The organism is Mesorhizobium sp. AR07 (genome assembly GCF_024746815.1).
In the GTDB taxonomy this organism is placed as follows: Bacteria; Pseudomonadota; Alphaproteobacteria; order Rhizobiales; family Rhizobiaceae; genus Mesorhizobium.
In genome coordinates, this window is sequence record NZ_CP080525.1 from 1,101,486 (window position 1) to 1,215,087 (window position 113,602).

The window sequence follows — 113,602 nt, forward strand, 5'->3', positions numbered from 1 at the left end:
CGCCTATCAGTCAGCACACGGCATCGAACGCTACCGGCCGCTTGAAGGTGCGGCCGCCGGCGCCGAAACCGAGTTGCGGCGACGCCCAGGAACGGTCGAGATTTCCTTCGAACTGCCCGACGACCAGGCGCTGGCCGCGCGCGTCGTCGAGGCAATTTTCCAGGCGCACTCCTACCAGGAACCAGTGATCCGCATTCAGCCGATTCTGGCCAGCCGTTCCAAGGGACTGGACGATCGCGCCAATCCGAATCGCTGGTGGAACACCACCGGAGACTGGAAGAAGGTTGCTGCATCAGCGAGAGAAACCGTATAATTCGAGGCCACTGGCCAGCTCCAGTGGATCGTATGAGCTCCACCGGGCTTGACTTTCCAGGCACGTTCTTTATGTGTCGCGCCAAGTTTCCCGCGTCCGGGTGTTTTCCCGTGCTCCAGCGGCCAAAACCCCACGAACATAACGGACTGAGATCATGGCCAAAGCCGCAAACATCAAGATCAAGCTTCTGTCGACCGCCGACACCGGTTTCTTCTACGTGACCAGCAAGAACAGCCGCACCAAGACCGACAAGCTGTCGTTCCGCAAGTACGACCCGGTCGCCAAGAAGCACGTCGAATTCAAGGAAACCAAGATCAAGTAATCTGGTTTCTCCATAAATGCCGAAACGCCGCCCAATGGGCGGCGTTTTTGTTTTCATGGATGGCTGCAGGCCCTCACCCGATGCGATCGCCGCTTTTCGGATCGAACAGATGCAGCGACGCCGGATCGGCCGACAGCCGCACCACGTCGCCGGGCCTCACGCCGGCACGGCCCATGGCAAAGACGCAGAGCTGCTGGACCGCCAGCTTGACGTAGAACTGCGTCGACAGGCCGAGCGGCTCCACCACCACCACCTCGCCTTGCAGGGCGCCATCATCGGCCAGCCTGACATGCTCCGGTCGCAAGCCGACGGTGATCGCGTCACCATCCTTCAGCGGCAAGCCGTCCGGCAGGCGCAATGCCTGGCCATCGGCCAGCACGGCCTCCGATGTGCCCGCCTTTCGAACCGTTGCCGGCAGAAAATTCATGCCCGGCGAACCGATGAAACCGGCGACGAACATGTTGGCCGGCCGGTCATAGAGATCGAGCGGCGCGCCGACCTGCTGGATCAGCCCGTCATGCATGACGACGATCCGGTCGGCCATCGTCATGGCCTCGATCTGGTCGTGCGTGACGTAGACCGAGGTGGTCTTCAATTGCTGGTGCAGCGCCTTGATCTCGGCGCGCATATGGACGCGCAGCTTGGCGTCGAGGTTCGACAGCGGTTCGTCGAACAGAAACACCTTGGGATCGCGCACGATGGCGCGGCCCATGGCGACGCGCTGGCGCTGGCCACCGGACAATTGCCGCGGCAGGCGTTGCAGGAAATTGTCGAGCCCGAGCCGTTTGGCGGCACCACCCACCCGCGCGTCGATGGCCTGCTTCTCGGCCTTCTTCAGCATCAGGCTGAAGCCCATGTTCTTCGATACGTCCATATGCGGATAGAGCGCGTAGGACTGGAACACCATGGCGATGTCGCGGTCCTTCGGCGCAACGTCGTTGACCAGCCGCTCGCCGATGCGGATCTCGCCACCGGAAGCCTCCTCCAGCCCGGCGATCATGCGCAGCAAGGTGGATTTGCCGCAGCCCGAAGGGCCGACCAGCACGACGAACTCGCCATCGGCGATCTCAAGGTCGACCGCGTGCAGGACGCGGACCGCGCCATAGTCTTTGCGGACCTTTTCGAGCGTAACAGAGGCCATCGATCATCCTTTGACGGCGCCGGCGGTCAGGCCGGTGACGAGATAGCGTTGCAGGAAGGCGAAGAAGATACAGACTGGGATCAGCGCCAGGACGGACGCAGCCATCATCTGTCCCCAGTCGACGGCGAACTTGCCGATGTAGGTGAGCAGCCCAACCGCGAAGGTTTTCTTGTCGTCGCTGGAAATCAGCATCAGCGCGAACAACAGCTCGCTCCAGGCAGCTGTGAAGACGAAACCCAGTGTCGCACCCATGCCGGGCAGCGTCAGCGGCACGATCACCTTGCGCATGGCCTCAGCGCGCGTGCAGCCGTCGATCATTGCCGCCTCTTCCAGGTCCTTTGGGATACCATCGAAGAAGGACTGCATCAGGAAGGTGGCGAAGGCGGTGTTGAAGGCAGTGTAGATGATGATCAGCCCGATCAGGCTGTTGGTGAGGCCAAGCTCGCCCATGACGCGGTAGATCGGCGGAATGACCATCACCAGCGGGAAGGTCTGGGTCAAAAGCAGCATGATGGCGAGCGCCGCCTTGCCGCGGAAGGTGAAGCGCGACATGGCATAGCCGGCGAGCGTGGCAATGACCGTCACCAACGCCGCAGTCGCCACCGAAACGATGACACTGTTCAGGAAATAGCGTGGGAAATCAGAGACTTCCAGAACAGTATAGAAATTCTGAAAGGTCGTCTGCGACGGCCACAAGGTGATGCCCTCGGAATACAGCAATCGCTCCGGCGTGACCGATATTTTCAGTGTCCAGAAGATCGGGAACAGCGCGAAGATCATGTAGGCCGCGATGGCGCCGTAGAGGCCGATGCCGCTGAGAAAGCGTGAAGAGTTGGAGCGCCCGGCGATCATCAGACGTGCCTCACGATTGAGCGCCGAATGCCGATCAGCGCCACGGCATAGACGATGAGCAAGACGAGCAGCAGCACCGCCACCGCCGAGGCATAGCCCTTGTCCAGGGACTTGAAGGCGCTGACATAGATGTAGACCGGCACGGTGCTTGTCGACCCGGCGGGACCGCCTGCCGTCATCACGAAGATCAGGTCGGCAAATGTGGCGATCCAGATGGTGCGCAGCATGACGGTGATGGCGATGGTTGGCGCCAGGAACGGCAGCGTCACCTTGGTGAAGCGCTGCCCCGGCGAGGCACCGTCGATCGCCGCCGCTTCATGCAGCTCCGACGGGATCGACTTGAGCGCCGCGAGCAGCGTGATGGCGAAGAACGGGATGCCGAACCAGATGTTTGCGATGATCGGCCCCCACATGGCGGTGGCCGGATCGGACAGGATGCTGGTGGTCGACTCAGCCCTGAGCCCCAATGCGAAGAGCCAGTGCGGCAGCGGCCCGATGATCGGGTTGAACAGCCATGCCCAGGTCAGGCCCGACAGGAATGATGGCACGGCCCATGGCAGGAAGACCACAGCCTGGACAAATTTGCGTCCGACGAACGGTTTGTCGAGAAGCAGCGCCAGGCCAAGGCCAAGGAAGAACTGGAAGAACAGGCTGGCGACCGTCCACCACAGCGTGTTGACCAACGCCTGCCCGAGCACCTGGTCCGACAGCATCGCCTGATACTGTCCGAGCCCGACATATTCCGATTTGAAAGCCGAGAATTTACGGAAGGAGTAGCTGATGCCGATGATGAGCGGCACCAAGAGCACCACGACCAGAAGGATGATCGCCGGGCTGAGATAGAGCCAGGGCTCGACGGCGGCGTGTGACAGCCACTTGCGACGCGGCTTGCCGGCGGATCGTATTTCGGACACGGCATAGGTCATTGGCTGTGGATCATCTCTGGAAGCGTCAGGATAGGCGACAAGCGTCCTTCTCCCCGTCCCTATACGGGGAGAAGATGCCGGTGTCCGAACCGGATAGATAGGTAACAGAATGGACCGATAGCATGGGTGACAGTTTTCTTGTCCGCCGGGAGGACCGGCGATGGTTTGGCGAGAGACTGGCATCATGGACGAACGACTTCGGTTTGTTGTGGATTGTCTGGCAGGCGAGGAGACGATGAGCGCGCTTTGTGCGGCGTACGGCATCTCGCGTAAGAGCGGCTACAAGTGGTTTGGTCGCTATCGCGCGTTTGGCCCGGAAGGTTTGCACGATCTGCCGCGAGCACCGCTCAATCATGGCCGGGCGACGGCGCTTGACTTGGTGGAGCGGATCGTCGCGGCGAAGGAGACGCACCCGCTGTGGGGGCCTAAGAAGATCGTTGCGCGGCTCAAGCGCACGGCGCCCGAGCTGGTCTGGCCTTCAGCCTCGACGGTGGGCGCGATCCTTGCGCGGCATGGACTTGTCGGCGCCCGCAAGCGGCCGCACCTGCGGGCCTGCGGCAATGGTCCGTGGCCGGAGCCAGAGGGGCCGAACGCAGTCTGGACGGGTGATCACAAGGGTTGGTTCCGGACTGTTGACGGGTGGCGTTGCGAGCCCTTGACGGTGATGGATGCGTCGAGCCGCTACTTGCTGGCGCTGGAAGCGACGGGGTCAACAGCAGAGAGCGAGGCCTGGCCGGTGTTCGAGCGGTTGTTTGAGGAGCATGGCCTGCCGGATCGGTTCAGAAGCGACAACGGTTCACCGTTTGCATCGGCCGGCGTCACCGGTCTGACGCCGCTTGCGGTGCGCTTCATCAAGCTCGGGATCATCCTGGAGCGGATCGCGCCTGGCAAGCCGCAGCAGAATGGACGCCACGAGCGCTTTCATCTGACCATGCTGCCATTGGCTGAGACGCCGGAGGCCGACAGAACGGCTCAGGGCCAGGCCTTCGAGGCCTTCCGGCGTAGCTACAATGAGGAGCGTCCGCATGAGGCGCTCGCCATGGACACTCCAGCCCAGCATTACCGCCCGTCACAGCGCGCCATGCCAAAAACAGCACCCGAGCCCGATTATCCGGACGAGGCGGCGGTGCGCCATGTGCGCCACAATGGCGAAATCAGGTGGAATGGCGGCTTCATCTACATCTCAAAGGCGCTGGTCGGCGAAGCGGTCGCCGCCACCGAAACCGAGGGCGGCGAATGGGCACTCTCCTTCCATGCCCATCCGCTCGGCATCATCGACACCAGGCGCATGAAGCTTGTCCGCCGCAGCGCCGCGCCAACCAAACCGCTTGGCGCTGCAACGGACAATACAGGGGGAGAACTGTAACCCATGTATCCGGTTCAAAGTGTTACCCATCTATCGGCTGGACACCGGCAGGCAGATGAGGGGCAGCGCGAACCTTTCGAAGACCGGCGCCGCCCCTCATCCGTCACTTCGTGACACCTTCTCCCCGTATAGTGACGGGGAGAAGGGAAGAAGAGGCGCTTACTTCTTGTTCTTCGCCAGCCAGTCCTGCTGTTCCTTGGTCAGGAAGGCGGCCCATTGGTCGGCGACGTCCTTGGCCGTCTTCTGGCCAAGCAGCACTTCCTGGAAGTTCTTGATCGCCACCTGGTCGACGAAATTGCCGAGATTCTCCAGATGTGTCGGCGGCGTCACCATTTCATATTTGGAGGTGTCGCTCAGCTCCGTGAACCAGCCCTTGAACTGCTCGGTCTTGAAGTGGGCGTCCTGGTCGGCGCCGTTGTGAATCGGAATCACGCCGACTTCCTTTGCCCACTCAAGATTGTCCTTGGGCGACAACAGTGTCGCCATCAGTTTCCAGGCGTCATCCTTGTGCTGCGAGTTGGCGAACATCGCCCAACCGGCATAGCCGAGCGTCGGGTAGGATTTGCCGCTTGGGCCTACCGGCATCGGTGCCACCGCGAAATCGTCGGCGCTCATCTTGTCGGCGATACCGAGCAGCGCGTCCGGATCCTGGTTGAGCATGGCGCAGGTGCCGGAATAGAAGCCGGTGACCGTTTCGTTGAAGCCCCAGCTCACCGCATCCTTCGGCGCCAGGCCGTTCTTGTACATGTCGGCCAGCATCTGCAGGCCCTTGACCGAGCCTTCGTCGTTGATGGTCGAGGTGCCATCCTCTTTGAAATAGCCGCCCTTGCCGGCGGCGATGTTCATGAACATGTGCATGCCGTTGAAGGCGCCCGGACCGCCGCGCAGGCAGTAGCCGTATTTGCCCGGTATTGCCGAGATCTTCTTGGAATCGGCGATGAAATCGTCGAGCGTCGCCGGCGGGCCGTCGAGGCCGGCCTCCTTGAACAGTTTCTTGTTCCAGAACAGCGCGTTCACATAGTAGCCGTAGGGGATCATGAACTGGGTGTTATTGACCGTCGAGCCGAACTGCTTGGCGCGGTCGCCGAGCGTCTTGGCGCCGTCCCATTTGGCCATGTAGGGGCCGAGATCCTCAAGCTGGGCATTGTTGGCATAGAGACCCATCCAGCGTTCCGGCATCTCGACGACGTCGGGCGTGTCGCCGGCCTGCACCATGGTGAGGAATTTTTCAAAGGCCTGGCCCCAGGGCAGCGAGATCAGCTCGACCTTGACGCCGGGATTGGCGGTTTCGAACTCGGCGATCTGCTTCTTCAGGAATTCGGTGCGCGGCGGGCTGGTGATGACTTCGACCATTTTGAGGGTCGAATCGGCCACAGCACTTCCGGCGGAAATCGCCAGCCCCGCAACGGTGGCAAGCATGACGGTCAGTTTTTTCATGTTCAAGACTCCCATTTTGAACCCGCTTGTTATTTTCTGGCTTTTTCGAAGGCTTGGGCCACATCAGCCCACAGGTCTTCGACACTCTCCAATCCGACATTGAAGCGGATGGTTCGGGGGCTGACGCCGAAGCGCGCCATCGAATTCAGTCCCGGCGTCTGTTCCAGCGACGCCTTGGCCGGCACGACCAGGCTCTCATGCCCGCCCCAGCTGACGCCGATGCGGAAATAGTTCAGCGCGTCGACGAAGACGGGGATGTCGATATCGTCCGTCACTTCGAACGAGAACAAACCGGCATAGCCGGCCAGCGTCGCCTTGCCCGGATGGTTCGAATAGGCGGGATGGTTGACGCGCTCGACATTGGCATGCGCCTTCAGCCGCTCGGCGATGGTCAGGCCGCTCTTCATATGGTGCGGCAGGCGCAGCGGCAGCGTGCGCAGGCCGCGCAGCAGCAGCCAGGCCTCGAACGGCGACAGCTTGCCGCCGAGATAGGAATAGGTCTGCTCGTTGATATGCTTGATATGGGCGGCGGAGCCCGCCACGACGCCGGCAACCGTGTCGCTGTGACCGCCGAGATATTTCGAAGCCGAATGCAGCACCAGGTCGACGCCGTGCGCGATCGGCTTCTGAAACACCGGCGTCGCCCAGGAATTGTCGATGGTGGTGACGATGCCCTGCTCCCTGGCCAACCGCGTCAGATGCGCGATGTCCTGCAGCTCGAACATCATCGAGGTCGGGCTTTCCAGATAAAGCAGCTTGGCGCCGGGAAGTGCCGCCGCCACCGCATCCGGATCTGAGCCATCGACATAATCGACCTTGATGTTGAGCCGCGGCAAGAGCCGTTCGAACAGCCGGTAGGCATCGCCGTAGCAGTTGCGCACCGCCACGATGCGTTCACCGGCGCCGACAAAGGCAAGCACCGTGGCGCTGATGGCCGCCATGCCGCTGGAAAAGCCGCGCGCGGCTTCCGCGCCCTCGAGTGCGGCCACCCGCGCCTCGAACTCCATCACGGTCGGATTGTCGCCGCGCGAATAGATCGGCTGCTTTCGTTTGCCGGCGAAGGTGTCGGCCATTTCGGCATAGTTGGCGAAAGTGAACAGCGAGGTCTGGTAGATCGGCGGCACCACCGCGCCGCCCGGGAATGGCTCGTCATGCGCCAGCAGCGTTGCCGCCTCGGCGAGATAGTCGTGATCGAAACCTGATGGATGCTCGTTCATGTCTGGCTCGAAAGTTTGAGTTTGGCTGCACCACGCTTCAGATCGTCCTCGACGGTGGCGATCAGCTTGAGCGCCTCGGCGCGGGCACCCTGCGGATCCCGGGCGGCGATGCGTTCGTAGATGGTGCGGTGGTAGGGAAAGCTGGCATGGCCGAAGTCGCGCACGCCGAGCGGATGCTCCCAGAAGCGATGGAACAGCTCGTGCATGGCGGCGATGATCTGCTCGAACAGCGGATTGCCCGAGACCTGATAGATTGCCTGGTGGAACTCCCAATCCTCTTCCGACGACATGCCGTCGCGCGTGCGAAACGCCTGTTCCATGATGTCGAGCTTGCGCGCGATTTCGGCGATGTCGGCCTGGCTGGCGCGTTCGGCGCAGAGTGCGGCGGCCTCCGCCTCCAGCGCGCGGCGGATCTCCAGCGTCTGCATAAGGCTGGTGAAATCATTGCCGCCCGCCAGCGTCAGCGGCATATGCAGCATGTCAGGTGAGACGGCCGCCTTGAGATAGGTGCCGCTGCCTTGCCGGCGCTCGACCAGACCAAGCCCTTCCCAGCGCGTCAGCGCTTCGCGCACGGTGTTGCGGCTGACCTTCAGCCGCTCCGCCAGTATACGCTCGGTTGGCAGTCTCTCGCCGGGCTGCAAGGATTCGGCAAGAACAAACCCTACCAACGCCTTCAGCACGGCGTCATCGCGCGCCGTCGTCTGAATGGGTGGCAGGCTGTTCTGGTCCACGTATACTCCAAGTGGTGCAATGGCCCAACCAATTTCTGCATATGCAAGACCTCCTGTCAACAGGTTGTCAGCAGACGGCGCCGCCGCGAGCGGCGACGCGATACATTTCAATAGGTTACGAGATACTTCATTGTGGCTGTGGCACCGCGGCAGGCGGCCCGAACCAGGCGATCAGCGCTTCAGCAAGGCCCAGATCGGTTGTGTCCCCCACCCAGGCCACATAGCCGTCGGGCCGGATCAACACGGCGGCCGGTGCAGCGACCGCACCTAGGACCGGAAGCTCCCATGGACCGGAATATGTGGCCTCGATCTGTTGGACCCGATCCGCCCATGGCGTGATGTCAACGTTGCCGGACCCATTGAGATTGAGCAAGACCGGCCGGGCATGGTGCAGAAGAGTGAAGACCCGTTGCGGGCCTTTGGCGGTGAACAGGTCGAGGTCGGGCATCCGCCGCCCAAGCAGTGGATGCCCCTCGCCGAGGTCGTAGTGGACGCCCAGCCCGGACATCTCGGCCGCAATTTGCCTGCGAGGCTCGTCCATGCCGAGCAATTCGGTCACGGTGTCGCCCAAGGCCGTGGTGCGATCATCCACACGACGAAGGGCAACCTGTGCCATCGTGTTGCGCAGGACGCGGGCGCCGACCGGATGGCGCTCGGCGTGATAGGTATCGAGGAGGCTTTCCGGCGATGTCCGCTTGACCACCTGGGCCAGCTTCCATCCGAGGTTCACGGCATCCTGCACACCGATGTTTAGGCCCTGCCCGCCCACCGGGGCATGGACGTGCGCGGCGTCGCCGGCCAACAGGACGCGTCTGTCGCGGTAAGTCGCTGCCTGCCGCGCCATGTCGGTAAATCGGGAGATCCAGGTTGGACTGTGGACCCCGTAGTCGGTACCGTAGACGGCGACAAGCGCCTCGCTGAGATCGTGCAGTGTGGGTTCGCCACCGGTCTGAAGGTGCTGCTCGGTCAGCACGACGCGCACTGTCCCGCCCTTCCCCATCTTGCCCAGCGCATGAATTCCAAAGACGTTGTTGCGAAAGCCCGATGCCGGCTCTTCCGACATCTCGACCTCGGCGATCATCCAGCTCATCGTCGGATCCCACCCGGCGAACTCGATATTAGCTGCTTTGCGGATCGCGCTGCGTCCTCCGTCGCAGCCAACGAGATACTGCGCCGCTAGACGTTGGCCGTCGGACAGATCGACACCAACGCCGGTGTCGTCCTGCATGAAGCCGGTGACGTCCCGTCCGCGATAGATCGGCACCGCCAGTTCGCCGACCCAGTCGGCCAGTATGCGTTCGATGTGGTTCTGCCACAGCCCGAGCACGTAATTGTGCCGCGTTGGAAAATCGCCGATGTCCAGCGGGACCATGTGGAAGCGCAGGGCCGGCGTCACCTGCCCCTGCGACAGGAACCGGTCGACGATTCCGCGCTGATCGAGAACCTCGATGGTGCGCGCATGCAGGCCGCCCGCGCGCGAACCAACAAGCTCCTGGTTGTGGCGCCGCTCGACGATAGCCACATCGACGCCCGCCAACGCGAGTTCGCCCGCCAACATGAGCCCTGTCGGACCGCCTCCGGCGATCACCACCGCATGATCTGAAATCGCACCCATTATCGTCACTCCCGTTTCCGTACCTTCGGCCTGGGTCGCGGTTTTACGGGAGGAGCCGGGTCTTGCCGCAAGCCCCTTGTGCGCCATATGTATGAAATGGAGGGGGTGCTCTCCCCTTTACCGTTGGCTGCCACGACCAAGCTTTTCGCGCAATCACAGTGCGTACGGTACGGCTATCGCCGTCGCGGTCCCAAAAACGATCCGGATTTTCAATTGCAAAAACGCAGAGTCTTCCGCGCCTTGGCACGGAGCTCTGATGTTCTGTTTGAAAAAGGGGGCCGGTCGGCGTTTGGCAGCGGTACGAGGAGGCCACTATGTGCCAGCGCCGGCCGGCCGACCCCACGGACCCAGGAGATGCGGCGGACCTGAGCATCATGGGGTATTTCTAGGGATCGAGCCGGCTGTCTACCCTCGTGCCGGCTTCGTCTTGGTCTGCACACTTGCGCAAGAGCTTATGAAAATCAACCGTTTCTTAACCAAGGCTCGCGAATCGCTTGGATTAAGGTAAACGGGTAACCCTGTCGGGTTGACTGGATAATCGGGCCTGGGCCGTTACGCCGCCTTGGCGACGACGCGATTGCGGCCGCCGCTCTTGGCTTCATAGAGCGCGAGATCGGCGCGTTTCATCAGCGCCGCCACCGTATCCACGCCCTTCAGCACCGACGACACGCCGACGCTGACGGTGACCTCGATCGTCTTGCCGTCCTGACCGATGGCAAAAGGCGCCTGGGCGATTTCGGCGCGAATGCGTTCGGCCACCTTTTCGGCCACCACGCCATCGGTGTCCGGCATCACCACGACGAACTCCTCGCCGCCAAAACGGCAGGCAAGGTCGATGCCGCGGACATTCTTGCGCAGCCGTCGCGCGAATTCCCGCAACACCTCGTCGCCGCCATCATGGCCGTGCGCGTCGTTGATCGACTTGAAGCGGTCGAGGTCGGTGATCATCACCGACAGCGGCCGCCGCCGCGCCACGGCGCGGTCGAACAGCGTCTGCAGATGGCTGTCGAGATAGCGGCGGTTGTGCAGTCCGGTCAGCCCGTCGGTCACCGCCATTTCGATGGTCTGGGTGACGCTGGCGCGCAGCTGGTCGTTGTAGCGCTTGCGGCGCACCTGGGTGCGCAACCGCGCCGTCAGCTCCTGCTGGTCGATCGGCCGCATCAGATAGTCGTTGATGCCGAGTTCGAGGCCGCGGATGATGCGTTCCTCCTCGCCCGCCTCCGCCAGCAGGATGATCGGCACGAAACGGGTGCGGTCGAGCGAACGCAGCTGCGAACAAAGCCTGAGCGGATCGAAATCGGCAAAGGCCGTCGAGATCATCACGCATTCATAGGGCGTCTCGGCGGCCTGGAAGAAACCGGCATGCGGATCGCCGGTGACATCGAGGTCGGCGCGGTCGCGCAGCATCTTCTGGATGCGCTCGACGGATGATTTGCGCTCGTCGATCAGAAGCACTTTCGGCGTCGTATCCTCGGAGGCGAAATTGCGGCTCAAAAGCTCCTCGATGCCGATGTTGCGCGTCGTCGAGGCGCGCAGCCGCAACTCGTCGGTCAGCGACTTCAGCCGCACCAGGCTCTTGACGCGCGTCATCAGCTGCAGGTCGTTGACCGGCTTGGTCAGGAAGTCGTCGGCGCCGGCCTCGAGACCTCGTACGCGGTCGGACACCTGATCGAGCGCGGTGATCATCACGACCGGAATATGTGACGTCGCCGGGTCGCTCTTCAGCCGCCGGCAGACCTCGAAGCCGTCCATGTCGGGCATCATCACATCGAGCAGCACGACGTCGACCTTGCCGTTCTCGCAGGTCTCGATCGCATCAGGCCCGTTGGTAGCGGTCAGCACTTCGAAATATTCGGCCAGCAGCCGGACTTCCAGGAGCCGCACATTGGCAGGGATGTCGTCGACGACGAGGATCCGTGCAGTCATTTCACAAGGCTCCGGCTTGGCTGGAAGGGCACATCAGGCATCGCCCAGATAGGATTTGATGGTTTCGATGAAACGCGGCACCGAGATCGGCTTCGAGATATAGGCCTCGCAACCGCCCTGCCGGATGCGCTCCTCGTCGCCCTTCATTGCGAAGGCGGTCACCGCGATGACCGGGATGACGTGCAGATCGTCGTCCTCCTTCAGCCATTTGGTCACCTCCAGCCCCGACACTTCCGGCAGCTGGATATCCATCAGGATGAGATCCGGCCGGTGCAGGCGCGCCAGATCGAGCGCCTCCAGGCCGTTGCGGGTGCGCACGGTCTCGTAGCCGCTTGCTTCGATGAGGTCCCGAAAGAGCTTCATGTTGAGCTCATTGTCCTCGACGATCATGACCTTCTTCGGCATCGATATCCCGTCCCGGCGTCCTTCCGCTCGAAGGCGACCGTCATGCGTCCATCTCGAGACGCACCAAACCCTGCTTCACTTTACGGCAATATGATTGACGAAACGGAAATCCGCTGGGCAAAAAGCTGTCTGGATTCCACCTCGGGCGCCGCCCCAATGGCTTGCCGCAAGCAACTCTTGCCATTACTGCGGGGAGAGACTCATTCCACACACCGAAGGTAGTGATGGCAAACGCAGCGTCAATGCGCGAAGAAGCGGAATCGATTGCCGTGAAGGCCCTGGGCTTCGTCGCCTCCGATCCGGAGCTGTTGCCGCGCTTTCTGGCGATCACCGGCATCGAGGCCCATTCGATCCGCAAGGCTGCCGGCGAACCGGGATTCCTGGCTGGCGTTCTGCAGTTCATTCTCGCCCACGAGCCGACGCTGATGCGCTTTGCCGAGGAAACCGGCACGCCACCGGCAGCTGTCGGCAAGGCCTTGCGGGCGCTGCCGACGGGCGACGACAACCATGAGCATTCCATATGAGCGATGATCCCGAAACCGCGCGCCAGATCGAGGAGCTGGCGGCCGACGACCGGCCGCTTCTGGTGCTCGACGTCGACGACGTCGTGCTCGAATTCATCCGCCCCTTCCCGCATTTCCTCAAGGCGCGCGGCTTCGGCCTGACACTGGCTTCCTTCCGGCTGACCGGCAACATTGCCGAGACGGCGAGTGGCCGGCTGGTCGAGCAAGCGGAAGTCACCGCGCTACTCGATGAGTTCTTCCACACCCAGGCCGACTGGCAGAGCATCACCGACGGCGCCGCGGATGCGCTGGCAGGGTTGGGTGACCGCGCCGAGATCGTCATGCTGACGGCGATGCCGCACAAGCATCGCGCCACCCGTCGCGTCCATCTCGATGCGCACGGGCTGAATTACCCGCTTCTCACCACCGAAATGGCCAAGGGGCCGGCTTTGGCAAAGCTACGCGGCAAAAACGGTCGGCCGATCGCTTTCGTCGACGACCAGCCGCCCAATCTGGTCTCGGCGCGCAACTCGGTCTCTGATGCGCATCTCTTCCATCTCATGGCCGACAATTCGCTGCGCGCATTCCTGCCGCCAGTGACGGACGACATCGTCGTCGTCCAAGACTGGCACGAAGCCGCGCCGCTGATCGCGAGCGCGCTGGGGCTTTAAAGGCTGGCGCTCAAGGGTTCAGTTTCGCTCCCGCCCCGCCGCTGTCGTTCCCGCTGTCACCGCCCCCGCCGTCACCATCATCGACGCTGTCGTCCACGGCCGGATCGGCCGGCTTGACCATGACGCCGTTGACCACGACCGAACCGTCGGCCTTGGCATTGACGACCCATTCGATGCGCCCATCGGGCAGTGTCTTGCCAAAACCCTTCGCCATGAGAGCGACGGGCACATATTGCGCCACTTCCGGTTCCGACTTTGCCGCCGTCTGCAGGCCCTCGACAATCTTGTCGAAGCCGGTGACGTCGACCGTCACGCTTGCCTCGGGCTTCTCGCCGGGGAACGTCATCTCGCCTTCAAGAGCGATCTCCACGTCCTTGTTCTTCACGCTGCTGTGGCCGATGACGACCTTCGGCGTCTTGGCCATGAAGTCGGCTTTAAGCTGGTCGCCGAAATCAGACGACAGCGGCGGATCCTGATTGAGATCAAAGGCTTCGATCGCCTTCTTCGCCATGCTGTCGAGATCGATGTTGGCGCCGCCGAAGTTCAGATCGATATCGGTGGGCAGCAGCGCCACGCTCCAGCTTGGCAGAAGCTGTTGCGGCACGCTCAGCCCGGAAGCTTTGATGGCATAAGTGATCTTGCCGTTCTGGGCGACGCCGTCGGACCCGAATGCGGTGCTGAGTTGCGTCGCGCCGAAATTGCCGACCGGGCTTTCCACCGCGAAATCCTTGAAACCGTAGGTTCCCTCGACATGCCCCCAAAGCGGCAACGCGGCGAGCAGAAGCGATTTGAGCTGCGCCTGGTTGGCCTTCAACGTCGCCTCGTCTTCATTGGCAACGGCAAATGCCAGGAGATCGAGCAGCGGCCTTGTCCGCACCCCCGTGCCGCTGGCCTCGACCGACAGTTCCGGTGATCTGACGGTGACCGGGAATTTCATCCCGCTCTCGGGATCGTCGAAATTGATCGCCTCGACGAAGTCAGACACTTTCTGCGACGTCGTGAAATCGACGCCGCCCGTCGCGGACTTGGTCGCGGCAATGGTCGCGGTGCCGGCACCGGCGCTGACATCCATGTGCTGCTTGGCATCCTTCGATGCCATCGTCATGCCGGCCATCGAGCTGGTCGCGCTGGTGAAGGCCGCAAGATTGGGATCGTAGACGCCCGAACCCTTGCCGTCCTTGATCGAAAACTGCGTGCTCTGCAGACCCTCGGGGCCGTTGAACTCGAAGGAGGCGCTCTGCGAAAAATCCATCGAGACATCCCAGGATCCATCGCTGCGCGGCTTCACGATCAAGGCATAGGGCGGAACGTCGAATTTCAGCAGCTTCCGATCAGGCAATGATCCGGCAAGCGCCTTGAAATCAAACACGATCTTGTAGGCGCCGCCTTCGACCGAGACCTTCAGAATGCCCTTATCGAGCGCCTGTTTGCCGACATAGCGCGACAGGTCTTGCGACAATTGCTTCGCACCCTGGCTATCGACGGTCTGGCCGAAAGCAGGCGCGCTCAACGCAAGAAGGAAAGCGAATGGCAGGACACGGTTCACGCGAATTCTCCGTTTGACCTAATGCATATCGCCCAAAAGGGGGTCCCGGTTTGGGATAACAACATGCATAAAAATAAAAACCTAGAGCGCATGCGCTTTAGAAGGAACGCTTCGTTCGTCTGGTATGAAATTACCGCCGCAACCGCAAGGTGCGATCAACAAAGCCATCCAAGCGGACAATCTCGATCAAAGCACCAGCCGCATCAGCGGCCGGCCCGCCTTGCGTTCCACAAGCCTTTCGAAACCGGCCTTTTCGAAGACCCGCGACGAGCCGACGAACAGGCCGATCGAACGCGAATCGCGCGACAGGTCGATCGGACAGGCCTCGACCAGCCGGGCACCGTTCCTACGGGCGAAATCGATACCGCCTTCGACCAGGCGATGCGAGACACCCCTGCCGCGCGCCCTGGTGCGGATGAAGAAGCAGGAGATCGCCCAAACGGCCGGATCCGTGGCGTCGGCAGGATCGACGGGTGCGGAACCCCTGCCCTGATTGTTCCATTCGGGCACGTCGGCGCGGGGTCCGATCTGCATCCAGCCGACTGCCTGGCCGTCCTCGAATGCCAGCACGCCCGGCGGCGGGCCAGCTTCGATGCGCGCCTTGATGTGGTCCTTGTTGCGTTCGCGGTTGCTCTCGCGGCGCAGCGCCGGCGCCATCCGGAAATGCGTGCACCAGCAGCCATAGCAGGCGCCCTGCTTGCCGAAGAGGTCCTCGAAATCCGCCCAGAGCTCGGGCGCCAACGGCGCTATGGTCGTGCTCATGCGTTCTCCCCAGGCCAGCCTTGTCGCTGGCCTTGCACTATCGTACCATTGCTTCTGTTCTCTTTATGTTCGCAGCGATGGCGGCCCCTGTCAACAATCCCGATCACGGTTTTTGCCGCGACTGCCTGACGTTTCAGCGCAGCCAGACGCGCCGCTGCGAACGCTGCGGCAGTCCCCGGCTGGCACGCCACCCTGAGCTTTACCGGCTGCATCTCGCCCATATCGACTGCGATGCCTTCTACGCGGCGATCGAAAAGCGCGACAATCCGGCGCTGAAGGACAAGCCGCTGATCATCGGCGGCGGCAAGCGCGGCGTCGTCTCCACCGCTTGCTACATCGCCCGCATCCAGGGCGTTCGCTCGGCAATGCCGATGTTCAAGGCGCTCGAAACCTGTCCCGAGGCGGTCGTCATCAGCCCGAACATGGAAAAATATGTCCGCGTCGGCCGCGAGGTGCGCGCCATGATGCAGGCGCTGACGCCGTTGGTCGAGCCGCTGTCGATCGACGAGGCGTTTCTCGACCTCGCCGGCACCGAACGGCTGCACGGCCTGCCGCCGGCAGTGGTGCTGGCGCGATTCGCGCTGGCGGTCGAGAAGGAGATCGGCATCACCGTTTCGGCCGGCCTGTCCTACTGCAAGTTCCTTGCCAAGATAGCGTCCGATTTTCGCAAGCCGCGCGGCTTCTCGGTCATCGGCGAGGCCGAGGCGGTCGGCTTTCTGGCGGCGCAGCCGGTGACCATGATCTGGGGTGTCGGCAAGGCGTTCAGCGCCACGCTGGAGCGCGACGGCATCCGCACCATCGGTCAGCTGCAGCAGATGGATCGTGGCGACCTGATGCGCCGTTACGGCACCATGGGCGACCGCCTCTACCACCTTTCGCGCGGCGAGGACGTCCGCCGCGTCGATCCCGACCAGGACGCCAAGAGCGTATCGGCCGAAACCACCTTCGACACCGACATCGCTTCGCTGGATGAGCTGGTCGCGGTGTTGAGGGGCCTTTCGGAAAAGGTCTCGGCACGGCTGAAGAAATCCCGCATTGCCGGGCGCACGGTGGTGCTCAAGTTGAAGACCCAGGATTTCAAGCTGCGCACCCGCAATCGCCAGCTCGGCGATCCGACCCGGCTCGCCGATCGCATCTTTCAGACCGGGGTGGAGCTTCTGCGCAAGGAAACGGATGGCACGAAATACCGGCTGCTCGGCATCGGCGTCAGCGACCTCTCCGACGACGACAAGGCCGACCCGCCCGACCTGGTCGACGTCCAGTCGCGCAAGCGCGCCATGGCCGAAGGCGCCATCGATGCCTTGCGCGACAAGTTCGGCCGCAAGGCGGTGGAAACCGGCTATACGTTCGGCAAGGGCCGCGACGCCCACCCGCCGGAACCGCTTGAGGACTGAGTCAGTCTTGAGGATTGCCTCAGCATAGGGTGTGTTGAGATTCAGATCAGGCCGAGCCGAGAATGGTGGGCTTCGAGAACCGGAGCGGAGCGTACTTTCAGGTACGTGAGCACCGGAAGCGCAGAAATCCGCCGTTCGTAGGCCGGCATCATCTGAATACCAGCATACCCTAGTCAGGTGCGCTGCAGATCGATTCTGCTCGTCACCACGCTCTTGCCGGTTTTCGGGTCGGTGTCGATAACCGTCAGCCGGATGCCGTTCTCGCCTCTCTTCTCGACCGTCATCCGCGCCTTTCGATCACCGTTGACCACCTTGGCCCAGCGGATGCCGAGATTGATCACGTTGCCCGAGCGGCTGCCATTCAGCTGCGCCGGACCGGTGCGAGACCCGACATAGATGCCACTGTACTTCGCGCCACTGACCTTCAAGTTGGCGCTGATGGCCCGCGTTACCAGAACGAGACCGCGGCAATTGCCATCCAGCGAGAGCGAGGTTGAAGTCGCATTCGACTTGAAGCTGCAAGTTACACCAACGTTCGGCACATCGGTGGTTAGCTGGACGGTGCCCTTGCCGGCGAAATTGCCATTGAACGACTGGAGAAACTTGGTCTCGTCGGCATGTGCCGTGCCTGCCGCAACCAGCAGACAGCCAGCAAGCGCGAATTGCGCGAATGGTTTCATGAAACCCTCCTTGTCGATGTTGGAAAGGCAACTCCGCGAAGTACGGATAAAATATCGGGACTCAACGCCCCTTGGCGTATCAGGTTCCGCCTCCAGCATGACTGTTTTGCAACATCCAGCCTTTGCAACTGGCCCAGAAAGAATACGGCGGCCAGCGATTGCGGCGAAAGCCCCGGCCTGCGACATAGCGGGCATGGCACCTACCCCTTCCATCCCCAAGGCCGCGTTCTGGATGGCGCTGTCGATTGCCTCGTTCCTGGGGATGTCGGTAGCCGGCCGCGCCACGACAGCCGAGCTCAACGTCTTCCAGGTGCTGGAACTGCGCTCGGTGATCGGCTTTTTTATCCTTTTGCCGCTGGTGATGATGAGTGGCGGCTTCGCAGCCATGCGCACGCAGCGCCCCGTCGCCCATGTCGCCCGCAACGTCATCCACTATACCGGCCAGGCGGCCTGGCTTTACGCGCTGACGCTGATCCCGCTGGCCGTGCTGATCTCGATCGAATTCACCACACCGATCTGGACGGCGATCCTGGCCGTGACTTTTCTTGGCGAAAGGCTCTCCCGGCCAAGGCTTGCGGCGATCGTGCTGGGGCTGATCGGCGTGGTGATCGTCGTGCGCCCCGGTGTCGGCGCGGTCGACCCAGGACATCTGGTCGTGCTGGGTGCGGCCGTCTGTTTCGGCATATCGCTGGTGCTGGTCAAATCGCTGACGCGCACGGACAGCGTCGTGCGCATCATCTTCTGGATGCTGATCATCCAGTCGGCACTCGGCCTTATCCCGGCGCTCTATGAGTGGCGCAACCCGCCGCTGGAGCTGTGGCCGTGGATCCTGCTGATCGCATTCACCGGCATGTCGTCGCATTTCTGCATGGCCCGCGCACTCGGCTATGCCGACGCGACCGTCATTTCACCGATGGATTTCCTGCGCGTGCCGCTGTCGGCGCTGATCGGCTGGCTGCTCTACAGCGAGCAGATCGACGCCTTCACCGCCGGCGGCGCGTTGCTGATCCTGATGGGCAATCTGCTCAATCTGCAGCGAAAGCCGGTAAAGCCGGCCGAAGTGGCGGCATCGTAGCACTGTCGGTCAGCTTCCATCGTCCGGTATGTTGAGAATATGCCCGCAGGCCTTGCAGTGCACCGCATCCGGTTCGTGCCGTTGCAGCCCGCACCGGGGACATGGAAAAAACACCCTGGCCGGCCGAAAGATCGCCTGCACCAGCCTGACGAACAGCGATATGCCGATGATCATGGTGACGATCGACGTCAGCTTGCCGGCCATGCCCGGCAGCACGATGTCGCCGAAGCCGGTCGTCGTCACCGTGGCGACGGTGAAATAAAGCGCGTCGATATAGTTTTCGAGCCCCGTCCCTGTCCGGAAGAAGAACGTGTAGACGAAGCCGGTGATGACGAACAGGAAGGTCAAAAGGTTGATGACCGCCTGGCTCGCCTCGCGCCAGGGTCGCAGGCCCCGCATCTCGAGATGTCGCCAGAGCGAACCGCTGCGCGACAGCGACCAAAGCCGCAGAATGCGCAGAAAAGCGAGATTGGCGAGCGCCGTCGGCATCAGCAGCGTCAACAGGATGAAGGCATCGACCCATGATGTCGGCCGCTTCATCAGCCGCAGCATGTCGTTGGAGGCGAGCAGCCGGGCAATCATGTCGGCGGCGACGAGTGCCGCCACCGCATAGTCGAGCCAGAGAAACGAGGAGGATTGCTGCAGGACAGGTGTGGCAACGAAGAAAGCGATGATGGCGAGGTCGATGATGACAGCCGCCAGTTGGAAACGGAAAGCCGCCGGTGTGCGCCCGTGGTAAAGCTTGCGCAGTCTGTCGCGCAGCCGCGATATCGCTGGATTTTCCTGCAATCCTTCCTTGTCAGCCGCTTTCATGACGATTGCCTAGCGTCCATAGCCAAGGCCGTCCAGTGGGCCTAGACCGCCGAGTGGCCAAGGGATGGCCGAAGCGCTCAGCCTTGCACCACCTTGCCGTCAGGCCCGACAAGGCCCCAGGCGGTGGCCGTGTCGTAGAAGAACTGCTCCTTGGCGATCCGGTCACCGCGCCATTCCTGAAGCGCCACCTCTTCCAGCCGCTGGACGACGCCCTCCTTGTCGATCTTGTCGAAGGTCCAGCGGATGGCGACGTTGTCGCCGTCGACCAGAAAAGTCTGGACCGGATGCGTGTGCATCTTCTGGATCCGGTCCAGAACCGATTGCTCGCGCGCCATCAGCGCTTCCCTGCTGCGCCGCGGGACGCCGAGATTCTCCTGCATGGTCGCATCGTCATGATAGAAGTCGGCGATCGCCTTGACATGGCTGCCTTCGACCACCTCCTTGAGGAAGGCTTCAACGCGTTCGCGGCTGGGCATGGTGGCGCATTCCTCTATCCGCTGCAGCAGCACGGCTGCGGCTCTGGTTATGGCTGGGAGGACGAACTCTTTCGAACGTGCCTACCGCATGTGGTGCAAACCAGCCCCACTTCAACCATGCCCGGCACCCTGGCCCTATCGGCCACGATGTCAGGCCCAGCGCCATCTCAGTCCGCGATGCGCTGGCCGACGTCGATGCGATTGCCGTCGGGATCCTCGAAGACGAAAGCGCGCAAGCCGTAGTCATGGTCGCGCAAGCCTTTGACGATGCGAAGGCCGTGTGCCTTGCAGACATGGTGCAAGGCGTTGACGTTTTCAACCATCATGTGCGCGACGTTGAAGCGGACCGCGCTTCAGGATCGCGAAGCCGACCGGATCGCCATTCTCGAACATCTTGGAAAAGCCGAGCACCTCGCAATAGAAGGCGGTGGCCCTTTGCATATTCCTGACAGGCAGCGTAGCGGCGATGCGGCCGAAACGGACAGAATTTGCGTCGATCATCGTAACCTCGAAGACATGGGAAACCGCGCCTGCTCCATGGACGGTGCCATGCCAGCAATTCCGGTCCCGATTATCGGTTCGATGAGACAGTGCTCACGGGATCAAAGCTATAGACGGTTTTCCTCACCTGCGAAACGGGTCCGCCTGAGCTAAACAAGTTCCACTTCGACCACGCCCGGCACCGCGCGCATCGCCGAGGCAATCTGCGGCGAAATCCGGTAGCGATTGGGCAGCTCGATCTCGATTTCCCCGTCGCCATCTTCCTTGATCAGCACGAAGCTGACCTGGCCCTCGCCTCTGACGCTCAACTGGCCAGCCAGAGTGCCGAGCGGCGCCGCGTTGCGCACGAAAATGCGGAGCGCTTTCTGGATGCGGCTTGCCTCGTCCTCCAACGACTGTACCGAGTTGATGCGCAGATTGACACCTTCCGGCCTGTCCTCAGCCGCCACGGTGATGACCACGGAGCGGCCGGCCTCCAGCAAATCGCGATACTGTGCCAGTCCTTCCGAAAACAGCACGGCTTCATACTGGCCGGACGTATCGGAAAAGGCGACGACGCCCATCTTGTTGCCGGTGCGCGTCTTGCGCTCCTGCTTGCTGGTGACGGTTCCGGCAAGCCGGCCGGCGGCGGCGCCTCGTTTTACGGCCGCCGAAAACTCGGCCCAGCTCTGCACCCGCATCTTCTGCAAGGCCGCCTTGTACTCGTCGAGCGGATGGGCGGAGAGATAGAAGCCGACGATCTGGAATTCGCGGTGCAGCCGGTCGGCGGCAAGCCACGGGTCCGTCGCCGGCAGATTGAGCGCCTGCGACTGGGCGCCGAGCGAGGCGCCGAAGATGTCGTGCTGGCCGGAGACCGCGTTCTGCTGCGCCAGTGACGCCAGCCCCATCATGCGTTCCACTCCCGCCATCATGGAAGCGCGGTCGTGGCCGAAGCAGTCGAGCGCACCGGCCATGATCAGGCTTTCGAAGACACGCTTGCCGACAATCTTGGGATCGACCCGCTCGCAGAAATCGGCGAGGTTCTTGAACGGCTTTTCGCCGCGCTGGGCAACGATATGCTCGACCGCCGCGTCGCCGACGCCCTTCAGCGCCGCCAGCGAATAGTAGATGCGGTTCTCACCGACTTCGAACGGCCGAAAACTTGATGTCACCGACGGCGCCAGAACCTCGATGCGGAGGCGCAGCGCGTCCTGGCGGAAATCGGCGAGCTTGTCGGTGTTGCCCATGTCGAGCGTCATCGACGCCGCCAGGAACTCGACCGGATAATGCGCCTTGAGATAGGCGGTCTGGTAGGAGACCACCGCGTAGGCGGCGGCATGCGACTTGTTGAAACCATAGTCGGCGAACTTGGCCAGCAGATCGAAGATGAAGTCGGCTTGCGGCTTGCCGACGCCGCGCTCGACCGCGCCCGAGACGAAGCGCTCGCGCTGCTTGTCCATCTCGGCGCGGATCTTCTTGCCCATGGCGCGGCGCAGCAGGTCGGCTTCGCCGAGCGAATAGCCGGCAAGCTCCTGCGCGATCTGCATCACCTGCTCCTGGTAAACGATGACGCCTTGCGTCTCCTTGACCAGATGGTCGATCTTGGGATGGATCGACGCCATCTCCTCCTCGCCATGCTTTCTGGCGTTGTAGGTCGGGATGTTCTCCATCGGTCCCGGCCGGTACAGCGCCACCAGCGCGATGATGTCCTCGATACAGTCGGGCCGCATGCCGATCAGCGCCTTGCGCATGCCGGCGCTTTCCACCTGGAACACGCCGACCACTTCACCGCGCGACAGCATGGCGTAGGTCTCGGGATCGTCGAGCGGGATCGTCGCCAGGTCGATCTCGATGCCGCGCCGGCGGATCAGTTTCACCGCCGTCTCCAGCACGGTCAGCGTTTTCAGGCCGAGGAAGTCGAACTTTACCAGCCCGGCCTGCTCGACATATTTCATGTTGAACTGGGTGACCGGCATGTCCGAACGCGGATCGCGGTACATCGGCACCAGCTCCGACAGCGGCCGGTCGCCGATGACGATGCCAGCGGCGTGGGTCGAGGCGTGGCGGTAGAGGCCCTCAAGCTTCTGCGCCATGTCGAGCAGCGTCTGGACGATCGGCTCCCTCTCGGCCTCTTCGGCAAAGCGCGGCTCGTTGGCGATGGCGTCGGCGAGCTTGACCGGGTTGGCCGGGTTCTGCGGCACCATCTTGGAGAGCTTGTCGACCTGGCCATAGGGCATCTGCAGCACGCGGCCGACGTCGCGCAGCACGGCGCGGGCCTGCAGCGTACCGAAGGTGATGATCTGGCCGACCTGGTCGCGGCCGTATTTCTGCTGGACGTAGCGGATCACCTCCTCGCGGCGATCCTGGCAGAAGTCGATGTCGAAGTCGGGCATCGACACGCGATCGGGGTTCAGGAAGCGCTCAAACAGCAGCGAGAAGCGCAACGGGTCGATGTCGGTGATGGTCGTCGAATAGGCGACCAGCGATCCGGCGCCCGAACCACGGCCCGGCCCGACCGGAATGCCTTGCGCCTTGGCCCATTTGATGAAGTCGGCAACGATCAGGAAATAGCCGGGAAACTTCATCTTGGTGATGATGCCGAGCTCGAAATTCAACCGCTCGCGATATTGCTCGACCGTGTAGCCTGATGTCGGGCCGTGCGCCGCCAACCGCGCGTCGAGCCCCTCATGCGCCTGGCGGGCCAGTTCGTCGGCTTCCGCCTGCACGGCGGCGTCATTGTCGGCGACGTCGCCGCCGGTGAAGCGCGGCAGGATCGGGTTGCGATTCCTTGGATAGTAGGAACATCGCAACGCGATCTCGACCGTGTTGTCGATCGCTTCGGGCAGGTCGGCGAACAGCCTGGCCATATCGGCCTGGCTGCGCAGGAAATTGTCCGGTGTCAGCCGGCGGCGATTGTCGGCGGCAACGACCGAGCCCTCGGCGATGGCGATCAGCGCGTCATGCGCGTCATAATCGTCGCGCGCCGAGAAGAACGCCTCGTTGGTGGCGACCAGCGGCAGTTCATGGGCATAAGCGAGATCGATCGAGGATTTCTCGATCACGCGATCATAGCCCGAAACCCGGTCCAGTTCGACATAGAGCCGGTCACCGAACATCGTCTTGAGGGTCAAAAGCCGCGTCTCGGCAAGATCGCGGCGATCTTCCTTGAGCGCAATGCCGATCGGGCCGCGCGGTCCGCCGCTGAGGCAGATCAGCCCGTCACAAAACACCCATCATCATTTCAGTGGTCAGGTGCACCGCCTCGCCGGGCGGTGTTTCCAGATAGACGCGGCTGACCAGCCTGACCAGGTTGGAATAGCCGGCTTCGGTCGCGGCGAGCAGGACGACCGGCCGCATATCCGGACCTTGCCGCCTGCGATCACGCTGGCCATCGCTGTTCTCGCCGGAAAAGGCGAGCGCGATCTGGCAGCCGATGATCGGCTGGATGCCGTCCTTCACCGCCTTCTGCGCGAATTCCAGCGCGCCGAACAGATTGTTGGTGTCGGTGACGGCAATGGCCGGGGCTTCGTCCTTGACGGCGTGAGCCACCACCTTGCCGATCTGCAAGGCGCCTTCCAGCAGCGAATAGGCCGAATGCACGCGCAGATGGACGAAGGGCCGTGTCGGCGCCTCCGACCGCGCGGCCGCTATCGCGGCTTCGCGCTTCAGGGGATCGCGTGGAAGTCTGTCGTCTGCCATGGTTTTTTCGCGCTGCCCGGAGGACTTGAGTCGATGGAGATGTATTGTCCGGGACAGGGCGATACCAGTCCAGCACAAACCAACGCTGACCACAGGCTTGCCGCGACTACCAAGCTAAGGTCTGTTGAGATTCAGGTCAGGCCGAGCCGAAAATGGTGGGTTCCGAGAACCGGAGCGGAGCGTACTTTTCGTACGTGAGCACCGGAAGCGCAGGAAGCCGCCATTTGCAGGCCGGCCTCACCTGAATCTCAACAGACCTTCAGGCGAATTCCATGATCACTGCATCCACCGCCAGACTGTCGCCCGGCTTGGCGTTGAGTTTCGCCACGACGAGGTCGCGGTCGGCACGCAGGACGTTTTCCATCTTCATCGCCTCGACCACGGCCAGCGTCTCGCCGGCCTTGACCTCCTGGCCTTCGACAACGGCAATCGACACGACAAGGCCAGGCATCGGGCAAAGCAGCAGTTTCGACGTGTCCGGCGCCACCTTCTCCGGCATCAGCCTTTCCAGTTCGGCGATGCGCGGCAGCATGGCGCGCGCGGTCACCGACATGCCTTTCCAGGCGATGCGAAAGCCATTGGCGACCGGCCTGACCTGGGCGGCGACCTTGCGCGTGCCGACCGTGCCGCGCCAGATCAGGTCGCCTGGCCGCCAGTCGGATGAAACGGTCAGCGCCTTGCCGCCCTCGATCGACAGATCGATTTCCATCGGGATGGAAATCATGCCTTCGAGAATGGACGCCGACAGATAGTCTTCGCCGATCTTCACCACCCAGTCGCGCTTCAGCGCTCCCGAATGCGGCGCCAGCCGCCCGCCCAGCCGGTCGAGCCGGTCGCGGCGCAGCAGTTCCACCGCGGTCGCGATCGACGCCAGCACGGCTTTCTCTTCGCTGTTCGGCACGATTGGCGCGAAGCCGTCGGGATATTCCTCGGCGATGAAACCGGTCGATATCCGCCCTTCCCGCCAGCGCGGATGCTGCATCAGGGCCGCAAGGAACGGGATGTTGTGCTCGATACCGTCGACCACGAAACCGTCGAGCGCTTCCGACATGGCGTCGATTGCCTCGAGCCGAGTCGGCGCCCAGGTGCACAGCTTGGCGAGCATCGGATCGTAGAACATCGAAATTTCGGAGCCTTCGGTGACGCCGGTGTCGTTGCGGATGACGATGTCGCCGAACTGTCCTTCCTCCGGCGGCCGGTAACGCGTCAGCCGGCCGATCGAGGGCAGGAAATTGCGGTAGGGATCCTCGGCATAGAGCCGGCTTTCCACCGCCCAGCCGTTCAGCTTGATATCGCTTTGCTTCAAAGCAAGCTTTTCACCGGCCGCAACACGGATCATCTGCTCGACCAGATCGATGCCGGTGACGAGTTCCGTTACCGGATGCTCGACCTGCAATCGTGTATTCATTTCAAGGAAATAGAAGTTTTTCTCCCTGTCGACGATGAATTCCACCGTGCCGGCGCTCTGATAGTCGACCGCTTTGGCCAGCGCCACCGACTGCTCGCCCATGGCCTTGCGCGTCCTGGCATCGAGGAACGGCGACGGCGCCTCCTCGGCGACCTTCTGGTTGCGGCGCTGGATCGAGCATTCGCGCTCGCCCAGATAGAGCGTATTGCCATGCGCGTCGGCCAGCACCTGGATCTCGATATGGCGCGGGTCGACGACGAATTTCTCGATGAAGACGCGGTCGTCGCCGAACGAGCTCTTGGCTTCCGAGCGCGCCCGGTCGAAACCGTCGCGCACTTCCGACTGGCTCCAGGCGATGCGCATGCCCTTGCCGCCGCCGCCGGCTGACGCCTTGATCATCACGGGATAGCCGATCTCGCCGGCGATCTTTTCGGCATGGTCGGCATTCTCGATGACGCCGAGCCAGCCGGGCACCGTCGAGACCTTCGCTGCATTGGCGAATTTCTTCGATTCGATCTTGTCGCCCATCGCCTTGATGGCCTTGGGTTTCGGGCCGATGAAGACGATGCCTTCCGCTTCCAGCGCCTCGCAGAAGGCCGCCCGCTCGGACAGGAACCCGTAACCGGGATGCACGGCCTGAGCACCCGTCGCCTTGCAGGCAGCGATGATCTTTTCAGGCACGAGATAGCTCTGCGCGGCAGGCGAAGGCCCTATATGCACCGCCTCGTCGGCCATCTCGACATGCACGGCATCGCGATCGGCATCGGAATAGACGGCGACCGTGGCGATGCCCATCTTGCGCGCCGTCCTGATGACACGGCAGGCAATCTCGCCGCGATTGGCAATCAGGATCTTGGTGAACATGCGGATAGCATCCCTCGGGTCGGCCGTTCCTTTTATGGCCTGTGCCAGCGCGGTCAAGCCGGCCGCAACAATTGCAACCCTTCAATCGATTTGGGATCAGAATTCTCCGCACTGGCCCAAGCCTGGAACCAGCTAGCGGTTGATCGCCAGGACAAAACCTGAAAGCTTGCGCAAAAATCGCCCCAAAAATCGCCCTTGGAGGAATCGCCCGATGAAAACCCGCGCCGCAGTCGCTGTCGCCGCCGGAAAGCCGCTGGAGATCATGGAGGTCGACCTCGACGGTCCACGCGATGGCGAGGTGCTGGTCGAGATCAAGGCGACCGGCATCTGCCATACCGACGAATTCACGCTGTCGGGTGCTGATCCCGAAGGCCTGTTTCCGGCGATCCTCGGCCATGAAGGTGCCGGCGTCGTCGTCGATGTCGGCAAGGGCGTCACCTCGGTCAAGAAGGGCGACCATGTCATCCCGCTCTATACGCCCGAATGCCGGCAGTGCCCGTCCTGCCTGTCGCGCAAGACCAATCTGTGCACCGCGATCCGCGCCACCCAGGGCCAGGGCCTGATGCCGGATGGTTCGTCGCGCTTCTCCATCGGCAAGGACAAGATCTTTCACTATATGGGCTGCTCGACCTTCTCGAACTTCACCGTGCTGCCCGAGATCGCGCTGGCCAAGGTCAATCCCGACGCCCCCTTCGACAAGATCTGCTACATCGGCTGCGGGGTGACGACCGGCATCGGTGCGGTGATCAACACCGCCAAGGTCGAGATCGGCGCCACCGCCGTGGTCTTCGGCCTCGGCGGCATCGGCCTCAATGTCATCCAGGGCCTGCGGCTTGCCGGCGCCGACATGATCATCGGCGTCGACCTCAACAACGACAAGAAGGCCTGGGGCGAAAAGTTCGGCATGACGCATTTCGTCAACCCGAAGGAGATCGACGGCGATGTCGTGCCGCATCTGGTCAACATGACCAAGCGCGGCGCCGACCAGATCGGCGGCGCCGACTACACCTTCGACTGCACCGGCAACACCAAGGTGATGCGGCAGGCGCTGGAAGCCTCGCACCGCGGCTGGGGCAAGTCCGTCGTCATCGGCGTTGCCGGCGCCGGCCAGGAGATCTCGACGCGGCCGTTCCAGCTGGTCACCGGGCGCACCTGGATGGGCACCGCCTTTGGCGGGGCGCGCGGCCGCACCGACGTGCCGAAGATCGTCGACTGGTATATGGACGGCAAGATCGAGATCGACCCGATGATCACCCACACGCTGAAGCTCGAAGACATCAACAAGGGCTTTGACCTCATGCATGAGGGCAAGTCGATCAGGAGTGTCGTGGTTTACTGAAGACGACCACAAGCCGCCGACCAACCGGCCTGCGACCTCTGTGGTTCACAACTGGGAGGAGAAAAGAATGGCGGAAAAACTGCATCCGAAAATCGACAATGGGCTGCCCAAGGAAAGCGCGAGCTTTGCCGGCGGCACGCTCGTTTGCGCCTGCACCAGCAAGCCGGTCAAGGTGAAGGTCAAGGGCCAGATCGCCCACAACCACGCCTGCGGCTGCACCAAATGCTGGAAGCCCGAGGGCGCGGTGTTCTCGGTCGTTGCCGTGGCCGGCACCGGCGATGTCACCGTCACCGAGAATGGCGACAAGCTCAAGGTGGTCGACCCCTCAGCACTGATCCAACGCCATGCCTGCACCGGCTGCGGTGTCCACATGCACGGGCCGGTCGAGCGCGACCATCCGTTCAAGGGTCTGTCCTTCATCCATCCCGAGCGCTTCGTCGAGGACGGCTGGTCGCCGCCGGGCTTCACCGCCTTCGTCTCGTCGATCATCGAATCCGGCGTCGATCCCAAGCGGATGGACGGCATCCGTGCGCGGCTGAAGACGATCGGCCTGGAGCCCTATGACTGCCTCAATCCCGGCCTGATGGACTATATCGCCACCTGGACCGCGAAGAAGTCCGGCGCCTTGCCGGCTTAGCAACGGATCGGATTATATCCATGGGGCCGGACGCAATCGCCCGGCCCCATATTTATTGGAACGCCACGATGCCCGCACCGTCAATTCTAGTCGACGCCGACGCCTGCCCGGTCAAGGCCGAGGTCGAAAAGGTCGCCGAGCGCCATGGCGTCGTCGTCACCTACGTCTCCAATGGCGGCCTGCGGCCATCGCGCGATCCGATGATCCGCAACGTCGTGGTGTCCAAGGGCGCCGACGCCGCCGACGACTGGATCGTCGACAATGCGAAACCCAACGACATCGTGATCACCGCCGACATTCCGCTAGCCGCCCGCACAGTGGCGCTCGGCGCCCATGTGCTCGGGCCGACCGGGCGCCCGTTCACGCCGGAAACGATCGGCATGGCGGTGGCGATGCGTGATCTCAAGCAGCATCTGCGCGAGACCGGTGAAAGCAAGGGCTACAATGCCAGCTTCGCGCCGCAGGATCGTTCGCGGTTTCTCGGCGAACTGGACCGCATCTTGCGGCGCGCCTTGAAATCCGCCACACCGGACTAGAAACCGAGCGCCATCCAAGGTTGGAACCGCCATGGCTGCCGAAACCCCGACGAAGAAACCCATGCAGCGCCACATGCTGTTCGCGGTGTCGGCCTGCTTCGGCGCTGCGGCGCTTGTCGTGGCGTTGCTGCTGCACGCCCCGCTCGCCTATTCGATCGGCGCCAACGCGTTCTTTGCCGCTTACGTCATTCTTGTCGTCGCCCAGATGCCAAAGTTCACCGGCAAATATCTGAGCAAGAATGCGCGCGCCACCGATCAGCCTGTGCTGGTCATCTTCGCCGTCACGCTCGTGGTCGTCGGCGTTGCCGTTATCTCTTTGTTCCTGCTGATCAATCAGAAGGACAAAGGCCATCCCATGGAGCTCGCCTTCGCGCTGCTGTCGATCCCGCTCGGCTGGTTCACCATCCATGCCATGGCAGCGCTCCATTATGCCCATGTCTACTGGATGGACGGCGATGCGGTCGACGCCGAGACCAAGACAAAAATCCCGGTCGGCGGGCTGCTGTTCCCAGGCGACAAGCGGCCGGAAGGCTGGGATTTCCTCTACTTCTCGGCGGTCATCGGCATGACCGCGCAGACCGCCGACACCAACATCTCGACGACGCATATGCGTTGTGTCGTGCTTGTACACTCCATCCTGTCGTTCTTCTTCAACACGGTCATCGTCGCCGCCGCCGTCAATCTCGCCGTCACCCTGGGCGGCCCGTAATAAATCCGTGATCGGATGAAACATCGGTTTGGATCGCAACGTATCAGGAGGACAATGAACGCGCAGGCCAAGTCGCCGGGCCGGGAGACGAGACAAGATGGAATCGGTTGCCAGAAGCCAATCCACAGCGGGACCAGGCGCTCCCGCCGCGAGCGACAAAACGCTGATCTACCGGCAGTCGCGCTGGACGCGGCTGACACACTGGCTCTGGGCCATCTCGCTGTTTTTCATGCTGCTTTCCGGCCTGCAGATCTTCAACGCCCGCCCGCAGCTCTATATCGGCAAACAGTCGGGCTTCGGCTACAACAACACCGCTTTCGCCATCGGCGCCGAGAACACCGATGCCGGTCCGCGCGGTTATACCGAAATCCTTGGGCATCGCTTCAACACGACGGGCGTGCTCGGCTGGTCGGGTCCGGCCGGCAACGAAACGGCGCGCGGCTTTCCGTCCTGGGCCACCATCCCGTCCTACTATGACCTCGGCACAGCCCGCGTCATTCATTTCTTCTTTGCCTGGATACTGACCACGACCTTGATCGTCTGGTTGGTCGCCAGCCTGGTCAACGGCCACCTGCGCCGCGATCTCGCGCCGCGCCTCGACGATCTCAAGCGCCTGCCGCAGGACATCATCGACCACGCCAAGCTCAAGTTCCACCACACAGGCAAATACAACACCTTGCAGAAGATGGCCTATGGCGGCGTGCTGTTCGTGCTGCTGCCGCTGATGATCATCACCGGTCTTGCCATGTCGCCCAGCATGAACTCGGTGCTGCCGTTCCTCAACGACCTGCTCGGTGGCAGGCAGACGGCGCGCACCATCCATTTCACCGTCATGGTTCTGCTCGTCGCCTTCTTCATCGTCCATATCCTGATGATCCTGGCCGCCGGCCCGATCAACGAACTGCGCTCCATCATCACCGGCTGGTACCGCACCGATCCTCCCGCGCAGGACGACAAAACCACCGAGAGGAGTGCGTGACATGGCCAAGTTCGAGATCAGCCGCCGCAAATTCCTGACGGGTGCCAGCCTTGGCGCCTCCGGCATCATGCTGTCGGGCTGCGACGCCTTCGACAGCCAGCTGAGCATCGGCAGCGGCCTGCGCAGTTTCCTCGAAAACGCCAATGGCCTGACCTACCGGGCGCAACGCCTGCTTGCCGGACGCGACGCGTTGGCGCCGGAATTCACCGAGGCCGACATCCGCCAGCCGCAGCGGCCGAACGGCGTCACGGCGCCGGACGACGATGTCTACAAGGGTCTGCTCGCCAACAATTTCGCCGACTGGCGGCTGGAGGTTTCAGGGCTTGTCGAAAAGCCGCTGTCGCTCAGCCGCGAGCAATTGATGAACATGCCGAGCCGCACCCAGATCACCCGCCACGACTGTGTCGAAGGCTGGAGTTGCATCGCCAAATGGACCGGCACGCCGCTGTCACTGGTGCTGGACCAGGCGGTGGTCAAGCCGCAGGCGCGCTACGTCATGTTCCATTGCCTCGACACCATCGACCGCAGCCTCTCCGGCGACATCAAATATTACGGCACCATCGACCTGATCGATGCCCGTCATCCGCAGACGATCCTTGCCTATGGCCTGAACGGCAAGCCGCTGCCGGTCGAGAACGGCGCGCCGCTTCGCGTTCGTGTCGAGCGCCAGCTCGGCTACAAGATGCCGAAATATCTCTACAAGATCGAGCTGGTCAACGGCTTCGCCGATGTCGGCGGTGGTCGCGGCGGCTATTGGGAAGACAATGGCTACGACTGGTACGGCGGCATCTGAACCGCATTCTGAAAAAGATGATCGGCCCGTTGGGGGCAACGGGCCGATCAACTACGCCTGGCTAGAGCATCGGGCCGAAAAATGCGTATCGGTTTTCGGATAATCCGATGCTCAATGACGAGATAAAGCCCCCCGGCCCCGCTCAGTAGCCGGCGTAAATCCACTGACAATTGTTGTAGGAATCGCAGCTGTAGTACCAGTAGCCGTCGCTGCGTGCGGTTTCGTTGGACGTGGCCGTGCTGGCAACGGCGTCGGCCTTCTTAGCATCGGCGCCCATTTCCTTGGCCATCTTAGCCATCTTGCCGGTGTCAATGAGCGTCGGCTTGCCGTCCTTCATCTTGGCGCCCTGCTCGGCCACCGGTCCGGCCTCGGCCAGCATTCTGGCGGCGACAAGCATCGCCTCGCCGTCCTTGTCGGCCTTGGCGATGTTGGCCAGCGCCACGGCGGTTTCGACCTTGGTGCGCGCATCGGCCTGTTTTTCCGGCGTCATCCCGCCGGCAAAGGTCAGTGTTGTCGAGCCGAGAGTGGAGGCAAATGCAAGAGCAAGCACCTTTCGAACTGTGGTCATGTGTTGTTCTCCCTGAGAGTGGACGTCCCTGCCAGGCAAGAAAGCAGTTTCATCAGTCGGGAACCCTACCCAAACAGGTAGGCGGCCAGTACTTTTCATCCGGCTGATCCTGGTTTGCGCCCAGGCACCGTTTGACAAGCGGCCTCCAGTCGCGGACGATGGGCCGGGGTATTCAGACGGAATTTCCAATTCGGGCATGCCGCATGCTCCGATCATTGGGGACTGCGCTGCCGGAAGCCGGGGGCGACCTTGACCTTGGTGCAGAAGCGCGAGGCGCAGTTTCTCGACGCCCTCTATCTCGGGGTGCGCGACAGGGCCGACTTTGACGCCTCGCTTGACCTCCTCGGCGGCCTGTTCGATGTCGCCACGGCCATATTGCTGGATTTCGACGCGGCACGGCCGGAAGTGTCGGCGCATGCGTCGGTCGGCCTCATCAAAGGCGAGGCGCTGGATCGCTATCAGCGCGATTTCGCGGCATTGGATCCAGCGCCAAGGGCGTTCATGACCGTGCCTGCCGGCACCGCCATACCCACCTATCGCCTGCTTGTGGAAGAGACACGCAAACCCGGCGTTTTCTTCAACGAGTTCTTCCGCCCGTTGGGGCTGGAAGAATGCCTTGGTGGGACACTTGCCTCGACAAAGGGCCGTTTCGCCATGATCGGGCTGCAGCGGCCCCGCGACCGCGAGCCTTTCGACGACGACGACATCGCCAGGCTCGAGGCGCTCATGCCTCACCTTGCGCGAGCGCTGCAGCTTCGCCGCAGCTTCCTAGAACTCGAAGGCGCGGCCGGCGCCATGTCCGAAATATGCGACCGGCTGGCGGCCGGCATCGTGGCCCTCGATGAATATGGGCGCGGACTGTTCGTCAATGCCGCGGCGCGCAACATCGCCAACGCCGGTGACGGCCTGTCGATTGGTCGCGGCGGCCGGCTTTTCGCCTTGAACCGCGCCGCCAACAACCGGCTCGCCGAACTCGAAGCCGATGTCCGCTCAGGCGGCGCCGGTGGCGTGGTGCGAGCGGCGCGTGCTGCCGGCAAGCCGCCCTATGGCATCATGGTCGCCCCGTTCTTCCTCGATCATGGCGTGGACACCGCAAGATCGCGGCCGCGCGGCGTCATGTTCATCATCCATGACCCGCTGCTCAAGCCGCAGTCGGACGCGCAGACGATCAGCGCACTTTTCGGCCTGCCGAAAGGCACCGCGCAATTGGTTGCGGCGATAGCCGCCAACGAAGATCTGCAAGCCTATGCCAACCGTACCGGAATCTCGTTGAACACGGTCCGCTATCATCTCAAGGCGGCCTACAGCCGCACCGGCGTGCGCCGACAATCGGAGTTGGTAAGGCTGGTCGCGACGGCACTGCGGGATCTCGCGGACCATCGCGACAATGGCGCGCAGTAAGCGCTGCCTCTCGGTTCAAGCAACCTTGTCGAGCAATGGCCTGAGCGCTGGATGAATCTCCGGCGAGGCGTGCTTGATCAGCGTCAGCAGCGCGCGCTCATTCTCGTACAATGGCCGGTCCGCGCCGATATGCTCGATCAGCCATTTGGCTTCGCCGGCATCGATCGTCTCGGCGCGGCGCGCCAGGGCCTCTGCCGCCCTGTTCCTGGCTTCCCACTCGGCTTCGATGTCGTCCGGGGACCGATAGGCCTCCATGATGCCGGCAAGGCCACCTGATATCATGCGGCTGAAAAAGCCGCCGATTTCCGGATCGGCGTGTTCGAGGAAGGCATCACGGCGCAGCGCCACTTCGCGGGTCGGCGCCTCGTAGCCGGCCGAGCACATGACGAAGTTGGCGATCGCCTTGACGAAGAGGTCGTTCCAGGACGGATCGTTGTTGGCCTGTGCCGTGCGTTCGTTGATCCTGAACAGCACCTCGGCCTCGGCGCGGGTGATGGCGATGTTGCCGTCGCCGCCATGCGCATGGAGAATCCGGCGCAACAACTCGACCTCCGCCTTGGCGATCAGTCCGGGAACCAGCGCACCACCCAGCATCAGCGGCCCCTTGCCGTCGATGACGGCTTGGGCGACCTGCTCCAGCGCATAGACGCAAAGCTGGCTCGGCGACGATCTTGCTTCTTCCAGCACATGGACCAGCAATTCGAGTTCGGTCCGGCTGTCGACCATGCCGTCGCGCGAGATCGTGCGGACCAGCCAGTCGGCATTGTCCTGCGAGATGTAGCCCGATGGCTTTTCCTGGTGGACGATATAATCGGTGACCGCTTCGACGAAGAAAAGCGGCCATTCCCGGCATTTATCCTTCGCCGTAGCGTCGAGCGCAAACAGCGCCTCGGCCTCGCCGCGCGTCACCACGCCGTCGCCGAACACTTCATGGCGCAACATCGCCACGTCCTCCGCGGCGATGCGGCTTTTCGAGGTCAGCCCCGCCACCGGCGCGCTCATGATCAATTCGCCCATTTGTCGTCCCCGTCCGCCGCCGGCGAATGCCGGTCCCAAGGCGTCACGTCGGCCAATGTATCAGCAGTGTCTTGAAAAACCGGCAAACGGCGTGGTTAGCGAAGACTTGTCAGCCAATGCGTGTCGCCCAAAAGTGTGCGGCGGTTTTGGGAAAACGACATGCATCAAAGACGTCGCAGGCAGGTGACATTGTGTCGTCGACGGGCTATGGATGACGAGTCGAGGGCTCTTGCGAGTCCTACCTGTTTGCGGGAGAGAGCAGCGAAAGCTGTCGCCGAAGGGGAAATCGCCCGAAATCTCTCAGGCAAAAAGAACCGTAGACGGGAAAGACACTCTGGAAAGTCGGGGCTTGCCCCCGCGCCGAAGGTGTAAGCGCCGCTGACAGAGTTCCGGCTGCGCGAGTCTCTCAGGCTTCAGACAGAGGGGCACGGACTGGTCGCCATTCGCGACCGCTTGCGTGCGACTCTGGAGATGACATGACGGGCGACGACACCAAACACCTTCCCCTGGAAGATATCCATGTGACCGCCGGTGCGCGCTTTGGCGCCTTTGCCGGCTGGTCGATGCCGCTGACCTATCCGGCCGGCGTCATGAAGGAGCATCTGCACACCCGCGGGCATGCCGGCCTGTTCGACATCTCCCATATGAAGCTGTTCGAGGTCAGTGGGCCGGAAGCGGTTGCGCTGCTCAACCGCGCTTGCCCGCTGGATGCCGGCGCGCTCGAAATCTCGCAGTCCAAACTGTCGTTCTTCCTCAATGAAGCAGCTGGCATTCTGGACGATCTGATCGTCACCAGGCTCGGCGATATCAGGTTCATGGTGGTCGCCAATGCCGGCAACGCCGTGGCCGACGAAAAGCATCTGCGTGAGCTTGCCAAGGGTTTCGATGCCAAGGTCGAGCCGCTCGACCGCGTCTTCCTCGCCATCCAGGGTCCGGAAGCCTGGGCAGCCCTGTCCCGCGCCGGCATCGAGACCGGAGCGCTGCTGTTCATGCATGGTGTCGAACCGCGCAAAAACTGGTTCATGAGCCGGTCGGGCTATACCGGCGAGGATGGTTTCGAGATCGGCCTGCCGCAGGCCGATGCACGAGACCTCGTCACCAAACTGCTCGGCGACGAGCGCGTGCTGTGGATCGGCCTTGCCGCTCGCGACAGCCTGCGGCTCGAGGCTGGGCTCTGCCTGCATGGCCAGGACATCACGCCGGAGACCGATCCAGCCGGCGCGGCGCTGATGTGGGCGATCCCGAAAGAGATCCGCGCGGCTGGCGCGTTCATTGGCGCCGACGCGCTGCGCGCCGCCACGGAACGCGGCCCCGCGCAAAAGCGCGTCGGGCTGAAGCCGGAGGGCCGCCAGCCGGTGCGCGCCGGGGCTGCGCTTTTTGATGCCGACGGCAATCCCGCCGGCCATGTCACATCAGGCGGCTTCGGCCCCTCGGCCGGCCATCCGGTCGCCATGGGCTATGTCGTGACGCCGCTGGCCAAGCCCGGAACACGGGTTTTCGCCGATGTGCGCGGCGCGAAAATCCCCGTCGATATCAGTTCCCTGCCCTTCACTCCGCATCGCTACCGCAAAGGATGATTTCAATGGCAACGACCTATTTCACCACCGATCACGAATGGCTCCGCGTCGAGGGCGGCATCGCCACTGTCGGCATCACCGACTACGCGCAGGAACAACTCGGCGATCTCGTCTTCGTCGAATTGCCCGAGACCGGCAAGAAGCTGGCCAAGGGCGATACCGCGGTCGTGGTCGAATCCGTCAAGGCGGCCTCGGACGTCTACGCACCGGTCGACGGCGACATCACCGAGGCCAACGGCGCGCTGTCGTCGGATCCGTCGCTGGTCAACTCGGCGGCCACCGGAGCCGGCTGGCTGTGGAAGATGAAGCTCGCCGACGAAAGCCAGCTCGCCGGTCTCATGGATGAGGCCGCCTACAAAGCCCATATCGGTTGACAGCAGGACTTGGACAAGATGACCGCAGCACCCTACCCCTTTTCGGCCCGCCACATCGGCCCGAGCCTCAATGACACCAGAGCGATGTTGGCCGCCATCGGCGTGCCTTCCATCGAAACGCTGATCAGCCAGTCCGTGCCGAGGTCGATCCGGCTCGATCGGCCGCTCGCCCTGCCCGCACCGGCGAGCGAGGCGGAAGCGCTTGCCGAGCTTTCGGCGACGATGGCACGCAACACCGTGCTTAAGAGCTTCATCGGCGCCGGCTATCACGGTGTCCATGTGCCGCCGGTCATCCAGCGCAATTTGTTCGAGAACCCGGCCTGGTACACGGCCTACACGCCCTATCAGGCCGAGATCAGCCAGGGCCGGCTCGAAATGCTGTTCAACTTCCAGACGCTGGTCACCGAACTGACCGGCCTGCCGGTGGCCTCGGCCTCGCTGCTCGATGAAGCGACCGCCGTCGCCGAAGCGGTCGGCATCGCGTTGCGCCACCACCGCGACAAGCGCACCAAGGTGGCGCTTGCCGGCACACCGCATCCGCAGACGCTGGACGTGGTGCGCACCCGCGCCGAACCGCTCGGCATCGAGATCGATGGCGACAGTATCGACGACAACACCGCGGCCCTGCTCGTCTCCTGGCCGGACACGTTTGGCGTCTATGGCGACCACAAGGCTGCGATCGCCAAGGCCCGCGCGACCGGCGCGCTGGTCGTCTTCATTGCCGACCCGCTCGGTCTGACGCTGACCGATGCGCCGGCAAAACTGGGCGCCGACATTGCCGTCGGCCCGATGCAGCGTTTTGGTGTGCCGATGGGCTTTGGTGGTCCACACGCCGCCTATTGCGCCGTCTCCGACAGGCTGACGCGGCTGATGCCCGGCCGCCTGGTCGGCCAATCGACCGACAGCAAGGGGCGGCCCGGCTATCGGCTTGCCTTGCAGACCCGTGAGCAGCATATCCGCCGCGACAAGGCGACCTCCAACATCTGCACCGCGCAGGCGCTGCTTGCCAACATGGCGACCGCCTATGCCATCTGGCACGGCCCCGTCGGGCTGCAGGCGATTGCCGGGCGCATCCACGCGCTGGCCAACCGCCTCGCCGCCGGCCTCAAGACCGCAGGCGTGTCGGTGATCGGCGCCAGTCGCTTCGACACGGTAACGGTGGAGGTGAAGGGCAAGGCTGCGCAGATCGCCACGGCGGCTGAAAGGACCGGCCGTCTGTTGCGCGTCATCGATGCCGACCATGTCGGCATCAGCTTCGACGAGACCGCGACCGATGCCGATCTCGACGCGATCGCGGCCCTTTTCGGCGCCAAGGCCGGTCCCTCGGCCGACAGCACGGTGCCCGGCAAGCCGCGTGGCAAGGAGTTCCTGACCCAGCCGGTGTTCCACGAAAACAAGTCGGAAACCGAGATGATGCGCTTCCTGCGCCGGCTGGCCGACAAGGACCTGGCGCTCGACCGCGCCATGATCCCGCTCGGCTCCTGCACCATGAAGCTCAATGCCGCCGCCGAGATGATGCCGGTCAGTTGGCCAAGCATCGCCAACCTGCATCCCTTCGCGCCCGCAAGCCATTCGGCCGGCTACCGCGCCATGATCGGCGAACTGGAGGGCTGGCTGTCGGAGATCACCGGCTTCGACGCCGTCACCTTGCAGCCCAATGCCGGCAGCCAGGGCGAATATGCCGGATTGCTCGCCATCCGCGCTTATCACCGCTCGCGCGGCGAAAGCCATCGCACCGTCTGCCTGATCCCGTCCTCCGCGCATGGCACCAATCCGGCGAGCGCGGCGATGGCTGGCATGAGCGTCGTCGTCGTGCGCTGCTTGGAGGATGGCAATATCGACATGGACGATATGAGGGCCAAGGCCAACGAGCATTCCAAGAATCTCGCGGCGCTGATGTTCACCTATCCCTCGACGCATGGCGTCTACGAGGAAGGCGCGCGCCACCTCTGCGCCCTCATTCACGAGCATGGCGCCCAGGTCTATTTCGACGGCGCCAACCTCAACGCGCTGGTTGGGCTTGCCCGTCCCGGCGACATCGGAGCCGATGTCTGCCACATGAACCTGCACAAGACCTTCTGCATTCCGCATGGCGGCGGCGGGCCCGGCATCGGCCCGATCGGCGTCAAGGCGCATCTGAAGCCCTATCTGCCGGGTCATGTCACCGAAGGCTCGGCGCATGCCGTGTCGGCCGCACCGTTCGGCAGCGCTTCGATCCTGCCGATCACCTGGATGTACATCCGCATGATGGGCGCGTCGGGCCTGAAACAGGCGACCGAAACGGCGATCCTGTCCGCCAACTACGTGGCGACGCGGCTCGCGCCGCACTTCCCGCTTCTCTACAAGGGCAGGCACGATCGCATCGCCCATGAGTGTATCCTGGATACACGCGTGCTCAAGGAGAGCGCCGGCATCAGCGTCGACGATGTCGCCAAGCGCCTGATCGACTATGGTTTCCATGCGCCGACCATGTCGTTCCCGGTCGCCGGCACGCTGATGGTGGAGCCGACCGAGTCCGAGCCCAAGGGGGAACTCGATCGCTTCTGCGAGGCGATGATCGCGATTGCCGGAGAGGCAGCGAAAGTCGCCAGGGGCGATTGGCCTTTGGCCGACAATCCGCTGGTCAACGCACCGCATACCGCGGCCGAAGCACTGGCCGGCCAGTGGACCCATCCCTACTCGCGCCTGGAGGCGGCCTATCCCGCCGGCGACGCCGATACATCGGCAAAATACTGGCCGCCAGTGTCGCGCATCGACAATGTCGCTGGCGACCGCAACCTGGTCTGCTCCTGCCCGCCACTGTCGGACTATCTGGGTGCTGCTGAATAGTTACGCGGAGCGCAAGGCCGGCTTGACCGGTTCGGCCTTGCCCGCCCTTTTTCGGCTGATGACGCAATTTCGGCCGGCCCGCTTGGCGGCATAGAGCGCTGTATCGGCCTCGGCCAGCACGTCATCGAGGCTGCGGCCGTCGACCTCGCCAAAGCCCATGCCGCCGCTGACCGTGCTGCGCAACGGACCGAGCTGGGTGGCAACGATTTCGGTGCCGAAGGCAACGCCGATCTTGCTGGCAAGGTCGGAGGCCCTTTCATCCGTCATCCGCGATATGACGACGGCGAATTCCTCGCCGCCCAGGCGAAAGGCGTCAACGCCGGTCCTGGCATATCTCTTGATAACAGCGGCGAAGCGGCACAGGACCTGGTCGCCGACGGGGTGGCCGTAGACGTCGTTCGTCCGCTTGAAGTGATCGAGGTCGAACATCACCACGGACATGAATGGACCAAAGCTCCGCTCGCCATAGAGCGACGTCAGCGCCCGGCGATTCGTCAACCCCGTCAACGGATCGGTCATGGTCTCGGCCTTCAGCTCGATCTGCGCCTGCAGATGGTGGAGAGAAAGCGTCAACGCGCCGAGCCCGGTCATGCAGGCCACCGCCACGACCGAATTCAGCCGTTCGGCCCAGTTGTCCGGCGCGGCCAACAATGTCCATTGCCCTCCTGCCAGCAGAACCAGGCCGCATGAGGCAAACGACACAGCGCAGGTGCCGCTCAGGAACGAAACCACCAGCAGGATCCGGCGATCATGGCTGCCGTTGATCCAGAACATGGCGCCGATCGCCGACAGCAGCAGCGTTGCCGTCGCGTAGGTGACGATGAAGCCGACACCGTCGAAGCCAAGGAAGGTCACGGCCGCACAGATGGCCATGGCGGCAAGCGTCGGTGCGACGACACGTCGGTAGCCGGGCACGCCGAGATATTGCATGGCCGACAGACAGATGATCAGGAACCCGAGGCTGAGCATCGCAAGCACGATCTGGCAAAGCAACGGATCGGGATCCTCGGTGTATCGCCAGAACAGGACCACATGAGCGACGAGCACCAGAATGCCGCACGCCACCGTCAGGACAAAGCCTGCCCTGGGCGCGGTGAACCAGATCGCAAACATGGTGACGCTGAGGCAGATGCCCGACAGCGCGGCTGCGAGCAGGAGCGAACTGAAGTCCAGCATATCTGGCGAGGGCCTCTCGAGCGTCGGTGGTTGCGCTGCATTCTAGGTCAGCGGCAGTCCCCGGATACGGTTTTCAGCCGATCTTTCGACGCAACCTGCGGATAGGGTTTACAAAGCGTCGATGCCACGGTCTGGAAAGCGCCCCCTTGGCCGCGAGATCAACCCTTGTTCAGCAGGGCGAGGTTGGCGTTCACGACTGTGGGATCGGCCATGCCGGCCTTCGCCTCGAGCAGCAGCGCCTTGGCCTTCTTGCGATTGCCGCGCAACAGTTGCGAATAGCCCATGTTGTTGACGATCTGCGGCTTGCGGCCAGCGACTTTCAAAAGCTGGTTGTAGGCTCGGTCGGCGAAGTCGAAGCGGCCGAGTTCGTCATAGGCAGCGGCGAGCCCCATCCAGGCTTCGGCATTGTCGGCCTTCAACTCGACGGCCTTGCGGAAATGCTGTTCGGCGAGGCCGTAATTGGCATCGCGAAACTGCGCCTTGCCTTGCGCCAGATCGGAGGTGGCGACGTCCTTTGCCGCCGGTTGGATGGCGGTGGTCCTGGTCGTATCGATGGTGCTGGTCGAGCAGCCGGTTGCCACAAGAATGACCGCCATCGCGGCCGCCGCCGTGAAAGTTGTATGACGCATGCCCTGCCCCGTCGCCCGATTTGCCGGGTCGTTTCTTCAGGAATTACGGTACAGAAGAGCCATTAAGCTTCGGTGCCGAAATGCACCTAAGATTTGGCTTCCGGCACACCAGGCATTAACCACCAGGCACCACAAGACCTCAATCACGGCAACCCAAGTTCAGACGGTCCGGCCGCCGAGAAGATGACGTCGTCACGCGCACGACGTTCGGTGAAGGCCCATTTCCCTAGGAATGCCCGCGGCAACGACGCGAGCGGCGTTCTCACGGCCCCAGGGCCTTGAGCGCCTCCGGAACCGGATAGCGGCCGCCGTCATAGCGCAGCCGGTAGGTCCGGGTCACGGACTTGCCTGGATGGGACTGGCACTCGCCACTCGCGTCTGGGGAGGGATCGTCGGTATCCGTCCGCTCGACCACGGTGATGTCGCGATAGCCGTGATGGCTCGCCGGGCTCATCGCCAGGCTGACCTGGCTGGAGTGGAAGGATCCGGCGCAATTGGTATCGCCTTCGCCGCCACTACCGACCACGACGAGGCCGTCGAGCACCATGCGCAGGGCATCGCCGGCGACGGCATAGAGCCGCAGGTCGGTTTCGCTGAAGGGATTGGGCTGCGAATGATTTGCCATGTCGATGCGCAGGCCGAAGGCGGTGATTTTGGGCGCCAGTTCATAGCGGCCGGTATCGAATTCGATGCCGCGGATGGCGATGGCATCATCATTCATCAGCCCGGGCTGCAGCAGGCGCTGGCGCACCTGCTGGCTCTTTCTGTCGACGATCAAAAGCTCGATATCGCCGATATGCTGGCCGTCGACGGATTTGGCGATGTCGATTAAAGGCACCGCGACCAACAGCAGATCGTCATGGGCAGGCCAGATCTTGCAGACCAGGCCTGGCGTATCGCCGTCCGAGGACGTCAGCGCGATACTGATATCGGATTCGAGCGTGAACGAGGCGCCGTCGGCGCTCTTTCGAGCCTTGGGATAGGCCTGCTGCACAAGGGCGGCGGCATTGCCGCAATCGCCAGCCGCGGCCCAGGTGGGTGACAGACCGGCGACGGCGAGGCCGAGAAAGAGGGTGCGCAGCACTATTTGCATGACTTCTCACTTGTTTGCGGACCTTGCAGGTCCCGATGTAGCGCAGTTCAGGCCGGCCTCACCTGAATATCAGCACATCTCTAGGACGTCTCTAATGCGCCGTCATTTTGACGATGATTGGGATCACGGCGATCATCAGCACCACCGGCAGGATGCAGACCACCACCGGCACCGACATCTTGGCCGGCAGAGCGTGCGCCTTTTCCTCGGCCAGCGACATGCGCTTGTGGCGCATTTCGTCGGAAAAGACGCGCAGCGCCCCGGACAGGCTAGTGCCCAGTTCCTTCGACTGCTGCAGCAGCGTGGCGAAGGAACGCACCTCGTCCAGGCTTAGTCGATCCGCGAGCGCCTTCAGCGCATCGTCGAGGCTGCGCCCTGCCCTCAACTCCAGCGACACAAGCTGCAGGTTCAGGCTGAGCGCGGGATAGGTCTTGGCGAGTTCCCTGGAGACGCGCTCGATGCCGGACTCCATGCTCATGCCGGCGTCCGAGCAGACGATCATCAGGTCCATGAAATCGGGAAACCCGTTGCGGTATTCGCGCCTCTTTTCCCGCACCTTCTGGGTCAGCACAAGACCAGGCAGGAAGTAGCCGGCCGCTCCCGACAGGATGACGAATGTCCAACGGCTGGCCATCGTCGCGTCCGGGCTGGCCATCCATCGGTTGAGCACAAAGACAGCGATTGCCGTGCCGATCATCGCAATGAACCGGATAAGGAAAAACATGCCAACGGCGCGGGCCTCCATGTAGCCGGCCTGGATGAGCTTCATGCGCAGCCGGGCGACATTTTCCGGATCGCTCTTGGCGTAGAATTCCTGCGCCCGCTTCACCGCTTTCTCGCGCACGATGCCGGCGTTCTTCTTCTGCACCGGCTCGGGCTTCGCGGCCACGGCACCGTCATCCACCTTGAGCCGGCGTTTGACGTCGTTGCGGTCGCCCTTCGCCGCCACCATCGGCCAGGCAACCGCGCCTGCACCCAGAGCCAAAAGCAGCATGGCCACCGGCATCAACGAGGTCGGCGCAAGCGAGGCGAGGAATTCGACGAAGCCCTGCATGTCAGAACCTGAAATTCGACATCTTGAACATCATCAGATTGCCCAGCATAAGCCAGGTGACCGAGCCGCCAATCAGGTACCAGGTCTTCGGCTCACCCCAGACGTCGCGGTAGAAGCTCGGCATCAGCGCCATGATAGCGGCAAACAGCAGCGCCGGTATCGCCGTCAGGATGTAGGCCGACATGCGGCCTTCGGTCGAAACGGCGCGCACCTTGCGACGCAGCTTGCCGCGCTCGCGGATCGTCAACGCCAGGCCGTCGAGGATCTCGCGCAGATTGCCGCCTGAACTGGTCTGGATCGAGACCGCGGTGAGGAACAGCGGCAGGTCCTCGTGGCCGACCCGGTCGAACAGCGAGTTCAACGCCGAAACCAGATCCGATCCATAGGTCACTTCGTCGGCGATGACGCCGAACTCGGTGCCGATCGGGTCGGTCATCTCGCGCGCCACCATGGCGATCGCCACCGGCACCGGATGGCCGGCCTTGAGGCCACGCGTGATCAGTTCCAGTGCCTCCGGCAGCTGCATGCCGAAGCGCTTCAGCCGGCGCTTGCGCTTGAAACGCAGCGTCATCACCGGCAGCACCGGCACAAGCACGACAAACAGGACAAGTCCGAACAGCGGCGGCAAGCCATACCAGATGGCGACCAAACCCGCGGCGAATGCCACGCCGCAGGTGATCATCAGGAATTTCGACAGCGGCATGATCATGCCCGACTGGGTTCGCAGAGCGCGAAACCGGTCCGGCGAAAACAGCGATGTCCCCGCGCCAAGTCCGCGCTCCTTGCGCAGCTGGATCAGCACCTGCTCCTGGCTGATCTTGTTTTCCCGCAGCTTCATGCGCCGGTTGATGGCGGTGCGCTTGTCGCTGCGGCTGGCAAAAAGCAGGTAGCAGGCCTCGGCGATCAGGATGCCGGTAAGTGCTGCCGCGGCATAGACGACATAGATCGCGCTGAGCCCGTCGAACACCTGGCTACTCCTGCGGCCGGCCGGGTTCGAAATATCGTCCGGGGAACTCGATGCCCATGGCGCGCAGATCCTCGAGGAATCGCGGCCGGATGCCGGTCGCCTCGTAGTGGCCGAGGATACTGCCGTCGGCCTCCATGCCGGTGCGCACGAAGCGGAATATCTCCTGCATCTGGATGACGTCGCCTTCCATGCCGGTCACCTCGGCGACGCTCGTCACCTTGCGCTTGCCGTCGGACAGACGTGTCAGCTGCACGATAAGGTCGAGCGCGCTGGCGATCTGGCTGCGGATCGACTGCACCGTCATCGGCATGCCGGTCATTCCGAGCATCTGCTCCAGGCGCGATATGCAATCGCGTGGCGTGTTGGCATGAATGGTCGCCATTGAGCCTTCATGGCCGGTGTTCATTGCCTGCAGCATGTCGAAGGCTTCCTCGCCGCGGCACTCGCCGAGGATGACGCGGTCAGGGCGCATGCGCAGCGCGTTCTTGACCAGGTCGCGCTGTTTCAGCTCGCCATGGCCTTCGATGTTGGCGGGACGCGTTTCCATGCGCGCGACATGCGGTTGCTGCAGCTGGAGTTCGGCCGCGTCCTCGATGGTGATCAGCCGCTCGTCTTCCGGAATGAACGCCGACAGCGCGTTGAGCATGGTCGTCTTGCCGGTGCCGGTGCCGCCCGAAATGATTGTCGTCTTGCGGGCATGCACGGCCGCCGCCAGCACTTCGGCCATGTTCTGGGTGATGGCGCCGAATTCAACCAGTCTGTGCAGGCCGAGCTTGTTCTTGGAGAATTTGCGGATCGACACCAGCGGTCCGTCGACGGCAACCGGGCGGATCGCCGCGTTGAAACGCGAGCCGTCCAGCATGCGCGCATCGACCATCGGCTGCGATTCGTCGACACGGCGGCCGACCGCGGCGACGATCTTGTTGATGATGCGCAAGAGATGCGCCTCGTCCTTGAACGGAATATGGACCGGTTGCAGCTTGCCCTTCTTTTCGACAAAGCAGTTCTGGTGACCGTTGATCAGGATGTCGTTGATGTCGGGGTCCTTGAGCAGCGGTTCAAGCGGGCCGAGGCCGACCATCTCGTCGACGATGTCGTCGACCAGCGCGTCAAGCTCGACGGTGTTGATCGCCATCCGCTCGTGCTTGGTCTTTTCCGACACGAAATCATGCACTTGCCGGCGCATCTCATCCTTGGGCAAACGCTCCAGCGCGACAAGGTTGATCTCCTCGAGCAGCAGCCGGTGGATGCGCACGCGCGCATCGAGCACCTTGTTGGCATTCTTTGCCGGCGCTGCTTCCGGCTTTGCCGGCAAAGCCTTCCGGTTCGTCGGAATGACGACAGCATGATGCGCGACCGGCATTGGCTCGGCGGCGCGGTGCGGACGCGCATCGCGGTTCTGCAGGGTGGAAAAGCGGCTGGTCATCCGGCTTTCCTCTTCAGCAATCCCCGGCCCATGCCAAACAGCGAGCGCGATTTCGCCCTCGGTTGGACCGCTTCCTCAGGCAGAATGATCTTCTTCAGATCGTTGATGACATTGGCGTTCGGGTCGATCTCGTGCAGCGGCACGCCGCGATCGACCGCCTCGCGCACCAGCCGGTAGTTGTTGGCAATGCCGCCGACGAAATGTTCGCCGAGGATTTCCTGGACGTCCGCCTGCTTGATGCCGTTGTCGAACATCTTCTGCTCGAAACGGTTGACGATGACGTTCGGCTTCACTTCCTTGCCGGCGGTCTCGTAGACCGCCTGGATCAGCCGCTGCGTGTGGCGCAGGCACGGCACCGTCATTTCGGCGACGATGTAGAGCTTGTTGGAACCAAGCAGCACGGTCTCCGTCCACGGAAACCAGGTGCGCGGCATGTCGATGACGACATTGTCGAAATAGGCCGAAACAAGATCCAGCATGCGCACCACGACATCGGTCTTGAACGAGCGCATCTCGGCGGGATGCGTCGGCGCCGCCAGCACGCAAAGCCCGCTGGCATGCTTCGACAGCATGACATCGAGCAGCTGCCGGTCGAGGCGTTCGGGCTGGTTCTCGATCTCGGTGATGTCGAAACGCGGCTCGAGGTCGAGATATTCGGCACAGGCGCCCTGTTGGAAGTTGAGGTCGACCACGCAAGTCGAGGCGCCGCGCGTCACCGAGTGATGCAGCTGGAAGGCGGTCTGCAGCGCCAGCGTCGTGGTGCCGACACCGCCCGCGGCCGGCATGAAAGTGTAGATCTGCGACTCGGTGTTTTCCTCGCGCCCGGGGCCTTGCAAGACACGCACGACGGAACGCACGAGGTCGGCGGTGGTGATCGGCTTGACCAGGAAATCCACGACCTTGAGCTGCACGAGAATGCGCACCGCGGCCGCGTTGAACTCCTGGGTGACGACGACAACCGGCGCCTTGCCCTCCAGCCGGCGCATGACGCGCTGCAGCGATTCGATCTCCTCCAGCCTTGCCGCGTCCATGTCGACGATGACGGCGCCGAAATCGGCCTCCTGGATCTCGCCACGCAGCTCGGTGACATTCTTCTCCACTGTCGCGAGCTGGATGATCTCGGAGGCGGCGAATGCGGTCCGCGTGTCCTGCACAAAGGTCCTGTCGGTCGATACGAGCAGGATCTTCCTGGTCTTGATGCCGTTTGCCATTCTCGTCAGCCTGTCCGGTCGCCGCCTGTTGGATCAGTTGCCCGTTGATTCAATTGCTCGTGGTGGATTGCGACGCCTTCGCACCGGCCGCCTGGTCGGGGGTGACAGCCGCCGGGCTGCTTTGCTGGGCAGGCACCAGAAGCCTGGTGTTCTGGACGCCGTATTTCCAGGGATCGACCATCTGCATGGCGGTGTTGGCGGCTTGCGCATTGCCAGCGGCCGACGTCACCCCTTCGCTGCGCACATAATCGTCGCTGGTGCAGCCGGCGGTGGAGCCGGCCAGCAGCAAGGCGATGCTCGATCTCAAGACCAGGCGCATGGTTTCAGTCCTTCGGCAGGTCGAGGAAATGCCCGACCGTGGTAGCGGCGGCCGGCCGGGTGACGCTGCCGTCGGCCATTGCCAGCGCGCGATTGGTGTCGGACGTCTTCACCTCGTCGGTGTTGTTGAGAAAATAGTCGACGTTGCTGGCCGGCTGCGTGCCGTCGGTCGGTTCGACGAGCTTCTTTGACGGGTCGACCGGCTTGACCAGATAGGGCGTGACGATGATGACCAGGTCGGTCTCGCGCCGCTGATAGGATTTCGAAGAGAACAGCGCCCCAAGCACCGGCATCTTGCCGAGACCGGGAATGCGCGACGTGGTGATGTCGTTTTGCGACTGCAGCAATCCGGCGATCATGAAGCTCTGGCCGTTCTTCAGGTCGACCGACGTCCTGGCGCGGCGCACGATGAAGCCGGGCACAGAGATGCTGCCGATATTGTAGGAAGATGACGCGTCGATCGAGGAGACTTCCGGCGCGATGTCAAGGCTGACCAGCCCGTCCTTCAGCACGGTCGGTGTGAAATCCAGGCTGACGCCGTATTTCTTGTAGCTGACGGAGATCTTGCCGTTGTCCTCGGAGACCGGGATCGGAAATTCGCCGCCAGCGAGGAAGCTTGCAGTCTGGCCGGAACGGGCGATCAGGTTCGGTTCGGCCAGCCGGCGCGCCAGGCCGCGCTCTTCCAGCGCCTTGATGGCGATATCGATCGACACGCCATTTGACAGCAACCGGCCGATGATCTCGCCGGTGCCGGCCGCCGGCACGGTGCCCGGATTGATTACGACGTCGCGTCCGCCGATGCCGTAGGCGAAATTGGCGGCGTATTTGGCGCCGAGATCCTGGCCCGCCTGGCGGTTGATCTCGACAAAGCGGACGTTGAGCTGGACCTGCTGCGACGACGAGATGTTGACCGAGTTGATCACCTCCTCGGTGCCGGAAAAGCGCGTCGCGATCTTGTTTGCCTTTTCGGCGGCGACCGCGTCATCGGCCTCGCCCGACAGCACGACGCGGCCATTGGCCGAGCCGACCTTGATCCTGGCGTCCGGCACGCTGGCGCGGATGGTGCTGGCCAGCTGGTCTGTGTCGAGCGTCACCTCGATGTCGACGGTGCCGACAAGCTGCTTGTTCTCATCGAACAGCGCGATGCCGGTGGTGCCGAGATTGTTGCCGAGCACATAGAAGGATTTGTCGGTCAGCGGATTGACGTTGGCGATCTCGGGATCGCCAATGACGATCTGGTAGAAGGCGGCACTGGTCATGATCGTCTTCGGCTTGCCCTTGGCGACCTTGATCGAGGCATTCTTGGTCGACGACACATGGACGATGTCGTTGTCGGCCCTGGCCAAGTTGTCGAAGGCCAGCGTCCCGACAGCAGCCAGCGAAGCCGCGACGGCCACGGAGCGCAAAACGCGCAACCGTCCCATGACCCGATATGTGATCAGCCCCAACATTGTCCCGTCCCTCACCCAGTCCCCACTGGCTCTATTTCTGGTCCCGCGAAGGAACCTGGTATTCCTCGGCCTTTGTGCCGCGCGTCACGATGACTGTCTTGAACTTCGGTTTCTCCGGCCCTTTCGCCACGGCATCGAACAACGAACTGGCCGCGGCCTGCACGTTCGAGGCGACCGATCCCCCGAACGAAGAAATGGTGGTGACGCCATTCTTGCCGTCACCGCCTTCGCTGGCGGAGCGAAGCGACAGCGACAGCGTGCCGACAGTGCGGGCGAGCGCCACTTTCTGCGCGCCTTCGGTCGTCACCTCGATGGTCACGGAATTGGCGATCTGCGGTGTTGTCTGGCGGTCGTCGGCACCCTGCCCGACGCTCAGCACCTTGGCATCGGCGACGACGATCTCGGAGGTGATGGTCGAACCGGCGGCACCTTGCGCGTTTTTGGCCACTTCCTGGATTTCACCGGCATCGCGCGTCAGCACGACATCGACCCGGTCGCCCGGCGTGACGAAGCCGCCGACACCGGCAATCTCGTCGGTGCGGATGGTTACCGCCCGCATTCCGGGCGTCATCATGTTGGAAAGCGTCGCGCGGCCATTCGGCCCGGACAGCTTGGTAAGCAGCACCGGTTCGTTGACTTCGATCGGCGTCAGCACCACACGATTGCCGTCACCGAGCAACCCATCGATGGTCGGGAAGGCGCCCTGCGGCAGGGAATCTTGCGGCCAGGGGATTTCACTGAGCTTGGCGCGGTCGAGTTCCATGCCGTAGCGCAATGCGGCATTGGCCACCACGATGGTCTTGAATTCGATCCGGGGTGGCGCGGGTGCGGCGACCGACGCCGTCTTCTCTTCGCTGTCGGCCCTGGCCTGGCTCTTGACCCAGAAATCCGCGGCAAAGATCGAGATCGCGCCGAAAACGGCGGCGATGCCGATCATCGTTATGGCCTTGCCCCTCACGCCGAAACCCCTGATGCCCGCAGTTTCTTGTTTTGTTGGGCTCACGCTAGGCGGCATTGTTAAAGAATCAGGAATCTTGCAAGGCGGTATCAGACCTATTTCCGCCGGCTTGGTTATCGAAAGGTTTTGGGTTAAGACGGGGCAAATCCCCGAACGGAACAGGAACCTCCGTCGCTTGGCGCTGAAAAGCGTGGCAGTATCGCGAGGTGATTCGCAGCATCGGACCCTATGGCAGGCATGGACGACAACAACGATCTTTTCGGCAATCTGGACAAGCAGCCGCAGCCGGTTAAGACACCGGCGCGCCCAGCGGATCCGCTGGTGCAGGCCACCAAGCGTCCTGCCGCGACCAAGGATGGCTCCGAGGGTTATAGCGCCGCCGACATCGAGGTTCTGGAAGGGCTGGAGCCCGTGCGCCGCCGGCCAGGCATGTATATCGGCGGCACCGATGACAAGGCGATGCATCACCTGTTCGCCGAGGTCATCGACAATTCGATGGACGAGGCGGTCGCTGGCCATGCCACCTTCATCGATGTCGAGCTCTCCGCCGACGGTTATCTCGCCGTCACCGACAATGGCCGCGGCATCCCGGTCGACCCGCATCCGAAATTCAAGAAGCCGGCGCTCGAAGTGATCATGACGACGCTGCATTCGGGCGGCAAGTTCGACTCGAAGGTCTACGAGACATCAGGCGGCCTGCATGGCGTCGGCGTGTCCGTGGTCAACGCGCTGTCGGACCATCTCGAGGTCGAGGTCGCGCGCGGCCGCCAGCTCTATCGCCAGCGCTTTTCGCGCGGCGTGCCCGTAACCGGGCTGGAACAGCTCGGCGAGGTCCACAACCGGCGCGGTACAAAAATCCGCTTCCACCCCGACGAGCAGATTTTCGGCAAGGGCGCGGCATTCGAACCGGCGCGGCTCTACCGCATGACGCGCTCGAAGGCCTATCTGTTCGGCGGCGTCGAAATCCGCTGGACCTGCGATCCGTCGCTGATCAAGGACAAGGATCAGACGCCGGCCAAGGCGGAATTCCATTTTCCCGGCGGCCTGAAGGATTACCTCAAGGCATCGCTCGGCGACGATTTCCAGGTGACGCGCGAGATCTTCGCCGGCAAGAGCGACAAGCAAGGTGGCCATGGCTCGCTCGAATGGGCTGTGACCTGGTTCGGCGGCGACGGCTTCATCAATTCCTACTGCAACACCATCCCGACCGGTGAAGGCGGCACCCACGAGGCCGGCTTCCGCAACGTGCTGACCCGGGGCTTGCGCGCCTACGCCGATCTCGTCGGCAACAAGCGCGCTTCGATCGTCACCTCGGAAGACGTCATGATCTCGGCGGCGGGCATGCTATCGGTGTTCATCCGCGAACCGGAATTCGTCGGCCAGACCAAGGACAGGCTGGCGACGATCGAGGCAATCCGCATTGTCGAGACCGCGATCCGCGACCCGTTCGACCATTGGCTGGCCGACAATCCGCAGGAAGCCTCGAAGCTGCTCGAATGGGTGATCGCGCGCGCCGACGAGCGGGTGCGCCGGCGCCAGGAAAAAGAGGTGTCGCGCAAGAGCGCGGTGCGCAAATTGCGGTTGCCGGGCAAGCTCGCCGACTGCACGCAGAATGCGGCGGCCGGCGCCGAACTGTTCATCGTCGAGGGCGACTCGGCCGGCGGCTCGGCCAAGCAGGCACGCGACCGTGCCAGCCAGGCAGTTCTGCCGCTGCGCGGAAAAATCCTCAACGTCGCCAGCGCTGGCAATGACAAGCTTGCCGCCAACCAGCAGATTTCGGACCTGATCCAGGCACTCGGCTGCGGCACGCGGTCGAAATACCGCGACGAGGATTTGCGTTACGACCGGGTCATCATCATGACCGACGCCGACGTCGACGGCGCCCACATCGCCTCGCTGCTGATCACCTTCTTCTACCAGGAGATGCCGGCGCTGGTGCGTGGCGGCCATCTCTATCTCGCGGTGCCGCCGCTTTACTCGATCCGGCAAGGCGGCAAGGTCGCCTACGCCCGCGACGACGCACACAAGGACGAGCTTCTGCGCACCGAGTTCACCGGGCGCGGCAAGGTCGAGCTTGGCCGCTTCAAGGGCCTGGGCGAAATGATGGCCGCGCAGCTCAAGGAGACCACCATGGACCCGAGAAAACGCACGCTGCTCAGGATCGATGTGATCGATGCCGAGGCCGCCACCAAGGACGCGGTCGACGCGCTGATGGGCACCAAGCCGGAAGCCCGCTTCCGCTTCATCCAGGAACGCGCCGAATTCGCCGAAACGGAAGTGCTGGATATCTGAGCCGCACGCCGGTCCATAACTAAGCTCCAGTTTCGGAGACCAGCATGTGATCTGGGCGCGGCTGAAAGGCTATTTCGAGACCAGTTTGGCCGGGCTGACGCAACCGACGCGTTCGGACTGGATTTTTTCCCTGCGCACCGTTTCGGCCGGCTTGATCGCGCTTCTGGCCGCTTACGCCCTCAAGCTCGACCACCCGCAATGGGCCATGATGACGGTGTTCATCGTCGCCCAGCCCGTCGCCGGCATGGTGCTGGCGAAAGGCTTCTACCGGCTGCTCGGCACGCTTGCCGGCGGCATAGCCGCCATCGGCATCACCACGATCTTCGGCACCGGCCCCTGGGTTCTGGTGACGGTGCTTGCCGTCTGGATCGGCATCTGCACCTTCGTCTCGTCGCTGCTGCGCAATCCCGAAGCCTATGGTGCCGCCCTTGCCGGCTACACCGCGATGATCATCGGCCTGCCCGCCTTCGGACAGCCGCACCTCGTCGTCGACCTTGCCGTCGCGCGCTGTGCCGAGATCGTGCTCGGCATTGTCTGCGCCGGCCTGACCAGCCGGCTGATCCTGCCAAAACTGGCCAGCGACGCCATCATCTCGCGGTTGAAACGCTGCATCCTCGATCTTGCCACCTATGCTGGCGGCGCTTTTTCCGGCGGCGATCCGGCAACGCTGTCGGGCCTGCACCGGAAGCTGGTCGCCGACACCCAGACGCTTGGCGAGATGCGCGCCTATGCCAGGCTGGAAGCGCCGAGCTTCGCGCCCCGCGCCCATCCGGTCCGGCGCACCATTGGACAACTTCTCTCCGCCCTGTCGGCGGCACGCGCGCTGCATTCGCACGCGGCGCCGAAGAACGCGGCGCTCATTCCGGTGCGCTCGGAGTTGCAGGCCCTTGTCAGCGAACTGGCAGCCAAACCCGGCGCGCTGGATGACACGGTACCTTGGGTGGCCCGGCTCGACGCGATCTCGGTCAAGGCCCGGCAAATGCCCGATGCATCGGTCGACCAGGGCGATGACAGGGTCGGCACCATCACCCGCCTCACCATCGCCGCCGATTTCGCCGAGGCGCTCAAGCAGGTGCTGCGCGGCCTCGACGCCTTGCGCGCGCCTGCCACGCGCCCGGCCCGGGGCAACAGGCAACCCGCGCTGGTGGTGCACCGCGACTATGCCGGCGCGTCGCGCAACGCCGTGCGCGCGGCCCTTGCCACGCTGCTGGTCGCGGCCTTCTGGCTGACGACGAAATGGTCGGAAGCCGCCGGCACGGTCATTCTCGTTTCCGTCGTGTCGAGCCTGTTTGCCGCGCGCCCCGATCCGGTGCAAGTCGCCTGGGGTTTCTTCAAGGGAACCCTGCTTGCACTGCCCTTCGCTTTCCTCGTCGGGCAGATCGCGTTGCCCGCTTTGCCCGGCTTCGGCTGGTTCATGCTGTTTGTCGTGCCCATCCTGGTGCCGGCGGCGTTGGCAATGGCCAATCCGCGCTATGTCGGCGTGGCGACGGCCTTCGCCATCAACTTCCTCGCCTTCCTCAGTCCGCATCAGGCGATGAGCTACGATCCTGGCCCTTTCTTCGCCGGCTCGGCGTCGGTCCTTGTCGGCATCCTGCTTGCGATCGGTGTCTTCATCCTCGTGCTGCCCGCCGATCCATGGCTGGCGGCCAATCGCATCGTGCGCGCCATGCGCGAGGATCTGGCGCGGCTTTGCCTGCATGAGCGCATGCCGAGGCGTTCGGCCTTTGAGAGCCTCGCCTATGACCGCGTCAACCAGCTGATGCCGCTGGTCCAGAATGCCGGCAGGAAGGGCGATGCGGTTCTGGGCGGCGGCGTCTCCGCCGTCACCGTCGGCCTGGAAATCCTGCGGTTGCGAAATGCGGCCCAAAGCCATGCCATCCCGTCCGAGACCGCGCTGTCGATCGCCAACTTTCTGAAGGGACTGGCGCGCGAACTGCTCTTCCGCGCCCCCGGCGATCCGCAGACCTCGACCATCACCGTCGCCAGGCACTATGCGACGACGATCGCGCAGCGGAACAGCACCGGCGAGATGTTGCAGATCGCGGCATCGCTGCGCATTATCGCCGCCGCGATGGAGGATTTCCCGGATTTTTTCGCGAGGGATAAAGGCTAGGCCGCTGCGATCGCCAGCGCATGGCCTCGTGCATTCTCGCGCAGCGCATCGAGGTGGATCGACTTGACCAGGGCGGCGAGATCGCCTTCAGCGGACTGCCCGCCCAAATCCTTGAGCATCAGCCAGCTGACCTCCTGGACGCCGGCAACGCGTTTGCCATTGGCGACCTCGCGCCAGATTTTCAGTGCGCGCAGGATGATGGCATGCGTGGCGGCCGCGAGGCCGGCGCTGCGAAACAGCGCCTGCAAGGCGACATCGTGCCCGCCGGCCAGCAGCGCCCTCACCCGTTGTTCGGATTGCTGGCTGAGCGCGACCAGCGCCGAACCGAAGAAATCGACCTTGCCGTGCGCGATGGTGCGGATGAGGAAGCTGGCGGTGAGATCGCCGCGCAGCCTGAGATGCTCGATCAGCGCGGCATGTTCCTCCTGGTGCGTGCCCTCGATCAGCGTCACCGATGCCTTGACGCAGGCATCGCGCATGACACGGTCGGCGCGCGCCGCGCCCATCAACGCCATGACCAGTGGCGACGTCTTCAACATCTCGCCGAGCTTGACGAGCAGCATATGCCGGCAGTCGGCGGGCAGCCGGGCGTCTGATATCAGCGCCTCGCGCACCAGCGGCAGATGGCCATGGCGTTCAGCCATGCGGCGGAAGCTGAGCGAGGCGATGTCGGCGCCACTGTTGGCAAGCAGCACGGCGCACGCTTCCGCCTCGCCGATCTCGGCGATGGCCGCCGACAGCGCCATAGACACGAGCGGCCGGTCGGCGATCAGTTTTTGCGTCGCCTTCGGACTGCTGGCCACGCGGTTGATCAGGTCGGCGTCGGTGAGCAGCGGCGAGCGCGCCAGCACCACGCCGGCGACTTCCGGCTGGTCGGAGGCCAGCGCGCTGATGATCTGCAGCGGCGCATGGTGGCTCATCGACAGCGCTTCGGCCATCGCCAGCCGCACCTTCGACGAGGCATCGTCGAGCAGCAGCGTCAGCGCCGCCTCGGCAGCGCAGCGGTCCTCGAAAGGCAGTTCGGAATTGACGTAGGCTCGGGCCAGCGCATTCGCCGCGGCGGCGCGCTCGGAAACCCTGGCCGTGCAAATCCATCTCAAAAAATGCGAAACAACCATGCCGCCTGCTTACGCCCCTTGCCAGAACGTTCCTGGCCCCGTGGTGACGGTAGGCAGAAATGGTTTACGAACGGTTCACCATGTTCATTAACTGGCTTGCGAGCCCTGAATGCAGCGCTTATCAACCCCGTAGGCAGCAGAGGAGCAGGATATGGCCGGGCTTTATCTCCAGGAGTTTGTCGTCGGCCATGTCTTCCAGCACACGCTGCGCAAGACCGTCACCGAGAGCGACAACATGCTGTTTTCGGTGATGACACTGAACCCGCAGCCGCTGCACATCGACTTCGATTTCGCCGCCAAGAGCGAATGGGGCAAGCCGCTGGTCAACTCGCTGTTCACGCTCGGCCTGATGATCGGCATTTCGGTCAACGACATCACTGTCGGCACCACGGTCGCCAATCTCGGCATGAAGGAAACCGTGTTTCCGCACCCGGTCTTCCACGGCGACACCATCCGGGTCGAAACGACGGTGATTTCGGTGCGCGAGTCCAGGTCGAAACCCGATCGCGGCATCGTTGAATTCGAGCACCGCGCCTATAACCAGCACGGCGACCTTGTCGCCAAATGCACGCGGCAAGCGATGATGCTGAAGAAGGCGGCCTGATGCGTTCGCTGCTGTTCGTCCCCGGCGATTCCGAAAGGAAGCTGGAAAAGGGGTTTGGCGCCGGCGCCGACGTGGTCATCGTTGATCTCGAAGATTCCGTGGCGCCGCAGAACAAGGCGCTGGCGCGCGAGATCGCGGCACGCTTCATCGTCGAACGCAGGGCGCAAACCGGCTCGGCGATCTACATCAGGGTCAACGACCTGTCGACCGGACTGACGGATGACGATCTGGCGGCGCTTGTTCCAGCCAAGCCCGACGGCATCATGCTGCCCAAGTCGAACAGCGGCCAGGACGTGCAGCATCTCTCGGCAAAGCTCAGGGTGCGCGAGGCCGAAAACGGCCTGGCCGATGGCGCAATCAAGATCCTGCCGATCATCACCGAAACGCCGGCGGGTGTGCTGGCGGCGGCGACCTATGCCGGGACAAGCGCACGGCTTGCCGGCCTCACCTGGGGGGCAGAGGATCTGTCGGCAGCGATCGGCGCACGGACGGCCCGCGACGAACGCGGCCGCTACACCGATGTGTTCCGCCACGCTCGCCTGATGACCATCCTTGCAGCCGGTGCCGCGGAAGTCGCGGCAATCGACACCGTCTTCCCGAATTTTCGCGACATGGCGGCCTTCGAAGCGGAATGCGCCGAGGCCGAGCGGGATGGCTTCACCGGCAAGATGGCGATCCATCCCGACCAGGTGCCCGTCATCAACGCCGCCTTTACCCCTTCAGCCGAGGCCGTGAGACAATCGGCTGCGATCGTCGCTGCGTTCGAGGCGGCGGGAAATCCCGGCGTCGTCGGCATCGACGGCAAGATGGTCGACCGCCCGCATCTGCGGCTGGCCGAGCGGCTGCTGGCGCGGGCCAGGGCAGCGGGCGTTTCGACCTAATGCATGTCGCCCAAAAGTGGCCCCGGTTTTGGGGCAACGACATGCATAAAAACAAAGACTTAAAGCGCGTCGCCTGAATCCGTTTCAATGCGACGCGCTTTAGTCAGCCGTTCCACGGCCCCGAATAGTCGGCGTAAAGCTTAGCCGGATCGGGGCGCGGCCGCTCCGGCGCCGGGCCTGCATAGGAGCCGATATGGATGAAGCCAATGACGCGCTCCTGCGGTGCCAGCCCGAGCAGCGCCCTGCCCTCCGGCACATCCGAATACCAGTTGCTGATCATGTTGGTGCCATAGCCCAGTGCATTGGCTGATATCATCAGGTTCATCGCCGCCATGCCGCCTGACAGGAACATCTCCCATTGTGGGATCTTTGGGTTCTCCCTGGGGATCGACACGACGCCGATCACCAGCGGTGCGCGCGAGAACCGCGCCAGTTCCTGGTTGCGGCGGCCCTCTGGCAAGGGTCCTTCCCGCTGCTCGGCAAGGGCTGCCAGTTTTTTGCCGATCTCGACGCGGGCGTCGCCGCGGTAGAGGACAAAGCGCCAGGGTTCGAGCCGGCCGTGATCGGGCACCCGCGAGGCGGCGGCGATCATCGTCGCGATCTCCGCATCGCTCGGCGCCGGCTCCTTCAAATCGAGGATCGGCGCTGAGTTTCGGGTCAGCAGGAAGTCGATGATCGGCGACGCCATGGGCGCAAGTCTCCTAAACACTCTGTTTTGAGCTGAAGCGCACCATCGGGAATTCGGGCGGCTTGGGCAATGGCGCGGGGCGCGCCGGACGGAAGAGTCGTATCGAGCGGACTCTTAAGCCTTGAAATTGCCACCGCCATGGGCTTCAACGCAAGGCATGTTTGAGGGGATACTGCGTCTTTTCCTGGTCTGGCTCGGCGCCCTGCTGTTCATGGCGCCGGTTTCGCTTGCCATGGCACAGAATGCGGATGGCGTCAGTGACCTGAAGCTTCCCGGAATTTCGAGCTATGCGACGCCGAAAAGCGAGACGCCGCTGGCGCTGAGTGGCGGCGGCGCCATCACACTGTCCGCCCAGTTGACCGATAAGGGCGCCGACATCACCCGCGGCATCGTCTGGCGGGTCTTCAAGCCCGAAGCCGTCAACGGCAAATTGCCCATGGTCGCCTCCGCACATGGCGGCACCGCCGTCTTCCAGCTCGAACCCGGCAGCTATCTGGTCCACGCCTCCTATGGCCGGGCCGGCGCCACCAAGCGCATCACCGTTGTCGGCAAGGACGCCAAGCGCGAGAGCCTCGTGCTCGATGCCGGCGGCCTCAAGCTCGACGCCGTTCTGTCTGGCGGGGCGCGCATTCCACCGAAGAACCTGCGCTTCTCGATCTATGAAGGCCACGCCGAGCCGAATGGCGACCGCGCGCTGATCATCCCCGATGTCGCGCCAAACAGCGTCGTGCGGCTCAACGCCGGCATTTACCATGTCGTCTCGACCTATGGTGCCGTCAACGCGGTCATCCGCTCCGACATCCGCGTCGAGGCTGGCAAGCTGACCGAAGCCACTGTCGAGCATCACGCCGCCGAGATAACGATGAAGCTGGTGCGCGAAACCGGCGGCGAGGCGATTGCCGATACATCCTGGTCGCTGCTTAACGATTCCGGCGATCCGATCAAGGAAACCGTTGGCGCCTTTGCCTCGATGGTGCTCGCCGAGGGCGATTACACCATCATCGCCAAGAACCGCGACCGCATCTACCAGAAGGATTTTACGGTCGTGGCCGGACAGAACCAGGAAATCGAGGTTCTGGCCACCGAGGCGGCGGCGATCGACCCTGAAGAAGGTGCTGACTAACCCTCTACCGCGGGTTTGCTGATTTCAGGCCGCCAGCTTGGTCCGCGGCGGCAGAAACGGAATGCGGCGACGCGCCACGATGGGCGCCAGGTCGAAGACACCGCGATAGAGACGGTCGAGCAACGCCTTGCGATCGCGCAGCGGCTCCAGCTCGTTCCAGCTCAGCACATCGCCGACGCGCACCTCGATCGCCTTGCCGGACAGCCGCGCGAATTCGCGGATAAGCAGCGAAGTGCGCAGCGTCAGCGAGGCCTTGCCGACGAATTTTGCCAGCCGGCCGTCGCTCTCGGCCATGTTCATCGGGCCGCTGACCAGATGGAACAGCCTGCCGTTCTGCCCGGAAAAATGCATCGGGATGACCGACGCCTTCGCATCCTGGACGAGACGGGCCGGAAACATCTTCCACGGCAGGTCGCGCGCCCGGCCGAAGCCCTTCGGTGCCGTGGCGACACCGCCGGCCGGAAACACCACGATGGTGACGCCTTCCTTCAACAGCCGCACCGCCTCGTGGCGCACTGCCATGTTGTTCTTCAGTGCGTCCTTGGTCTCGGAAAAATCGATCGGCAGCGAGTAGGGCTCCATCTCGCGGATCTTGAGCAGATCCTTGTGGATCATCACCCGGAACGGGCGCCCGAGCTGTTCTGCCAGCGAGAGCACGGCAATGCCGTCCCCGATGCCAAACGGATGGTTGGCGACGATGACCAGCGGCGTATCCGGCAATTGCGCGGGCGGCCATTGATCCGCGGTGCGCACCCGCACGTCGATCAGGTCGAGCATGCGGCTGAACACCCGCTCGCCGGTCGGCACCACCTGGCGGCGCCAGAAATCATAAAGCGCGGTGTAGCGGTCGCGGCCCGACAGGCCTTCGACCGAATGAATGAACCAGCGCGTCAGCGCCGGCTGGCGCGGATTGGCATAGGAAAGCTCGGGAAAGGACCGTTCGCGCAATTTGAGCATAGGGGCTCGTTACAAGGTCGGCGTGACAGGGATATGAAAATGGCGGTGGATCGCTCCACCGCCATGCCGTCAGGACTATGCGGATCAGGCAGCGCGTTTGCGCCTGCGGTCGGGCGTGATCGCTTCTTCGGTCAATTGCGCGATCGCCTCGGCAAGGCCAAGCGATTCCTGGTCGCGCGAGCCCAGCCGGCGCATGTTGACCGTCTGCTCCTCCGCCTCGCGCTTGCCGCAGACGAGGATGACCGGAACCTTGGCCAGGCTGTGCTCGCGGACCTTGTAGTTGATCTTCTCGTTGCGCAGGTCCGCTTGCGCCAGCAGCCCGGCGGCCTTGAGCTTTGCCACCACCTCGGTCGCATAGTCGTCGGCGTCCGAAGTGATTGTCGCCACCACCACCTGCAGCGGCGCGAACCACAGCGGGAAGTGGCCGGAATAGTTCTCAATCAGGATGCCGAGAAAACGCTCCATCGAACCGCAGATGGCGCGGTGCACCATGACAGGCTGCTTCTTCTCGGAATCCGAGCCGATGTAGAAGGCGCCAAACCGTTCCGGCAGATTGAAGTCGACCTGCGTCGTGCCACACTGCCACTCGCGGCCGATGGCATCCTTCAGCACATATTCGAACTTCGGCCCATAGAAGGCACCCTCGCCCGGATTGATCGAGGTCTTGATCCGGTTGCCGGACCGCGTCCTGATCGTCTCCAGCACGCTGCCCATGATCGCCTCGGCGTGGTCCCACGCCTCGTCGGTGCCGACGCGCTTGTCCGGTCGCGTCGACAGCTTGACGCTGATTTCGTCGAAACCGAAATCGGCATAGGTCGAGAGGATCAGGTCGTTGATGCGCAGGCACTCCGACGCCAGCTGCTCCTCGGTGCAGAAGATATGCGCATCATCCTGCGTGAAGCCGCGCACGCGCATCAGTCCGTGCAGCGCGCCGGATGGTTCGTAGCGGTGCACATTGCCGAATTCCGCAAGCTTTACGGGCAGATCGCGATAAGACTTCAACCCGTGCTTGAAAATCTGCACGTGGCCCGGACAGTTCATCGGCTTCAGCGCGAAGACGCGATCATCATCGGTATCGTCGCCGGCGACCGTCACCTTGAACATGGCGTCGCGGTACCAGCCCCAATGGCCTGAGGTCTCCCACAGGCTCTTGTCGAGCACCTGCGGCGCGTTGACCTCCTGATAGCCCTGCTCGTCGAGGCGGCGGCGCATGTAGTTGACCAGGTTCTGGAACATCTTCCAGCCCTTGGCGTGCCAGAAGACGACGCCTGGTCCTTCTTCCTGGAAATGGAACAGGTCCATCTCGCGGCCGAGTTTTCTGTGATCGCGCTTCTCGGCTTCTTCCAGCATCGTCTGGTAAGAGTCGAGCTGCGCCTGGTCGGCCCAGGCGGTGCCGTAGATGCGCGTCAGCATCGGGTTGCTGCTGTCGCCGCGCCAATAGGCGCCGGCAACCTTCATCAGCTTGAAGGCGTTGCCGATCTGACCGGTCGAGGCCATATGCGGGCCACGGCAGAGGTCGAACCAGTCGCCTTGAGCGTAGATCTTGAGATCCTGGTCCTCGGGAATGGCGTCGATCAGTTCCAGCTTGTAGCGCTCGCCCTTGTCGGCAAACACTTTTTTCGCCCGGTCGCGCGACCAGACTTCCTTGGTGAACGGCTTGTTGCGCGCGATGATCTCGCGCATCTTCCTCTCGATCACCGGGAAATCGTCAGGCGTAAACGGCTCGTTGCGGGCGAAGTCATAGTAGAAGCCGTTCTCGATCACCGGTCCGATGGTCACCTGCGTCCCCGGCCACAATTCCTGCACGGCTTCCGCCAGCACGTGTGCAGTGTCGTGGCGAATGAGCTCCAGCGCGCGCGGGTCGTCACGGGTGACGATCTCGACCTTGCCGGACTTGCCCAGTGGGTCGGAAAGGTCGCGCACGACGCCGTCGATGCTGTAGGCGACCGCTTTCTTGGCCAGCGATTTCGAGATCGATTCGGCAAGGCCGGCACCGGTCATCGCCGCGTCGTATTCGCGGACGGAGCCATCGGGAAATGTCAGGGAAACGGAATTCAGCACGTGTATCTCCTATCCAGTCCCGCAAACGAGCGCGGGTGGTTAAAATGCATGTCGCCCAAAAGTGTGTGGCGGTTTTGGGGTTACGACATGCATAAGTAAAAGCCGGATGCGTCCGGCAACGGGCGTCTTTTATGAGCAGATTCCGCCGCCGTAAAGCCCGGCTTCAGCTATCAGGCGTTCATTTGACGAGCTGCGGCAGATCCTTCAGGAAGCTTGCCCGCGTCTTGAGGCCCTTCGGCATGTCGGTTCGGCTGGTGTCGACCACAAGACGCGCAAAGACGATCTGGTGGCCGTCCTTTTGCGCCCAGCCAACGAACCAGCCGAGCGAACGCTTGTCCTGGATTTTGTCGGCCTCGTTGCGCAACCCGGTGCTGCCAGTCTTGCCTTGCACCGTCCAGTCCCCTGCCTTGAAGGTCGGAATGATGGCGTTGGTCATATCGTAGGCCTTGGCCGAGACCGGCAGCTTGCGGGCAAGCAGCTTGCGCAGGAAATCGACCTGCTCGACCGGCGTGATCTTGAGCGAGGAGTTCACCCAGGACTGGGTCAGGCCGTCATTCTTGCCGGGATTGCCGGAAACATCGGCGTTGCCGTAGCCGAATTTCGAGACATAACCGGCAAGGCTCTCCGACCCAAGCCGGCGGGCGATTTCCCGGGAGAACCAGAGGATCGAATCCTTTTCCCAGATCGTCGGATCGACGGTCTTTTGATCCCGCTTCACCGCGTTGAATTCGGGCTTGTAGTCCCATGCCGGCGTGTGCTCGTCGCTCAGGATTCCAGCATCGTAGCCGATCAGCGACAGTGGCACCTTGAACGTCGAGGCCGGGCTGAACCTCTGGTCGCACACACCATCCTGGTAGAGCGTCTTGCCGCTCGCTGCATCAAGGATCAGCGTGCATTCGACGTCCTTCAGCGGCGCCGATTGCGCGCGCATCGGAAATCCCAGCAGCCAGGCGAGCAGGAACAGGATGCCGGCAAAGATGAAGGGAAGACGGTCGAAATTACGCATTTTTCTGCTCGCTCCAGAAGGGGTTCGCGAGCGGCTTAGCGAGGTCTCTTGTCTCGATTTTGTCTCAAATGCGCAGTCTTTGTGCAGGCTGGCGTTAACCCTACCGGATCGTAAACACAGCCTAGAGGATGACCGGCCTTCGAACGGGCTTGCGCGGCTGTGGATCAGGTTCTGAAGCGCTTTTGGTGACCTGACCGGAGTTGGTCGGGTTTTCATTCATAGCTTTCGGCGCGTCGCGCGGCTGCGGCGTTGTTCCGAGAAATTGGGGCAGTAACCCATCGCCCCGTTTTGCAGCGTGGATGTGAATGGCAAGAAGCAGCGACATCATGGCAAACCTCATATCCTGGAGGTCTCAGTGTCGCCTCGGCCCGCAGGCGTCGCCACCCGTTTCCGGACTATCTTCAGCTGTTGGCTTTGCCGCCCTTTCTGCCGATTTGCCAGTACAGCCACGGCATGAACCAGACATAGCGATCCGCCAGCACCTCCGGCACGCGGTCGATGCCATGGGTGCCGAATGGCCCGCAGCGCAGAACGCGAAAGAGCCCCATCCAGCCGCCGGCCCACAAGCCATGGCGGGCGATCGCTTCATGCGCATATTCCGAACAGGTCGGCAAGTGCCGGCAGGAATTGCCGACAAAGCCGGACAGCGTCAGCTGATAAAGGCGCACGAGCGACGTGCCAAGGAGCCGGCCGGGCGTCTTGCGCCACGGGCCGGGCCAGTTGCGCCCGCGCCTCGGTGGTCCGGCGACATGCGCATGCCCGTGCTGATCGCTCACCGCTTTCTCCGTCTCGCGTTCCAACGCGATAGATGTGAGCTTCTACCGGCGAACGCAATCCCCACCCCCTACCCTCCATGTCGTCACGGGCGGGAATGGCGAAACGGCTGTCTGTCTGTCGAAGGGGTCCAGCGGCCAGGACTGGCCGGCTCTTCACGGCGCTTCGCCTGCTGTCTATCGTCATGCCTTTGAAACGTTGCGATCCGCATGACATCGCCAAAGATGCTCAGGAACTGGATCATTGTCGTGTCTCCTTTGACACGGATTAGACCGCCGCTGGCCTTCGCCTTCAAACGAGTATAATTTCCACTTCGGATAATCTGAGGTTATGCGAATGAAGCGCGGGCGCCTGCCGCTGACGGCATTGAGGAGCTTCGAGGTGGCGGGCCGGCACCTGAGCTTCAGCAGGGCCGCCGAGGAGCTTTTCGTCTCGCAGGCGGCAATCAGCCGGCAGATCCGCGAGCTCGAAATCTTCCTGCGCCAGCCTTTGTTCGAACGTCACCATCGTCGCGTCGAACTGACCGACACCGGCCGGCGTCTGCTGGACCAGCTCGTCAGAAGTTTCGACACCATCGACAGACTGCTTTCGGAGTTGGTCGCCGTGCCGGCACAGTCCGTGGTTCGCGTCAGTGTCGAACCCTCCCTCGCATCCGTTTGGTTGGTACCCCGGCTCAATCGGTTTCGTGAATTGCGGCCAGATATCGACGTCTCTCTCGAAGTCGATCCAAGACTGATCGAGTTCCGAGGCGATCAGCCCGAACTTGCCTTGCGCTTCAGCGCGCATGCCACCTCATGGCCGCGCGCCGAGGCCGAGCGGCTTGCCTCGACAGTCGATTCACCGGTGCTGTCGCCGGCGCTGCTCGCTTCAGGCCCTGCCCTCGAGAGGCCGAGTGATCTTGGTCGCTACACGCTTTTGCACGAGGAAAACCGTCAGGGTTGGGCGCGCTGGTTCGAAGCGGCTGGCGTGCCCGCCGACGCCATACCCGCGCGCGGTCCCATGCTGGCGGATGCATCGCTTTCAAAGCAAGCCGCCCTGCTCGGACACGGCGTGGCACTGGGCGATCTCTTGCAGATCGGTGGGGAAATCGCATCCGGCGCGCTGATCAAGCCGTTCGACATCGACGTCGCATCCGGCACCTATTGGCTGGTGGCCAGGAGCTTGCACGATCTCTCGGAGCCGGCCGCAGCCTTCGCCGACTGGCTGAGAAGCGAATTTGCCGAAAGCAGACGGGCGCTGGAAGCGCAGGCTTAAGCCCGCTCCTGATACTTTGCCTTCAGGCCGCTTCTTCGGCGCGCTTCTTCTCGATCTGGCCGATGGCATCGACCACGGCGTCGAAGGTCAGCATGGTCGAGGCATGCCGCGCCTTGTAGTCGCGCACCGGCTCCAGATATTTCAGGTCCTCGAAGCGGCCGTCGGGCGGGGCGCCATTTTCCTTCAGCATCTTCAGCATGGTGTCGCGCACCGCGCGCAGTTCTTCGGCATTCGCGCCGACGACATGCCGCGCCATGATCGAGGATGAAGCCTGGCCGAGCGCACAGGCCTTCACGTCGTGAGCAAAGTCGGTGACCACCCCGTCCTGCATCTTGAGGTCGACGGTAACGGTCGAGCCGCACAGCTTGGAATGCGCCTTTGCCGTCGCGTCAGGATGATCGAGCCGGCCGATGCGGGCGATGTTTCCGGCAAAACCGAGAATTTTCGCATTGTAGACGTCGTCGATCATTATTTTCCAATCCGTCGCCGCCAAGCGAACAGCGATTGCCGCTGCCGTGTCTTCCTTTCGCTCGGCATGACCATATATAATGCTGGCAGTCCGGTATCGACAAGACAACGAAGCCAGTGTCCTTGCCGGGAAGTTCACGCCGCTTACGGGGCTGGAAACGGGCGAGTTTCCGACACCGAAAGGTCGTGGTCCGTTCAACTCGTTCCTCCGCAGAGAGGAACTACGGGAGACGCCTTTATGGATGCCGTCATCAAGAAACTCATGCCTCAGTCAGCCTATATGGACAAGCCTGTCACCGACCGGCCGAGTGAAGCTGAAGTCGAGGCCGCCGTGCATACGCTCTTGCGCTGGACCGGCGACAATCCGGACCGCGAAGGGCTGGTCGACACGCCGAAGCGGGTCGCCAAGGCCTTTCGCGAAATGTTCGGCGGCTACGACATGTGCCCGGCCGACGAACTCGGCCGCACCTTCGAGGAGGTCGCCGGCTATGACGACCTGGTCATCGTCAAGGACATCACATTCCACTCGCATTGCGAGCACCACATGGTGCCGATCATTGGCAAGGCGCATGTCGGTTACCTGCCGGATGGCAAGGTCGTCGGCCTGTCCAAGATCGCGCGCGTCGTCGATATCTTCGCCCACCGCCTGCAGACGCAGGAGGCCCTGACCGCGCAGATCGCCGGCGTCATCCAGGATGTGCTCAATCCGCGCGGCGTCGCCGTCATGATCGAGGCCGAGCACATGTGCATGGCCATGCGCGGCATCCGCAAACAGGGCTCCACCACGCTGACCTCGACTTTCACCGGCGTCTTCAAGGACACGCCGGAAGAGCAGGTCCGTTTCGTCACCATGGTGCGCGGCGGCGGGGTCTGACCGGCTCTCGCCGGCCACTAAAAGCAAGGACCGGCGATGTCGGCACTGGAATTCCCGAAAGCTCCGTCAGACAAGAAAGCGCTTGAGGAAGGCGCGGTATTCTCACCGCGCTTCGACGCTTCTGGGCTTGTCACGGTGGTCGTCACCGATGCCGAGGACGGCATGCTGTTGATGGTTGCGCATATGAATGCGCAGGCGCTGGCGCTGACGCTGGAGACAGGTATCGCCCACTACTGGTCGCGCTCGCGCAACGCGCTGTGGAAGAAGGGCGAAACCTCCGGCAATTTCCAGCACGTTGTCGAGATGCGAACCGACTGCGATCAGGATGCTTTGTGGCTGCGCGTCAAAGTGTTGGGCCACGACGCAACCTGTCACACCGGCCGGCGTTCATGCTTTTATCGGACGGTGGGGCTGGTCGAAGGCATGGGGACGCTTGCCGACGACGGCAGCAAGCCGCTGTTCGATGCCGAAAACACGTATCGGAAGCCACCAGCTTGAACCTTCTGCCTGACATCAACGACACAGATTCATCATTTCGATACGGCCCGCCTGTATATTAGCCGTGGGACAAGGGAGATCATGATGCTCGAGTGGGCGTCATTGCGTAACAGACCGGATGTCAGGGAGGCCAACGGCCTGTCCTCGACCAGTGGCGCATCGGAAACAAGCCCCCCGAAGAAAACAGGCATTTCGCTCGCCTTGGGCGGCGGGTGCGCGAGAGGCTGGGCCCATATCGGCGTGCTGCGCGCGCTCGACGAAGCCGGCATCGAGGTCTCGATGATAGCCGGCACCTCGATCGGCGCGCTGGTCGGCGGCTGTTATCTCTCAGGCAAACTGGATGAGTTGGAAGAGTTCGCCCGCAGCCTGACCAGGCGGCGCATCTTCGGCCTGCTCGACCTCAATCTGCGTGGGAACGGCCTGTTCGGCGGGATGAAGCTGGACGCTCGTCTGCGCGAGCATGTAGCCGGCATTCGCTTCGAGGACCTGCCCAAGCCATTCGTCGCTGTGGCTTCCGAGATCCGCACTGGCCATGAGATCTGGCTGTCGAGCGGTTCGCTGATCACCGCCATGCGCGCCTCCTATGCGCTGCCCGGCGTGTTCGAGCCGGTGAATTGCAACGGCCGCGTGCTGGTCGACGGCGCCCTTGTCAACCCGGTACCGGTTTCGGTCTGTCGCGCCTATGAGCAGCCGCTCGTGGTGGCGGTCAATCTTCACTACGACCTGTTCGGCCGCGCCGCCGTCATCAAGCACAGCGCCGGTGAACTGGTCATCGAAAAGGATGCGCCGCGGCCCGGCCAGGTCGACACCGAGCATCATTCGCATCAGACGCGGCTCGGCATCACCGGCGTCATGGTCGAGGCCTTCAACATCATCCAGGACCGCATCTCGCGCGCCCGGCTTGCCGGCGATCCGCCCGATATGTCGCTGCAACCGAAGCTCAGCCATATCGGCCTGACCGAATTCCACCGCGCCGACGAGGCGATCAACCTCGGCTATCAGGCAACGATGGCGCAGATAGGCGAACTGACCCGCCTGCAGTCCGTTCTCGCCTAGGCCTATCTGCCGTACGTCCGTCGCAGCAAGGGAGCCATGCCGCCCCGCGAAATGCCGTCTCAAATTCCACCTGCCTTGCGATAACCAATTGCAAAATGCAATTGGTTATGCTCGTTTGCATCAGGTGGAACGGAGGCATCAATGGCCAAAATTGTCTATTCCATGCTGACGTCCCTGGACGGCTACATCGCCGAGGCGGACGGGGACATTGGCTTGCCAGTGCCCGAGGCAGAGTTGCACCAGCACTTCAACGACATGATGAGACAGACCTCCGTCGTCCTCGCCGGACGCCGGATGTATGAGGTGATGAGCTTCTGGGACAGTCCGGATCGCGAGACCGGCGCCACGGCGGTGGAGCGGGATTTCGCCCACGCATGGCGCGAGACACCGAAGATCGTGTTTTCGACGACGCTTCGGCAGGTCGGGCACAATGCCCGGCTGGTGAATGGCGATGTCGAGACCACGGTAGCATCCCTCAAGTCGCGGACGGATGGTCTCATCATTCTCGGCGGCGCCGATCTTGCCGCCTGTCTGGCTCGAGCCGGTCTCATCGATGAATACCGGCTCTACATGCACCCCGTCGTGCTGGGCGGCGGCAAGCCGTACTTCCAGTCCGGCCTGTCGCTGACCTTGAAGCCGCTCGGCACGGAAAGCCTTGCCCAGGGCGTGACGCTGCTGCGTTACGCGCCGACCAGCTGAGTTGCGCTGCCTCAGGAGCGATTAAGCCCGCGCTGCATCGGTGATGCGAAATTGCACCGTGCGGTTGCCGTTCCAGTGATTGCCCGACAGCGAACCAGCAACATGCACCGTCTTGCCCCTGTTCTTGAACAGGAATTCGCCAAGTGCGGTATCGACGGCACGAAAGGCGATCGCCTGGATGCGGCCGCCGCTTTCCGATTGCAGTTCGACGCGGATGTGATTGGTGCCGACCGGCCGCGCGTCGGCGAGCCTATGACGCGGCAGCACAAAGACCGGTGCGGCATGCCCGGCGCCGAATGGTCCGGCCTTCTCCAACGCATCGAGCAGGCTGAGCGTCGCGCCTTCGGCGGCAAGCGCGCCGTCGATCGCCAGGCTTTCCTCGCCCTGCAGCCGGAACACATCGGCCGCCGCCCGCTCCTCGAAGAATGCCCGGAGTTCGCCGAGTTTCGCCCGCTCCACCGTGATGCCCGCAGCCATGCCGTGGCCGCCACCCCTAACGATCAGCCCGGCATCGGCGGCTTCGCGCACCAGCCGTCCAAGGTCGAAACCCGACACCGAACGGCCCGAGCCGGTGCCGGTGCCGTTGGCATTGAAGGCGATGGCGAAGGCCGGCCGCCGCGCGTGATCCTTCAATCGCGAGGCGAGCAGGCCGACAATGCCCGGATGCCAGTTGTTGCTGGCGGTGACTATGATGGCCGGGCCGTTGCCCCCGGCAAGCTCGGCATCAGCTTCCGCACGGGCGGCCGCCAGCATCTCCTGCTCCATCAGCTGCCGTTCCTGGTTCAGCCGGTCGAGGGTCTCGGCAATGGTGCGCGCCTCGACAGGATCGTCGGTGGCAAGCAGACGGCTGCCAAGTGCGGCATCGCCGATGCGCCCGCCGGCATTGATGCGCGGGCCGATCAGATAGGCCAGATGGAAGGTGCTGATCGGCTCGCCGATGCGCGACACCCGTGCCAGTGCGGCCAGCCCCTCGTTCTTCTGCTGGCGCGCCATCTGCAGCCCCTTGACCACGAAGGCGCGGTTGACGCCGGTGAGCGGCACCACGTCGCAGACGGTGGCAAGTACGACGAGATCGAGCAGCGAAAGCAGATCCGGCGGCGTAGCATCGACTATCCGCCCGCGCAGGATCTTGGCCGTCTGGACAAGGGCGAGAAAGACCACGCCGGCGGCGCAGAGATGGCCCTGCCCGGACAGGTCGTCGTCGCGGTTCGGATTGACGACGGCAATTGCCTCCGGCAAGGCACCGCCGACCTGGTGGTGATCGAGCACGACGACATCGGCGCCGGCCGCATTGGCGGCATCGATGGAAGCGGCGCTGTTGGTGCCGCAATCGACGGTGACGATCAGCGTCGCGCCGCGCGAAACGAGTTCGCGCATGGCGTCGGGGTTGGGACCATAGCCTTCGAAAATACGGTCCGGGATGTAGATTTCCGACGGCACCGAGAAATGCGTGAGGAACCGCTTCAGCAAGGCCGACGAGGCAGCGCCGTCGACGTCGTAGTCGCCGAAGATCGCCACCTTTTCCCTGGCTATTACCGCGGCCGCGATGCGGGCCGCCGCCTTGTCCATCCCAGTCAACGACGCCGGATCCGGCAGAAGGTCGCGGATCGTCGGGTCGAGAAACCGCTCGGTCTGCTCGGCGGTGACACCGCGGCCGGCAAGCACCCGCGCCACGATGTCGGGCACACCGTGGCCTTGCGCGATGGCGAGCGCGATCATGTCCTGCCGTTCGGTCAGCCGGTGCTCCCAGGAAACCCCGGTAGCCGATTGCCTGACATCGAGGAAGAGGCGTTTTGCGCCGGTCATGCGGTTTGCCAACTCATGGTTGGCCGCAGGATAATGCATGTCGCTCAAAAACGTGCAGCGGTTTTGGGACAACGACATGCACAAAGAACAACCTAAAGCGCGTCGCGTGAGCGCGACGCGCTTTAGAGCAAAGGCCGGCAAAGCCAAGCGGGTCGCGATGATGCGCCGTCACGGAAGATTTCAAGAAAACGACGCTTTCCGCTTTTCAGCCTGGCGCCGACGCCATTCGTCGGCCGCATCCCCCATCGTCTTCTCCGCACCGTCCTTGAGCCAGCCCATGAAAGGCCGGTCGAACCTGAACGCGTCGCCGCATTCGCGGGTGAAAAAGCGGCGCACGTTCTGGGTGTTGCGATAGGATTTCGTGATGGCGGTGGCGCGCGAAATCGCATCCGCGTGCCAGTCGAACGGTTTCATCGTCAAATCCTTGCGGCCGCATCATCGGATGCAGCCACAGGGCTAACAACTACGATGCCGGTCCGCAAGCACACAAGCCAACAACAGGTGTGAACCTAGAACTTATCCAGATCCTGATGGCGTGCCTTGATCTCGCGCACTGTCCGCGACGACGAGCGCAGCACGATCGTGTGGGTGGTGATGTAGTTGCGGCCGAACTTGACGCCTGCCAGCATATTGCCGTCGGTGACACCGGTGGCGGCGAACAGCACGTCGCCGCGAGCCATGTCTTCCGCGTGGTAGACCCGCTTCGGATTGGAAATGCCCATCTTGGCGGCGCGTGCGACCTTTTCCGGCGTATCGAGGATCAGCCGGCCCTGCATCTGGCCGCCGGTGCAACGCAAAGCCGCCGCGGCCAGCACGCCCTCCGGTGCGCCGCCGGTGCCGAGATAGATGTCGATGCCGGTTTCTTCCGGGTCCGTGGTGTGGATGACGCCGGCGACATCGCCGTCGCCGATCAGCCGGATCGCCGCGCCCGTGGCGCGCACGGCATCGATCAGCTTGCCGTGGCGTGGCCGGTCGAGGATACAGGTGGTGATGTCTGACACCGCGACGCCCTTGGCGCGGGCGAGGCTGGCGATGTTTTCGGCTGGCGAGGCATCGATATCGATGACGCCGTTGGCATAGCCCGGGCCGATGGCGATCTTGTCCATGTAGACGTCGGGCGCAAACAGCAGGCTGCCCTTCTCGGCGATCGCGATGACGGCGAGCGCATTGGGCAGGTTCTTGGCGCAGATCGTCGTGCCTTCGAGCGGATCGAGTGCGATATCGACCGCCGGACCTTTGCCCGAACCGACTTCCTCACCGATATAGAGCATCGGCGCTTCGTCCCGCTCGCCCTCGCCGATCACCACCGTGCCCTTGATCGCAAGCCGGTTGAGCTCCTGGCGCATGGCATCGACTGCGACCTGGTCGGCCGCCTTTTCGTCGCCGCGCCCGCGCAGCCGGGCGGCCGCGACGGCGGCCCGTTCGGTGACGCGCACCAGTTCCATGGTGAGTATCCGGTCAAGGCCGGCGACAATGTTCTGGGCCACATTCATCTGGCAATTTCCTCGTTGACATGCCGCCTCCCGCCGGAGGCGCGCCTGTTTTGTCAAACGAGCATGACAACGGCAAGACCTGCCGAGAGTTTTATCGAAAGGTCAGCAATATCAATCGATTAAACCGTATTCTTGAAACGGAGCCGGCCCGGTCGAAAAGGACCGGGCGGCTTGAAAAGTGAAAATCACGCCCTTCGTGGCCTAGAAAACCGCGAGATATTTGAGCAGTGAAATGATGCCGATGATGATGACGATGATCTGGGCGATCTGCCGCATCCGGGCGTCGAGCGGCAGACGCTGAACCAGATAGAGGACGAGGATGATGACGAGGAATGTGATCAGGATGCCGATCAACATGGATGAAGCCATAGTGCCCTCCTTAAAATGATGTGCTGACAGCAGCAAAATGAGCCGGCAAGGCCGGCTCCATCACGGCGCGGTCAATACCAGCGGCGCGAGCTGTCGTTCATCGACTGGCCAATGGCGAGGCCGGCCAGAAAGCCGAGCAAACCGATCACGCCAACCACGGCCGTCGTCGTGCCGGGATTTTCGCGCGCCACTTCCGACACCGCATGGGCCTGCGTACGCAACTGCTGCGCGGTTCGCGACGCGCGGGCCGCGGCTGTGTCATAGAATTCGGAAGCCTGCTCGCTGGCATCATCGAGCATTTCCGCACCCCGCGCCGAAATGCTCTTGTTGATCTTGGTGATCTCTTTGCGCAGTTCGGCGATCTGCTTTTCCAGCGTCTTCTGGATGTCGTCGATATGCGGGACGTCGGACTTGTTGGTATCGGCCATGAAGCGGCTCCTCTGGTTGCTGACCAAGAGAACGGCGCCGACACGAATTCGTTCCGGTCGATCGTGGCTGCCTGCCATCGGACCGACGCGCAACACCGGCGGGATTCTTGCCCCGCGCGGCAACCAGAAGGGAAAGCTACCCTGCCCGCTCGATGCGGATGACCTGCGGCTTGTCTGTCAGATGGCCGTCCTTGGTGATGCCGTCGACGGCCTTGCGCACGGCGGCCTCGGTCGTCTCGTGCGTCACCAGGATCACCGTCTTCTGCGCCTCGGCCTCGCCATTGACCGCGTGCTGGACGATCGATTCCAGCGAAATGTCGTTGTCGGCCATGCGTTTGGCGATTGCGGCAAAGACGCCGATGCGGTCATGCACGGTCAGCCGGATGAAGTAGCCGCCGGCATGGCTGCGCATCTGCGCCTTCTTGTAGGGTTTCAGCTCCTTCGCCGGCCGGCCGAAGACCGGGCCGTGCTGGAAGCCGGGGCGGCTCTTGGCGATGTCGGCAATGTCGCCGATGACCGCCGAGGCGGTGGCGTTGCCGCCGGCACCGGGGCCGGAGAGCAGCAATTCGCCCAATATGTCGGTCTCGATCGCCACCGCATTGGTGACGCCGTGCACCTGCGCGATGACCGAGGCCGTCGGCACCATGGTCGGGTGCACGCGCTGCTCGATGCCGCTCTCGGTGCGCTGCGCGACGCCCAGCAGCTTGATCCGGTAGCCGAGGTCGCCGGCCGCGCGGATGTCGGCCTGGGTGATGTTGGAAATGCCTTCCATATAGATGTCGTTGGCGGCGATCCTGGTGCCGAAGGCAAGGCTGGTCAGGATCGACAGCTTGTGCGCGGTGTCGTGGCCCTCGATGTCGAAGGTCGGATCGGCCTCGGCGTAACCCAGCCGCTGCGCATCCTTCAGGCAGGCGTCGAAGGAGATGCCCTCGGCCTCCATGCGCGTCAGGATATAGTTGCAGGTGCCATTGAGAATGCCGAACACGCGGGTGACCGAATTGCCGGCCATCGCCTCGCGCATCGTCTTGATGACCGGGATGCCGCCGGCAACCGCCGCTTCGTAGTTGAGCAGCACGCCGCGCTTCTCGGCGGCCTCGGCCAGCGCCACGCCATGCTTGGCCAGCAGCGCCTTGTTGGCGGTGACGACGTGGCGACCGGCCTCCAGCGCCGCCTTCACCGCGGCGCGCGCCGGCCCCTCGTCGCCGCCGATCAGTTCGACCAGCACATCGATATCGGCGGTCTGCGCCATCTTGACCGGATCGTCGAACCACTTTGCCGAACTGACATCGACGCCACGATCGCGTTTCTGGTCGCGCGCCGAAACCGCGGTGACGATGATGTCGCGCCCGCACTGGCGGGTCAGTTCCGCCGCCTTGTCGCGCAGCACCCGCGCCACCGACGCGCCAACCGTACCGAGGCCGGCAATTCCAACACGCAGTGCTTCAGCCATAGAAGGCGACGTCCCTCAAATCAGATCGAAATTGTCCGCGGCAGGCTTACCGGTGAGCGGAAAGCGGCACCACATTGTTGGGTTGCTTGGCACTGGCCGACAGGAAGCGCTTGATGTTGCGCGCCGCCTGCCGGATCCGGTGCTCGTTCTCGACCAGCGCCAGGCGCACGAAATTGTCGCCATGTTCGCCGAAGCCGACACCCGGCGCCACCGCCACGTCGGCATGCTCGATAAGCAGCTTGGAGAATTCGAGCGAGCCGAGATGCCGGAACGGCTCCGGGATCGGCGCCCAGGCGAACATCGATGCGGCCGGCGCCGGAATGGTCCAGCCGGCGCGGCCGAAGGCATCGACCATCACGTCGCGGCGCTTGTGGTAGATGTCGCGCACTTCGGCGATGTCGGCGCCGTCGCCGTTGAGCGCGTGTGCCGCCGCCACCTGGATCGGCGTGAAGGCGCCATAATCGAGATAGGATTTCACCCGCGTCAGCGCCGAGATCAGCCGCTCGTTGCCGACGGCAAAGCCCATGCGCCAGCCGGGCATGGAGAAGGTCTTCGACATCGAGGTGAACTCGACGCAGACGTCGATGGCGCCTGGCACCTGCAGCACCGAGGGCGGCGGATTGCCGTCGAAATAAATCTCGGAATAGGCAAGGTCGGACAGGATGATGATGTCGTTCTTCTTGGCGAAGGCGACCACGTCCTTGTAGAAATCGAGCGAAGCGACCAGCGCCGTCGGGTTCGACGGATAGTTGAGGATCAGCGCCAGCGGCTTCGGGATCGAATGGCGCACGCCGCGCTCGAGCGCCGGGATGAAGCCGTCATCCGGCTCCACCTGCAGCGAGCGGATGACGCCGCCCGACATGATGAAGCCGAAGGCATGGATCGGATAGGTCGGATTGGGGCACAGGATCACGTCGCCCGGGGCGGTGATCGCCTGCGCCATGTTGGCGAAGCCTTCCTTCGAACCCAGCGTCGCCACCACTTGCGTGTCCGGATTGAGCTTCACGCCGAAGCGGCGGGCATAATAGGCGGCCTGGGCGCGACGCAGGCCCGGAATGCCGCGCGACGAGGAATAGCGATGCGTGCGCGGATCGCGCACGACCTCGCACAGTTTGTCGACGATGGCCTTCGGCGTCGGCAGATCCGGATTGCCCATGCCAAGATCGATGATGTCGGCGCCGCGCGAACGGGCGCTGGCCTTGAGCCGGTTGACCTGCTCGAAGACGTAAGGCGGAAGCCGGCGAACCTTGTGAAATTCTTCCATGACAGTTCCAGACAGCAGAGGGGCCTAGATATTCAAAGACGTTGGGCGCGCGCTATATACTTATTTGCAGGTAGGGTCGAGGGCGGGGTCGCATTTGCCCTCGATCTGCTTCAGCGTTTCGTCGCCGTGCTTCTTGGCAAGATCCGTGAGCGCTGCCTGGTCGGTCACGCCGGGGTCGGCGTTTTTCGCCACCTGCGCATTCTCGTCGGCCTTCAATTGCGCAAGCTTGGCGTTCTTCTCGGCGTCGGTGAACTGCGCCGCCGCCACTTGCGGCTTGATGTTCAGGTTTGGAAAGGTGCCGGTATCCTTCGGGCCCGTGCCGGCGGCGACGGGCGTCGGGCCGCTGGTGTTGGTGCTCGAGCACGCGGCAATTCCCAAGAGGACGATTGCGGCCCCGATGCGGCAAAAACGTCCGGCACCGAAAAAAACAGTCTCGCCAAACTTAATCGTCATATTGTTTCCTTGGCAGCCACGGTAGAGCGAGATTGGACCCGGTCGGATGTCCCATGTTAATATGTCAAGAAAACGCTTCGGGAGGAACCCCGCGAACCATGTCCAAAACACCCGATTCGGGCAAAGCGGAAGATGACGAGCCTTCGACCGTCGAGCAATATCTGGTGAAGGACCCGGAACGCTTTGCCCTGAACATGGCGCGCATGATCGAGCAAGCCGGCAAAGCGGCCTCGGCATGGGCCGAGCCGCGCGAAAAAGGCGATGTGCGCGATCACGTTGCCGAGCCGGTCGTCGACATGGTGAAGACCTTCTCCAAGCTCAGCGAATACTGGCTTTCCGATCCGCAGCGCGCGCTGGAAGCGCAGACGCGGCTGTTCTCCGGTTACATGACGGTCTGGGCCAACGCCATTCAGCGCACCAGCAACGCCGCGGAGAACACCGAAGACGCGGTCAAGCCGGAGCGCGGCGACAAGCGCTTCCTTGATCCCGAATGGGGCCGCAATGCCTTCTTCGATTTTCTCAAGCAGGCCTATCTCGTCACCTCGCGCTGGGCGGCCGACCTGGTCGAACACGCCGATGGTCTGGACGAGCACACCCGCCACAAGGCCGGCTTCTACGTCAAGCAGGTGTCCAACGCCATCTCGCCGTCGAATTTCATCCTGACCAATCCGGAATTGTTTCGCGAAACCGTCGCCTCGAACGGCGAAAACCTGGTGCGCGGCATGAAGATGCTGGCCGAGGACATCGCCGCCGGCAAGGGCGACCTGAAGCTGCGCCAGGCCGACTATTCGCCTTTCGAGATCGGCAGGAACATCGCCACCACCCCCGGCAAGGTGGTTGGTCGCAGCGATGTCGCCGAGATCATCCAGTACGATCCGGCGACCGAGACGGTGCTCAGGCGGCCGCTGCTGATTTGCCCGCCATGGATCAACAAGTTCTACATCCTTGACCTGAATCCGCAGAAATCCTTTATCCGCTGGGCGATCGAACAGGGCCACACCGTCTTCGTCATCTCCTGGATCAATCCGGACGAACGCCACGGCGCCAAGGGCTGGGAGGCCTATATACGCGAGGGCCTGCAATACGGCCTCGACACGGTCGAGAAGGCCACCGGCGAACGCGATGTCAACGCGATCGGCTATTGCGTCGGCGGCACGCTGCTGGCGGCAGCGCTTGCGCTGATGGCGCGGGAAGGCGACAACCGCATCAAGTCGGCCACCTTCTTCACCACGCAGGTCGACTTCACCCATGCCGGCGACCTGAAAGTGTTCGTCGACGAGGAGCAGGTCGCGGCGGTGGAAAAGTCGATGAGCGAAAAGGGCTACCTCGACGGCACCAAGATGGCGACCGCCTTCAACATGCTGCGCTCCGGCGACCTGATCTGGCCCTATGTCGTCAACAACTACATGCGCGGCAAGGATCCCCTGCCCTTCGACCTGCTCTACTGGAATGCCGATTCGACCCGCATGGGTGCCGCCAATCATTCTTTCTACCTGCGCAACTGCTATCTCGAGAACAATTTGTCGCAAGGCATGATGGAACTGGCGGGCCACACGGTCTCGCTCGGCGACATCACCATCCCGATCTACAACCTCGCCTCCAAGGAAGATCACATCGCGCCGGCGCTCTCGGTGTTCCTCGGCTCGAAATATTTCGGCGGCAAGGTCGACTACGTGATGGCGGGATCCGGCCACATCGCCGGGGTCGTCAATCCGCCGGCATCCAACAAATACCAGTACTGGACCGGCGGCACGCCGACGGGCGACTTCGGCGAATGGATGGCCAGGGCGACCGACCATCCCGGGTCCTGGTGGCCGCACTGGCAAAGCTGGATAGAGGCCAAGGACAACACCCGCGTGCCGGCCCGCAAACCCGGCAAGCATATGAAAACCTTGGGCGATGCTCCCGGTACCTATGTGAAGGTGCGTGTGTAACGGACTGTAATGTCTGGTGAGTTGACGGGCTGCCAAAAGCGGGCGAAATGGTGTCGTCAACCATCAAGCAGCCGTAATTCGGCAATCACTGCAAAAATACTTCCGGGCTTGCGGATTTGACACAGGTCTCGTTTCCGGATCGGAGATATACCGACCGGACATCGAGGGGGAATTTGACTTTGAAACCAGCAGGTTGGAGCCTCGCAAAGGGAGAACGCCGCGCCATTGTGGCAGCGCTCTGCTCTGTGCTTCTGGCTTCCTGCACCTCGGCTAGCGACCCGACCATGTCGGTTGGAATGCCCGGCTACAATGCCACCGCATCGAACATAAGCGCTGCCTCGAGCGGCAAGGCGACCACCGTTGCCGATTCGACGCAGGTCACGACCGAGCAGGCGACCGTGATGACGGCAAGCGACACTGCGCTCCCGGAGAAGGTCGCCTATGTGCCGATAGCCAAACCGCAAGCCGCCTTTCCTTTGACCATACCGGCAGGCTCCGAAACGATCGCCGGAAACACCCCGCAATCGCTGCAGCAACCGGCGCAGACGGCGCAGCAGACCGACGCGGTCGCCCAACAGATTGCCGCCGCCGATGCCGGCGTGGCCGCGCCGAAGCCGGCCGCCGCGCCAGTGATGGACAATCCGGTCTATGTGACGGCTGGCGAGATGCCGCAGCCCGACGCACCGAAGAAAAAAGGCTTCTTGGCCTCGATGTTTGGCGCCACGCCCGCTTCGGCCACGCCGCTCGTCAACACCAGGTCGGGTGAGCCCCCAGTGCAAGCCAAGCCGGCGCCAGCAGCAGCAAAGCCGATCATCACGCTGGCCTCGGCCAATTCCACGACAAAACCGGTGCAGCTGGCCTCCACCGGCGGCGAAACCGGCCACATCACTGGCAGCGATGCGCTGCCCGGCGTGCGCCAGACGGCCCTGTTCGAGATCAAGCGCAAATCCGGCCTCGATGACGAAAGCGACGTCGATCTCAATGAGGACGCGGGGCCAATCGGCGGCTCCTATCAGGTCGCCTCCGCCGCCGGCATGGCCCGGCTGGCGCCCAATGGATTGCTCAAGCAGAACGAGAGCGTCGATGTGGCTTGCCTGAAGCCGTCGCTGGTTCGTGTGCTGAAGACGATCGAAGGCCACTACGGCCGCAAGATGACGGTGACCTCGGGCTACCGCGACCCGGCCCGCAACCGCCGCGCCAACGGCGCCAAGAATTCGCTACACATGTATTGCGCCGCAGCCGACATCCAGGTCCCCGGCGTTTCGAAATGGGAGCTGGCGAACTACATCAGAACCATGCCTGGCCGCGGCGGCGTCGGCACCTACTGCCACACCGAATCCGTCCACGTCGACGTCGGCCCCGAGCGCGACTGGAACTGGCGCTGCCGTAGGCGCAGCGGCGGTGGCGAGGGCTAGTCTCGGCGCACGGAGAATCTGACGGGTTGAATTTGTCGCCAAGTTCGCGCTGGTAGGCCATCCCAAACATTGGGGATTGGCCGAAGCCTCCGAACTTCGTCATCCACTGGCGAAGCAGGAGCGAAGCTCCGTCGCGGAGACCCGAGGATCCATGCCATGACCTCAATCGAAGTGTGCAGCGGAGCAGAATCCTGCACTGCAGCAGCGCTCAGAAGTCGCGGCATGGATCCTCGGGTCTGCGCCGCGTCGCTTCGCTCCTTGCTCCGCCCGTGGATGACGAAGCGATAGGCGTCGCACCAATCGCCAAGGCATGCATGCGCGGATCAAAGTCTTCCCTCCCTTGCCCACGTTAGCAGGCCGCCACTCGGCAAAATTGGCGACACACCGGCGCCTTGCCGGACGCGACAAAATCCCTGCTTTGACAGGCTGGAAAAAAGTTGTCCAAGGCGACACGTGACGGGTTGCCGGTTGCGCACAACGCCAGTATAAGCCGCTTCGTCTGAGCGCGCCCATCGTCTAGCGGTTAGGACACCGCCCTTTCACGGCGGTAACAGGGGTTCGATTCCCCTTGGGCGTACCAGTTAACCACCTGACGCAATTGATATTTTTTAGGCCTGCAAAGTGGTGGCGAATTTTCGTTGCCGGATTCGTTGTTTTCAATTTTCGCGGGCTGAGTCCGATTCTTTCTAGATTCGACGCTCGCAGAGTGTTGTCTGGTGCGACACAGGTAGAGACAATTGTTAAAGAGTCAGCCTTGGGAAAGGTGCTTGGCGCCGCCTAGGCGCGCGGCCACCCATCTTCGGGTCTTCGCGCTCACCATTGCGCCCGCTCGAAATCTCGAAGGAACTGCTCAGCAACGCGGCCCGATTTGATCCTGATACCAATCTCTCGGAGCGGCTTCTGGTCATTCGGATCAACAGACAGCCAATTGAAACTGCTAATTGCGATATCGTCCTGATCCCAGCCTAGGACCTTTGCGTGCAAGCGTGGACGTTCAACAGACCGTAGCTTCAAGCCCGCCTTGCCGTATTGCTCACGCAAATCGAGGAGCTCGGCAGCCGTCTTCTTTCCGGCAGGTTTCCCGTAAAATGCTAAAACGTCGATGCCCGTCGAACTGGCGACGTCCATTAACGGGAAGATTGTGACGGGCCTTCCGGCGATGCCAAATTGATGGCTTAAAACGAATACGCGCTCCTTGGCTTTACGAGCGGCCTCCATTACCAGCGGCGCATGGTCGCCCGTGAACAGTAAATCGATTTCCGCCTTCCTGCCGTTCTTAGGCGGCATCCGCTCTACAGACCGACCAAGAACGAACAGACCTGCAACGTGGGCGTCATTCCAGACGCCAATCCGTCCCTTTGCCATCCTTCCCAAGGTGCAGATGAGTTGACCTACCAGCCGTGGGTCCCTGAGTCGCACGGACGCGTCGAAACTCGTGAAGCCTGATGCAAGCCAGTTGCAAGAACCTACCAGCGCTGTCCAAGAGCCAGTCTGCCGATCATCCGCGATGGCTATCTTGGAGTGTGACTCGGTGGAGAATGGATGGATGCGAAACATCTCGCGAAGGCCGGTGCCCGCAATCTTCTTCTTAATATGCTCGATCGTCTCCTCGCTGCTCGTACGAGCGCCTTCCTTCTCGTCCTGGCCATAAAACAGATCGATTCTAACCGATCTACCGGCAGCAGCGAGCAACTTAGGCAGAACCGCGTTGACGTTGTCCGTCACGAAACCCGAGTGGACGAGGATTCTCGTATCGGCGTTTTTGATTAACTTGGTAAATGCGTCCTCGTGCTGGTGCCCGTCCAGGATTAGATCTGAATGATCGAAAAGGTAGCTGTTGTCTGCCTTGGTTTTGGGCTCGGATGCAATCGCAGGCCTAGATGGTTCCGGCAGGCTGATCTCGTCCTGCCGTACCTTTTCGTATTCCCTTTCGATAAAATCCACGAACGCCTTGGGCGCTCTCGAAGGAATTCCTTCCGCCACTCCGTGGCGATACGCAACGGTGCCCCATGTTTTCGAGAGTCGAGTAGTTGAAGGGTGCACGCCGACGATGAGTTCGTCCTGCCCCTCGATTGCGTTGAAAATTTCGCTAAGGTTTTCGCTGTCGATCGTAGGCTTGTCGATGAGATGGACGATCTGCTCATCGTTCGTTTGCGGAAGGTTGTGCCAGTGGGATGTTGTGAGATCGCCGACACGAAAGGCTGCGCCGGTGTGCGCATCGATCCGGAAGCTCCGCCATTTGTCAATCAGTGTGACTGCTGATGGCAGTTCATAATCGACCGACCTAACCTTGCCGGCGTTCGTCGCGTCAAAGATAACTGTCGACCCAGACGACTGTAATTCGACCCACCCCGCCCGCATTAGACGCGTGATTGCTTCGATGATTACCCTACGCGGCAGACCCCCAGCCGCTTCCGACAACTCACGAGCGGACCGTGGACGTCTGGCTAATGCTTGCAGGACAAGATGCTCGATCACACTCCAGCGTCTCCCTTTTTCAATTTTGAACTTTCTCGCCCCACGGAAGACTGGAAAGACAATATGCACGGTTCTCATTTCGTCCCTGCCAGTTTGTGATAGTCGATGATCTCAACAGCGTCCTTTGGTGCCTCAATCAGCGCCTTATAAAAATCGCGGAAGAATTTGAGGTCCACGTCGGGCTTTTCGCCATTCGATAGAATGTATTCGTAGAATCCCATTGATCCAATCAACACCATCTTCCATTTCGCGCGGCTAAGCAGAACATTCATTCGGTGGCTTTTGGTCAGAAAGCCGAGAGCTTTGTCCGGGTCGGTATGAACGTTGTTGCGAACGAGACTAATCAAAACGCAGTCAGCCTGCCCCCCTTGGAAGGAGTCGACCGTGCCAATGTATTCGGCACCGCCAACGGCCGGGTCGAAAATCGAAAGGTCAAGCTCGCGAGCCTCGATGGCCGCCCTCACAGCGGTCTTTAGCCGTCTAGTCTGCTCGGCATACGGAGAAAGGATCGCCAACGTCGGCTTCGTTCCGTCCGGCCTGGTGATTGCGACGAGGTGCTTCAATACCGAAACCGCGGCGTCGACTTCCTTGTCGTTTCGCCAGTTCGGCGCCGCATCCTGGAATTGTGAGTACGCAACTTTCTTTTGACAGTAAGGGACGTCGATCACGGTTATCGGGGCCTTTGCGTTGCCAATGTTCAGATGCACTGGCGGCGCCGTAGTCAGAAACTCTTGCTCCTTTTTCTTGTAGTTCTTCAGTGTGCCCTCGTAGAAACAATCGGACACGATCTTTGCTATCGCAGGATGCATTCTGTGCTGCTCTAAAAGCTTCTGAGCAATGGGACGCGCACGCGGATGCGTCCTGAGAAACTCGTAATCGTCCTCAACGAAAGATCCGAACATCTTCAAGAAGCGCAGCGCGAGTGCACAAATCGCAGGGAAGTCGCTTCCATCTGCCTTGACGTCGGCGATCAACTCTTCCAGCAGCGCGTCTTTTAGCTGGCGCGAGATCATGTCTTCGCCCACCCTTAACACCGCTTTTACGGCCTCAGGGTCGGCGAGGAGTTTTTCGACCCGCTCGGAATCGAATGGAGGGAGCTGTTTGTGATCGCCAATCATCAAACGCCGGTAGGATAGCAGGAGCGGCGAAATCAGTTCGCTGCCTGTAGCTTTGCCGGCCTCCTCTACGATCGTCCAGTCAAACAGCCCGCGATCTTGGATTAGGGTCTCGACCGCCGCCGAGTTAGTTGTGGCAAAGACAAGATTAGCAGATCTAAGGATCATGCTCTCGATCGCTCGCCTGTCAGACGATGTCCTTGTTCTCTTCCTGGGTTTGTTCTTCTCCGGTTTCCCGCCATATTCTTCGGCAAGCGCGCGCACGCGCTCCTGCACCCCCGGTGTGCCCTCGTCCAACAACGAGCTCGCCGCGAGATCCTTTACGATGCTTGCAGCTATATGTTCGGTTTCGACGCCCTCCGACTTCCTATCGTCCTCGATCGATCGAGCTCGCACGATTAGCGGTGGATCGGCCGCATCCTTGAACATGGGTCGTATCTCATCCATGAGATGGTCAATAGCTGCGTTGCTTTGTGCAGTCAGCAGAAAGCGTGACGTCCCTTCGTCTTTTAGCCGGCGGCGCACAATTTCGCTTACAACGTAGGTCTTGCCGACGCCCGGCGGGCCTTGAAGAAGAAACAGCGGGACCGTCCCGAAAATGCGACCTAATGCGCTCTGCTTCGAATCGTCCAGCTCAGCGTATTCTGTATCTTCGGTATCCAGCCGGTCCTGGCTGTCATCTATCCGGCCACGAGGATCGTTTAGCATTTTTAGTAGTTCGACGTGCCGTCCTAGCTCCACCAGCGCCCTAAGGCGCCTCTTGAGCTGGACGATGGTACCCGCTTGTGCCTTGGCGAGGTATGCAGGCCCTTCGACCTGGGGTGGTTTGGTTCCCTCAAGTTGGAAAGCACCTTCGTTCTCATCGCGTTCAGGATCGATGAGGCGCCATTGCGTCATCTGCACAGTCTCACCCAGCTCCCCCCTCTCAAGAAGCATCCAAGCGTTCTCTTCTCTCAAATCTCCGCTGTCTAAAATCTGGGATAGACGCCGAGCTGGTGAGAGTAGCTTTAGCGCGCTGGACAGTGCCTGCCGGGAGACATCGGATTCGCTTTTGACATGTATGCGAAACGTATCGCCTCGCTGAGCTGCCTCGGAACTCGGTAGCACCTTCACTGGGAAGATATCGGCTGCAGCATAGACAAGCTCCAACAAAAACAGGAGAACAACGGCTTGGTGGGTCTGTTGTTCAGCGGTCTTTTTCTTATTGGTGGCTTGCAATGCCTTTAGGACAGGTTCCCACGAGAGCGTCTTGCCACGGAGGCGTGGAAATGAGTGGCGTGCATCTCCACGCTCCATGAAGTCTAGGCTACTCAAATCAATTGGCTTGGTGGCGAGCAACACCTTGTGTGACGGAAGCTCGACTTCTGCATCTTCACAGCGAGCGAACTCCCAAGTTTCGGGTTCGGTCGAGTTTGGCTGCTTCCATGCCCGAATCTTATAACTCAGTAGGCTGCCGCAAAGCTGGTAGTGGATTGCGCCCATTTCCGTTTCGCAGCAAACAAAAAGGGGGGCTTCTCCAAGATCGGCAGCAATGAAGTCGATTTGCTTGTCGACCTCTGTTGCGTCAATAGACCTTCCGCTTGCAGCTCGAACCTTTTCCGTCAGCCTGCTGCCCTGGCCAAGGGTGAGCGCGACATGCAGATGAGCATCCTTGCGTAGTACCTCCGCCACGGAAGTCGTAATAATGGCGTCTAGCTGCCGGATCATCTCGTCGCCATCGAGGCGATCAACTGGGATAAGGCCAAGCATTGTCCTCAAGAGACGGATTTCCGCCGCCGTCGTATGATCCGTAATCGCCGAGGGCACTAGGCGAAGATCCGTCAACTTAGCCAGAGGTATTTCCAACACAGTCGCGATCAGCAATGCGAGATCGTTCCAGTCTCCAAGGAATGATGACGCGGGCCTCGGCCGAGGAGCCGGGCGGACTGATCCCTTCTTGTCTGGTTCGGCCGTTTTGGCGATACGCATCGACCACTCGAATCCCGTGAGCCGGAAGTCCGGCTCGGAGGAGAGACTTGTCATGATCGCCCAAGGGTCGATGTTGCGATGCAAAGTCCCTTGTGAATGCAAAAGCTCCACGCCCTCTATAATTCGTCTGAAGTTCTGCCAAATCAGGCTTCGGACCTGGGGCATCCGGTGAGATACGAGCACGCTATGCTTTCGGGACGAATCCAGAAGCGCTTGTAGCGGCATAGCGTCACCCGCCTCGATCGCGAGGTAGAACCCTTCCGAATCCTTCCCGCTCGCAACCAGCCTACTTACGAGTTCTGCGGCAGCCGGAAGAGCAGCTAGGCTGTGTAACTGCCGTATTTCACTCCGCCAGATATCCTCCAATTCTTCGTCATTCTGGCCGCGCTTTCTGGGCCAACACCGAATGAGTAGCCGGCTTCCGCCAATGTCTGTGCCTTGCCAGATTGCCGAACGCCCGTGTTTATCTCCCGGAAAAAGTCTGCGCAGATCGTCGTACCGGTCGAGAAATTTCTGATCTTTAGATTTCTTCATAAAGCCCTCCGCTACTCACATAAAGAAATGCCGCCGACTGTTTTGCAAGGAGGGGATTTTCGATATGGAGCTTGATCTCATTTAATTTCATGCGCCGCATGCTCTATTCGACACTGTGGCTACGTCTTGGAACAGTCTGGAAATGCGAAGCATATTAAAGTCATAGAGAAAAATGACATACAAAATATTGTCTTCAACAACGTCACCTGTATCCCACAGAATGACCGCAGCAGTACCACCTTCGTCTTTCGCAATTGACTATCGGCGGGCGCTACCTTAGTCTTAGAAGATCGAAACGGATTGGCTGGATTGGCCTGAAGAACCCACCGAGTGGCGCGGTTGCGCCCGCTGGAAAGGCCAACTGATGTCCGTTCATTCGCAAGCGACCCATGAGTCGCGTTCGACCAAAGTATCTCGTAACCCAAAGCCTGAAATCCCTTGGCGGGAGCGACCATGGTTGCCGCTCACGTTGGCAGCCGATCTTTTGGGTGTTTCGTCCACGAGTCTCTATCGGCTGGAAGCGGAGGGACAGCTCGTTTTCCGACGCTTCGCCGGGCGCACGGTTGTTATGGTCACTTCGATCCTTCCGTTGATCGACGGTGTGGAACGGTGGACGCCTTCAAAGCGAGGCGCGGCCGCTCGCCAGCAGCGTACGGAACGGTTGCGAGCGGGGACTCAGTCGTGAGCCGCGCGGTTCGAGCCGGCGCCGTGGTGCAGCCCGCAGTGTTCACCGTCGATGAGCTCGCCGATTACTTCCGTATCTCGCGGGCGGGCGTGTGGCGACTCCTACACGACAATCGGTTGCCGAAGGCGAAGATCGGTGGGCGAACGCTCATTCGGCGCGTCGACGCGGATGCCTTCCTGGCGAAGTGCGTCGAGGTAGCGTCATGACCGGGAGACGGCATAAGGCGGCCTCATTCGCGAAACCTGATGTTGATAGCTGCTTCGCATTTTTGTTGGCCGGCTCCGAACGCCTGTCAGCCGACCTAGGGGTAGAACTCTATTGGCCGCCATTTGAGATCCACGAAAGAACGTCACCGGAAGTGGCGAGTTGGATGCGGCGCGTGAACCCGCTGCTTGCACAGTTCGAAGCCGACTTCCGCGATTACATCATCGAGGATTTGCGCAAAATCGGGATTCGGGCTTCACAGTTGGTGGCACCCTACCCTCCTGAGATCGAAGTCTATATTCGTCGCCGCTTGAATGAGTTGCGTCTCGCAGAACATGCCTTGCAGAACAATCTGCTGGCCAACACGCCTTCCTACCTCGATCACTTCAAAGGCGCTGCTAGGATCATTGCGGGCGTGGTGTCTGTCCTGCCCCCGGGCCGCAGCGAAAGAGATCGCTTCAATCGAGTTGCCGAACTCCTAAATCGTGGCGCTATCCAGGGAAAGGAAAGCGCTTTAGACAATCACCATGTTCGTCGTGCCAACACACGATATCACGCCGACCTGCTCGGCGTGGTCAATGCCGCAATCAGACGCCAAAGCGTCGTCGACACCAATCTGCTACTACGGGCGGAGTTGATTGGTCTGACAAGCACGGTCCGCGGGCTGCTGTTTCTGTGGCAAGAAGCCAAAAAGCACCCACGTTTCAGTCGACTGAAGGGCAGCGAGCTCGCAGCAAGAATCGACGATTTTCCAACCCGGTTCACCCGAGCTCTTGAACTAGCGAGCCGTCAAGTGACGGCCTGAGATGTGCGATCTGCGCCAATTAAATAGCGCTGTTTTCGCACGCGCCTGGCTCGCATCATCATTTCCCAACACAAGGATGACGACCAATGAGACTTTCAAGAGAAGGTGACCCACCCGAATATCTGACGGTTGCCGAGGCCGCAGCGATTTCGCAGCGAACAGCAAGCTGGATCAGGAACTGGATTTCGTGCGGCCAGCTCTCGGCGTCGCGCATGGGACCCCGAAACCGGCTCCACGTTCTGCGCTCGGACGTCGAATTTCTGATCAACCAACGGCGGCCGAAGCTGAAGTCGCCGATCCCCTATTTGAGGCTCGTAGTCGACAACACTTGAAACGGAAAGGTCAATTGCCTCGGGAAAGGCAATTGACCTGAAAGGCATTTATGAACACCGGTAATATAATACCGCAGGGCGACGTTGACAAGTTCCGGCTCTATATGGCGTCGCTGAAGGGGACCCGCGTCCAAAATGAGCATGCTCACAATCAGCCCCCGGCAGCGGTATCAATCGCAAGGCCAGCGGCGCCAAAGCCGAGCAGCGATCTCGATCGGTTGATCGCGGGCGGCTATCTGCCGATGTTGCGCGCGTGCCCCCCACCGGGCGCCCTGACTTGGTTTTTTGACGCTAGCAAGGAGCCTGTGCAGCGGATCAGCGACGGCAAGGTTCCCGGCCAGTTCCGGGATAGTGCCTGGTATGGCCTGAAGGATTGGCGGAACAAGACCCCCACCGACGCAGACGTCAATGCTTGGCGGAAATGGCCGCAGGCTAATCTATGCCTCGTCACCGGCGACGTCGGTGCGTTCGATATCGACGTGAAGATCGCGACGGCCGAAGCTGGTGCTGAAGCTGACCGCGCCCGGAGCCTGATCGACGCGTTCAGAAGCCTTGTCGCGGAGACGGTCGCAGTCGAAGTGGATCACTTGCCTCGCCGGTGGCGCGACAACTCCACCAGCGGCGTGGTTTTCGTTCGCCTGGCTGAACGAATGGGGAAGCGCATCTTCCGTATCGCTGACGAGGTATCGGACCGCGAACACGCGATTGAATTTCTCGCTTCAGGCCAGCAGGTTGTCGTAGCAGGAAGGCATGCTTCCGGCGCCGAGATTCGATCGTCGCTGACGTCAACACCGCTCAACGCTCTTCCAACCTTGGACGCGGCGAAGCTGGAGGCCATCGTCGCGGCGCTGCCGCCGCTGCTGAGGACACACGGTTTCCGAATGGCGGCGTCTGGTGGGGGCGCAGGACGGGAGTTGGAGCCTCCTTTCACTCCGGACGTTGCGCTGCTTCGCGAGGTGATGGCACGACGCCTAGAATGGGTGCCATCCGTCGTTCCTTGCGTCGGAGGCGAGCATCACGAATGGCGAATTTCTTCCGCAGAGCTCGAACGCGATCTCGAGGAAGACCTCTCTATATATCGAGACGGGGTATTCGATCACGGGACCGAGCGCAGCCACTCACCTGCGTCAATGATCCAGGAATTCGGCGCTGTCGATGAGTACGGCGACATATCGTTCGGCGGATGCCCGACCTATGGCGCTCAAGGAAACTTGCCTTTCGCTGTCGTTGGCGAGCCCGATGCGTCGGTCAGGCGGCCAACAGAACCGGAGGCCCTCACTTGGCTATGCCAAAAGCTAGCTGGCCCCGAATTCCCGGCGTTTGAGCAGACGGCAACCTGGCGGAATTCCTCCGGCCAAATCGCCCGCGCCGTCGGGCTTAACTGGGAGACGTTACGGTCGATCCAGTATTTCGAATTCGCGGCCGGCGAAGACCCAACATCATGGTCGGCGGAAAAACTCAACTCGAACGCCGACGTTCTGATCGCGTTGCGCGCGATCGATCCCGAGAAATTCGCCCGGATCGAATTCGCTGCCGAATTGCGGGGCGACGACGTCGACCTGCGAAAGATCATCGAAGATAGACAAGTTGCGGTTGCGGCATCACCTCAACAGCCGGAGTTGTCCGTTGCAGATCACACGGACTGGCCGGACCCCGTCGACATTTTCGGGCATGACGCCGTCGGCGATCTGTCGAGCTTGCCGCGTGACTGCATGCCCCCAATGCTGGAACGCTGGATAAAGAGTGAGAGCCGAAGGAAAGGCGTCCCGGAGATGTTTGCAGCGGCAGCAGCGTTCGGCGCTGCGTCGTGCGCAGTGGGCGCCTCGTTGCGCATCCGCGCCAAAAAGTTTGATGACGCGTTTATCCAGCCCGCTGGTCTGTGGATCACGCTGGTGGCCGAGCCTGGAAGCGCAAAATCGCCGACAATTAACGCCGCGTTCAAACCGCTTCGCGATCTCGACAGCGAGAGCTTTGCCCGTAGCAGGCCAGCGGTAGACGCATGGGAGGCTGCAAAACGAAACCAGCGGAAAGGTGCGCCGGCTCTCGGACCACGGCCTCCTATCAAGAGGTTTACGGTCGACGACGCGACACTGGAGGAACAGATATACATCCATCGTGATAACCCGCGCGGTATCGGGCGAATTCCTGACGAGCTTACCGGCCTGCTTGCCTCGCTCGGAGAATACAAAAAAGGCGCGGATGGGGACCGCTCAAAAATGTTGCGCTTCTTCGACGGTAACGGAATCACCGTCGACCGCCGGAGCGCCGGTTCCCTTCGGGCAGACTCGACGCTCATGACCGTCATGGCATCGTCGCAGCCCGCGAAGATGCGAGAGATCACTCGGGGACTTGGCGTCGACGGTATGCTCCAGCGGTTCATCATGGTGCTCGACGACGGTGCGGAACGGCAACAGCATGACGAGTATCCCGATCGGGAAGCCGCTACCGCCTACACCGAGGCGATTCGGCGCCTGGCCCTCGTAGAGTACCCGTACTGCCCGCCCCTAAAAATGTCCGCGGCAGCCCACGATGTGCTCACTGCTGCTATGAAACAGATCCGGTATCTCCGCTCAGCGCTGGGCCTGTCGGACGCATGGAGGGGCCACGTAGAAAAGTGGGGCCTGTTTTTGCCACGCATCATTTTGACCATGCACGCGTTGGAAGTCGGCTACTCAGGCGCTGACGTCGATCCAGAAAATGAGATCGAAGCCGGCACTGTGGAACGGGCGGTGAAGATCGCACGGCTATTGCTCCGGCACAGTCTCCGTTTCTATTCTGATTACTTCGAGCCGAACACGACAGCCACCGAGGCAAGATGGATCGCCGGCTATCTCCTCACGCACCCCGACCTGGAAACCGTGAAACGCAAGACGATTACTGACGCTCGGAAAGACCTCCGTTCAGATCGTCGAAAGCTGCTTGATGCCATGGGCGAACTTGAAAGCTTGGGCTGGTGCACCGTTGAGAAGCGCGCGGAGGACGGACCCGCTGCTTGGCGGGTCAATCCGAACGTCCATGTCCGCTTTGAGGAACAGGCCGTTCGAGAGAAGGACGAACGGTTGCGGAAACGGGAGGCGATTGCGCGCGCTGGCCAAGGTCGAAAATGGGTTAGCGAGGACAACTTGTCCAACGTCGGGGCGGCACAATGAGGGAAATAGCGGCAAAAGCGGCTTGCGTACGCGCAAGATCAATGTGCTTTCTTCCATTCCTTCTTATACTAAACATTCCGGTTAGGTCGTTCGATCTAACACACGCACAAGCCGCTTTTGCCGCCGGGCACCAGAGTGGACAATTTGTCGGCGATGCGGGTTTGCGATTGCCGCTTAGGCGTCAAGCCGCGATACCTCACGCGCCCGTATCGATCGGATCGGCCCGGTGAAGCGCCGGGGCCGCGCCGACCATTTGCTTGCGTGGACAAAGTCGGCGCAGTGGCGGGCGATCTGTGGCGCCCAGGCGCGAAAGAATCTGGCGGCATGGAAGGCAAAGCCTCGATGCGGCGCATTGGCTCGCACGACTGGAGAGCCCTGCAAAAACCCTGCAAAGGAGGGACACGCGCGCTGCAGGCTTCATGGTTCTGGAACGCCCAAGGGCGAAAATTGGCACAAGCCCGTTTGGCCGGCCCGCAATTCGCGAAACGCGCCCGCCAAGCTAAATCGAAAGCTGAATGATCTGCAGCGAGCCGCTGCCAAGCGTCAGAAGCGCGTCAAACGGATGACGCCGGATGAGCGCGAGGCATATGCACAATGGCAACGCACTCATAAACCCGGTAGCGCGGCCGATCGCGAGCAACGTCGGCGAGACATACGCCAATCCAAAGAATGGCGGGAACGGATGGCCGCGCCGCCCGCGGCGCCAAAAGATCAGGAATTGCAAACCCTACTCGACGAACTCAAGGCTGAGCTAACACGGCGGCAGATCGAACAGAAATTGGGGGTTTTCGGATGACGAATGAAATGGACGATGAACCGGACGACACCGAGGATGCCATTCGCGCTAACGTGTTGCGCCGTGCCAGGAGCGAGGGCGTGAAGGTGGCCTACGAAACAGCGCTCGCAATCTGCAAGGATCCAGAGGCGCCGGCCGTCGCGAAGGCCAGCTCCCAGCGCACTCTGCTGCTGGTTGGCGGCATGCTGGATAAAACCGACCGGCAGGCCGAGCAAAGCAAGGCGCCTCACGAGATGGCGCCCGAAGAGCTCACTCGCGCCGTGAACCGGCTGCTGAAGCGGGGGCGGGGTAAACAGCAGACAGCCGATCAGAGCGTCTTCGATTAGGCCGAGAGGGCGCGGTACACCGACCGCTCGCTAATGCCGAGGTCGGCCGCGATAGCCGATCGCGTGGCGCCCAGTGAGGCAAGCTCACGAATTTTGTCGGCCTGATTCATGGCCTTCGGTTTTCGGCCTGTGTACTTCCCGTCTGCCTTCGCCTTTTCGATACCGGCGCGCTGTCGTTCCAGCATCATCTGGCGCTCGAACTCGGCGAACGCGGCGAACATAGCGAGCTGAAGTTTTCCGGTCGCCGAACGCGTGTTTATTGTCTCGCCGGCGAAATCCAAAATTCGAAGTCCAACGCCGCGCCTTTCCAGATCGTCGACTACCGCGAGTAGGCTGCGGAGATCGCGCGCCAAGCGGTCCATCTTGGTTACGACCAGAATGTCGTCCTGCCGCACAAACCGAAGTGCTTCGTCCAGGGTGTCGCGCTGTTTGGCGCCGGAAGCATGCTCGCTGAAAATGCGTTCGCATCCTGCCGCTTTGAGCAAAGCAATTTGGTGGTCCAGTCCTGCAGTCTGATCAGTCGTCGAGGTTCGGGCATATCCCGCGAGCATGGTCGATGGCCTTTCTGCCAATAGGGTCTAGATGCCAGAATATGAGCCTGCCAAAATTTTAAGTCAATCCCATTGGCAGAATAATCGCCCCAAAAACCTGACACACTCGGCCGCTGCCAAAACCTTGCCCCAAAGTCAGGTAGGTCACTTGGGTCTATTCGAGATTAGGTTCACAGCGTCTCGTAAATCGTCAGGTTGATATTTCGCATAAACTCGCTCGACCATTGCTAGCGAGTTGCCCAAAATCTTGCTGATTTTCCAGAGCGGCACACCCCTTCGCGCCATCATCGTCGCGGCAGTGTGACGAAAAACGTGAGGTGAAATTCCGGTGGCTTTTGGTTTCTGGCCGAATCTAGCTCGCTTGCTATCGTCAGCGAACCCGGCCTCAATGGCGACATGCTGAAGCAGCGCCCAGCATTTTCCCTTGTTATCCAGCACCAAGTCGTTGATCCGCTCAGCGTAAGCACGCTCCAGCACCGGCAACAAAACATCCGAGATCGGGACCGTCGCGCGCCGTTTCTTAGTCTTCTTTCGGCCAGGCACGTCCAGCTCGATCACACGAATTTCGAAATCTACGCGATCCCAAGTCAGATCGAGTAAAGCCTGCTGCCGGCCTGCAGTTTCCAAAGCCAAAGCGATGAATCGCTCCATGCGAGAAAGGCGATCCGCTGTCGGTCCGCCTTGGCGTATTCGCATCTCATAGGCAGCGTCTTTCAAGCGCTTGATCTCATCTTCCCGCAACCAACGTTGTCGCGGCTCCCCAGGTTCGGGAAGCGTCAATTTCCGCACAAAGGTGGATGGGACAAATTCACGATCGGCACAGAATTTCAATGCGGCGCGAATATAGGCCAACTCTTTCAAAACGGTGGGGGAGCCCACCTTCCGGCCGAGCAGGCCAGACATGCGTTTATCGGCATAGTCATCGACCGTCGCTTGGGTCAAGTTGGAAGCGGGCAGCGTGCCAAAGAACGGTTCGAGCTGCTTCCACGCCTGTTTCGCGGTGTCGGACGAAATCAGCTTCGTTACGATGTGCCGCTGGAAATATATGCTCCAGACTTCTCCCAAGGGCAGGATGGCCGGCTGTGCCGCAGGTGGGACGGTGAGCGGTGTCGCTCGTGGCTTGCTGCCCAAAAGGTAGGAGCTCAACGCCCTTTTGGCCTGATTTAGATCCCGCGTACGCGTTGTGACCCGTTTACCGATACGGTCCTGCGTCCAATGGATGTAAAACACTCCGCTCGAGGCCTGCCTGAGATAGGGAACCGATTTCGCCACAGATGCACACCAAGTATCAATTGCAGATTTTGGCCGAGTACGGCGATTCTGTAGTTAAAATCAAGCAAACATTGTGCTACGTCAAATATGACGCGCGACGGAATTGACTATAATTTCCATAATACGGAGATTGACGTCAGGTTTCTTATTAACTATGCTTATAAACGGCCTGAAACGCCGCTTAACAAGCTATCTCCATTAGGATAGTCACATAGGTCCCGGGGCTGCGCGCGGATGTCCAGAGCGTGAGCCGCTTAAAGGTGCGCAGGGCCGAGCTTGTTCGGTCGTTTCACCCCGGGCACTATTCCGCCTGAAACGCGGGGAAAGTGAACAAGCAAAATGGCAACGATCATCGACTTCATGACAGGAAACGTGGCCGATCTAAACCGGCTAGAAAACGAAGAGCTCGCCCGCGCATGCGGCATGTCGAACTTGGAAACCGACTGGGCACTTCTGACAGATCCATCGCATCACAAAGGCATGGTGCGCCTGTCCATTCTGACGACGCTGGAGGGCGCTCAAGAGATCGAACGGGCGTTCCATAGCGCCCTGAGAGGCCTATACCAGGCTTACGACCGGGCAGTTCGAGCCTGACGCATTGATAGCAATCTGGAGGGCGCTACGGGCGCCCTCGCCTGCCCTACCTAGCGACGTTGGGCAGGCGCCGAAGTCCGAAGCCTAGGCGCGCCGCCTTTGATGCTTCGAAACGTTGCCGGCGTCTTGCTGGAGCCGCCCACCGACGACGCTCTGAACTCCATTGCCGCTGAGATGAGGGCCTGCCGGTCGGACCTCATTCAGATCGTGTTGCGGGAATGGCTGGAAACGAACGCCTATCTGTCCATTCATGAGTTCGACGACGACAGCGAGTCGGACGGGAGCGCATAGGCCGTATGCCGTCACGGCGACATTAACTACGCTGCCATCTCCAATGGACCTATAGCGTCGGCTGAACGTTTCCCCCTTATGGAAAATCATCAACATAGATTTTACTGTACGGGCGGAACCTGGGGAGTTTGGGACCGCATTACGAACGCGCCAGCAAGTCTGGGAGGACGTGACCTGCTTGGTTGCACATCCCAGCGAGCTAACGCCGCAGAAGGCGTGTTGACGCGGATCTATGGCAATGGGTTGGATGCACTCGCCGTTCGCTTGTCAGGGATAGCTACCGCCTTGTCTTCGGCGTGATCTCCTCGATCTGGGCTTTAACTCCATCCTGGGCCATCGCTTGTTCAAGCGCGCCTGCTTCTGCCTTGTCCTTGGTGGTCAAAATCGTTCGCCAATGCGGCTTTTCGAAAACGCTCACAATGTAAGTCGTTGCGGGCTTTTCGGTCATTCACTTCCCCTGATGATTGGAAGCCCGCGCCTCTGGCGGAGAACGCGGGCCGATCGGAGGCCCCGATCTTCGGCAGGGTGTTGGAGGGCATCACCTTGCCGTACGCACCAAACCTTTAGAGATGACTAATGTTCCGTCAAGCCGGTGTTTTGTCACTCGTCCTTCCAGACCACGCGTTTCTCCCACCTGATCTCAACTAGACGACGGAACCGGATGGTCTCTAGCTCTTGCCCGACCGGGTGAAATAGCTCGGCGTCCATATATTCCTTCTTCTTGCATTTCTCGCAGCGCACCTTTGCGCGCACCTGGTCGACGTCGACGTTGCCGATCACCTCCCGCAATTCCAGCGGTTTGTCGAAGCGCTTGATATTGCAATAGGCGCAGCGGATGCGGGCCACCTGCCCCGCATTGTGGGCATGCATCAACGTCCATGGGACGCCCTTTGGCCACTTTTCGGGTTGTTCGGGCACTCCCTGAAATGAGGAACATATTCCTGTCCCGTCAAGAGGGATTGACTCTTGTGTTCTCATTTTGTTCACTGTTGGCAGGATGGCCACAGGAGGTGGAAATGCCACTTCGCTTGATGATCGAGAATGCAACGCCGGAAGAACTCGCCCGCGGGATAGCAGCCGCGGCGGCGGTTTTCGCAAGTTCCGGATTTTCCTACAACGATGCCATGAGCGGCGTGCTCGCCGTCGAACTCTGGGAAATGAAGGGATGTCCGGACGACACGGCTCCAAGCGCGGACCAGGATGCGGCAGCCGGTGTCTGGTTCCAGGCCGAGCGCGTCGCGTGCGAAGCCTGCTGCGCCGGATGGCCCGATGAAAAGGTCGTCTGGACCAGGGCTTTAGGGGTCGGGTCGGCTGAGCCAAAGGTGAAAACAGCCAATTTGGCGACGTGGCCGGAACGGCAGAAGCTCTATCCCGACATCATTCAACGCCTCGAAACAACCAGTGGTCCAGACCGTCAGCTCGACATCGACATCTGTTATGTGATGGGCTGGGTCAGTGAACCGGGCACGCCGCAAGAGGCGGCCGAATTGGGCTTACCCTACCTTACCAGCAGTCTGGCCGAGGTAGCCGGCATCACCGAGAAATCCCTTCAGGGCTGGACAATCGAGATCGACCAAGAGCCTTGCGATGCTCGCATCATCGATCCGCAGCGCGAAGACGATGAGGACAGGAGCGTGGCCGCATGGCGCTATTTCGACGGACGGCTCTACATGGACAAGCCACCCGCCAACACCGCGATTGCCCTGACGCTGGCGGCCATGCGTCTGCAGGCTGACAGCTTCTTCGAGGCGACGTGGTGACTCGCAGCCGCGTCACGCCGTCGCCATCCGTCATCGACAGGGAGTGGCCGCACCAGGTCGCGCTGCCGGATGACATCTGCACCGATCGGAACTTCACCATGATCGCGAAGTTCTGCCAGGATCGAGGGCTCACATTCCATCTGCGGAGTGTCCAGGCGACTTGGCCGGATGGCAAATATGAGAATTATCGGGTCCACTGCTTCAGCGACGATGCAGCGGCACGGGTCTTCCGAGATCACTTTGACGGCGTGAAATTCGATCCGAAGCGAGATCGGGAAAATGGGAACGTGAAGGGCGTTTGGCGCCGCACCGGTGAATACAGACAGATCCTCGAGATGGGACCGCTCAGCGTGCCCGAGATCCTGCGCAACTAGGGCAAGACATGTGCGGACGATACACTCGATATCTGTCATGGTCGGAAATCCACAAGCTCTACCGGCTGACTGCGCCGGCCGAGATCGGCCGCAACGACGAACCGCGGTACAACATCGCCCCGACACAGGACGTGCCTTTCGTCACCGCCGGAGAGGATGGCAATCATCGGCTGCGGGAGGGCCGCTGGTGGCTGGTTCCGTTTTGGGCAAAGGAAGTCCCGAAATTCCAGATGTTCAATGCCCGGATAGAAGAGGTCGACACCAAGCCGTCCTACCGCGATGCCTTCAAATCAAAACGCTGCCTGATTCCCGCCGACGGCTTCTTCGAATGGACGATCTCTCCCGCAGACGGGGGAAAGGACTCTTGGCATATCTATCAGCCAGGTCACGCGCCGTTCTCATTCGCCGGCCTGTGGGCCCACAATTCAAATCTCGACATCACCAGTTGCACGATCATCACCGAGCCAGCCGCCGAGCCGATGAAGCAGTTGCACGACCGGCAGCCCGTCATTCTCGACCGGGCCTATTATGATGCCTGGCTGGACACGGCGACGCCGAAGGACAGCCTGAAAGACATCCTCAGTCATGACATCGACGGCCAACTGCAGTTCAACCGCGTCGGCCGCGACGTCAACAAGACGGTCGTCAACAAGCTGCCGAACGACCATCCTGCCCTGGTCGGGCCGATCAACCCGCTATGAGCCTCAAGGAACGCATAAGCCCGAAAGCGGAGTTCGCGGCGGCAGATGTCATTCGTTCCATGGTGCTGGCACCGATGGATGGGACCCCGATTACCGCTCGCGACCGGGAAGGCAATGTCGCCCATATTCGTTGGCGCGCCGACCAAGACTTGGAACCGGGCGAGCGGCCGCACTGGGCACGCTGGGACACAGACGTCGAATTTCATGCCGTGGCCTGGACGCCAACGGCATGGGCTATCACCGATATCCTAGAGGTCTACGGATGAGCGACGAACCTGCCAGGCTTGCCGAAGGCATGACGGCAGTGCCGCGCCAGCGTGCGCGGATCGAGGACCATTTCTGCGAGCAACCGGGCTGCGGTAAGGATGCCGGCTGGGGTTTCGCGAAGCTAAAGCAGGAGCCGCACTGGTTCTGTTTCGAGCACCGTGAAGATGGCGAGAGGTTTCGCTAAGGCCGACGGATCACTGTGCGACCCAGGCGGGCTGGTGTCGGGCATGCGCGGCCTCTAATATGGACGCCTCGCCACTTTGCTCACTCCAAAACCCATGGACACCCCTTGAGAAAACTATTCGGCAAAATTGCGACGTGGGCGCGCCTGCAAAGACCGCGCCGAGTGGTCTATACGTGCCTGTTCGGCTACTCCGAGCATTTCGTCGACCACCACTACGAACGAGATGATGAGACCGACTTCTTGTGTTTCACCGATGACAAAAGCCTCACGTCTGATTTCTGGCGCTTTCGCTACCTGGCTTCCACTGAGCTCGGTCCGGTTAGAACCTCCAAGAAAGCGAAAATATTACCGCACCGCTATCTCGCAACCTACTCACGCAGTCTTTACGTCGACAACACGGTCCAGCTCGTGGCGCCGGTTTCGACGCTGTTTGAGATGCTGGACGCCTCGGCCGTGCCTATGATGTGTTTTGCACACAACATTCGCAATTGCATTTACGAGGAGGCCAAGGAGGTGGTCGCCCTGAACTACGACGATCGCCCGACGATCGAAAGCCAAATGTCACGATATCGGGCAACCGGCCACCCGGAGAAAGCCGGGCTAATTACGGGATCGACGCTGTTCAGAAGACACAATGACCCCACGGTCAAATCTGTCATGGAGGATTGGTTCGCCGAAGTGCAAGCCCACTCCTACCGCGATCAATTGTCCTTCAACTACGTGGCCAGGCGAAGGGATTTCCAGCCGGCGCTGTTGAACGGGAATAGCCATGACAACGACATTATGAAGTGGCCTGTCGTGGTGGGCCCACGCTTGCCCCGCAAGTTTCGGGACGACGTTTATCTGGCACTGAATCCTGACATCAAAGCTGCCGGTATGAACCCGCGCCAGCATTATTTGCTACACGGAGCGTCCGAGGGCCGACGTTGGGAGTAAATCGGGTGCTGGCAGTTTTGGACCTGCTCCAAGATAGAACTGATCAGTCCGCCAAGCCCGCATCATGATGGACGATGGCATCGAGGATCGTGTTGTACACACTAACGGTATCTTCCTCGATCTCGACGTCGCCAATGCCGACGGCCTTGGCATCGGCGAACAGCTTCTGAGTCAGTTCCGCAACCGATATGACGTCGGCGCCAACAGTCTCGGGGACGTTGTTGGAAATCCATTGATCGAGGAAGTTGACGCCGCGCGTGCTCACGTTGCCCATAATGTGGCAGGCCGCGATAGGTTCCGTCGTCCTCGAAATCCGGTCAACACCTAATGCAACAGTCGTACAATCGCGTATAGGGTCCCAACTGCGCCCACGAGCCCATAGATACCAAGTAGCAATAGGACAGGAAAGTAATCACCCCACTGGTGCGATTTCGAAATTGGCCCGGGAAATCTGCCGGCGGTACGCTTGCCCATGGCAAAGTAAGCTCCCGGCTCCGCTTAAGTTCCATCCTTGTCCCGGAAATCCTGCAGCGAAGCGTGCCGCAAATTCTCCTCGCCGCGCAAGTGCTTCACGCGCCCGACCAGGCCGGGCTTGACCCATTGCGTCGCCGGCCGTTCCATGCCCTTGGGTGCCGTTCCGACGTGTTCCTGCACGCGCTTCCACAGGCGCTCGCGGATTGGCCGGCTGGAATTGATGAACGCAGAGCCGACATAGCGCCCGGTCGCGCGATCGGCCATCAGCGCGAACGCCGGCTTGCCAGACTCACGCTCGACGCCCAGCAGCTCGTATTCGTCGATCGCGTAGCATTTCGCCTTCAGCCAGTTGGTCGACAAGCCGCTGCGGTATTTGCTGTCGAGCCGCTTCGACACCATGCCCTCAAGTCCGGCCTTGTCCAGCACGTGATAAATGGCCTTTGCTTCGCCCGGCAGCGGCTCGCTGAACTGGATGCGCCCGCCAGGCTCGATCATGCCGGCGAGGATCTCGCGCCGGTCCTCCAGCGCCATGCCGCGCAGATCGTGGCCGTTGAGGTGGAGCAGATCGAAGGCGACGAAATAGAGATCCTGCTGACGGCTGGTGATCGCCTTGCGCAACTCGGCGAAGTCGGACAGGCCGGCGGCGTTCAGCACGATGATTTCGCCGTCGACGATGGCGCTTTCGGCGCCGAGGCTTGCCGCCTCTTTCACCAGGTCGCGATATTTGGCAGACCAGTCAAGGCCGTTGCGTGTATGGACCCGGGTGCCGTCTTCATCGATGATGATCTGCGAGCGGTAGCCATCGAACTTGACCTCGTGAATCCAGTCGTCGCCTTCGGGAGGCTGCTCGACAAGGGTTGGCATCAAGGGCGCGACGAATTTCAAACGCATGCACGGAACCCACACAAACCGCGATTCAATAAGCTTGCTCTGAATTGGTTCTAAAACCGGAAGCCGGGTTGCAACAAAGAAGCCGGCCAGGCGTTGCGCATCAACAAAAGTGCGACCGGAACCGATGACGGAAACTTCAAATATCGCGACAAGCATTAAGCCTTGTGGCTTCGGGAACAAAGTTAGCGCAAGGGAGTTAAAGCCATCTCACCGGTGACCGAACACCATGCTCCTTGCCGTGGCGAATGTCATCTCGACTACTGTCTTGGCTGGCAGGAGCGGGAACGCGGAAATTTTTGGCGTAGTCGACCTCAACGACAAAACTGAGGCCCAAATCGGCCCCATCAACTTGGGAATGGCCATTCAATTCGTGGCCAATGCCTCAGTACTCGGCTACGATGTCCGCTCGGCGATGGTCTTCTATGGCGAACCGGGCACGCCGAGTCTCAGGGCAAGAGACTGCGAACGATTGTGGGCGCAATTTGGTGGCGCGCTCCTTCGACCGTAACCTTTCCCGAAAACGAAGTTCGACGACCAAAAGATCGGCAGCGCTGCGACTGCCTGAAACGTAAAAGGCCCGCCACGGAGGAAGCCATGACGGGCCCCCGAAAGCTGCCGAACAACTTTCGTGCACCCGCGTCACAGGTGCGTAGGCAAAACGAGCCGAAAAACCAACCGTTCCAACAGGCACATCGCCCTCGCCGCCTGGATGGTCGAGCACGGCCAGGCGCCCGACTGGCCCCGCTATGCAAAGCTGCAGACGAAGGCAGAAGCGGAGAAAGTCGGACTGTGGGTCGGAACGTTTCAGGCGCCATGGGATTGGCGGGCAGAGCACGCTGGCGGCGTGAGGCCTGGGTCCCCCCTGGACAGTCTCCCGCGCAAGCCGGAGAGCCCGTCGGAGGCCCGAAGAAATTTGGCCTAATTTCAAACTTTTGACCGCACCGCTTGCTGCGTCCGCCACGTCCGATCTGTGCGATCAGGCCCTCTCGAAAGCCGATAGCTTCGCACGCGCACCTCCTGCACTGTCATTGCGGAAAGGGCCCACGATGCACGTCAAACTCGCCGAGCCGGACTATTTGATCCCGTACGCCGAAGAGTCGTTCGAGGGGGATCAACCGTCCCAGGAAGAAAACGACCATCACGACGAAGTCGCGCTCCTCACGTTCCAGTTCAGAAAGTGCGCCATGCCGCACATTGATTTGGTGTTTGAACTCGACTGGACCCTTTCGATGTTCGCCAAGCGCAAATCCAAGCTGACGCTTCACCCCGACGACCGTGACGCGATGATTTCCGCTGTGTTCGAAGCGCTCTCATCGATCGAAAGGCGTCCGCACTTGTTCCCGTTTCGATATCTACGCCGTGGCTTTTCGGGCCTGGCGTCCATGATCGAGCGATGGGCTAATGAGGATGCAAGCAACCCGCGCGACGATGACGAATGGTTCGATCATGTCGCGTATTTCCGCGCGTTGCGGAACGAAATCCAGACCGCTCGGCTGATGTCTTTTGTTCGTGAGCGGCGTGCAGATCGAACCGTGAGGGCGCGGCAGGCAATGGCCAAGAGCACGGCGAGATTGGTCGCATGACTCTGGCGTTTGCCCGCAGAATTTGCTACTTTAAGGGACCGGAAAAATCGCGGAACTCGGGTAGCCGCTCCACAGTCGGGCACTCTGCTCGGCCCCTCTCAACGAACCTCTCTTTCGCGCCTGAACGGCGCTGTGGTTCTTGAAGCCTGGAGCGCCCCATGCCAGCCGACGCGAAGCAAGATCGCCTTCCCGCTGCCGGACCTTGGACGAAGTATCAGTCGAGCGATATTCCGCCGGGCTTTCGGGTCGTGCAGCAGCCCCAAGCGAACGTTTTCGATCAGTTCGACTTGTCGGCAGCCGGGTCCACAACGCAGACCCCGGTCGACAAGTGGTCAGCTTTTCCCGATGCATCGATTTTGGGCTCCGGCAATCCCGCCCGGCTTCAAACCGCCCTTGACCATCAGTTGCATGTTCAAACGGCTGACCCCGGATCGGCGTCCAATTTTGCCCCCTTATGTAATGCGAGGCGGTCAGCGTTCGCCCAGGCGGAGCTGGTCAGGGTTGCGCAGCTCGGGCGAGCGCGGACGGCGCTTGGCAGGTGGCCGGTAGGCAAGCCGCCCCCGAGCGCGCCGTCAACGGCGCTGTGGTGAGCGAGCGACTTTGCGGTGGTCATCAGCGCGACGTCAAGCTGATCAACCCGCCCCTAAGCCGAAAGCACGGCGACCAAGCCGATAATTATACCACACCATGGGACACGATCCTCAAAGTTGCGAAACCGTGAATTCTCGCTATACATCGGGGAGCCTCCTACCTTGGTTTCCGATCGCCATGACATCGTCCATCGCTACAGATTGCTTCAGCAATTGTGTTCTGACTTGTCGAAAGGCTAGAGCCAGTCGTCACCAATGCCTATGAGTGATTTTCCCTGCATCGCAGTGATCGTGCCCTGCTACAACGAGGCCGCCACGATCGCGCAGGTGATTGCAGACTTTCGCCGTTATTTGCCGACAGCAAACATTTTCGTGTTTGATAATAACTCTTCCGACGACACCGGACGTATAGCAGCAGCAGCGGGTGCCCAGGTCCTGACGGTACCTATGCCGGGCAAAGGCAACGTAGTGCGGCGCATGTTCGCTGACATCGAAGCCGATGTTTATGTGATGACGGACGGCGATGCCACGTACAGCATTGCAGATGCTCCGCGCATGATTGATCGTTTGCTTTCGGAGCGGCTCGACATGGTGGTTGGTACTCGGGCCAGTGGACGGCTCGAGGGTAGCGAAGCCTATCGTTTCGGCCATCGCTTCGGCAACCGGATGCTAACTCGCAGTGTGGCGGTACTGTTCGGCAGAACGATTTCGGACATGCTGTCAGGCTATCGGGTGTTTTCACGCAGATATGTGAAATCTTTTCCAGCACATTCCACGGGCTTTGAGATCGAAACAGAATTGACTGTCCACGCTCTCGATCTACGCATGCCGGTGGCGGAGGTGCTCACGGACTATGGTGCCCGCCCGAAGGGTTCACAGAGCAAGCTTCGGACGTATCGTGATGGAATTCGCATCCTGACAACGATAGTGAGACTGTTTAAGGCAGAGAAGCCGCTTATTTTCTTTTCAGTGGGTTCCGTGGCGACAACCTTGTTGGCGATCGTTCTGGCCGTGCCACTGCTGGAAACATACGCGGAGACGGGGCTGGTGCCCCGGCAGCCCACAGCGCTGCTTTGTGTTGCGCTTGTTCTTCTGGGCAGCATCTTGTTGGCGTGCGGGCTTATTCTCGACACCGTTACGCGGGGCCGAAGCGAGGTCAAGACGCTAGCCTATTTGAGGATTCCTGGAATCGGCGCACCGCGATCGCCGGTGCCATGATAAACAGGCAGATTGGCTGGTTCGCAATCGCCGGCGTCGTCGGCTTTGCCGCGGATGCTGGTGTACTGTATCTGCTGCTTGCCTATGGCCTCGGACCATTCGTCAGCCGGTTTTTTTCGTTCCTGGCGGCAGTATTTGTGACTTGGCAACTGAACCGCCACAAGACTTTTCCGACACGGTCTGACGAGCCTCTTTGGCGCGAGGGCCTGCGCTATCTCACGGCAATGATGTTTGGCGGTGCCGCCAACTACGCAGTCTACTGCGCTTTCGTCATGGCGGGGTGGCTGCCGATATTAGGCCTGGTTGCGGGCACCGGCGCTGGAACAGTCCTGAATTTTTTGTCGGCGAGATCCTGGGTGTTCCGGGATCGCTCGCCATCTGCGCGCCGAGGGTCGTTTCGGTCGTGGATCGGAGGCGCGCTCACCCACCCCGGGGCGGCGGCCCGTGCGATGTGGCTAGCGCCTCTTCTGGGTGGGCTGATCGCACTGCTGCGGGGGCAAGACAGCAACTGGGATTTGCTCAACTATCACTTCTACAACCCTTACGCGCTGCTGGGCGGGCGGATCGGCATCGACCTAGCCGCCGCGCAGTTCCAGAGCTACTTCAATCCGCTGCTCGATATGCCGTATTACGCGATGGTGGCATATGCGCCGGCGATGGTGGCAGGCTTTGTCATGGGCGCGTTCCACGGTCTCAATTTCGTGCTGCTCCTTTGCATTGTTCGTCTCGTGCTTGGCAGCTCCGGCAAGCCTAACGATGCTACCTCCATTCTGCTTTCGCTGGCCGGCTGCATGGGGCCGGCGTTCCTGTCGGAATTGGGCAACACCATGGGCGACACAACGACCGCGGTGTTTGTGCTGTGCGCCCTTGCGCTCATAGTGTGGCAGCTGCGGCCTGTTGTGGAGGCCGGCTGGCCAGGTGTCATATCGGCAGCAGCAGGGGGGCTGCTGATGGGTGCCGGCGTTGGGCTGAAACTCACCAACGCGGTCTATGCTGTTGCTCTGTGTTTGGCGCTCTTGTCGCTTCCGGCGCCATGGCTGCGGCGGCCAGTCCTTGCCTTCGGTTTTGGCGTGGGTGTCCTCGCGGGGGTTGCGGCGACATCCGGCTATTGGTTCGCCACCTTGCTGCAGGCCTTTGGAAATCCACTATTCCCCCAATTCAATGCCTGGTTCGGCGCGCCATTGGCCGCGCCGATCACAGTTGTGGACGCGCGGTGGCTGCCAAAAAGCATTTGGGAAGCGCTGCTGTTCCCCTTTGCGATGGTCATCAACGACCACCGTGTCGGCGAACTGCCAATGCGGCCATTTGTCTGGCCAGTTTTGTGGCTTCTGATGGTTTTGTGGATCGGCTCCGTCGCCATGCGCAAATCCACCTTGATCCTGTCGGCTCCTGAACGCCTTGTCGTGTTGTTCGTGAGCTTGGCCTTCGTGGTCTGGATGGCGATCTTCAGCATCTATCGTTATGCCGTCCCAATGGAGATGCTTGCGCCACTGGCCGTTTGGATTGTGGTGCACAAGCTCCTCAGCGGAGACATGGCGAAACGGGTCGCTGCTGTAACGCTCGCTCTGGTCGCGACATATGCAGTGGTTGATTCCCGCTCGTGGGGTCATGAAGCGTGGGACACACGCGCGTTTCGCGTGGTGGTACCGGACCTGCCGGTATCGGGGACACTATTGTTGATTGCCGAGGAAGTGCCAAATGGCTGGATGGTCCCCTTCTTCCCACCGAAGATGGCGGCCGTTGGCCTCGGGACGAACTTTCCGGAAGGGCCAGCCTACACCCCGCGTGTCCGTGAAATAGTCGAGCAGACCGGTGGCAAGGCTTGGGCCGTGATGCCAGCTCACATTGACGAATATGCAGCGCGTGTGGCGCAGGTGAACGGCATCCTTGAACCCTTGAAATTGTCTATGTCGGGGTGGCCCTGCCGGAAGCTGTCAGCGTTGCTGCTCCGCGTGAGCAAGCACTTGCGGGTGGACGAAGCCTCAAACCCGGGGAGTTGTCGACTGGTGTCGTCGCCTGCAGGCGGTATGAGTTTGGCTGAAGCGGATTTGGGGACCATTCGGCGATCGGGCACGATCATTACGCGTTATGGTCTTACTCTCGACGCCGCAAGCTGTCGAACCTATGAAGCGTCGGTCGGTGCAGCGCCACGTCCCTATCAGTTGTGCAAAGTTGGCCTTTGACCGGATAAAAGAACAAGCATGATCCGGTAGCCCGGATCGTCGCGATAGCCTGCACGAAATCATCATCATTCGCCGCCACCCCCACCGAGTGGTATGGACCGCCGTGGCACAGTTCCATTTACAGACCCACCTTGCGTTACAGACCCGCCGTCTTCCGACGGAAGCCCGAGCTTGATCGGTGGCGAACGTCGAGCCGATAAAACCGTCAAGGCGCTGAAAGCGACGGCGAAGCGAACCGCGAGGATGGTTGCGGGATACTATCCAACGCCGGCCGAGCCAACACCGAGGAACGGCCGTACGCTCTACGACCGGCGTGGCGCGCGGTGACGTCGATTCGCGAAGTATTCGCGCAACGATCGGGAGCGGCCGAATTCGGTTTTGCGGAGGCTGTGTTCGACCGATCGCCCGATGGCACCGGGGATGCTCATGATAAGTCCCGCCATCAAGATTAAGAAAAAGGCACCAAGAACCCGAAGAACGAGTGTCATGAACAAGACCCTTCCCCATCGGTATTTTTTTCGTGATGACCACTTGTTTCTCGGCGTATCTATAGCACATAGGGATAGCCGCAAGTACTCCGTACGTGCTACTGTTAAGTCAGCCGGAACACTCGCGAATCTCGGGCAGTCGCATCACCGCCTTGGGCTACCAGGGCTGATATCAACCAGCTTCCAAATCGTTCTCATCATTGTTGAGAGTTTGTCGTCCCCAAAAGCGGATGGCATCGATCGGGTAGCCGCGTTGCAAGTGATGCAAGATGCCGAACCCCGACAAGCCAGTCATTGATTTCAGCTACCAATACTACCTGCCATACGGCTCACAGCTCGATAACGACCTGGCCAAGCTCGAACAGGGCGTCAGCGACACGATCGACGCCCTGGCCGACGTGCGCCGCTCCGACGGGGCGCTGCCAAACGGCAAGGTCACCCCCGACAGCCTTTCGCCGACCGTTTTGGCGCTGCTGCGCGGCGACGGCCCTACGGGGCCGAGTGGGCCGGCGGGTGTAGGCGCTACTGGCCCCGCCGGAGCAACCGGCCCGTCCGGGTTGGCCGGTCCAGCTGGCGCTACCGGTCCGGCAGGCGCCACGGGGCCGGCCGGCGCGACGGGGACCACAGGCTCGACCGGCCCTACCGGCGTGACCGGTGCGACAGGCCCCACCGGCCCCGTGATCATCAGATCCGCCGCGGACCGCACGGCGCTGGCCAGCATAACAGGCGCGGATATCGTCGGCGTTCTCGCCGCCGGGGACCAGAATCTCTGGCAATCGACCACGGCCAATATTTCCGCGGCAATTACGGCGGGTGATCCTCGATACGTCGCCAAAGCGGCCGACACGACCGGCGCCAGCGGTGGTTTTGTGCAGATGGGCGCCGTCGGCACGGGGAAATTTTACGCCGATAGCGGCGCGAGGGTGGCGCGGTTCGCTGACCGGGCGTTCGTAGGTGGCGCGGCCCTTCACCGCGGCACAAACGTCATATCTCAACCTGACTGGCTGACGCAGTTCGAGCTAGGTAATGGCCGAGTTGCAAGCTACATGCACCGGACGCAATCGGCCAACCTCACGCCGAGCAACGACCCCGATGCGTCGAGCGCGCTCGTCGTTGGCGCGCAGTCGAAGGATTACACTATAACCGGGCTGAACGCTATTGGCTCGGTACATTTCGGTGTCAACAACAACACTACATTGTGGTTGAGCGCCTACGGTTCCTATAACGAAGCCTACCGTATGCCGGGTGTACCGGGCGGCGCTTACGGGTGCGAGCTTGATATAGTTAATTATTCCGGTCTCGTCACCGTTGACCCGTTTCAACAGGACATCGGGCAGACGATAGGTTTGCAAATAGCGGCTGGTGCCGCGATAGTGCCAGGGGCTGGAATCCCTGTACAAGTTCCGACCACGGCCGCAATCAACATTAGAAACAGCTTTAGCACTTTCAAGAGCGGCATCATCTTCGGAAGCGATGCCATCGCCGGAACGGATGGCACAACTGGTCAGGGCGAAGCAGTCGCATTAGTGACCGGCCACTCCATCAACTACTACTACGGCGTTGGTACTGTAAGTTGGCAAGTGTGGGCCGGGCCCGGCGTGAACAACGACTACAACATAGCGTCCCAAGGAACGGGCGCAGTGTCTGTGCCGCGCCTAAACGTCACCGGGGGTCGGATCAAGTTCCCCGCGACCCAGGTTCCGTCATCGGATCCAAACACGTTGGACGACTATGAAGAGGGCACTTTTACGCCAGTTATCGGCTTCGGCGGCGGTGTCGTCGGCATCACTTATTCCACGCAAGTCGGCAAATACACGAAGATCGGCAACGTGGTAATCATCAACGGCTCGATAACCTTGACCAGCAAGGGTTCTTCGACAGGCTCGGCCTTCATCAACAATCTTCCGTTCGCTGTCGGATCGACCAGCGTGCCTCTCACGATGAGGGCAAATAACATGGCCGCCGGGGTCGTGTCGGATCTGCAGTCTATTTTTGTGGCAGGCTCCACCACAATCCAACCGGCCAGGTATTCGGCCGGCGCCATCACGGCTTTGGCCGATACCGATTTCACCAATACGTCGGTGATGTCGTTTTCCGGTATATATCTGATCTAGGCTATAGCAGAGAGCGGTTTCCGCGCGCGGGGCCGGCTATTTTCGCCCTGCGGGCTCTCGTCTCGACAAGTGCCCAAAGCAGATAGGATAGGCCGTAGACCGTCGCTAGGATAAGCACGACGGAGCCTGGAACGCCTATAAGCCCAGGCAAATCGTATTTCGTCGCCACCCGCAACACGATCTCGTGGACCATGTAGGTGGAAAAGCTGATCTCTCCGAGAAACACCAGCGGCCTCCATCTCAGCGCGGCACTGATCACGCCGCGCCCGACAGCTGAAATTACCTAAAGGACCGGCATGGGCAGTGCGGAAGCCCTTTCGTTTGCGGGTGCAAACTGCTTGGGCCTCCTCCGCATAATGGGAATCTCGACGAAGCGGGTCAGCAAGGCGGAGACAGCAAAAGACCAGTTTACCATCGTCAACGAGCATCTGGATCAAATGGGCTGGCCTGCCGTCTCTGTGGAAGACATTGAAACTGTAAATCATGCTTCGACGGTTCGGGCAATCCGGCTCTGATCTGCCCGACAGTTGCAAAAGAGCTAGCCTAGTTTATCACCTCCTGCATGGAAGATAACGGCAAGATAGAATTCGCAAACAGTCTGCGCGGGATTGCAGCGCTGTTGGTCGTCGTTGCCCACCATTTTATCGTATTCTGGCGGTTACGGGATACCGCGGCCGCTCAAATGCACGCCCCAGTATTGTCGGCATTCGAGTTCCCCACGCCGTCCTATGTCTATGCCGTCGACTCCATTCCCGCGCTCGGATTGGGGGCCGTAGGCGTCGCTCTGTTCTTCCTCATCAGCGGATTCGTCATCCCATTTTCGTTCCAAAAAACAACCGGCCCGGTGTTTCTGATCGGTCGATTCTTTCGGCTTGTGCCGACGTATGCAGTCGCCTTTAGCGTGACGCTTCTGGCGATTTTCGTAGGCACCAGATATTTCGGGCTACCTTGGCCATACGATTGGCAGTCTGTCCTCATCCACTATATGCCTGGTTTGCGAGACATTGCGGGGTCGCCTGGCATAGACGGAATAGTCTGGACACTGGAAGTCGAGGTTAAATTCTATTTGATCTGCGCGGTGCTTTCGCAGCTGCTTATGCGCCATTCCAAGCTTGTGTTTTTGGCGCCGGTGCTGTTGTTCGTGTTTGCGCTCTGTGTCCTGACCGGCGGCTATGCTTTTGCGTTACCCTTGGTTTTTGCGACGTGTTTTCAATACGTGATCTTCATGTTCATAGGCGTGGCTTTTCACTACCACTATGTCGGGAAGCTATCGCAGTTGGAAATGACGGCTCTTGGCGTCAGCCTTCTTGGCGCATTCGGAATTTTGTGGGTACTATCAAACGACGGCCCGGACACCGTAAAGGGGTGGAACTACGCCCTTGCGATCGTTCTGTTTGCGGCTGCGGCGAAATTTCGACATCGGTTCAAGAGAACTGCCGTCCTCGGCTTTCTTGCCGACATCAGTTATCCGCTCTACGCCTGTCATGCGATAGCAGGGTATATCGCCCTAAGGATCCTGATTGACCTCGGCGTCAACGTTTGGGTCGCTCATTTCAGTGTGTTTTGCGGGGTGGTTTTTGCCGCGTGGCTGATCCATATCCTGGTTGAAGCGCCATCGCATTCGGTCGGCAGAAAAGTCGTTAAGGCTCTGTCCCGCAGCAGGCAGCGTCCGCAAACTGCCGCAGCATAGGACGCATCGGCTGATGAGTTCGGCGGCGACGCGGTCACGCAGGAACTTTAGATTGCCAACCAGGGCATCACTTATCAGGTCAGGAAATGACCATTTCTAAGAAACTTCCCATTTTATCCCAACTCGCGCACCTTCCAGCCGCGCTGACTCAGGTCAAGAAGCGGACTGAACAAATTCGGGTCCGGGGTCCGCTGCCTGGCTGCCATCAAATTGTTTCGGCCGCATATTCATGATTGGAATCTCCACGAAGCGGGTCAGCAAGGCGGAGACAGCAAAACCAGCAATAGGGCCGAGAATCGGGGTCAATCCATATGCCCCAGCGAACAGCAGAGCGTACGCGGTCAAGCCGAACACTTGCACATGCAGCAGGTACAAGGTGTAGGCGTGTTTGCTTAGATACATCACTGGAGCTTTGAAGGCGACGTTTGCGGCCTTTAGTCTGGTGGACGCCACGACCAGGAGAGCGCTTCCGAGCGCAGATGTCACGAATGCTCCATTCGATATCCAAATATCCGAGGAAACTAGCTGCTTGGAAATCAGTGGGAGCCACGCCGCCGAGGGCAGGATGATCGCGCCGCCAATACAGCAAGCGGTGCTGGTGCGAGCCGACAACGAGATGCCTCTTGTGAGGTAGGCGGCCAATGTACCGTAAGCGATTGCGTCCAATTGCATCGGGACCATCTTGCGAAGACCGGCACTCCAATCCAAGGCGAACCATCGCCACCCAATGTAGCGGAGCATCGCTGGGACAATCAGGAATACGATGATTGCGACGATAGCTCCTCGGCGTGGCAGAACGGCCAGGGTGCCAAATAGAACAAGCGGGAATAAGATATAGAACCATTCCTCGACGGTCAGTGACCAAGAGACCGAGAAGAACTCAAGCTTGAATTGCGTTAGGAAATTTTGCGTCAGCGTCAGGAATTGAAGAATAGCGTAATTGTTGTCGGAGGTTAGGAGGGCAACGAAAACGCTAATGGCAAGGGCGATCAGATAGCAAGGGATCGTCCGAAGCCAGCGCCTCACCCAAAAGCGCCAGAGCAGATCGAGGTTGAAGGAACGTTCGGCGATGTCCAGTAGGATGTTCCCAATCAAATAGCCCGATAGGGCAAAGAACATCTCTACGCCATAGAATCCGGGGTTCAGAACACCAAAAGGCGGTGGCGTGAAACCCCAGATTACGGCTCCGCCAACGCTATAGTGCCCGATCAGCACAAGCACGATAGCCGTGGCCCGCACTACATCGAGACCAAAAATGCGGCCGTGAGGTCCGTGCGACATTTAGGCGGCCAGCCAGCGGATCAGTGCTTCGTTCGTCGGACTGTCACCATCCATCCTGTCGGCTCCTCCGGGGCGCCAACCATATCCAAATTTCGTTCCTGGCTGCGGCCAAGGGCCTGCGGGATGCTTCGCGACGGCTGACCGCATTAGGGGACTAGGCCTTTCCAAAATCAAGCCGGGGAAGGTATTAGCAAAGAGTGACGCCGCCGCGTCATCAGCGCTCTCTGCGCTCTCGTTTCGACAAGCGCCCAAAGCAGATAGGAGAGAATGTACACCGCCGCCAGAATCAGCGCGACCGAGCCGCGAACCCCAATCAGTCCCGGCAATCCATATTTCATTGCTGCCCTTATGACGATCTCATGAATCATGTACGTGGAGAAGCTGATCTTTCCGAGAAGCACCAGCGGCCTCCATCTCAGCCCGGCACTGATAGCGCCTCGACCGTGGGCGAATGTCGCGATAGCCAGCGCAAAAGAGAACATCCCACCCGCTTGGCTGTACCACCGTCTAAGCAGATCGACGGAATGAAGGCACGCCTCGATCATATGGGATGTGAGCAGGAATGCCGCCACGACTGCGACCGCTGCCAGTTCTGCGACGGTCCACGCTATGGTCGACGAGGCTCTCAGCCTGTCATGCAGACGCCACGCCAGCATGCCGGTGGCGAACTCTATGCACCGCACAGCGGGGTGCTGGAGTATCACCGATATCGGGTTCAAGCCCCACACGCCCGAGCCTTGCGCGGGGTTCGCAATCTGCATCGTCAGGACGATTGAGAACGCCAGCGCCGCCAGAGCGGCGTACCAGAGATAGAAATGTCTCGACCGCGCCAAGACCGGGAACACGGCATAGAACGCCATTTCGGCGCTGATGCTCCAGGACAGGCCATTGAATGACAACGTGGTGCCGTTGAGGGGTAGCCACGATTGCAGCAGCGTCAGGTTGATGCCGGCCAGAGCAGCCGACGTAAAATCGAATTCATAGGGTTGGACAAGTACAATTATAAGCACGAAGGTAACGGCGTGCACCGGCCATATCCGGGCGAACCTTCCGAAATAGAAATCTCCAATCGATCTAGTGGAAAAGTCCCGATACGAGTGAGATAGGATAAACCCGGAAAGCACAAAGAAAAACGAGACACCCGTTGCAAAGCGGACGTCCAGTCCCCCGATTATGTAACCTTGCAAATGAAAGAAAACTATTGATGCGGCAGCAAAAAAACGCAACGACGTTAGCTGTGGAATTTGTTCGGTTTTCAACTTGGCAGGCCCCGCCGTCGCGTCGATGTATTAGATGAATGGAATATTCCGGGCGCCGCTCGTTTCGCGCACCTTGGATTTCTTCCTAGCCCGAAGTCTCCATCAAAGAAAAGCCCCACCCTGAACACCCGCTCGTGATCGGAAAAGGAACTGCCTGGGCCTGAACCCGATCCGGTTGCGGGCGGTGCTATAACGGCAGGACGTAAAAACCGGCTTGACGCTCAAAGGATTATCAAGGAATTGCGTGAGGAGCAGTTGTCCCTGATGCCTTTCGCATTGGGATGCGATCGACCGAGCTGAATAGCGCACCTTTGCCGTATCGTCGGATCAGCCCGGCTACCTCGGCATGATGCGAGCATTTTGTGCACCAACCGCGTTTGACGGCCCCGACTCAAGTGCAGGCTGAATGCCGATTGGGCAACGTGACTGGGGGCGGTTTGCCCGCGTTTCTGTTAGGGCTGGACAGCGCTGCATTGGCATTTCGATTGTTCACACAGCCGATTCATCTCGATACGCCGCCGCGCTCGCTCGCATTGCGAAATCCCGAGCTGGCCACCCCCATCGGGGATGTGGAGCGGACGCAAAGATTGCTGTGGCGGCTGCGCTCTTAATGCCATTTCGACGGCCCGCGAGAGGGACTATCGCTTCTGGTGCCAAGTCTTCCATGATCTGGATGGTAAGGTGCACTAACGCGTAAAAAGCAAAGCCCGCTGCCGCCCCACCTCGCGCAAATAGAACGATTGTCCAACGAAACAAACCTCTGGACTCCTGAGTCGAAGTTGCCCCATTATTTGCGCGGGGAAATCAAATGAAAAAACTTAAAGTTCTTGCGCGCGCTGCGCTGTGTCTGGCCGGCTGCTCAACGAGTCCTGTTGTGTCGGATAGCGATCTCACGGCAATGAATACCGTGGCATTGTGCCATGCTTTGGCCTCCAGCACTGACGAGCAATATCGAACCAGAGTAGCAGCCCTGCTAGTCCGTCGCGGCGCGACGGCAGACAAGTGCATGCGGCTGGTACAAGCTGACAACGCTGTAGCGACTGGAATAGCGGTAGCTGCTGTAGGTGGTGCGGCTGTCGCAGTTGCCGCCAACAATGGCTACGGCGGTGGATATTACCGCCCGCCTCCCACGGCGTACGGCGTCGCTTGGGATCAGTTCTACGGACAGAACTATGCGCTGATATGGCGGTGCCGAGATAAGGCCACCGGACAGTTCGTCTACGATTATTACTGCAACGGCATGCCCATGATCGACACCACATGGCCGGGCTGGTCTGCATAGCGGTCTCGGGTCCGCCTACTTCGCAAGCAGGGCTAGCATCCAGGTAGCGACTGCCGGCAGGCTGGCGAGGCTTGCATCGAGCGCTTTCGTAACTAACGCGCCCAATGCTTCGCCTGGGATGTCTTTCAATTTTGCTACGACCTTCTGCTTAACTGTGTCGTCCTCGTCGGACGACTCCACTCTTGAGATGAGAAGTTCACGCAATGTGTCTCCGTGGAGCCGAACAGTCACGACGCCAAGGATTGCGCCGAGTCCACCATCGTCGGCGATGAAGTCGAGCCCCTTGGCAGTGATCGACGCCTGCATCGGCGCCCTACCGTCCTAGCCGTTGTGCCAATGGACTGAAACGAGTCCGTGCTCCTCGAGATAGGCCAGGTTGACGTCTAAGCCGTTACCGCCCCCTTCAAAAGCTTTTCTGAGGTTTGTTCTTTGAGGGTAGTCGTTGGACAGGATCCCCAAGACCCCTCGCTGCAAGTTGCGATCCA

106 protein-coding genes, 1 tRNA gene, 2 pseudogenes and 1 riboswitch (1 of these 110 running past the window's edge) are annotated in these 113,602 nt (G+C 61.5%); of the genes and pseudogenes, 52 read left to right on the top strand and 57 right to left on the bottom strand.

The window, feature by feature from the left end; genetic code table 11:
* Positions 1–313: the 3' portion of a YqfO family protein gene (locus BPNPMPFG_RS05795; protein WP_258593874.1), read on the top strand. 146 nt of this gene lie to the left of the window's left edge; 313 of the gene's 459 nt are visible here — the last part of the coding sequence; the start codon falls outside the window, past its left edge; the stop codon is at positions 311–313.
* Between the two features lie 154 nt (positions 314–467).
* The gene (gene rpmG, locus BPNPMPFG_RS05800) at positions 468–635 is read left to right on the top strand and encodes a 50S ribosomal protein L33 (RefSeq protein WP_006201775.1); all 168 of its coding nucleotides are present in this window, start codon (positions 468–470) and stop codon (positions 633–635) included.
* A gap of 73 nt (positions 636–708) precedes the next feature.
* Here rpmG and BPNPMPFG_RS05805 read toward each other — a convergent pair whose 3' ends face one another.
* From BPNPMPFG_RS05805 to BPNPMPFG_RS05815, 3 genes are read right to left on the bottom strand one after another with little or no spacing between them, the layout of a single operon-like run.
* Positions 709–1,776: an ABC transporter ATP-binding protein gene (locus BPNPMPFG_RS05805; RefSeq protein WP_258593876.1), complete on the bottom strand. Its 1,068-nt coding sequence runs from the start codon at positions 1,774–1,776 to the stop codon at positions 709–711.
* Between the two features lie 3 nt (positions 1,777–1,779).
* Positions 1,780–2,628 carry a carbohydrate ABC transporter permease gene (locus BPNPMPFG_RS05810; protein WP_258593878.1) on the bottom strand — a complete coding sequence of 283 codons (849 nt, stop codon included), beginning with the start codon at positions 2,626–2,628 and terminating at the stop codon, positions 1,780–1,782.
* Positions 2,628–3,554 (bottom strand): carbohydrate ABC transporter permease, encoded by a 927-nt coding sequence (locus tag BPNPMPFG_RS05815; RefSeq protein WP_258593880.1) that lies wholly within the window; start codon positions 3,552–3,554, stop codon positions 2,628–2,630. Before BPNPMPFG_RS05815 ends, BPNPMPFG_RS05810 begins: the two co-directional genes overlap by 1 nt.
* 160 nt (positions 3,555–3,714) lie before the next feature.
* Between BPNPMPFG_RS05815 and BPNPMPFG_RS05820 the strand changes: the two genes are divergently transcribed.
* Positions 3,715–4,920 carry an integrase core domain-containing protein gene (locus BPNPMPFG_RS05820; RefSeq protein ID WP_258590687.1) on the top strand — a complete coding sequence of 402 codons (1,206 nt, stop codon included), beginning with the start codon at positions 3,715–3,717 and terminating at the stop codon, positions 4,918–4,920.
* Positions 4,921–5,079: 159 nt separating this feature from the next.
* Here BPNPMPFG_RS05820 and BPNPMPFG_RS05825 read toward each other — a convergent pair whose 3' ends face one another.
* From BPNPMPFG_RS05825 to BPNPMPFG_RS05850, 6 genes are all read right to left on the bottom strand, one after another.
* On the bottom strand, positions 5,080–6,357 hold the full coding sequence (locus BPNPMPFG_RS05825; protein ID WP_258593882.1) for an ABC transporter substrate-binding protein: 1,278 nt from the start codon (positions 6,355–6,357) through the stop codon (positions 5,080–5,082).
* Between the two features lie 29 nt (positions 6,358–6,386).
* Positions 6,387–7,574: a PLP-dependent transferase gene (locus BPNPMPFG_RS05830; protein ID WP_258593884.1), complete on the bottom strand. Its 1,188-nt coding sequence runs from the start codon at positions 7,572–7,574 to the stop codon at positions 6,387–6,389.
* Positions 7,571–8,305 (bottom strand): FadR/GntR family transcriptional regulator, encoded by a 735-nt coding sequence (locus BPNPMPFG_RS05835; RefSeq protein WP_258593885.1) that lies wholly within the window; start codon positions 8,303–8,305, stop codon positions 7,571–7,573. The genes BPNPMPFG_RS05830 and BPNPMPFG_RS05835 overlap by 4 nt, the downstream gene beginning before the upstream one ends.
* A gap of 127 nt (positions 8,306–8,432) precedes the next feature.
* Positions 8,433–9,863: an FAD-dependent monooxygenase gene (locus BPNPMPFG_RS05840; protein ID WP_258593888.1), complete on the bottom strand. Its 1,431-nt coding sequence runs from the start codon at positions 9,861–9,863 to the stop codon at positions 8,433–8,435.
* Positions 9,864–10,472: 609 nt separating this feature from the next.
* Positions 10,473–11,846, bottom strand: a complete 1,374-nt coding sequence (locus tag BPNPMPFG_RS05845; protein WP_258593891.1) for a PleD family two-component system response regulator — start codon at positions 11,844–11,846, stop codon at positions 10,473–10,475.
* Positions 11,847–11,879: 33 nt separating this feature from the next.
* Positions 11,880–12,251, bottom strand: coding sequence for a response regulator (locus BPNPMPFG_RS05850; protein ID WP_126041709.1), 372 nt, complete (start codon positions 12,249–12,251; stop codon positions 11,880–11,882).
* 224 nt (positions 12,252–12,475) lie between these two features.
* On the opposite strand from BPNPMPFG_RS05850, the gene BPNPMPFG_RS05855 reads away from it, so the two are divergent.
* Together BPNPMPFG_RS05855 and BPNPMPFG_RS05860 are read left to right on the top strand one after the other, a co-directional pair.
* Positions 12,476–12,775 carry a DUF3572 domain-containing protein gene (locus tag BPNPMPFG_RS05855; RefSeq protein ID WP_258593894.1) on the top strand — a complete coding sequence of 100 codons (300 nt, stop codon included), beginning with the start codon at positions 12,476–12,478 and terminating at the stop codon, positions 12,773–12,775.
* Positions 12,772–13,425 (top strand): hypothetical protein, encoded by a 654-nt coding sequence (locus BPNPMPFG_RS05860; protein WP_258593896.1) that lies wholly within the window; start codon positions 12,772–12,774, stop codon positions 13,423–13,425. The genes BPNPMPFG_RS05855 and BPNPMPFG_RS05860 overlap by 4 nt, the downstream gene beginning before the upstream one ends.
* A gap of 10 nt (positions 13,426–13,435) precedes the next feature.
* Here BPNPMPFG_RS05860 and BPNPMPFG_RS05865 read toward each other — a convergent pair whose 3' ends face one another.
* Both BPNPMPFG_RS05865 and BPNPMPFG_RS05870 read right to left on the bottom strand, forming a co-directional pair.
* Positions 13,436–14,971, bottom strand: a complete 1,536-nt coding sequence (locus BPNPMPFG_RS05865; protein WP_258593898.1) for a hypothetical protein — start codon at positions 14,969–14,971, stop codon at positions 13,436–13,438.
* 186 nt (positions 14,972–15,157) lie between these two features.
* Positions 15,158–15,733, bottom strand: a complete 576-nt coding sequence (locus BPNPMPFG_RS05870; protein WP_258593900.1) for a GNAT family N-acetyltransferase — start codon at positions 15,731–15,733, stop codon at positions 15,158–15,160.
* 65 nt (positions 15,734–15,798) lie between these two features.
* Between BPNPMPFG_RS05870 and BPNPMPFG_RS05875 the strand changes: the two genes are divergently transcribed.
* Positions 15,799–17,127, top strand: a complete 1,329-nt coding sequence (locus tag BPNPMPFG_RS05875; RefSeq protein ID WP_258593902.1) for a DNA polymerase IV — start codon at positions 15,799–15,801, stop codon at positions 17,125–17,127.
* A 173-nt stretch (positions 17,128–17,300) separates the two neighbouring features.
* Here the strand turns inward: BPNPMPFG_RS05875 and BPNPMPFG_RS05880 are convergent, their stop codons facing one another.
* Positions 17,301–17,807, bottom strand: a complete 507-nt coding sequence (locus tag BPNPMPFG_RS05880) for a hypothetical protein (protein ID WP_258597071.1) — start codon at positions 17,805–17,807, stop codon at positions 17,301–17,303.
* Between the two features lie 193 nt (positions 17,808–18,000).
* Here BPNPMPFG_RS05880 and BPNPMPFG_RS05885 point away from each other — a divergent pair, with 193 nt between their 5' ends.
* Positions 18,001–18,882: a DMT family transporter gene (locus BPNPMPFG_RS05885; protein WP_258593904.1), complete on the top strand. Its 882-nt coding sequence runs from the start codon at positions 18,001–18,003 to the stop codon at positions 18,880–18,882.
* 9 nt (positions 18,883–18,891) lie between these two features.
* On the opposite strand, the gene BPNPMPFG_RS05890 is transcribed toward BPNPMPFG_RS05885, so the two are convergent.
* The 5 genes and pseudogenes from BPNPMPFG_RS05890 to BPNPMPFG_RS05910 form a co-directional block, all read right to left on the bottom strand.
* Complete coding sequence (locus BPNPMPFG_RS05890; protein WP_258593906.1) at positions 18,892–19,695, bottom strand: potassium channel family protein; 804 nt, start codon at positions 19,693–19,695, stop codon at positions 18,892–18,894.
* A 77-nt stretch (positions 19,696–19,772) separates the two neighbouring features.
* Positions 19,773–20,171 (bottom strand): nuclear transport factor 2 family protein, encoded by a 399-nt coding sequence (locus BPNPMPFG_RS05895; RefSeq protein ID WP_258593907.1) that lies wholly within the window; start codon positions 20,169–20,171, stop codon positions 19,773–19,775.
* 167 nt (positions 20,172–20,338) lie between these two features.
* Positions 20,339–20,672, bottom strand: a pseudogene (locus BPNPMPFG_RS05900) (VOC family protein).
* A gap of 149 nt (positions 20,673–20,821) precedes the next feature.
* A pseudogene (dnaE, locus tag BPNPMPFG_RS05905) lies at positions 20,822–24,350 on the bottom strand (DNA polymerase III subunit alpha).
* A 259-nt stretch (positions 24,351–24,609) separates the two neighbouring features.
* Entirely contained in the window at positions 24,610–26,622 is a 2,013-nt protein-coding gene (locus tag BPNPMPFG_RS05910; RefSeq protein ID WP_258593908.1) for an acetyl-CoA carboxylase biotin carboxylase subunit, read from the bottom strand.
* 211 nt (positions 26,623–26,833) lie between these two features.
* On the opposite strand from BPNPMPFG_RS05910, the gene BPNPMPFG_RS05915 reads away from it, so the two are divergent.
* From BPNPMPFG_RS05915 to BPNPMPFG_RS05940, 6 genes are all read left to right on the top strand, one after another.
* Positions 26,834–27,961 (top strand): S-(hydroxymethyl)glutathione dehydrogenase/class III alcohol dehydrogenase, encoded by a 1,128-nt coding sequence (locus BPNPMPFG_RS05915; protein WP_258593910.1) that lies wholly within the window; start codon positions 26,834–26,836, stop codon positions 27,959–27,961.
* 67 nt (positions 27,962–28,028) lie between these two features.
* Positions 28,029–28,598, top strand: coding sequence for an S-(hydroxymethyl)glutathione synthase (gene gfa / locus BPNPMPFG_RS05920; RefSeq protein ID WP_183460057.1), 570 nt, complete (start codon positions 28,029–28,031; stop codon positions 28,596–28,598).
* 68 nt (positions 28,599–28,666) lie between these two features.
* Positions 28,667–29,134 carry a YaiI/YqxD family protein gene (locus BPNPMPFG_RS05925; protein WP_258593913.1) on the top strand — a complete coding sequence of 156 codons (468 nt, stop codon included), beginning with the start codon at positions 28,667–28,669 and terminating at the stop codon, positions 29,132–29,134.
* 31 nt (positions 29,135–29,165) lie between these two features.
* Complete coding sequence (locus BPNPMPFG_RS05930) at positions 29,166–29,843, top strand: DUF1345 domain-containing protein (protein WP_258593914.1); 678 nt, start codon at positions 29,166–29,168, stop codon at positions 29,841–29,843.
* A 97-nt stretch (positions 29,844–29,940) separates the two neighbouring features.
* On the top strand, positions 29,941–30,822 hold the full coding sequence (locus BPNPMPFG_RS05935; RefSeq protein ID WP_258593916.1) for a cytochrome b/b6 domain-containing protein: 882 nt from the start codon (positions 29,941–29,943) through the stop codon (positions 30,820–30,822).
* 1 nt (position 30,823) lies between these two features.
* Positions 30,824–31,615: a molybdopterin-binding protein gene (locus BPNPMPFG_RS05940; protein ID WP_258593917.1), complete on the top strand. Its 792-nt coding sequence runs from the start codon at positions 30,824–30,826 to the stop codon at positions 31,613–31,615.
* A gap of 142 nt (positions 31,616–31,757) precedes the next feature.
* Here the strand turns inward: BPNPMPFG_RS05940 and BPNPMPFG_RS05945 are convergent, their stop codons facing one another.
* On the bottom strand, positions 31,758–32,183 hold the full coding sequence (locus tag BPNPMPFG_RS05945; RefSeq protein ID WP_258593919.1) for a hypothetical protein: 426 nt from the start codon (positions 32,181–32,183) through the stop codon (positions 31,758–31,760).
* Positions 32,184–32,432: 249 nt separating this feature from the next.
* Between BPNPMPFG_RS05945 and BPNPMPFG_RS05950 the strand changes: the two genes are divergently transcribed.
* On the top strand, positions 32,433–33,584 hold the full coding sequence (locus BPNPMPFG_RS05950) for a helix-turn-helix transcriptional regulator (RefSeq protein WP_258593920.1): 1,152 nt from the start codon (positions 32,433–32,435) through the stop codon (positions 33,582–33,584).
* 15 nt (positions 33,585–33,599) lie between these two features.
* Here BPNPMPFG_RS05950 and BPNPMPFG_RS05955 read toward each other — a convergent pair whose 3' ends face one another.
* Positions 33,600–34,601, bottom strand: coding sequence for a hypothetical protein (locus BPNPMPFG_RS05955; protein WP_258593921.1), 1,002 nt, complete (start codon positions 34,599–34,601; stop codon positions 33,600–33,602).
* A 239-nt stretch (positions 34,602–34,840) separates the two neighbouring features.
* A riboswitch (glycine riboswitch) is annotated at positions 34,841–34,928 on the top strand.
* Positions 34,929–35,077: 149 nt separating this feature from the next.
* Between BPNPMPFG_RS05955 and gcvT the strand changes: the two genes are divergently transcribed.
* From gcvT to gcvP, 3 genes are read left to right on the top strand one after another with little or no spacing between them, the layout of a single operon-like run.
* Positions 35,078–36,178 carry a glycine cleavage system aminomethyltransferase GcvT gene (gene gcvT / locus BPNPMPFG_RS05960; protein WP_258593923.1) on the top strand — a complete coding sequence of 367 codons (1,101 nt, stop codon included), beginning with the start codon at positions 35,078–35,080 and terminating at the stop codon, positions 36,176–36,178.
* A gap of 5 nt (positions 36,179–36,183) precedes the next feature.
* The gene (gene gcvH, locus BPNPMPFG_RS05965; protein ID WP_258593925.1) at positions 36,184–36,552 is read left to right on the top strand and encodes a glycine cleavage system protein GcvH; all 369 of its coding nucleotides are present in this window, start codon (positions 36,184–36,186) and stop codon (positions 36,550–36,552) included.
* Positions 36,553–36,570: 18 nt separating this feature from the next.
* Entirely contained in the window at positions 36,571–39,381 is a 2,811-nt protein-coding gene (gcvP, locus tag BPNPMPFG_RS05970) for an aminomethyl-transferring glycine dehydrogenase (RefSeq protein WP_258593927.1), read from the top strand.
* Here the strand turns inward: gcvP and BPNPMPFG_RS05975 are convergent, their stop codons facing one another.
* The 10 genes from BPNPMPFG_RS05975 to cpaB all read right to left on the bottom strand — a co-directional run bounded on the left by BPNPMPFG_RS05975 (position 39,382) and on the right by cpaB (position 49,664).
* Positions 39,382–40,557, bottom strand: coding sequence for a GGDEF domain-containing protein (locus tag BPNPMPFG_RS05975; protein ID WP_258593929.1), 1,176 nt, complete (start codon positions 40,555–40,557; stop codon positions 39,382–39,384).
* Positions 40,558–40,715: 158 nt separating this feature from the next.
* A complete protein-coding gene (locus tag BPNPMPFG_RS05980) occupies positions 40,716–41,186 on the bottom strand; it encodes a tetratricopeptide repeat protein (protein WP_258593930.1) in 471 nt (156 codons plus the stop codon).
* A gap of 262 nt (positions 41,187–41,448) precedes the next feature.
* Positions 41,449–42,279 carry a PA3715 family protein gene (locus tag BPNPMPFG_RS05985; RefSeq protein ID WP_258593932.1) on the bottom strand — a complete coding sequence of 277 codons (831 nt, stop codon included), beginning with the start codon at positions 42,277–42,279 and terminating at the stop codon, positions 41,449–41,451.
* Between the two features lie 91 nt (positions 42,280–42,370).
* A complete protein-coding gene (locus tag BPNPMPFG_RS05990) occupies positions 42,371–43,333 on the bottom strand; it encodes a type II secretion system F family protein (protein ID WP_258593934.1) in 963 nt (320 codons plus the stop codon).
* 1 nt (position 43,334) lies between these two features.
* Positions 43,335–44,300 (bottom strand): type II secretion system F family protein, encoded by a 966-nt coding sequence (locus BPNPMPFG_RS05995; RefSeq protein WP_258593936.1) that lies wholly within the window; start codon positions 44,298–44,300, stop codon positions 43,335–43,337.
* Between the two features lie 4 nt (positions 44,301–44,304).
* Positions 44,305–45,726, bottom strand: coding sequence for a TadA family conjugal transfer-associated ATPase (locus BPNPMPFG_RS06000; RefSeq protein ID WP_258593938.1), 1,422 nt, complete (start codon positions 45,724–45,726; stop codon positions 44,305–44,307).
* Complete coding sequence (locus BPNPMPFG_RS06005; RefSeq protein WP_258593939.1) at positions 45,723–46,937, bottom strand: CpaE/TadZ family protein; 1,215 nt, start codon at positions 46,935–46,937, stop codon at positions 45,723–45,725. The genes BPNPMPFG_RS06000 and BPNPMPFG_RS06005 overlap by 4 nt, the downstream gene beginning before the upstream one ends.
* A 49-nt stretch (positions 46,938–46,986) precedes the next feature.
* Positions 46,987–47,256, bottom strand: coding sequence for a hypothetical protein (locus BPNPMPFG_RS06010; RefSeq protein WP_258593941.1), 270 nt, complete (start codon positions 47,254–47,256; stop codon positions 46,987–46,989).
* A gap of 4 nt (positions 47,257–47,260) precedes the next feature.
* On the bottom strand, positions 47,261–48,706 hold the full coding sequence (locus BPNPMPFG_RS06015; RefSeq protein ID WP_258593942.1) for a type II and III secretion system protein family protein: 1,446 nt from the start codon (positions 48,704–48,706) through the stop codon (positions 47,261–47,263).
* 31 nt (positions 48,707–48,737) lie between these two features.
* A complete protein-coding gene (gene cpaB / locus BPNPMPFG_RS06020) occupies positions 48,738–49,664 on the bottom strand; it encodes a Flp pilus assembly protein CpaB (protein ID WP_258593944.1) in 927 nt (308 codons plus the stop codon).
* A 237-nt stretch (positions 49,665–49,901) separates the two neighbouring features.
* On the opposite strand from cpaB, the gene parE reads away from it, so the two are divergent.
* The gene (gene parE, locus BPNPMPFG_RS06025) at positions 49,902–51,956 is read left to right on the top strand and encodes a DNA topoisomerase IV subunit B (RefSeq protein ID WP_258593946.1); all 2,055 of its coding nucleotides are present in this window, start codon (positions 49,902–49,904) and stop codon (positions 51,954–51,956) included.
* Positions 51,957–52,002: 46 nt separating this feature from the next.
* Positions 52,003–54,069, top strand: coding sequence for an FUSC family protein (locus BPNPMPFG_RS06030; RefSeq protein WP_258593947.1), 2,067 nt, complete (start codon positions 52,003–52,005; stop codon positions 54,067–54,069).
* On the opposite strand, the gene BPNPMPFG_RS06035 is transcribed toward BPNPMPFG_RS06030, so the two are convergent.
* Positions 54,066–55,187: a DUF2336 domain-containing protein gene (locus BPNPMPFG_RS06035; protein WP_258593948.1), complete on the bottom strand. Its 1,122-nt coding sequence runs from the start codon at positions 55,185–55,187 to the stop codon at positions 54,066–54,068. The two genes, BPNPMPFG_RS06030 and BPNPMPFG_RS06035, sit on opposite strands and share 4 nt — an antisense overlap.
* A 151-nt stretch (positions 55,188–55,338) precedes the next feature.
* Here BPNPMPFG_RS06035 and BPNPMPFG_RS06040 point away from each other — a divergent pair, with 151 nt between their 5' ends.
* Both BPNPMPFG_RS06040 and BPNPMPFG_RS06045 read left to right on the top strand, forming a co-directional pair.
* On the top strand, positions 55,339–55,791 hold the full coding sequence (locus tag BPNPMPFG_RS06040; RefSeq protein ID WP_258593949.1) for a MaoC family dehydratase: 453 nt from the start codon (positions 55,339–55,341) through the stop codon (positions 55,789–55,791).
* Complete coding sequence (locus tag BPNPMPFG_RS06045) at positions 55,791–56,672, top strand: HpcH/HpaI aldolase/citrate lyase family protein (RefSeq protein WP_258593951.1); 882 nt, start codon at positions 55,791–55,793, stop codon at positions 56,670–56,672. The genes BPNPMPFG_RS06040 and BPNPMPFG_RS06045 overlap by 1 nt, the downstream gene beginning before the upstream one ends.
* Before the next feature lie 103 nt (positions 56,673–56,775).
* Here the strand turns inward: BPNPMPFG_RS06045 and BPNPMPFG_RS06050 are convergent, their stop codons facing one another.
* Positions 56,776–57,360 carry a nitroreductase family protein gene (locus BPNPMPFG_RS06050; RefSeq protein WP_258593953.1) on the bottom strand — a complete coding sequence of 195 codons (585 nt, stop codon included), beginning with the start codon at positions 57,358–57,360 and terminating at the stop codon, positions 56,776–56,778.
* Between the two features lie 157 nt (positions 57,361–57,517).
* Here BPNPMPFG_RS06050 and BPNPMPFG_RS06055 point away from each other — a divergent pair, with 157 nt between their 5' ends.
* Positions 57,518–58,483 (top strand): RgsD C-terminal domain-containing protein, encoded by a 966-nt coding sequence (locus BPNPMPFG_RS06055; RefSeq protein ID WP_258593954.1) that lies wholly within the window; start codon positions 57,518–57,520, stop codon positions 58,481–58,483.
* Positions 58,484–58,507: 24 nt separating this feature from the next.
* On the opposite strand, the gene BPNPMPFG_RS06060 is transcribed toward BPNPMPFG_RS06055, so the two are convergent.
* The 6 genes from BPNPMPFG_RS06060 to BPNPMPFG_RS06085 form a co-directional block, all read right to left on the bottom strand.
* Positions 58,508–59,440: a lysophospholipid acyltransferase family protein gene (locus tag BPNPMPFG_RS06060; protein ID WP_258593956.1), complete on the bottom strand. Its 933-nt coding sequence runs from the start codon at positions 59,438–59,440 to the stop codon at positions 58,508–58,510.
* A gap of 84 nt (positions 59,441–59,524) precedes the next feature.
* Positions 59,525–61,501: a threonine--tRNA ligase gene (gene thrS / locus BPNPMPFG_RS06065; protein ID WP_258593958.1), complete on the bottom strand. Its 1,977-nt coding sequence runs from the start codon at positions 61,499–61,501 to the stop codon at positions 59,525–59,527.
* A 178-nt stretch (positions 61,502–61,679) separates the two neighbouring features.
* Positions 61,680–62,507 (bottom strand): class D beta-lactamase, encoded by an 828-nt coding sequence (blaOXA, locus tag BPNPMPFG_RS06070; protein WP_258593960.1) that lies wholly within the window; start codon positions 62,505–62,507, stop codon positions 61,680–61,682.
* A 121-nt stretch (positions 62,508–62,628) separates the two neighbouring features.
* Entirely contained in the window at positions 62,629–62,835 is a 207-nt protein-coding gene (locus BPNPMPFG_RS06075; protein WP_258593962.1) for a hypothetical protein, read from the bottom strand.
* A gap of 73 nt (positions 62,836–62,908) precedes the next feature.
* A complete protein-coding gene (gene yidD, locus BPNPMPFG_RS06080) occupies positions 62,909–63,283 on the bottom strand; it encodes a membrane protein insertion efficiency factor YidD (protein ID WP_258593964.1) in 375 nt (124 codons plus the stop codon).
* Between the two features lie 83 nt (positions 63,284–63,366).
* A complete protein-coding gene (locus tag BPNPMPFG_RS06085; protein WP_258593965.1) occupies positions 63,367–63,525 on the bottom strand; it encodes a hypothetical protein in 159 nt (52 codons plus the stop codon).
* 92 nt (positions 63,526–63,617) lie between these two features.
* On the opposite strand from BPNPMPFG_RS06085, the gene BPNPMPFG_RS06090 reads away from it, so the two are divergent.
* Complete coding sequence (locus tag BPNPMPFG_RS06090) at positions 63,618–64,535, top strand: LysR substrate-binding domain-containing protein (protein ID WP_258593967.1); 918 nt, start codon at positions 63,618–63,620, stop codon at positions 64,533–64,535.
* A 22-nt stretch (positions 64,536–64,557) separates the two neighbouring features.
* Here the strand turns inward: BPNPMPFG_RS06090 and BPNPMPFG_RS06095 are convergent, their stop codons facing one another.
* Positions 64,558–65,004, bottom strand: a complete 447-nt coding sequence (locus tag BPNPMPFG_RS06095; RefSeq protein WP_258593968.1) for an iron-sulfur cluster assembly scaffold protein — start codon at positions 65,002–65,004, stop codon at positions 64,558–64,560.
* A 237-nt stretch (positions 65,005–65,241) separates the two neighbouring features.
* On the opposite strand from BPNPMPFG_RS06095, the gene folE reads away from it, so the two are divergent.
* The 4 genes from folE (at position 65,242) to BPNPMPFG_RS06115 (ending at position 68,130) form a co-directional block, all read left to right on the top strand.
* On the top strand, positions 65,242–65,877 hold the full coding sequence (gene folE, locus BPNPMPFG_RS06100) for a GTP cyclohydrolase I FolE (protein WP_258593970.1): 636 nt from the start codon (positions 65,242–65,244) through the stop codon (positions 65,875–65,877).
* Between the two features lie 36 nt (positions 65,878–65,913).
* On the top strand, positions 65,914–66,375 hold the full coding sequence (gene hisI / locus BPNPMPFG_RS06105; RefSeq protein ID WP_258593971.1) for a phosphoribosyl-AMP cyclohydrolase: 462 nt from the start codon (positions 65,914–65,916) through the stop codon (positions 66,373–66,375).
* A gap of 84 nt (positions 66,376–66,459) precedes the next feature.
* Positions 66,460–67,431: a patatin family protein gene (locus BPNPMPFG_RS06110; RefSeq protein ID WP_258597073.1), complete on the top strand. Its 972-nt coding sequence runs from the start codon at positions 66,460–66,462 to the stop codon at positions 67,429–67,431.
* A 141-nt stretch (positions 67,432–67,572) separates the two neighbouring features.
* The gene (locus BPNPMPFG_RS06115; RefSeq protein WP_258593973.1) at positions 67,573–68,130 is read left to right on the top strand and encodes a dihydrofolate reductase family protein; all 558 of its coding nucleotides are present in this window, start codon (positions 67,573–67,575) and stop codon (positions 68,128–68,130) included.
* Positions 68,131–68,151: 21 nt separating this feature from the next.
* Here the strand turns inward: BPNPMPFG_RS06115 and recJ are convergent, their stop codons facing one another.
* From recJ to BPNPMPFG_RS06155, 8 genes are all read right to left on the bottom strand, one after another.
* Positions 68,152–69,936 (bottom strand): single-stranded-DNA-specific exonuclease RecJ, encoded by a 1,785-nt coding sequence (recJ, locus tag BPNPMPFG_RS06120; protein ID WP_258593975.1) that lies wholly within the window; start codon positions 69,934–69,936, stop codon positions 68,152–68,154.
* Positions 69,937–70,116: 180 nt separating this feature from the next.
* Entirely contained in the window at positions 70,117–70,350 is a 234-nt protein-coding gene (locus BPNPMPFG_RS06125; protein WP_258593976.1) for a DUF6434 domain-containing protein, read from the bottom strand.
* A gap of 95 nt (positions 70,351–70,445) precedes the next feature.
* Positions 70,446–71,429, bottom strand: coding sequence for a class II fructose-bisphosphatase (gene glpX / locus BPNPMPFG_RS06130; RefSeq protein WP_258593978.1), 984 nt, complete (start codon positions 71,427–71,429; stop codon positions 70,446–70,448).
* A 201-nt stretch (positions 71,430–71,630) separates the two neighbouring features.
* On the bottom strand, positions 71,631–71,798 hold the full coding sequence (locus BPNPMPFG_RS06135) for a Thivi_2564 family membrane protein (protein WP_258593979.1): 168 nt from the start codon (positions 71,796–71,798) through the stop codon (positions 71,631–71,633).
* 71 nt (positions 71,799–71,869) lie between these two features.
* Positions 71,870–72,226, bottom strand: coding sequence for a hypothetical protein (locus tag BPNPMPFG_RS06140; protein ID WP_258593980.1), 357 nt, complete (start codon positions 72,224–72,226; stop codon positions 71,870–71,872).
* A gap of 136 nt (positions 72,227–72,362) precedes the next feature.
* A complete protein-coding gene (locus tag BPNPMPFG_RS06145; protein ID WP_258593982.1) occupies positions 72,363–73,676 on the bottom strand; it encodes a homoserine dehydrogenase in 1,314 nt (437 codons plus the stop codon).
* A 46-nt stretch (positions 73,677–73,722) separates the two neighbouring features.
* The gene (locus BPNPMPFG_RS06150) at positions 73,723–74,940 is read right to left on the bottom strand and encodes an LL-diaminopimelate aminotransferase (RefSeq protein ID WP_258593984.1); all 1,218 of its coding nucleotides are present in this window, start codon (positions 74,938–74,940) and stop codon (positions 73,723–73,725) included.
* A gap of 60 nt (positions 74,941–75,000) precedes the next feature.
* Positions 75,001–75,393, bottom strand: a complete 393-nt coding sequence (locus BPNPMPFG_RS06155; protein ID WP_258593986.1) for a hypothetical protein — start codon at positions 75,391–75,393, stop codon at positions 75,001–75,003.
* A 98-nt stretch (positions 75,394–75,491) separates the two neighbouring features.
* Between BPNPMPFG_RS06155 and phaC the strand changes: the two genes are divergently transcribed.
* From phaC to BPNPMPFG_RS06170, 3 genes are all read left to right on the top strand, one after another.
* Positions 75,492–77,327, top strand: coding sequence for a class I poly(R)-hydroxyalkanoic acid synthase (gene phaC / locus BPNPMPFG_RS06160; protein ID WP_258593988.1), 1,836 nt, complete (start codon positions 75,492–75,494; stop codon positions 77,325–77,327).
* 173 nt (positions 77,328–77,500) lie between these two features.
* Positions 77,501–78,742 (top strand): YcbK family protein, encoded by a 1,242-nt coding sequence (locus tag BPNPMPFG_RS06165; protein WP_258593990.1) that lies wholly within the window; start codon positions 77,501–77,503, stop codon positions 78,740–78,742.
* Between the two features lie 505 nt (positions 78,743–79,247).
* Positions 79,248–79,322 (top strand) — tRNA-Glu (locus tag BPNPMPFG_RS06170).
* Between the two features lie 233 nt (positions 79,323–79,555).
* Here BPNPMPFG_RS06170 and BPNPMPFG_RS06175 read toward each other — a convergent pair.
* Positions 79,556–81,298: a phospholipase D-like domain-containing protein gene (locus BPNPMPFG_RS06175; protein WP_258593991.1), complete on the bottom strand. Its 1,743-nt coding sequence runs from the start codon at positions 81,296–81,298 to the stop codon at positions 79,556–79,558.
* Positions 81,295–84,837 carry a DEAD/DEAH box helicase gene (locus BPNPMPFG_RS06180; RefSeq protein ID WP_258593993.1) on the bottom strand — a complete coding sequence of 1,181 codons (3,543 nt, stop codon included), beginning with the start codon at positions 84,835–84,837 and terminating at the stop codon, positions 81,295–81,297. The genes BPNPMPFG_RS06175 and BPNPMPFG_RS06180 overlap by 4 nt, the downstream gene beginning before the upstream one ends.
* Before the next feature lie 681 nt (positions 84,838–85,518).
* Between BPNPMPFG_RS06180 and BPNPMPFG_RS06185 the strand changes: the two genes are divergently transcribed.
* The 6 genes from BPNPMPFG_RS06185 to BPNPMPFG_RS06210 all read left to right on the top strand — a co-directional run bounded on the left by BPNPMPFG_RS06185 (position 85,519) and on the right by BPNPMPFG_RS06210 (position 91,134).
* A complete protein-coding gene (locus BPNPMPFG_RS06185; RefSeq protein WP_258593995.1) occupies positions 85,519–85,728 on the top strand; it encodes a helix-turn-helix domain-containing protein in 210 nt (69 codons plus the stop codon).
* Between the two features lie 173 nt (positions 85,729–85,901).
* The gene (locus tag BPNPMPFG_RS06190; RefSeq protein ID WP_258593997.1) at positions 85,902–86,531 is read left to right on the top strand and encodes a hypothetical protein; all 630 of its coding nucleotides are present in this window, start codon (positions 85,902–85,904) and stop codon (positions 86,529–86,531) included.
* Positions 86,532–86,617: 86 nt separating this feature from the next.
* Positions 86,618–86,863, top strand: a complete 246-nt coding sequence (locus tag BPNPMPFG_RS06195; protein ID WP_258593998.1) for a helix-turn-helix domain-containing protein — start codon at positions 86,618–86,620, stop codon at positions 86,861–86,863.
* Positions 86,864–86,913: 50 nt separating this feature from the next.
* Entirely contained in the window at positions 86,914–90,012 is a 3,099-nt protein-coding gene (locus BPNPMPFG_RS06200) for a DUF3987 domain-containing protein (RefSeq protein ID WP_258593999.1), read from the top strand.
* 226 nt (positions 90,013–90,238) lie between these two features.
* The gene (locus tag BPNPMPFG_RS06205; RefSeq protein WP_258594001.1) at positions 90,239–90,808 is read left to right on the top strand and encodes a hypothetical protein; all 570 of its coding nucleotides are present in this window, start codon (positions 90,239–90,241) and stop codon (positions 90,806–90,808) included.
* Positions 90,805–91,134 carry a hypothetical protein gene (locus BPNPMPFG_RS06210; RefSeq protein ID WP_258594003.1) on the top strand — a complete coding sequence of 110 codons (330 nt, stop codon included), beginning with the start codon at positions 90,805–90,807 and terminating at the stop codon, positions 91,132–91,134. The genes BPNPMPFG_RS06205 and BPNPMPFG_RS06210 overlap by 4 nt, the downstream gene beginning before the upstream one ends.
* Here the strand turns inward: BPNPMPFG_RS06210 and BPNPMPFG_RS06215 are convergent.
* Complete coding sequence (locus BPNPMPFG_RS06215; RefSeq protein ID WP_258594005.1) at positions 91,131–91,685, bottom strand: recombinase family protein; 555 nt, start codon at positions 91,683–91,685, stop codon at positions 91,131–91,133. The two genes, BPNPMPFG_RS06210 and BPNPMPFG_RS06215, sit on opposite strands and share 4 nt — an antisense overlap.
* 144 nt (positions 91,686–91,829) lie before the next feature.
* Entirely contained in the window at positions 91,830–92,831 is a 1,002-nt protein-coding gene (locus BPNPMPFG_RS06220; RefSeq protein WP_258594006.1) for a tyrosine-type recombinase/integrase, read from the bottom strand.
* A 465-nt stretch (positions 92,832–93,296) separates the two neighbouring features.
* Between BPNPMPFG_RS06220 and BPNPMPFG_RS06225 the strand changes: the two genes are divergently transcribed.
* Both BPNPMPFG_RS06225 and BPNPMPFG_RS06230 read left to right on the top strand, forming a co-directional pair.
* Complete coding sequence (locus BPNPMPFG_RS06225) at positions 93,297–93,551, top strand: hypothetical protein (RefSeq protein WP_258594007.1); 255 nt, start codon at positions 93,297–93,299, stop codon at positions 93,549–93,551.
* A 102-nt stretch (positions 93,552–93,653) separates the two neighbouring features.
* Positions 93,654–93,842: a hypothetical protein gene (locus BPNPMPFG_RS06230; RefSeq protein ID WP_258594010.1), complete on the top strand. Its 189-nt coding sequence runs from the start codon at positions 93,654–93,656 to the stop codon at positions 93,840–93,842.
* A gap of 277 nt (positions 93,843–94,119) precedes the next feature.
* Here the strand turns inward: BPNPMPFG_RS06230 and BPNPMPFG_RS06235 are convergent, their stop codons facing one another.
* Complete coding sequence (locus BPNPMPFG_RS06235; protein WP_258594012.1) at positions 94,120–94,290, bottom strand: hypothetical protein; 171 nt, start codon at positions 94,288–94,290, stop codon at positions 94,120–94,122.
* A 152-nt stretch (positions 94,291–94,442) separates the two neighbouring features.
* Positions 94,443–94,712: a hypothetical protein gene (locus tag BPNPMPFG_RS06240; RefSeq protein ID WP_258594014.1), complete on the bottom strand. Its 270-nt coding sequence runs from the start codon at positions 94,710–94,712 to the stop codon at positions 94,443–94,445.
* A gap of 20 nt (positions 94,713–94,732) precedes the next feature.
* Here BPNPMPFG_RS06240 and BPNPMPFG_RS06245 point away from each other — a divergent pair, with 20 nt between their 5' ends.
* The 6 genes from BPNPMPFG_RS06245 (at position 94,733) to BPNPMPFG_RS06270 (ending at position 98,064) form a co-directional block, all read left to right on the top strand.
* Positions 94,733–95,602: a hypothetical protein gene (locus BPNPMPFG_RS06245; RefSeq protein ID WP_258594015.1), complete on the top strand. Its 870-nt coding sequence runs from the start codon at positions 94,733–94,735 to the stop codon at positions 95,600–95,602.
* A 98-nt stretch (positions 95,603–95,700) separates the two neighbouring features.
* Complete coding sequence (locus BPNPMPFG_RS06250; protein WP_258594016.1) at positions 95,701–95,976, top strand: hypothetical protein; 276 nt, start codon at positions 95,701–95,703, stop codon at positions 95,974–95,976.
* 8 nt (positions 95,977–95,984) lie between these two features.
* Positions 95,985–96,677 carry an SOS response-associated peptidase gene (locus BPNPMPFG_RS06255; protein WP_258594018.1) on the top strand — a complete coding sequence of 231 codons (693 nt, stop codon included), beginning with the start codon at positions 95,985–95,987 and terminating at the stop codon, positions 96,675–96,677.
* Positions 96,674–96,943, top strand: coding sequence for a hypothetical protein (locus BPNPMPFG_RS06260; protein ID WP_258594019.1), 270 nt, complete (start codon positions 96,674–96,676; stop codon positions 96,941–96,943). The genes BPNPMPFG_RS06255 and BPNPMPFG_RS06260 overlap by 4 nt, the downstream gene beginning before the upstream one ends.
* Entirely contained in the window at positions 96,940–97,128 is a 189-nt protein-coding gene (locus BPNPMPFG_RS06265) for a hypothetical protein (protein ID WP_258594021.1), read from the top strand. Before BPNPMPFG_RS06260 ends, BPNPMPFG_RS06265 begins: the two co-directional genes overlap by 4 nt.
* A 105-nt stretch (positions 97,129–97,233) precedes the next feature.
* Positions 97,234–98,064, top strand: coding sequence for a DUF616 domain-containing protein (locus BPNPMPFG_RS06270; RefSeq protein ID WP_258594022.1), 831 nt, complete (start codon positions 97,234–97,236; stop codon positions 98,062–98,064).
* Positions 98,065–98,107: 43 nt separating this feature from the next.
* Here BPNPMPFG_RS06270 and BPNPMPFG_RS06275 read toward each other — a convergent pair whose 3' ends face one another.
* Entirely contained in the window at positions 98,108–98,329 is a 222-nt protein-coding gene (locus BPNPMPFG_RS06275) for a DUF768 domain-containing protein (RefSeq protein ID WP_258594024.1), read from the bottom strand.
* A gap of 233 nt (positions 98,330–98,562) precedes the next feature.
* Entirely contained in the window at positions 98,563–99,429 is an 867-nt protein-coding gene (locus BPNPMPFG_RS06280) for an ATP-dependent DNA ligase (protein WP_258594026.1), read from the bottom strand.
* Between the two features lie 226 nt (positions 99,430–99,655).
* Here BPNPMPFG_RS06280 and BPNPMPFG_RS06285 point away from each other — a divergent pair, with 226 nt between their 5' ends.
* From BPNPMPFG_RS06285 to BPNPMPFG_RS06315, 7 genes are all read left to right on the top strand, one after another.
* Positions 99,656–99,937 carry a hypothetical protein gene (locus BPNPMPFG_RS06285; RefSeq protein WP_258594027.1) on the top strand — a complete coding sequence of 94 codons (282 nt, stop codon included), beginning with the start codon at positions 99,656–99,658 and terminating at the stop codon, positions 99,935–99,937.
* A gap of 538 nt (positions 99,938–100,475) precedes the next feature.
* On the top strand, positions 100,476–101,012 hold the full coding sequence (locus BPNPMPFG_RS06290) for a hypothetical protein (RefSeq protein WP_258594029.1): 537 nt from the start codon (positions 100,476–100,478) through the stop codon (positions 101,010–101,012).
* A 158-nt stretch (positions 101,013–101,170) separates the two neighbouring features.
* Positions 101,171–101,602: a hypothetical protein gene (locus BPNPMPFG_RS06295; RefSeq protein ID WP_258594031.1), complete on the top strand. Its 432-nt coding sequence runs from the start codon at positions 101,171–101,173 to the stop codon at positions 101,600–101,602.
* A 261-nt stretch (positions 101,603–101,863) separates the two neighbouring features.
* Complete coding sequence (locus tag BPNPMPFG_RS06300) at positions 101,864–102,820, top strand: glycosyltransferase family 2 protein (RefSeq protein ID WP_258594033.1); 957 nt, start codon at positions 101,864–101,866, stop codon at positions 102,818–102,820.
* Complete coding sequence (locus BPNPMPFG_RS06305) at positions 102,817–105,003, top strand: GtrA family protein (RefSeq protein ID WP_258594035.1); 2,187 nt, start codon at positions 102,817–102,819, stop codon at positions 105,001–105,003. The genes BPNPMPFG_RS06300 and BPNPMPFG_RS06305 overlap by 4 nt, the downstream gene beginning before the upstream one ends.
* A 757-nt stretch (positions 105,004–105,760) precedes the next feature.
* Complete coding sequence (locus BPNPMPFG_RS06310) at positions 105,761–107,605, top strand: collagen-like domain-containing protein (RefSeq protein WP_258594037.1); 1,845 nt, start codon at positions 105,761–105,763, stop codon at positions 107,603–107,605.
* A gap of 562 nt (positions 107,606–108,167) precedes the next feature.
* On the top strand, positions 108,168–109,295 hold the full coding sequence (locus BPNPMPFG_RS06315; RefSeq protein WP_258594039.1) for an acyltransferase family protein: 1,128 nt from the start codon (positions 108,168–108,170) through the stop codon (positions 109,293–109,295).
* 153 nt (positions 109,296–109,448) lie between these two features.
* On the opposite strand, the gene BPNPMPFG_RS06320 is transcribed toward BPNPMPFG_RS06315, so the two are convergent.
* Positions 109,449–110,516: an acyltransferase family protein gene (locus BPNPMPFG_RS06320; protein ID WP_258594041.1), complete on the bottom strand. Its 1,068-nt coding sequence runs from the start codon at positions 110,514–110,516 to the stop codon at positions 109,449–109,451.
* A 230-nt stretch (positions 110,517–110,746) separates the two neighbouring features.
* A complete protein-coding gene (locus BPNPMPFG_RS06325) occupies positions 110,747–111,835 on the bottom strand; it encodes an acyltransferase family protein (RefSeq protein ID WP_258594043.1) in 1,089 nt (362 codons plus the stop codon).
* An 808-nt stretch (positions 111,836–112,643) separates the two neighbouring features.
* Here BPNPMPFG_RS06325 and BPNPMPFG_RS06330 point away from each other — a divergent pair.
* Positions 112,644–113,117 carry a hypothetical protein gene (locus BPNPMPFG_RS06330; protein ID WP_258594045.1) on the top strand — a complete coding sequence of 158 codons (474 nt, stop codon included), beginning with the start codon at positions 112,644–112,646 and terminating at the stop codon, positions 113,115–113,117.
* A 15-nt stretch (positions 113,118–113,132) separates the two neighbouring features.
* Here the strand turns inward: BPNPMPFG_RS06330 and BPNPMPFG_RS06335 are convergent, their stop codons facing one another.
* Positions 113,133–113,423 carry a hypothetical protein gene (locus BPNPMPFG_RS06335; RefSeq protein WP_258594047.1) on the bottom strand — a complete coding sequence of 97 codons (291 nt, stop codon included), beginning with the start codon at positions 113,421–113,423 and terminating at the stop codon, positions 113,133–113,135.
* Positions 113,424–113,602 lie beyond the last annotated feature (179 nt).

Bases quoted from the DNA above. Each gene is read 5' to 3' on its own strand.
- rpmG (WP_006201775.1), top strand. From the start codon at position 468: ATGGCCAAAGCCGCAAACATCAAGATCAAGCTTCTGTCGACCGCCGAC.
- BPNPMPFG_RS05805 (WP_258593876.1), bottom strand. From the start codon at position 1,776: ATGGCCTCTGTTACGCTCGAAAAGGTCCGCAAAGACTATGGCGCGGTC.
- BPNPMPFG_RS05810 (WP_258593878.1), bottom strand. From the start codon at position 2,628: ATGATCGCCGGGCGCTCCAACTCTTCACGCTTTCTCAGCGGCATCGGC.
- BPNPMPFG_RS05815 (WP_258593880.1), bottom strand. From the start codon at position 3,554: ATGACCTATGCCGTGTCCGAAATACGATCCGCCGGCAAGCCGCGTCGC.
- BPNPMPFG_RS05820 (WP_258590687.1), top strand. From the start codon at position 3,715: ATGGTTTGGCGAGAGACTGGCATCATGGACGAACGACTTCGGTTTGTT.
- BPNPMPFG_RS05825 (WP_258593882.1), bottom strand. From the start codon at position 6,357: ATGAAAAAACTGACCGTCATGCTTGCCACCGTTGCGGGGCTGGCGATT.
- BPNPMPFG_RS05830 (WP_258593884.1), bottom strand. From the start codon at position 7,574: ATGAACGAGCATCCATCAGGTTTCGATCACGACTATCTCGCCGAGGCG.
- BPNPMPFG_RS05840 (WP_258593888.1), bottom strand. From the start codon at position 9,863: ATGTTGGCGGGCGAACTCGCGTTGGCGGGCGTCGATGTGGCTATCGTC.
- BPNPMPFG_RS05845 (WP_258593891.1), bottom strand. From the start codon at position 11,846: ATGACTGCACGGATCCTCGTCGTCGACGACATCCCTGCCAATGTGCGG.
- BPNPMPFG_RS05850 (WP_126041709.1), bottom strand. From the start codon at position 12,251: ATGCCGAAGAAGGTCATGATCGTCGAGGACAATGAGCTCAACATGAAG.
- BPNPMPFG_RS05855 (WP_258593894.1), top strand. From the start codon at position 12,476: ATGGCAAACGCAGCGTCAATGCGCGAAGAAGCGGAATCGATTGCCGTG.
- BPNPMPFG_RS05860 (WP_258593896.1), top strand. From the start codon at position 12,772: ATGAGCGATGATCCCGAAACCGCGCGCCAGATCGAGGAGCTGGCGGCC.
- BPNPMPFG_RS05870 (WP_258593900.1), bottom strand. From the start codon at position 15,733: ATGAGCACGACCATAGCGCCGTTGGCGCCCGAGCTCTGGGCGGATTTC.
- BPNPMPFG_RS05875 (WP_258593902.1), top strand. From the start codon at position 15,799: ATGTTCGCAGCGATGGCGGCCCCTGTCAACAATCCCGATCACGGTTTT.
- BPNPMPFG_RS05880 (WP_258597071.1), bottom strand. From the start codon at position 17,807: ATGAAACCATTCGCGCAATTCGCGCTTGCTGGCTGTCTGCTGGTTGCG.
- BPNPMPFG_RS05885 (WP_258593904.1), top strand. From the start codon at position 18,001: ATGGCACCTACCCCTTCCATCCCCAAGGCCGCGTTCTGGATGGCGCTG.
- BPNPMPFG_RS05890 (WP_258593906.1), bottom strand. From the start codon at position 19,695: ATGAAAGCGGCTGACAAGGAAGGATTGCAGGAAAATCCAGCGATATCG.
- BPNPMPFG_RS05895 (WP_258593907.1), bottom strand. From the start codon at position 20,171: ATGCCCAGCCGCGAACGCGTTGAAGCCTTCCTCAAGGAGGTGGTCGAA.
- BPNPMPFG_RS05910 (WP_258593908.1), bottom strand. From the start codon at position 26,622: ATGTTCACCAAGATCCTGATTGCCAATCGCGGCGAGATTGCCTGCCGT.
- BPNPMPFG_RS05915 (WP_258593910.1), top strand. From the start codon at position 26,834: ATGAAAACCCGCGCCGCAGTCGCTGTCGCCGCCGGAAAGCCGCTGGAG.
- gfa (WP_183460057.1), top strand. From the start codon at position 28,029: ATGGCGGAAAAACTGCATCCGAAAATCGACAATGGGCTGCCCAAGGAA.
- BPNPMPFG_RS05925 (WP_258593913.1), top strand. From the start codon at position 28,667: ATGCCCGCACCGTCAATTCTAGTCGACGCCGACGCCTGCCCGGTCAAG.
- BPNPMPFG_RS05930 (WP_258593914.1), top strand. From the start codon at position 29,166: ATGGCTGCCGAAACCCCGACGAAGAAACCCATGCAGCGCCACATGCTG.
- BPNPMPFG_RS05935 (WP_258593916.1), top strand. From the start codon at position 29,941: ATGGAATCGGTTGCCAGAAGCCAATCCACAGCGGGACCAGGCGCTCCC.
- BPNPMPFG_RS05940 (WP_258593917.1), top strand. From the start codon at position 30,824: ATGGCCAAGTTCGAGATCAGCCGCCGCAAATTCCTGACGGGTGCCAGC.
- BPNPMPFG_RS05945 (WP_258593919.1), bottom strand. From the start codon at position 32,183: ATGACCACAGTTCGAAAGGTGCTTGCTCTTGCATTTGCCTCCACTCTC.
- BPNPMPFG_RS05955 (WP_258593921.1), bottom strand. From the start codon at position 34,601: ATGGGCGAATTGATCATGAGCGCGCCGGTGGCGGGGCTGACCTCGAAA.
- gcvT (WP_258593923.1), top strand. From the start codon at position 35,078: ATGACGGGCGACGACACCAAACACCTTCCCCTGGAAGATATCCATGTG.
- gcvH (WP_258593925.1), top strand. From the start codon at position 36,184: ATGGCAACGACCTATTTCACCACCGATCACGAATGGCTCCGCGTCGAG.
- gcvP (WP_258593927.1), top strand. From the start codon at position 36,571: ATGACCGCAGCACCCTACCCCTTTTCGGCCCGCCACATCGGCCCGAGC.
- BPNPMPFG_RS05975 (WP_258593929.1), bottom strand. From the start codon at position 40,557: ATGCTGGACTTCAGTTCGCTCCTGCTCGCAGCCGCGCTGTCGGGCATC.
- BPNPMPFG_RS05980 (WP_258593930.1), bottom strand. From the start codon at position 41,186: ATGCGTCATACAACTTTCACGGCGGCGGCCGCGATGGCGGTCATTCTT.
- BPNPMPFG_RS05985 (WP_258593932.1), bottom strand. From the start codon at position 42,279: ATGCAAATAGTGCTGCGCACCCTCTTTCTCGGCCTCGCCGTCGCCGGT.
- BPNPMPFG_RS05990 (WP_258593934.1), bottom strand. From the start codon at position 43,333: ATGCAGGGCTTCGTCGAATTCCTCGCCTCGCTTGCGCCGACCTCGTTG.
- BPNPMPFG_RS06000 (WP_258593938.1), bottom strand. From the start codon at position 45,726: ATGACCAGCCGCTTTTCCACCCTGCAGAACCGCGATGCGCGTCCGCAC.
- BPNPMPFG_RS06005 (WP_258593939.1), bottom strand. From the start codon at position 46,937: ATGGCAAACGGCATCAAGACCAGGAAGATCCTGCTCGTATCGACCGAC.
- BPNPMPFG_RS06010 (WP_258593941.1), bottom strand. From the start codon at position 47,256: ATGCGCCTGGTCTTGAGATCGAGCATCGCCTTGCTGCTGGCCGGCTCC.
- BPNPMPFG_RS06015 (WP_258593942.1), bottom strand. From the start codon at position 48,706: ATGTTGGGGCTGATCACATATCGGGTCATGGGACGGTTGCGCGTTTTG.
- parE (WP_258593946.1), top strand. From the start codon at position 49,902: ATGGACGACAACAACGATCTTTTCGGCAATCTGGACAAGCAGCCGCAG.
- BPNPMPFG_RS06035 (WP_258593948.1), bottom strand. From the start codon at position 55,187: ATGGTTGTTTCGCATTTTTTGAGATGGATTTGCACGGCCAGGGTTTCC.
- BPNPMPFG_RS06040 (WP_258593949.1), top strand. From the start codon at position 55,339: ATGGCCGGGCTTTATCTCCAGGAGTTTGTCGTCGGCCATGTCTTCCAG.
- BPNPMPFG_RS06045 (WP_258593951.1), top strand. From the start codon at position 55,791: ATGCGTTCGCTGCTGTTCGTCCCCGGCGATTCCGAAAGGAAGCTGGAA.
- BPNPMPFG_RS06050 (WP_258593953.1), bottom strand. From the start codon at position 57,360: ATGGCGTCGCCGATCATCGACTTCCTGCTGACCCGAAACTCAGCGCCG.
- BPNPMPFG_RS06055 (WP_258593954.1), top strand. From the start codon at position 57,518: ATGTTTGAGGGGATACTGCGTCTTTTCCTGGTCTGGCTCGGCGCCCTG.
- BPNPMPFG_RS06060 (WP_258593956.1), bottom strand. From the start codon at position 59,440: ATGCTCAAATTGCGCGAACGGTCCTTTCCCGAGCTTTCCTATGCCAAT.
- blaOXA (WP_258593960.1), bottom strand. From the start codon at position 62,507: ATGCGTAATTTCGACCGTCTTCCCTTCATCTTTGCCGGCATCCTGTTC.
- BPNPMPFG_RS06075 (WP_258593962.1), bottom strand. From the start codon at position 62,835: ATGATGTCGCTGCTTCTTGCCATTCACATCCACGCTGCAAAACGGGGC.
- BPNPMPFG_RS06085 (WP_258593965.1), bottom strand. From the start codon at position 63,525: ATGATCCAGTTCCTGAGCATCTTTGGCGATGTCATGCGGATCGCAACG.
- BPNPMPFG_RS06090 (WP_258593967.1), top strand. From the start codon at position 63,618: ATGAAGCGCGGGCGCCTGCCGCTGACGGCATTGAGGAGCTTCGAGGTG.
- BPNPMPFG_RS06095 (WP_258593968.1), bottom strand. From the start codon at position 65,004: ATGATCGACGACGTCTACAATGCGAAAATTCTCGGTTTTGCCGGAAAC.
- folE (WP_258593970.1), top strand. From the start codon at position 65,242: ATGGATGCCGTCATCAAGAAACTCATGCCTCAGTCAGCCTATATGGAC.
- hisI (WP_258593971.1), top strand. From the start codon at position 65,914: ATGTCGGCACTGGAATTCCCGAAAGCTCCGTCAGACAAGAAAGCGCTT.
- BPNPMPFG_RS06110 (WP_258597073.1), top strand. From the start codon at position 66,460: ATGCTCGAGTGGGCGTCATTGCGTAACAGACCGGATGTCAGGGAGGCC.
- BPNPMPFG_RS06115 (WP_258593973.1), top strand. From the start codon at position 67,573: ATGGCCAAAATTGTCTATTCCATGCTGACGTCCCTGGACGGCTACATC.
- recJ (WP_258593975.1), bottom strand. From the start codon at position 69,936: ATGACCGGCGCAAAACGCCTCTTCCTCGATGTCAGGCAATCGGCTACC.
- BPNPMPFG_RS06125 (WP_258593976.1), bottom strand. From the start codon at position 70,350: ATGAAACCGTTCGACTGGCACGCGGATGCGATTTCGCGCGCCACCGCC.
- glpX (WP_258593978.1), bottom strand. From the start codon at position 71,429: ATGAATGTGGCCCAGAACATTGTCGCCGGCCTTGACCGGATACTCACC.
- BPNPMPFG_RS06135 (WP_258593979.1), bottom strand. From the start codon at position 71,798: ATGGCTTCATCCATGTTGATCGGCATCCTGATCACATTCCTCGTCATC.
- BPNPMPFG_RS06140 (WP_258593980.1), bottom strand. From the start codon at position 72,226: ATGGCCGATACCAACAAGTCCGACGTCCCGCATATCGACGACATCCAG.
- BPNPMPFG_RS06145 (WP_258593982.1), bottom strand. From the start codon at position 73,676: ATGGCTGAAGCACTGCGTGTTGGAATTGCCGGCCTCGGTACGGTTGGC.
- BPNPMPFG_RS06150 (WP_258593984.1), bottom strand. From the start codon at position 74,940: ATGGAAGAATTTCACAAGGTTCGCCGGCTTCCGCCTTACGTCTTCGAG.
- BPNPMPFG_RS06155 (WP_258593986.1), bottom strand. From the start codon at position 75,393: ATGACGATTAAGTTTGGCGAGACTGTTTTTTTCGGTGCCGGACGTTTT.
- phaC (WP_258593988.1), top strand. From the start codon at position 75,492: ATGTCCAAAACACCCGATTCGGGCAAAGCGGAAGATGACGAGCCTTCG.
- BPNPMPFG_RS06175 (WP_258593991.1), bottom strand. From the start codon at position 81,298: ATGAGAACCGTGCATATTGTCTTTCCAGTCTTCCGTGGGGCGAGAAAG.
- BPNPMPFG_RS06180 (WP_258593993.1), bottom strand. From the start codon at position 84,837: ATGAAGAAATCTAAAGATCAGAAATTTCTCGACCGGTACGACGATCTG.
- BPNPMPFG_RS06195 (WP_258593998.1), top strand. From the start codon at position 86,618: ATGAGACTTTCAAGAGAAGGTGACCCACCCGAATATCTGACGGTTGCC.
- BPNPMPFG_RS06200 (WP_258593999.1), top strand. From the start codon at position 86,914: ATGAACACCGGTAATATAATACCGCAGGGCGACGTTGACAAGTTCCGG.
- BPNPMPFG_RS06210 (WP_258594003.1), top strand. From the start codon at position 90,805: ATGACGAATGAAATGGACGATGAACCGGACGACACCGAGGATGCCATT.
- BPNPMPFG_RS06215 (WP_258594005.1), bottom strand. From the start codon at position 91,685: ATGCTCGCGGGATATGCCCGAACCTCGACGACTGATCAGACTGCAGGA.
- BPNPMPFG_RS06225 (WP_258594007.1), top strand. From the start codon at position 93,297: ATGGCAACGATCATCGACTTCATGACAGGAAACGTGGCCGATCTAAAC.
- BPNPMPFG_RS06230 (WP_258594010.1), top strand. From the start codon at position 93,654: ATGCTTCGAAACGTTGCCGGCGTCTTGCTGGAGCCGCCCACCGACGAC.
- BPNPMPFG_RS06235 (WP_258594012.1), bottom strand. From the start codon at position 94,290: ATGACCGAAAAGCCCGCAACGACTTACATTGTGAGCGTTTTCGAAAAG.
- BPNPMPFG_RS06240 (WP_258594014.1), bottom strand. From the start codon at position 94,712: ATGCATGCCCACAATGCGGGGCAGGTGGCCCGCATCCGCTGCGCCTAT.
- BPNPMPFG_RS06250 (WP_258594016.1), top strand. From the start codon at position 95,701: ATGATCGCGAAGTTCTGCCAGGATCGAGGGCTCACATTCCATCTGCGG.
- BPNPMPFG_RS06255 (WP_258594018.1), top strand. From the start codon at position 95,985: ATGTGCGGACGATACACTCGATATCTGTCATGGTCGGAAATCCACAAG.
- BPNPMPFG_RS06260 (WP_258594019.1), top strand. From the start codon at position 96,674: ATGAGCCTCAAGGAACGCATAAGCCCGAAAGCGGAGTTCGCGGCGGCA.
- BPNPMPFG_RS06265 (WP_258594021.1), top strand. From the start codon at position 96,940: ATGAGCGACGAACCTGCCAGGCTTGCCGAAGGCATGACGGCAGTGCCG.
- BPNPMPFG_RS06280 (WP_258594026.1), bottom strand. From the start codon at position 99,429: ATGCGTTTGAAATTCGTCGCGCCCTTGATGCCAACCCTTGTCGAGCAG.
- BPNPMPFG_RS06285 (WP_258594027.1), top strand. From the start codon at position 99,656: ATGCTCCTTGCCGTGGCGAATGTCATCTCGACTACTGTCTTGGCTGGC.
- BPNPMPFG_RS06290 (WP_258594029.1), top strand. From the start codon at position 100,476: ATGCACGTCAAACTCGCCGAGCCGGACTATTTGATCCCGTACGCCGAA.
- BPNPMPFG_RS06295 (WP_258594031.1), top strand. From the start codon at position 101,171: ATGCCAGCCGACGCGAAGCAAGATCGCCTTCCCGCTGCCGGACCTTGG.
- BPNPMPFG_RS06300 (WP_258594033.1), top strand. From the start codon at position 101,864: ATGAGTGATTTTCCCTGCATCGCAGTGATCGTGCCCTGCTACAACGAG.
- BPNPMPFG_RS06305 (WP_258594035.1), top strand. From the start codon at position 102,817: ATGATAAACAGGCAGATTGGCTGGTTCGCAATCGCCGGCGTCGTCGGC.
- BPNPMPFG_RS06310 (WP_258594037.1), top strand. From the start codon at position 105,761: ATGCCGAACCCCGACAAGCCAGTCATTGATTTCAGCTACCAATACTAC.
- BPNPMPFG_RS06315 (WP_258594039.1), top strand. From the start codon at position 108,168: ATGGAAGATAACGGCAAGATAGAATTCGCAAACAGTCTGCGCGGGATT.
- BPNPMPFG_RS06330 (WP_258594045.1), top strand. From the start codon at position 112,644: ATGAAAAAACTTAAAGTTCTTGCGCGCGCTGCGCTGTGTCTGGCCGGC.
- BPNPMPFG_RS06335 (WP_258594047.1), bottom strand. From the start codon at position 113,423: ATGCAGGCGTCGATCACTGCCAAGGGGCTCGACTTCATCGCCGACGAT.